Annotated in this window: 105 protein-coding genes, 1 pseudogene and 2 riboswitches (2 of these 108 only partly in view); of the genes and pseudogenes, 51 read left to right on the top strand and 55 right to left on the bottom strand. The window is 60.9% G+C overall.

Features of this window, described 5'->3' with window-relative positions:
• From EAO39_RS11335 to EAO39_RS11295, 9 genes are all read left to right on the top strand, one after another.
• Positions 1-53, top strand: partial view of a 3-keto-5-aminohexanoate cleavage protein gene (locus EAO39_RS11335; protein ID WP_120967481.1) — the final stretch only. Its footprint begins 1,006 nt before the window's first position; the window shows 53 of its 1,059 coding nt (coding positions 1,007-1,059); its start codon lies off the left edge, out of view; the stop codon is at positions 51-53.
• Between the two features lie 83 nt (positions 54-136).
• Positions 137-1,129 carry a tripartite tricarboxylate transporter substrate binding protein gene (locus tag EAO39_RS11330; protein WP_120967480.1) on the top strand — a complete coding sequence of 331 codons (993 nt, stop codon included), beginning with the start codon at positions 137-139 and terminating at the stop codon, positions 1,127-1,129.
• 10 nt (positions 1,130-1,139) lie between these two features.
• On the top strand, positions 1,140-1,556 hold the full coding sequence (locus tag EAO39_RS11325) for a carboxymuconolactone decarboxylase family protein (RefSeq protein WP_120967479.1): 417 nt from the start codon (positions 1,140-1,142) through the stop codon (positions 1,554-1,556).
• A gap of 97 nt (positions 1,557-1,653) precedes the next feature.
• Positions 1,654-2,412, top strand: coding sequence for an SDR family oxidoreductase (locus EAO39_RS11320; protein WP_120967478.1), 759 nt, complete (start codon positions 1,654-1,656; stop codon positions 2,410-2,412).
• 47 nt (positions 2,413-2,459) lie between these two features.
• Positions 2,460-3,395, top strand: a complete 936-nt coding sequence (locus EAO39_RS11315; RefSeq protein ID WP_120967477.1) for a 3-keto-5-aminohexanoate cleavage protein — start codon at positions 2,460-2,462, stop codon at positions 3,393-3,395.
• 376 nt (positions 3,396-3,771) lie between these two features.
• A complete protein-coding gene (locus EAO39_RS11310; RefSeq protein ID WP_162989531.1) occupies positions 3,772-5,331 on the top strand; it encodes a sensor domain-containing diguanylate cyclase in 1,560 nt (519 codons plus the stop codon).
• Positions 5,332-5,398: 67 nt separating this feature from the next.
• Complete coding sequence (locus tag EAO39_RS11305) at positions 5,399-6,010, top strand: YceI family protein (RefSeq protein WP_120967475.1); 612 nt, start codon at positions 5,399-5,401, stop codon at positions 6,008-6,010.
• A gap of 20 nt (positions 6,011-6,030) precedes the next feature.
• Entirely contained in the window at positions 6,031-6,753 is a 723-nt protein-coding gene (locus EAO39_RS11300; RefSeq protein WP_120970960.1) for a YceI family protein, read from the top strand.
• Positions 6,750-7,313, top strand: coding sequence for an SRPBCC family protein (locus EAO39_RS11295; protein ID WP_120967474.1), 564 nt, complete (start codon positions 6,750-6,752; stop codon positions 7,311-7,313). The genes EAO39_RS11300 and EAO39_RS11295 overlap by 4 nt, the downstream gene beginning before the upstream one ends.
• A 137-nt stretch (positions 7,314-7,450) precedes the next feature.
• Here the strand turns inward: EAO39_RS11295 and EAO39_RS11290 are convergent, their stop codons facing one another.
• On the bottom strand, positions 7,451-8,038 hold the full coding sequence (locus EAO39_RS11290) for a TetR/AcrR family transcriptional regulator (RefSeq protein ID WP_240467099.1): 588 nt from the start codon (positions 8,036-8,038) through the stop codon (positions 7,451-7,453).
• Positions 8,039-8,163: 125 nt separating this feature from the next.
• On the opposite strand from EAO39_RS11290, the gene EAO39_RS11285 reads away from it, so the two are divergent.
• The gene (locus EAO39_RS11285; RefSeq protein ID WP_120967472.1) at positions 8,164-9,372 is read left to right on the top strand and encodes an MFS transporter; all 1,209 of its coding nucleotides are present in this window, start codon (positions 8,164-8,166) and stop codon (positions 9,370-9,372) included.
• 27 nt (positions 9,373-9,399) lie between these two features.
• Here EAO39_RS11285 and EAO39_RS11280 read toward each other — a convergent pair whose 3' ends face one another.
• Entirely contained in the window at positions 9,400-10,710 is a 1,311-nt protein-coding gene (locus tag EAO39_RS11280) for an MFS transporter (protein WP_240466962.1), read from the bottom strand.
• Positions 10,700-11,203, bottom strand: a complete 504-nt coding sequence (locus EAO39_RS11275; protein WP_120967471.1) for a MarR family winged helix-turn-helix transcriptional regulator — start codon at positions 11,201-11,203, stop codon at positions 10,700-10,702. Before EAO39_RS11275 ends, EAO39_RS11280 begins: the two co-directional genes overlap by 11 nt.
• A gap of 134 nt (positions 11,204-11,337) precedes the next feature.
• On the opposite strand from EAO39_RS11275, the gene EAO39_RS11270 reads away from it, so the two are divergent.
• On the top strand, positions 11,338-11,823 hold the full coding sequence (locus EAO39_RS11270) for a PaaI family thioesterase (RefSeq protein WP_240467098.1): 486 nt from the start codon (positions 11,338-11,340) through the stop codon (positions 11,821-11,823).
• Positions 11,824-11,895: 72 nt separating this feature from the next.
• Here the strand turns inward: EAO39_RS11270 and icd are convergent, their stop codons facing one another.
• Positions 11,896-13,158: an NADP-dependent isocitrate dehydrogenase gene (icd, locus tag EAO39_RS11265; RefSeq protein WP_120967469.1), complete on the bottom strand. Its 1,263-nt coding sequence runs from the start codon at positions 13,156-13,158 to the stop codon at positions 11,896-11,898.
• A 210-nt stretch (positions 13,159-13,368) separates the two neighbouring features.
• Between icd and EAO39_RS11260 the strand changes: the two genes are divergently transcribed.
• From EAO39_RS11260 to EAO39_RS11240, 5 genes are all read left to right on the top strand, one after another.
• Positions 13,369-13,563, top strand: a complete 195-nt coding sequence (locus EAO39_RS11260; protein WP_120967468.1) for a hypothetical protein — start codon at positions 13,369-13,371, stop codon at positions 13,561-13,563.
• 163 nt (positions 13,564-13,726) lie between these two features.
• Entirely contained in the window at positions 13,727-14,206 is a 480-nt protein-coding gene (locus tag EAO39_RS11255; protein WP_120967467.1) for a DUF192 domain-containing protein, read from the top strand.
• A 173-nt stretch (positions 14,207-14,379) separates the two neighbouring features.
• Positions 14,380-14,802, top strand: coding sequence for a DUF2946 family protein (locus tag EAO39_RS11250; protein WP_120970956.1), 423 nt, complete (start codon positions 14,380-14,382; stop codon positions 14,800-14,802).
• 89 nt (positions 14,803-14,891) lie between these two features.
• A complete protein-coding gene (locus EAO39_RS11245) occupies positions 14,892-17,105 on the top strand; it encodes a TonB-dependent receptor (RefSeq protein ID WP_240466961.1) in 2,214 nt (737 codons plus the stop codon).
• 13 nt (positions 17,106-17,118) lie between these two features.
• Positions 17,119-18,630, top strand: coding sequence for a PepSY domain-containing protein (locus tag EAO39_RS11240; protein WP_120967466.1), 1,512 nt, complete (start codon positions 17,119-17,121; stop codon positions 18,628-18,630).
• Between the two features lie 21 nt (positions 18,631-18,651).
• Here EAO39_RS11240 and EAO39_RS11235 read toward each other — a convergent pair whose 3' ends face one another.
• Positions 18,652-18,909, bottom strand: coding sequence for a CPCC family cysteine-rich protein (locus tag EAO39_RS11235; protein WP_120967465.1), 258 nt, complete (start codon positions 18,907-18,909; stop codon positions 18,652-18,654).
• A 180-nt stretch (positions 18,910-19,089) separates the two neighbouring features.
• Positions 19,090-21,321 (bottom strand): NADP-dependent isocitrate dehydrogenase, encoded by a 2,232-nt coding sequence (locus EAO39_RS11230; RefSeq protein WP_120967464.1) that lies wholly within the window; start codon positions 21,319-21,321, stop codon positions 19,090-19,092.
• A gap of 597 nt (positions 21,322-21,918) precedes the next feature.
• Here EAO39_RS11230 and EAO39_RS11225 point away from each other — a divergent pair.
• The 5 genes from EAO39_RS11225 to arsH all read left to right on the top strand — a co-directional run bounded on the left by EAO39_RS11225 (position 21,919) and on the right by arsH (position 26,017).
• The gene (locus tag EAO39_RS11225; RefSeq protein WP_120967463.1) at positions 21,919-22,758 is read left to right on the top strand and encodes a 3-oxoacyl-ACP reductase family protein; all 840 of its coding nucleotides are present in this window, start codon (positions 21,919-21,921) and stop codon (positions 22,756-22,758) included.
• A 469-nt stretch (positions 22,759-23,227) separates the two neighbouring features.
• Entirely contained in the window at positions 23,228-23,551 is a 324-nt protein-coding gene (locus EAO39_RS11220) for a metalloregulator ArsR/SmtB family transcription factor (protein WP_120967462.1), read from the top strand.
• A gap of 17 nt (positions 23,552-23,568) precedes the next feature.
• Complete coding sequence (locus tag EAO39_RS11215) at positions 23,569-24,858, top strand: arsenic transporter (RefSeq protein WP_120967461.1); 1,290 nt, start codon at positions 23,569-23,571, stop codon at positions 24,856-24,858.
• A gap of 24 nt (positions 24,859-24,882) precedes the next feature.
• On the top strand, positions 24,883-25,314 hold the full coding sequence (arsC, locus tag EAO39_RS11210; protein WP_120967460.1) for an arsenate reductase (glutaredoxin): 432 nt from the start codon (positions 24,883-24,885) through the stop codon (positions 25,312-25,314).
• Complete coding sequence (gene arsH, locus EAO39_RS11205; protein WP_120967459.1) at positions 25,301-26,017, top strand: arsenical resistance protein ArsH; 717 nt, start codon at positions 25,301-25,303, stop codon at positions 26,015-26,017. The genes arsC and arsH overlap by 14 nt, the downstream gene beginning before the upstream one ends.
• Before the next feature lie 173 nt (positions 26,018-26,190).
• Here arsH and EAO39_RS11200 read toward each other — a convergent pair whose 3' ends face one another.
• Together EAO39_RS11200 and EAO39_RS11195 are read right to left on the bottom strand one after the other, a co-directional pair.
• Entirely contained in the window at positions 26,191-26,673 is a 483-nt protein-coding gene (locus EAO39_RS11200; RefSeq protein WP_120970952.1) for a GreA/GreB family elongation factor, read from the bottom strand.
• Positions 26,674-26,834: 161 nt separating this feature from the next.
• Complete coding sequence (locus EAO39_RS11195) at positions 26,835-27,197, bottom strand: VOC family protein (RefSeq protein ID WP_120967458.1); 363 nt, start codon at positions 27,195-27,197, stop codon at positions 26,835-26,837.
• Between the two features lie 363 nt (positions 27,198-27,560).
• On the opposite strand from EAO39_RS11195, the gene EAO39_RS11190 reads away from it, so the two are divergent.
• On the top strand, positions 27,561-27,869 hold the full coding sequence (locus tag EAO39_RS11190) for a metalloregulator ArsR/SmtB family transcription factor (RefSeq protein ID WP_120967457.1): 309 nt from the start codon (positions 27,561-27,563) through the stop codon (positions 27,867-27,869).
• 61 nt (positions 27,870-27,930) lie between these two features.
• Here the strand turns inward: EAO39_RS11190 and EAO39_RS11185 are convergent, their stop codons facing one another.
• Positions 27,931-28,347, bottom strand: a complete 417-nt coding sequence (locus EAO39_RS11185; protein ID WP_120967456.1) for a DsrE family protein — start codon at positions 28,345-28,347, stop codon at positions 27,931-27,933.
• Between the two features lie 286 nt (positions 28,348-28,633).
• Between EAO39_RS11185 and EAO39_RS11180 the strand changes: the two genes are divergently transcribed.
• The 11 genes from EAO39_RS11180 (at position 28,634) to EAO39_RS11130 (ending at position 38,316) form a co-directional block, all read left to right on the top strand.
• On the top strand, positions 28,634-29,500 hold the full coding sequence (locus EAO39_RS11180; protein ID WP_240467096.1) for an MBL fold metallo-hydrolase: 867 nt from the start codon (positions 28,634-28,636) through the stop codon (positions 29,498-29,500).
• On the top strand, positions 29,497-29,994 hold the full coding sequence (locus tag EAO39_RS11175) for a hypothetical protein (protein ID WP_120967454.1): 498 nt from the start codon (positions 29,497-29,499) through the stop codon (positions 29,992-29,994). Before EAO39_RS11180 ends, EAO39_RS11175 begins: the two co-directional genes overlap by 4 nt.
• 122 nt (positions 29,995-30,116) lie before the next feature.
• On the top strand, positions 30,117-30,437 hold the full coding sequence (locus tag EAO39_RS11170; RefSeq protein WP_120967453.1) for a c-type cytochrome: 321 nt from the start codon (positions 30,117-30,119) through the stop codon (positions 30,435-30,437).
• A gap of 55 nt (positions 30,438-30,492) precedes the next feature.
• Positions 30,493-31,842 (top strand): sulfite dehydrogenase, encoded by a 1,350-nt coding sequence (soxC, locus tag EAO39_RS11165; RefSeq protein WP_120967452.1) that lies wholly within the window; start codon positions 30,493-30,495, stop codon positions 31,840-31,842.
• A complete protein-coding gene (locus EAO39_RS11160; protein ID WP_120967451.1) occupies positions 31,826-32,893 on the top strand; it encodes a c-type cytochrome in 1,068 nt (355 codons plus the stop codon). Before soxC ends, EAO39_RS11160 begins: the two co-directional genes overlap by 17 nt.
• A gap of 49 nt (positions 32,894-32,942) precedes the next feature.
• A complete protein-coding gene (gene soxY, locus EAO39_RS11155) occupies positions 32,943-33,398 on the top strand; it encodes a thiosulfate oxidation carrier protein SoxY (RefSeq protein WP_120967450.1) in 456 nt (151 codons plus the stop codon).
• A gap of 27 nt (positions 33,399-33,425) precedes the next feature.
• Positions 33,426-33,737: a thiosulfate oxidation carrier complex protein SoxZ gene (soxZ, locus tag EAO39_RS11150; RefSeq protein WP_205589372.1), complete on the top strand. Its 312-nt coding sequence runs from the start codon at positions 33,426-33,428 to the stop codon at positions 33,735-33,737.
• An 87-nt stretch (positions 33,738-33,824) separates the two neighbouring features.
• Positions 33,825-34,631, top strand: coding sequence for a sulfur oxidation c-type cytochrome SoxA (gene soxA, locus EAO39_RS11145; protein WP_120967448.1), 807 nt, complete (start codon positions 33,825-33,827; stop codon positions 34,629-34,631).
• A 12-nt stretch (positions 34,632-34,643) separates the two neighbouring features.
• Positions 34,644-35,309 (top strand): sulfur oxidation c-type cytochrome SoxX, encoded by a 666-nt coding sequence (gene soxX / locus EAO39_RS11140; RefSeq protein WP_120967447.1) that lies wholly within the window; start codon positions 34,644-34,646, stop codon positions 35,307-35,309.
• Between the two features lie 76 nt (positions 35,310-35,385).
• Positions 35,386-37,113 (top strand): thiosulfohydrolase SoxB, encoded by a 1,728-nt coding sequence (gene soxB, locus EAO39_RS11135; protein WP_120967446.1) that lies wholly within the window; start codon positions 35,386-35,388, stop codon positions 37,111-37,113.
• A 93-nt stretch (positions 37,114-37,206) separates the two neighbouring features.
• Positions 37,207-38,316: a YeeE/YedE family protein gene (locus tag EAO39_RS11130; RefSeq protein ID WP_120970950.1), complete on the top strand. Its 1,110-nt coding sequence runs from the start codon at positions 37,207-37,209 to the stop codon at positions 38,314-38,316.
• Between the two features lie 65 nt (positions 38,317-38,381).
• Here EAO39_RS11130 and EAO39_RS11125 read toward each other — a convergent pair whose 3' ends face one another.
• Together EAO39_RS11125 and EAO39_RS11120 are read right to left on the bottom strand one after the other, a co-directional pair.
• Positions 38,382-39,374: an agmatine deiminase family protein gene (locus EAO39_RS11125; protein ID WP_120967445.1), complete on the bottom strand. Its 993-nt coding sequence runs from the start codon at positions 39,372-39,374 to the stop codon at positions 38,382-38,384.
• Positions 39,375-39,900: 526 nt separating this feature from the next.
• A complete protein-coding gene (locus EAO39_RS11120) occupies positions 39,901-40,959 on the bottom strand; it encodes a 3-keto-5-aminohexanoate cleavage protein (protein WP_120967444.1) in 1,059 nt (352 codons plus the stop codon).
• 353 nt (positions 40,960-41,312) lie between these two features.
• Between EAO39_RS11120 and EAO39_RS11115 the strand changes: the two genes are divergently transcribed.
• Together EAO39_RS11115 and EAO39_RS11110 are read left to right on the top strand one after the other, a co-directional pair.
• Positions 41,313-42,293 carry a quinone oxidoreductase gene (locus EAO39_RS11115; protein ID WP_120967443.1) on the top strand — a complete coding sequence of 327 codons (981 nt, stop codon included), beginning with the start codon at positions 41,313-41,315 and terminating at the stop codon, positions 42,291-42,293.
• A gap of 24 nt (positions 42,294-42,317) precedes the next feature.
• The gene (locus EAO39_RS11110) at positions 42,318-43,304 is read left to right on the top strand and encodes a tripartite tricarboxylate transporter substrate binding protein (RefSeq protein ID WP_240466960.1); all 987 of its coding nucleotides are present in this window, start codon (positions 42,318-42,320) and stop codon (positions 43,302-43,304) included.
• An 83-nt stretch (positions 43,305-43,387) separates the two neighbouring features.
• On the opposite strand, the gene EAO39_RS11105 is transcribed toward EAO39_RS11110, so the two are convergent.
• A complete protein-coding gene (locus EAO39_RS11105; RefSeq protein WP_120967441.1) occupies positions 43,388-44,401 on the bottom strand; it encodes an AraC family transcriptional regulator in 1,014 nt (337 codons plus the stop codon).
• Positions 44,402-44,570: 169 nt separating this feature from the next.
• Here EAO39_RS11105 and EAO39_RS11100 point away from each other — a divergent pair, with 169 nt between their 5' ends.
• The 6 genes from EAO39_RS11100 to EAO39_RS11075 all read left to right on the top strand — a co-directional run bounded on the left by EAO39_RS11100 (position 44,571) and on the right by EAO39_RS11075 (position 51,454).
• Positions 44,571-45,422, top strand: a complete 852-nt coding sequence (locus EAO39_RS11100) for a TauD/TfdA family dioxygenase (RefSeq protein ID WP_205589426.1) — start codon at positions 44,571-44,573, stop codon at positions 45,420-45,422.
• A 14-nt stretch (positions 45,423-45,436) separates the two neighbouring features.
• Entirely contained in the window at positions 45,437-46,033 is a 597-nt protein-coding gene (locus tag EAO39_RS11095) for an alpha/beta hydrolase (RefSeq protein WP_120967439.1), read from the top strand.
• An 84-nt stretch (positions 46,034-46,117) separates the two neighbouring features.
• Positions 46,118-47,131: a tripartite tricarboxylate transporter substrate binding protein gene (locus EAO39_RS11090; RefSeq protein WP_120967438.1), complete on the top strand. Its 1,014-nt coding sequence runs from the start codon at positions 46,118-46,120 to the stop codon at positions 47,129-47,131.
• A 237-nt stretch (positions 47,132-47,368) separates the two neighbouring features.
• A complete protein-coding gene (locus EAO39_RS11085) occupies positions 47,369-48,472 on the top strand; it encodes a porin (RefSeq protein WP_120967437.1) in 1,104 nt (367 codons plus the stop codon).
• A gap of 327 nt (positions 48,473-48,799) precedes the next feature.
• Positions 48,800-49,858, top strand: a complete 1,059-nt coding sequence (locus tag EAO39_RS11080) for a 3-keto-5-aminohexanoate cleavage protein (RefSeq protein ID WP_120967436.1) — start codon at positions 48,800-48,802, stop codon at positions 49,856-49,858.
• Between the two features lie 351 nt (positions 49,859-50,209).
• Positions 50,210-51,454: a porin gene (locus EAO39_RS11075; RefSeq protein WP_162989529.1), complete on the top strand. Its 1,245-nt coding sequence runs from the start codon at positions 50,210-50,212 to the stop codon at positions 51,452-51,454.
• A gap of 101 nt (positions 51,455-51,555) precedes the next feature.
• Here EAO39_RS11075 and EAO39_RS11070 read toward each other — a convergent pair whose 3' ends face one another.
• The 10 genes from EAO39_RS11070 to cbiT all read right to left on the bottom strand — a co-directional run bounded on the left by EAO39_RS11070 (position 51,556) and on the right by cbiT (position 64,519).
• Positions 51,556-53,187: a SpoVR family protein gene (locus tag EAO39_RS11070; protein ID WP_120967434.1), complete on the bottom strand. Its 1,632-nt coding sequence runs from the start codon at positions 53,185-53,187 to the stop codon at positions 51,556-51,558.
• Positions 53,184-54,452 (bottom strand): YeaH/YhbH family protein, encoded by a 1,269-nt coding sequence (locus EAO39_RS11065; protein WP_120967433.1) that lies wholly within the window; start codon positions 54,450-54,452, stop codon positions 53,184-53,186. Before EAO39_RS11065 ends, EAO39_RS11070 begins: the two co-directional genes overlap by 4 nt.
• A gap of 45 nt (positions 54,453-54,497) precedes the next feature.
• Positions 54,498-56,420 carry a PrkA family serine protein kinase gene (locus EAO39_RS11060; protein WP_120970948.1) on the bottom strand — a complete coding sequence of 641 codons (1,923 nt, stop codon included), beginning with the start codon at positions 56,418-56,420 and terminating at the stop codon, positions 54,498-54,500.
• A gap of 192 nt (positions 56,421-56,612) precedes the next feature.
• Positions 56,613-57,422: a (2Fe-2S) ferredoxin domain-containing protein gene (locus EAO39_RS11055; RefSeq protein WP_120967432.1), complete on the bottom strand. Its 810-nt coding sequence runs from the start codon at positions 57,420-57,422 to the stop codon at positions 56,613-56,615.
• Positions 57,419-58,369, bottom strand: coding sequence for an ABC transporter substrate-binding protein (locus tag EAO39_RS11050; protein WP_205589371.1), 951 nt, complete (start codon positions 58,367-58,369; stop codon positions 57,419-57,421). The genes EAO39_RS11055 and EAO39_RS11050 overlap by 4 nt, the downstream gene beginning before the upstream one ends.
• Before the next feature lie 165 nt (positions 58,370-58,534).
• Positions 58,535-60,673, bottom strand: a complete 2,139-nt coding sequence (locus tag EAO39_RS11045; RefSeq protein WP_240466959.1) for a TonB-dependent receptor — start codon at positions 60,671-60,673, stop codon at positions 58,535-58,537.
• A 126-nt stretch (positions 60,674-60,799) separates the two neighbouring features.
• Positions 60,800-61,063, bottom strand: a riboswitch (cobalamin riboswitch).
• A 186-nt stretch (positions 61,064-61,249) separates the two neighbouring features.
• Positions 61,250-62,026, bottom strand: coding sequence for a precorrin-6A synthase (deacetylating) (gene cobF, locus EAO39_RS11040; RefSeq protein WP_120967429.1), 777 nt, complete (start codon positions 62,024-62,026; stop codon positions 61,250-61,252).
• Positions 62,026-62,820, bottom strand: a complete 795-nt coding sequence (gene cobM / locus EAO39_RS11035; RefSeq protein WP_120967428.1) for a precorrin-4 C(11)-methyltransferase — start codon at positions 62,818-62,820, stop codon at positions 62,026-62,028. The genes cobF and cobM overlap by 1 nt, the downstream gene beginning before the upstream one ends.
• A complete protein-coding gene (locus EAO39_RS11030; RefSeq protein ID WP_120970946.1) occupies positions 62,817-63,329 on the bottom strand; it encodes a cobalamin biosynthesis protein in 513 nt (170 codons plus the stop codon). The genes cobM and EAO39_RS11030 overlap by 4 nt, the downstream gene beginning before the upstream one ends.
• Positions 63,326-64,519 (bottom strand): precorrin-6Y C5,15-methyltransferase (decarboxylating) subunit CbiT, encoded by a 1,194-nt coding sequence (cbiT, locus tag EAO39_RS11025; protein WP_120967427.1) that lies wholly within the window; start codon positions 64,517-64,519, stop codon positions 63,326-63,328. Before cbiT ends, EAO39_RS11030 begins: the two co-directional genes overlap by 4 nt.
• On the opposite strand from cbiT, the gene EAO39_RS11020 reads away from it, so the two are divergent.
• Positions 64,512-65,264 carry a cobalt-precorrin-6A reductase gene (locus tag EAO39_RS11020; protein ID WP_240466958.1) on the top strand — a complete coding sequence of 251 codons (753 nt, stop codon included), beginning with the start codon at positions 64,512-64,514 and terminating at the stop codon, positions 65,262-65,264. The two genes, cbiT and EAO39_RS11020, sit on opposite strands and share 8 nt — an antisense overlap.
• A 94-nt stretch (positions 65,265-65,358) precedes the next feature.
• On the opposite strand, the gene cobJ is transcribed toward EAO39_RS11020, so the two are convergent.
• The 21 genes and pseudogenes from cobJ to EAO39_RS10910 form a co-directional block, all read right to left on the bottom strand.
• Positions 65,359-66,141: a precorrin-3B C(17)-methyltransferase gene (gene cobJ, locus EAO39_RS11015; protein ID WP_120967425.1), complete on the bottom strand. Its 783-nt coding sequence runs from the start codon at positions 66,139-66,141 to the stop codon at positions 65,359-65,361.
• Between the two features lie 10 nt (positions 66,142-66,151).
• The gene (gene cobI, locus EAO39_RS11010; protein ID WP_120967424.1) at positions 66,152-66,892 is read right to left on the bottom strand and encodes a precorrin-2 C(20)-methyltransferase; all 741 of its coding nucleotides are present in this window, start codon (positions 66,890-66,892) and stop codon (positions 66,152-66,154) included.
• A gap of 10 nt (positions 66,893-66,902) precedes the next feature.
• Complete coding sequence (locus tag EAO39_RS11005; protein WP_120967423.1) at positions 66,903-67,532, bottom strand: precorrin-8X methylmutase; 630 nt, start codon at positions 67,530-67,532, stop codon at positions 66,903-66,905.
• A complete protein-coding gene (locus EAO39_RS11000; protein WP_162989528.1) occupies positions 67,516-68,841 on the bottom strand; it encodes a nitrite reductase in 1,326 nt (441 codons plus the stop codon). The genes EAO39_RS11005 and EAO39_RS11000 overlap by 17 nt, the downstream gene beginning before the upstream one ends.
• An 8-nt stretch (positions 68,842-68,849) precedes the next feature.
• Positions 68,850-69,389: a VWA domain-containing protein gene (locus EAO39_RS10995; RefSeq protein WP_162989527.1), complete on the bottom strand. Its 540-nt coding sequence runs from the start codon at positions 69,387-69,389 to the stop codon at positions 68,850-68,852.
• A 98-nt stretch (positions 69,390-69,487) separates the two neighbouring features.
• Positions 69,488-70,585 (bottom strand): AAA family ATPase, encoded by a 1,098-nt coding sequence (locus EAO39_RS10990; protein WP_120967420.1) that lies wholly within the window; start codon positions 70,583-70,585, stop codon positions 69,488-69,490.
• On the bottom strand, positions 70,582-74,394 hold the full coding sequence (gene cobN, locus EAO39_RS10985; RefSeq protein WP_120967419.1) for a cobaltochelatase subunit CobN: 3,813 nt from the start codon (positions 74,392-74,394) through the stop codon (positions 70,582-70,584). Before cobN ends, EAO39_RS10990 begins: the two co-directional genes overlap by 4 nt.
• Positions 74,394-75,470 (bottom strand): cobalamin biosynthesis protein CobW, encoded by a 1,077-nt coding sequence (gene cobW, locus EAO39_RS10980; protein WP_120967418.1) that lies wholly within the window; start codon positions 75,468-75,470, stop codon positions 74,394-74,396. The genes cobN and cobW overlap by 1 nt, the downstream gene beginning before the upstream one ends.
• A 53-nt stretch (positions 75,471-75,523) precedes the next feature.
• Complete coding sequence (locus EAO39_RS10975) at positions 75,524-76,309, bottom strand: ABC transporter ATP-binding protein (protein WP_120967417.1); 786 nt, start codon at positions 76,307-76,309, stop codon at positions 75,524-75,526.
• Positions 76,309-77,340, bottom strand: a complete 1,032-nt coding sequence (locus tag EAO39_RS10970; RefSeq protein WP_120967416.1) for an iron ABC transporter permease — start codon at positions 77,338-77,340, stop codon at positions 76,309-76,311. The genes EAO39_RS10975 and EAO39_RS10970 overlap by 1 nt, the downstream gene beginning before the upstream one ends.
• Positions 77,337-78,197 (bottom strand): ABC transporter substrate-binding protein, encoded by an 861-nt coding sequence (locus tag EAO39_RS10965; RefSeq protein WP_120967415.1) that lies wholly within the window; start codon positions 78,195-78,197, stop codon positions 77,337-77,339. The genes EAO39_RS10970 and EAO39_RS10965 overlap by 4 nt, the downstream gene beginning before the upstream one ends.
• Positions 78,197-78,823 (bottom strand): cob(I)yrinic acid a,c-diamide adenosyltransferase, encoded by a 627-nt coding sequence (gene cobO / locus EAO39_RS10960; RefSeq protein WP_120970944.1) that lies wholly within the window; start codon positions 78,821-78,823, stop codon positions 78,197-78,199. Before cobO ends, EAO39_RS10965 begins: the two co-directional genes overlap by 1 nt.
• A gap of 123 nt (positions 78,824-78,946) precedes the next feature.
• Positions 78,947-79,160: riboswitch (cobalamin riboswitch) on the bottom strand.
• Positions 79,161-79,323: 163 nt separating this feature from the next.
• Entirely contained in the window at positions 79,324-80,319 is a 996-nt protein-coding gene (locus EAO39_RS10955; RefSeq protein ID WP_120967414.1) for a tripartite tricarboxylate transporter substrate binding protein, read from the bottom strand.
• Between the two features lie 151 nt (positions 80,320-80,470).
• Positions 80,471-81,403, bottom strand: a pseudogene (locus tag EAO39_RS10950) (FAD-binding protein).
• A 14-nt stretch (positions 81,404-81,417) separates the two neighbouring features.
• Positions 81,418-82,167, bottom strand: a complete 750-nt coding sequence (locus EAO39_RS10945) for an electron transfer flavoprotein subunit beta/FixA family protein (RefSeq protein WP_120967413.1) — start codon at positions 82,165-82,167, stop codon at positions 81,418-81,420.
• A 171-nt stretch (positions 82,168-82,338) separates the two neighbouring features.
• Positions 82,339-83,319, bottom strand: coding sequence for a tripartite tricarboxylate transporter substrate binding protein (locus tag EAO39_RS10940; protein WP_120967412.1), 981 nt, complete (start codon positions 83,317-83,319; stop codon positions 82,339-82,341).
• A gap of 36 nt (positions 83,320-83,355) precedes the next feature.
• On the bottom strand, positions 83,356-84,591 hold the full coding sequence (locus EAO39_RS10935; RefSeq protein ID WP_120967411.1) for a CoA transferase: 1,236 nt from the start codon (positions 84,589-84,591) through the stop codon (positions 83,356-83,358).
• Between the two features lie 105 nt (positions 84,592-84,696).
• Positions 84,697-85,845 carry an acyl-CoA dehydrogenase family protein gene (locus EAO39_RS10930; protein ID WP_120967410.1) on the bottom strand — a complete coding sequence of 383 codons (1,149 nt, stop codon included), beginning with the start codon at positions 85,843-85,845 and terminating at the stop codon, positions 84,697-84,699.
• 25 nt (positions 85,846-85,870) lie between these two features.
• The gene (locus EAO39_RS10925; RefSeq protein WP_120967409.1) at positions 85,871-87,082 is read right to left on the bottom strand and encodes an acyl-CoA dehydrogenase family protein; all 1,212 of its coding nucleotides are present in this window, start codon (positions 87,080-87,082) and stop codon (positions 85,871-85,873) included.
• Positions 87,083-87,220: 138 nt separating this feature from the next.
• On the bottom strand, positions 87,221-88,417 hold the full coding sequence (locus EAO39_RS10915; RefSeq protein ID WP_120967407.1) for an acetyl-CoA C-acyltransferase: 1,197 nt from the start codon (positions 88,415-88,417) through the stop codon (positions 87,221-87,223).
• 146 nt (positions 88,418-88,563) lie between these two features.
• Positions 88,564-90,687: a 3-hydroxyacyl-CoA dehydrogenase NAD-binding domain-containing protein gene (locus EAO39_RS10910; RefSeq protein WP_120967406.1), complete on the bottom strand. Its 2,124-nt coding sequence runs from the start codon at positions 90,685-90,687 to the stop codon at positions 88,564-88,566.
• A 112-nt stretch (positions 90,688-90,799) separates the two neighbouring features.
• Here EAO39_RS10910 and EAO39_RS10905 point away from each other — a divergent pair, with 112 nt between their 5' ends.
• A complete protein-coding gene (locus EAO39_RS10905) occupies positions 90,800-91,720 on the top strand; it encodes a LysR family transcriptional regulator (protein WP_120967405.1) in 921 nt (306 codons plus the stop codon).
• Positions 91,721-91,788: 68 nt separating this feature from the next.
• On the opposite strand, the gene EAO39_RS10900 is transcribed toward EAO39_RS10905, so the two are convergent.
• Entirely contained in the window at positions 91,789-92,805 is a 1,017-nt protein-coding gene (locus tag EAO39_RS10900) for an AraC family transcriptional regulator (protein ID WP_120970942.1), read from the bottom strand.
• Between the two features lie 512 nt (positions 92,806-93,317).
• Here EAO39_RS10900 and EAO39_RS10890 point away from each other — a divergent pair.
• The 7 genes from EAO39_RS10890 (at position 93,318) to phnE (ending at position 101,501) form a co-directional block, all read left to right on the top strand.
• Positions 93,318-94,160 carry a TauD/TfdA family dioxygenase gene (locus tag EAO39_RS10890; protein WP_120967403.1) on the top strand — a complete coding sequence of 281 codons (843 nt, stop codon included), beginning with the start codon at positions 93,318-93,320 and terminating at the stop codon, positions 94,158-94,160.
• Positions 94,161-94,233: 73 nt separating this feature from the next.
• The gene (locus EAO39_RS10885; RefSeq protein ID WP_120970940.1) at positions 94,234-95,181 is read left to right on the top strand and encodes a tripartite tricarboxylate transporter substrate binding protein; all 948 of its coding nucleotides are present in this window, start codon (positions 94,234-94,236) and stop codon (positions 95,179-95,181) included.
• Positions 95,182-95,546: 365 nt separating this feature from the next.
• On the top strand, positions 95,547-97,127 hold the full coding sequence (locus tag EAO39_RS10880; protein ID WP_120967402.1) for an acetolactate synthase large subunit: 1,581 nt from the start codon (positions 95,547-95,549) through the stop codon (positions 97,125-97,127).
• A 190-nt stretch (positions 97,128-97,317) separates the two neighbouring features.
• Positions 97,318-97,833: a GNAT family N-acetyltransferase gene (locus EAO39_RS10875; protein ID WP_120970938.1), complete on the top strand. Its 516-nt coding sequence runs from the start codon at positions 97,318-97,320 to the stop codon at positions 97,831-97,833.
• 196 nt (positions 97,834-98,029) lie between these two features.
• Positions 98,030-98,929, top strand: coding sequence for a putative selenate ABC transporter substrate-binding protein (locus EAO39_RS10870; protein WP_120967401.1), 900 nt, complete (start codon positions 98,030-98,032; stop codon positions 98,927-98,929).
• 137 nt (positions 98,930-99,066) lie between these two features.
• On the top strand, positions 99,067-99,930 hold the full coding sequence (locus tag EAO39_RS10865; protein ID WP_120967400.1) for an ATP-binding cassette domain-containing protein: 864 nt from the start codon (positions 99,067-99,069) through the stop codon (positions 99,928-99,930).
• On the top strand, positions 99,921-101,501 hold the full coding sequence (gene phnE / locus EAO39_RS10860) for a phosphonate ABC transporter, permease protein PhnE (protein WP_120967399.1): 1,581 nt from the start codon (positions 99,921-99,923) through the stop codon (positions 101,499-101,501). The genes EAO39_RS10865 and phnE overlap by 10 nt, the downstream gene beginning before the upstream one ends.
• A gap of 7 nt (positions 101,502-101,508) precedes the next feature.
• On the opposite strand, the gene EAO39_RS10855 is transcribed toward phnE, so the two are convergent.
• Genes EAO39_RS10855 through EAO39_RS10845 form a run of 3 tightly spaced genes read right to left on the bottom strand, consistent with a single transcriptional unit; the run spans position 101,509 to position 104,546 of the window.
• Positions 101,509-102,762: a multidrug effflux MFS transporter gene (locus tag EAO39_RS10855; protein WP_240466957.1), complete on the bottom strand. Its 1,254-nt coding sequence runs from the start codon at positions 102,760-102,762 to the stop codon at positions 101,509-101,511.
• A gap of 3 nt (positions 102,763-102,765) precedes the next feature.
• Positions 102,766-104,019 carry an MFS transporter gene (locus EAO39_RS10850; protein ID WP_120967398.1) on the bottom strand — a complete coding sequence of 418 codons (1,254 nt, stop codon included), beginning with the start codon at positions 104,017-104,019 and terminating at the stop codon, positions 102,766-102,768.
• 23 nt (positions 104,020-104,042) lie between these two features.
• Positions 104,043-104,546 carry a MarR family transcriptional regulator gene (locus tag EAO39_RS10845; protein WP_120967397.1) on the bottom strand — a complete coding sequence of 168 codons (504 nt, stop codon included), beginning with the start codon at positions 104,544-104,546 and terminating at the stop codon, positions 104,043-104,045.
• A gap of 189 nt (positions 104,547-104,735) precedes the next feature.
• Between EAO39_RS10845 and EAO39_RS10840 the strand changes: the two genes are divergently transcribed.
• Complete coding sequence (locus EAO39_RS10840; protein WP_120967396.1) at positions 104,736-105,770, top strand: patatin-like phospholipase family protein; 1,035 nt, start codon at positions 104,736-104,738, stop codon at positions 105,768-105,770.
• 67 nt (positions 105,771-105,837) lie between these two features.
• On the opposite strand, the gene EAO39_RS10835 is transcribed toward EAO39_RS10840, so the two are convergent.
• The 8 genes from EAO39_RS10835 to EAO39_RS10800 all read right to left on the bottom strand — a co-directional run.
• The gene (locus EAO39_RS10835; RefSeq protein WP_120967395.1) at positions 105,838-107,670 is read right to left on the bottom strand and encodes an acyl-CoA dehydrogenase; all 1,833 of its coding nucleotides are present in this window, start codon (positions 107,668-107,670) and stop codon (positions 105,838-105,840) included.
• 147 nt (positions 107,671-107,817) lie between these two features.
• Positions 107,818-108,993: an acetyl-CoA C-acyltransferase gene (locus EAO39_RS10830; protein ID WP_120967394.1), complete on the bottom strand. Its 1,176-nt coding sequence runs from the start codon at positions 108,991-108,993 to the stop codon at positions 107,818-107,820.
• Positions 108,994-109,067: 74 nt separating this feature from the next.
• A complete protein-coding gene (locus EAO39_RS10825) occupies positions 109,068-111,167 on the bottom strand; it encodes a 3-hydroxyacyl-CoA dehydrogenase NAD-binding domain-containing protein (RefSeq protein ID WP_120967393.1) in 2,100 nt (699 codons plus the stop codon).
• 234 nt (positions 111,168-111,401) lie between these two features.
• Positions 111,402-112,097, bottom strand: coding sequence for an ABC transporter ATP-binding protein (locus EAO39_RS10820; RefSeq protein WP_120967392.1), 696 nt, complete (start codon positions 112,095-112,097; stop codon positions 111,402-111,404).
• 1 nt (position 112,098) lies between these two features.
• On the bottom strand, positions 112,099-112,911 hold the full coding sequence (locus EAO39_RS10815) for an ABC transporter ATP-binding protein (protein ID WP_120967391.1): 813 nt from the start codon (positions 112,909-112,911) through the stop codon (positions 112,099-112,101).
• A 3-nt stretch (positions 112,912-112,914) separates the two neighbouring features.
• Entirely contained in the window at positions 112,915-114,255 is a 1,341-nt protein-coding gene (locus EAO39_RS10810) for a branched-chain amino acid ABC transporter permease (protein ID WP_120967390.1), read from the bottom strand.
• 3 nt (positions 114,256-114,258) lie between these two features.
• Positions 114,259-115,212 carry a branched-chain amino acid ABC transporter permease gene (locus EAO39_RS10805; RefSeq protein ID WP_120967389.1) on the bottom strand — a complete coding sequence of 318 codons (954 nt, stop codon included), beginning with the start codon at positions 115,210-115,212 and terminating at the stop codon, positions 114,259-114,261.
• Positions 115,213-115,336: 124 nt separating this feature from the next.
• Positions 115,337-115,343 carry the final stretch of a branched-chain amino acid ABC transporter substrate-binding protein gene (locus EAO39_RS10800; RefSeq protein WP_120967388.1) on the bottom strand. It continues 1,229 nt past the right edge of the window, so the window shows 7 of its 1,236 coding nt (coding positions 1,230-1,236); the start codon falls outside the window, past its right edge; the stop codon is at positions 115,337-115,339.

Here is a 115,343-nt window from a genome sequence, read left to right as displayed (position 1 = left end):
TTGCCCCCAACCGCAACGGCGCCCAGCAAGGCTTTTTGCGCAAGGCCGCCTGAAGCCAGAGCGCCGCAGCACACCAGCGAGCCGCACAGCGAAAGCGGCCGCTGCGTGAGGATGACTACAACAATCCTGGAGACAAATGAGCTTTCAATCCTTCCATACGCTCACGCGCCGCACCTGCTTGGCGGCGCTGCTGGCCGCCCTGCCCTGCGCGCAAGCCGTAGCGCAAAGCCAATGGCCTAGCCGGCCGATCCGCATCATGGTGCCCGCCCCTGCAGGCGGCGCTTCCGACATGATCGCCCGCACGCTTGCCGAGAGTCTCAGGCAAGACCTCAAGCAGCCGGTCATCATTGAAAACAAGCTTGGTGCCGGCGGCATCATCGCGGTGGAAGCCATGCTGCAGGCCCCACGCGACGGCCATACCTTGGTGCTCTCGCCCAACTCTCTGGTGGCTGAAAACCCGTACAGCTACAAATTCCGCTTCGACCCCTTCAAGGATCTGGTGCCGGTAGCGCAGGTGGCCAGCGTGCCGCTGGTGCTGGTGGCCGACCCACGTCTGCCCGTCAAAAACATCACCGATCTGGTCAGCTATGTGAAGTCCCATCCGGGCCAGACCTCGTATGCCTCCTACAGCCCGGGCACTATCTCGCACATCAAGGGCATGCAGTTCAACAAGGCCGCGGCCCTGGATATGGTGCATGTGGGCTACAAGGGCTCTCCGCCGGCGTTGACCGATCTGATGGGCGGCCAGATTCAGTTCATGTTCGATGGCCTGGGCACCTCCCTGCCTCTGGTCAAGGCCGGCAAGGTCCGTCCGCTGGCGGTCACTTCGCCGCAGCGCTCGCCGTTTCTGCCCGACGTCCCGACGCTGGCCGAAAGCGGCTACCCCCAGCTCAGCCAGATCATGGGCACCAGCGTGTGGTCCACGCCCGATGTGCCCGCCGACATCCGTGAGCGCCTGCGCCAGGAGCTGAACAAGGCCATGGCATCAACCGCCGTCAAGCAACAGCTCGCAGCCCTTGGCATGGATGCCGGCAACCCCGCGCAAACCGTGGCCGAACTGGAGCAATTGCTCAAGCGTGAGAACGAACGCACCGGCGTTGCGCTGCGTGCCATGAACTACAAACCCTGAGGGCCGAGACATGAACGACAGAAGCAACATCCCATCTTCCACCCCCATCAGCGACAGCCTGCGCGCCAATGGTTACTGGAATCCGGAGTGGAACAGTTTTACCGAGCTGGACCCGATATGGACCGAAAAATTCCTGGACATGGCCATGCACCCCATGGCCAAGGGATTGATAGAGCCCAAAGTCTGGGAATTCCTTGCCATCGCCGTGGATGCCTCATGCACCCATATGTATGGGCCGGGCACGCGCCGCCACATTCGCCGCGCCCTGGAGCTAGGCGCCAGCCAGGACGAAATTGCCGCCGTGCTGCAGGGGGTGAGCGTGCTCGGCCTGCACGCCAACAGCATGGCTGCGCCCATGTTGCTGGAAGAGGTGGCGCGGCATCAAGCGCAAACAGCGCCTGCCTCGCCACCTCTGGCACCCAACTGAGCCCCCACCGAGCCATACCTCGACGCCTGCTGGCCGCCGCTTTGGGCAGGCCGGCATTGCCTTCGCCCAATTACTCCAACTACAGGAAAAAACCAGCATGTCCTCCACCTTCCAGAATCAAGTGGTTCTCATCACCGGGGCTACCGCAGGGATAGGCCGCGCCGCCGCAGTGGCGTTTGCCGCCCAGGGCGCTCGACTTGTGGTCAGCGGGCGCAATACCGAAGCCGGCGCTCAACTCCAGGCCGAGCTGCGCGAAATGGGTGCACAAGCCGTCTTTGTTCGCGCCGATGTGAGCAACGAGGAACAGGTCATTCAGTTGCTGGCCGCCTGTGTAGAGCATTACGGCCGCCTGGATGTGGCGGTCAACAGTGCGGGCCTGGAAGGCACGCGCGGCTCCATCATGGAGCAGACCGTAGAAACCTACGCCGCCGCGTTCAACGCCAATGCGCTCGGCACTTTTCTGTGCCTCAAGCATGAGCTGCGCCTGATGTCCAAGCAGCAGTCCGGCTCCATCGTGAACCTGTCTTCCACCATGGGCAGCCGCGGCAACGCACTCGCCCCCATGTATGTGGCCAGCAAACATGCCATCGAAGGCTTCACCAAGTCTGCGGCACTGGAAGCCTGCCAGTACCAGGTCCGCGTCAATGCCGTCGCCCCTGGCCCCATCGCCACCGAGATGCTGGATCGTATCGCCGGCGGTGCGCAGAACGTGCCCCTGGTGGCCGGCACGATTCCCATGCAACGCGTGGGCAAGCCCGAGGAAGTGGCTGACGCCATCCTCTACCTGGCTTCTCCCGGCGCCAGCTACATCACGGGGCAGATTCTGCAGGTCAACGGCGGCAAGACAGCGATGTAAGCGCCTTCTCACCCTATTCAACACAGCTTCATCACCAAGGATTTTTCATGGCCGCACCCCAAAGCAAAGTGATCGTGACCTGCGCGATCACCGGAGGCATTCACACGCCCTCCATGTCGCCCTACCTGCCCATCACGCCCCAACAGATCGAGGATGAAGCCGTTGCCGCCGCAGAAGCCGGCGCAGCCATCGTCCATCTGCATGCACGCCTTCCGGAAAACGGCAAGCCCTCCCAGGACCCCGCGCTGTTTAGACAATTTCTGCCGCAAATTGCGCAGCGCTCCGATGCCATTATCAACCTCACCACCGGCGGCGCGCCCAATATGCTGGTGGAAGAGCGTCTGCAACCGGCGCTGGAACTCAAGCCCGAGGTCGCCTCGCTGAATATGGGCTCGATGAACTTCGGCCTCTACCCCATGCTGGCCCGGCAAAAAGAGTTCAAGCACGACTGGGAGCGCCCTTATCTCGAGGGCTCCGAGGACCGCGTGTTCCGCAACACTTTCAAAGAGATCCAGTACATCCTCGAATCCTGCGCCGACAACGGCACCCGTTTCGAAATCGAGTGCTACGACACCAGCCACCTCTATACGGCCGCCCACTTTATCGATCGCGGCATTCTGAAGGCACCGTTTTTCATCCAGTCGGTATTCGGTCTGCTGGGTGGCATAGGCACGCATCCCGACGATGTCATGCACATGCGCCGCACGGCAGAGCGACTGTTTGGTAACGACTACTACTGGTCGGTACTGGGTGCCGGCCGCAGTCAGATGCCGCTGGCCAGCATGTCGGCAAGCATGGGCGGCAATGTGCGCGTGGGCCTCGAGGACTCGCTATGGGATGGTCCGGGCCGTCTGGCCACCAGCAATGCGCAACAGGTGACGCGTATCGTGCAGATTCTGCACGGCATGAATCTGGAAATCGCCACACCGCAGGAAACCAGAGACATGCTGCAACTCAAAGGAAAGAACGCCGTCGCCTTCTAAAGGTTGCAGCTCTCCGGGATTTTGATAAAAACAGCGTCAAGTTCTTATTAAACAAGCGCTTGACGCTATATTTTTAGAAGCAAAACTCAAAACCACATCTTGCGCCCTCAAGCATTGAACCGAGCTCAGCCTACATCGCCAAGGGTAGAAAGCAGGCCGATGCGCTTGCGGCTCATGGATTGCAAGCAGCATTTTTCGCAGATACTGAGCGGGTCCCGCAAGAGCTGCCGGCAAGAGAGGCCGAAAACAGCGTCTGTCCAGCCACCGCGATATGCAGTGGCTCGCATGGCCGCCGTATTGCGCACGGGTTTCCTCGCCAGCCTGCAGACAGGACATTTGTTCCGAGACGGCCAGCAATGGGAATGGTGCAAGACTGATGAAGATACTCGGTGCAAAACCTTCGATTCGCTCCAGTCTGATCGTTCTGGTCCTGGCTTGCCTGATTCCGGCGGCGCTGGCACAAGCCGGGCTGGCCTACTACTCCTTCAAAGCAGAGCGCCAGCAACTTCTCAATGACACCTTAGCCAGAGTCCGGGCCCTCACCGGATCGCTGGACCGTGAAATGATCGCCGCCGAAGGTGCGGTCAGAGCCCTGGGCACCTCGCCCGCGCTCTTGTCCGGGGACTACGCGACGTTCTACGGCCAGGCCACGGCAGTCCAGGCGCAGCAGAACGCAGACAACGTGGTCCTGAGCTGGCCTAACGGTCAGCAGATCATCAACACGCTGCGGCCCTACGGAACCAAGCTTCCTATGAGCCGGACACCTGACTTCGAAAAGATTCTTCAGGCCGATACCGCCATCACCACCAATCTCTTCGTTGGTGCGGTCAGCAAACAGCCGCATTTCGCCATCCAGATTCCGGTCCGTCATGAGGGCAAGCCCATCTATGCACTGACCATAGGCATGTTTCCGCACCGCATTGCGGCCATCTTGCCCACCGAGAGCACGCTGCCGGGACAGATTGCCGGCGTGCTTGACGGCAACGGGGTTCTTGTTGCGCGCTCCACCGGAGAAGACGGCCTGGTCGGCAACAAAGTCCCGGCTCAGCTGCTGGCGCAAATGGAGCATCGCAAAGAGGGCAGCTTTCCCACCACCACGGCCGAAGGTGTGCCCGCCGTACTGCTTTTTGCGCACTCCGCAGCCAGCCAATGGGTGAGCTATATGACGATTCCAGAGGCCTACTTTCAGCAGAAACTCTGGGACTCCTTGAAGTGGGTGCTGGCGATTTCCCTGCTGCTGGCCACTGCGGCCCTGGCTTTTGCCTGGTTTGTCGGGGGGGTGATAGCCCAATCGATTGCCAGCTTGACGGCACCGGCGCTGGCACTGGGCTATGGTCAAACCGTGAAGATCGGAGCCGTGTATCTGCGCGAGGCCGATGAAGTGGCCAAAGCACTGGCTGAAGCATCTTCTGTGCTGAGAGCGGCGCAGTATGAGGCCCAGCATGACAAGCTGACCGGTCTGGCCAATCACGCCCTGTTCAACGACATGCTGAACCAGCAGCTGCTGTTGTGCGAACGCATGAAGATGCATATGGCCGTGCTCTTCATCGACCTCGATGGCTTCAAGGCCGTCAACGACACGCACGGCCACGGCGTCGGCGATCAGCTGCTGCGCGCTGTTGCAACGCGCCTTGGCACGGCCGCCCGGTCGTCCGACATTGTGGCCAGACTGGGCGGCGATGAATTTGCCCTCTTGCTGATTGATGCGGGACGCGCCGATGCGTACCGGTTCGCGGAGCAGCTGATTGAACGCATTTCAGCGCCCTATCTTCTGGACGATCTCAGCATCTGCGTGGCGGCAAGCATTGGCATTGCCTTGTTTCCGGAAACGGCGGCCACGCCCGAAGGCTTGCTGCTGGCCGCTGACGAGGCCATGTACCAGGCCAAGCGCGAAGGCAAAGGCCGCAGCGTTGTGGCGCAGGCTCTGACGCCATAAGCGGGCCGGATCGCATCATGTCATTCACCGTATCAAGTCACATGCTCTTTTTTGGGAGTACAACTCCATGAGAAAAACCGCTTTCTGCCTCGCCGGGCTGTTGGCCGCCATAGGCCTGACGCAGGCGCAGGCTGCCGAATGGAAGATGGATACGGCCAAGGACAACCGGCTGGAGTTCATCGCTAGTTTCGAAAACAGGCCGGCGCCCGGCGTTTTCAAGGACTTCGATGTGAGGCTCCGCTTTGATCCCGAGCAAGCGGGCGCCGAGCAAGCGGGCGCCGAGCAAGCGGGTGCCGGGCAACCGAGCCCCGGGCAACTGGACGTCAGCGTTCGTGTCACCAGTGCGGATATGGCCAATGCCGACATCAACCAGGCCATCGCCGGCCTGGAGTGGTTCGACTTCGCCCGCCATCAGCAGGCCCGCTTCCATGCCAGCGATATACGCCGCGTGCAAGCCGGCCGCTATCTGGCACGCGGCACGCTCACCCTGAAAGGCGTGCAAAAGCCGGTGGAGCTGCCATTTACCTGGAGTGCAGCGAGCGGCGCCGCCACCATGGAAGGCGAGCTGATAGTCAAACGCGCAGCTTTTGGCATTGGCACGGGAGAATGGGCGGCAACCGATGTCATCGCCGCCGATGTGAAGGTGAAATTTCGCATCCAACTGCGCGAGGCCTCATGAAGTACCGCTGGCCACTGCGAATGCAACTGAGCGCAGCCTTGACGGCGCTGATAGCGGCTTTGATTAGCGCCTGCGCGCAACTGGAGCTGGAGTCGCCGCCGGCCCCGCCATCCATTCAGGCTCCCGCAGACTTTCCTGCGGCGAGCTACGCGCAAGCTGCGGCCCAGGGCCAGCGCGTGCTGCAGGTTGATCCCCGGTCTTCGCGGGTCGTCATCACCGTTCGCCGTGGCGGAACGCTGGCCAAGCTGGGCCACGACCATGTGGTGGCAGCTCAGGAGCTTCAAGGCCTGGTGGCACCCGAGCTGGGCCGTGCCGACCTCTACCTGGCGCTGGACAGCCTGTCGGTGGACGACTCCGACCTGCGCGCCCAGGCCGGGTTCGACACCCAGCCTGGCGCCGCCGACATTGCTGCCACCCGCGCCAATATGCTGGGCAAGGTGTTGCAGACGCAGCAGTTTCCGTTTGCGCTGATCCAGGTGCGATCTGCCGCTGCGCTCGCAAGCGATGCGCTGCTGGCGGTGGACATCACGCTGCACGGCGTCAAGCGCAGCTTCAGCGTGCCGGCGCGGGTAGAGACCAATCGCAAGGGATTGCAAGTCAGCGGCATGCTGGCCTTTGATCAATCCAGTTTCGGCATCACGCCTTTTTCCATCCTGGGTGGAGCCATTCAGGTTCAAGACCGGCTCGTGCTGCACTTTGACGTGCAGGCGATTGAATCTGCTGGGCGGAGCCAGCTGCCATGAGCGCTTGCGCCCTGCTTGTTCGCTGGGTCATCGCCGGCTTGCTCTGGATCTGCAGCGCATCCTGGGCCCAGGAGCTGAACATAGAGACTTCGGGCCAGAACGGCGTTATCACGGTGAACGCGTCGGCCACCATGCGGGTTCAGCTGAGCACGGCCTGGAGCGTGATCAGCGATTACGACCATCTGGCCGAATTCATACCCTATATGAGCAGCTCCAGGGTGGTGCAGCGCAATGGCGAGCAGCTGCTGGTGGAGCAGACGGGCGCTCTCGCCTTTTTGTTCTTCCAGCAGTCCATCGAGGTCCGGCTGGCCGTCACCGAAGTGCCGCCGCTGCGAATCACGGCAAGGGCGGTGGGCGGCAATCTGAAGGAAATGAGTGGCAGCTATACCTTGGAAGCACTGCCCAGCGGTGAAGTCCGGCTGTCCTATAGCGCCAGTCTGCGGCCCGATTTTGCGGTGCCGCCGGTGGTGGGCACTCTGGTGGTGCGCAATGTGCTGGCGCGCCAGTTCACGGCGATGGTCGATGAAATCGTGCGACGCGATGCCAAAGCATTGCGGTAGCGATAACGCATCAGCGCCAGCCTGCTTGATGCGAGACGAGATGACTCAACACTCGTATCTTGCTAAAAACCGGCGCAAGCGCTTTATAAAAAATCGCATGATGCTCATATATTCATAGCAAATGCAAAAAGCCAGGTTCAAGCTGCTTTCCACCCTTCCAGCATCAAATCCAGCGCTTGCAGGGCATCGTCAAGGCGGGCGGCGGGCGCACCTTCTTCGGCAATCCAGAAGGCCGCCTCCACCAGGCAGCCATTGAGCAGGCGGGCCAGCGCCAGCGGGTTGGCGCGGTTGATAACGCCCTGATCGATCAGTTGCTGCAGATAGTTCGCCATGAACTGTATGCACTTCTGGTGTTGCTCGCCCTGGTCCGTGCCCGTGAGCACGGAGCGCGCATCCTGCAGCACGATGCGGCGAATCTCCGCCTCCTGGGCCATGGCCAGATAGGCGCGGCAATAAGCCAGAAAGCCGTCCCAGGGAGTGGCATGGGCGCGCAGCACCAGCTCCAGCCGGGCATCCATTTCCGCATCCATCTGCGCCACCACCGCCGCCAGCAGCCCGCTCTTGCCGCCGAAGTGGTGGTACAGGGCCCCGCGGGTGAGACCCGCTTGTGCCGTCAAATCATCCATGGAAGCCTGGGCATAGCCGTGCGTGGCAAACGCCTGCCTGGCCGCCGCCAGCAATTTGGCGCGGGTCGCCTCGATCATGCTGGATCGACTCTGGCGAATCTGACTCATACCCGACTCCATTCACATACAAACCGTATGCCAATGATACGCTGCGCGCAATGACTGCGTAAAATGCAAACTTACATACAAAACGTATGTCAATGCATTCAAGTGCCAGGGTTTTCATGTTTCACGCCTACCGCAGCCTGTTCTCCGCCCCCGGAACCACGAGCTTTGTACTTGCCGGAATGCTGGCCCGCCTGCCGCTGTCCATGACGGGCATAGGCTTGATCACCATGCTCTCTCAGCAGCGCGGCGCCTACACCTTGGCCGGTGCGGTCGCCGCCTGCTTTGCGCTGTCGATTGCGGTGCTGGCACCGCGCATTTCCGCGCTGGTGGATCGCCATGGTCAAGGCAAGGTGCTGCCGATTGCGGCAGGCATCAGCTCCAGCGCCATGTTTGCCCTGCTGGCCTGCGCCCACTGGGAAGGGCCGGACTGGTTGCTGCTCTTGCTGGCCGCGCTGGTGGGCAGTCTGCCCAGCATGCCTGCCATGTTCCGCGCCCGCTGGACGGTACTGTACCGCGGCACCCCCCAACTGCAGACGGCTTATGCGCTGGAAGCCGTGCTTGATGACCTGAGCTTTATTGTCGGCCCGCCCTTGTCCGTGGGGTTGAGCATGGTGCTCTTTCCCGAGGCCGGCCCCATGGCGGCCGCAATGCTGCTGATCGTGGGCGTGAGCCTGTTTGCCATGCAGCGGCGCACCGAACCACCGGTCAACCCCGGCATCGCCCATATCCGGCAAAAGGCGCTGCTGCGCCAGCCCGTGGTACGTACGCTGGCGCTGTTCATGCTGGCGCAAGGCATCATCGTGGGCACCATCGATGTGGCCAGCGTGGCCTTTGCCACCCATCAGGGCCAACCCGCCATGGCCAGCGTGGTGCTGTCCTTCTACGCACTGGGCTCCTGCGTGATGGGCCTGGTATTTGGCGTCATGCGCTTGAAGATGCCGCTCAACCGCCAGATTGTGTGGGTGGGTGCATCGGTGGCAATTACCGCCATTCCGCTGTTGCTGGCCAGCAATCTCACGGCCTTGACCCTGGCCGTGCTGCTGGCCGGCATTACCTTCGGCCCCACGATTACCGTGGCCATGGGTCTGGTGGAGCAGCAAGTCGCCGCCCAGCGGCTGACCGAAGGCATGACCTGGCTGCTCACCGGCCTGGCCATGGGCGTGGCCCTGGGCGCGGCAGCCGCCGGCTGGGTGATAGACCACTGGGGGCCTCAGGCCTCGTTTGTGGTTGCGCTGATTGCCGGTGCGGCCATGTGGGCCTGGGGAATTCAGACCGGACGCTTGGCCGGTGCCAAGACCGAATCCATTGCCCAGGCCCTGCCCTAGCCCTAGATCTAACGCTGAGCGGCTGCCTCAGCCCGCAAGCGCCGCCCCAGCCGGCTTGGCCAGGCGCGCCTCGCGGATCGGCAGATGAATCAGGGCGGCGGCCACGGCCAGCAGAATGTCGATGATCCAGACAATGTCGAAGTTGCCCGTGGCCTCGAACACCTTGCCGCCCAGCCAGGCACCCAGAAAGCCACCCATCTGGTGCACCAGCATCACCAGTCCGAAGAGCATGGCCATATGGCGGGTGCCGAAGAACTTGGCAACCAGACCCACGGTGGGCGGTACCGTGGACAGGAAAGTCAGCCCCATCACTGCAGCAAAGATCAGTGCCACGGCCCCGGTCTTGGGCGCCAGCATGAAGGCCAGCACCGCCACGGCACGTACGGCATAGACCAGAGACAGCAGCGACTTCATGCGCCAGTGCCCTACGGCCCAGCCCATGGCAAGACTGCCAATGATGTTGAAAAGCCCCAGCATGGCCAGCGCCCAGGCACCAAACTGCACAGGCAGACCGCAACTTTCAATCACGCCTGGCAGGTGGGTACCCAGAAATGCCACATGAAAGCCGCAAACAAAAAAGCCTACCGACAGCAGCACATAGCTGCGATTGCCCAAGGCCTGGGCGATGACGGCACGGCTGCCCATAGCTTTGGCGGCTTCGGCAGCACCTGGCGTCGCCGCTGCAACCGCTGGGGCCACTACTTCAGGCTTGCCCTTGAGCACCCAGATGGCAGGTAGTGCCACCAGCACCAGCACGGCCATGACCTGCAGCGCATTGGCCCAGCCCATGCCAATCATCAAGGCACCGGCCAGCGGCGTGATCAGAAACTGCCCCGTGGAGCCGCCGGCGTTGACGATGCCCGTGGCCATGCCCCGGTAGCGCTCTGGAATCAGCCTGGCGGTGGTGCCCATCAGCACGGCGGGGCCGGCCATGCCGGCGCCCCCGGCAGAGAGCACGCCCACGGCAAAAATCAGGCCCCAGGTGCTGGTCATATAAGGGGTGATAAAGGTGCCCACCGCCACCAGCAGCACGCCGATGAGCAGCACGCGGCCTGCGCCAATACGGTCGGCCATGGCGCCGGCAAAGGGCTGGGTCAGCCCCCACCACAGCTGGCCAAAGGCAAACGCCAGACTGATCTGCGCCAGGCCCAGCTGGGTGGCGCTGTTCAGCGGACTGACAAACAAGCCCATGCTCTGGCGCGTTCCCATGGTCAGCGCAAACGTGGAGGCCGCTGCCAGCAGCACCAGCCATACGCTCCACTGGCGCTGGCCTGGCGACAGAGCGCCGATAAGACTTCGATCACCGGCTTGATCCTTGGTTTGGGCTTCACGCATCATGGTCTCCGCTTTCCTGAAGATTCTCTTGTGGCGCATCGTCGGCCAGCAAAGGCAGCGCCTCATCGATCAGCGCATGCAGGGCCAGCACACGTTCCACACCCAGCTGGGCATTGAGCTGCAGCTGCGCACGGCGCCAGCCGCTTTGGGCCTGTGCCCGCTTTTCGCGCCCGGCGTCGGTGATATGCACCAGGCGGCTGCGTCCGTCCTCGCCAGCGGCCACCTCCAGCCAACCTGCGGCCACCAGGGGCTTGAGATTGCGGGTCAGCGTAGAGGCATCCATGGTCATGAAGCGCGCCAGATCGCCGGGGCGAATCGGCCCGCGATGCAACACCTGCGACAGCAGCGAGTACTGCGTGGTCTTGAGCCCGGCCTGCGCCAGCTCGGCGTCATAGCGCTGCGATACCCGGCGCAGCAGCTGGCGCAGCTTGAAGTTGGTACAGCCTTGCGGCTGCACGGCCGGGGCGACATCGGGTTGGATCAGGGTTGCGCTCATGGAACCATTGTATCTACAATAATTGCATATGCAACTTTAAAGAGATTTCCATGGATACAGCCATCGCCACCCACCCCAGTCGTCAAACTGCTCACGGAGACTGGGAAGCGCACAAGGAACAAGTCGTCAGCCACATGCTGGCAGGCGGCGGCCAGCCCGGCGTGGCTGCGCCGGCACAGCTGCAGGGCAAGACCGGGCTGGAAATCATGCAAGCCATGCTCAGCGGTGAGCTGCCCTACCCGCATATCGCGGAGACGCTGGACTTTGCCCTGATCGAGGTGGCCCACGGCAAAGCCGTATTTCAAGGCACACCTCAGCTCAAGCACTACAACCCCATGGGCACGGCGCATGGCGGCTGGTTTGCCACGCTGCTGGACTCGGCCCTGGGCTGCGCCGTGCAAACCACCTTGCCAGCCGGCACGGGATACACCACAGCCGAGCTCAGCGTGAACATCGTGCGCGCCGCTCACGCCCATACCGGGCCGTTGCGCGCCATAGGCCAGGTGATTCACAGCGGCCGCCAGCTGGCCACGGCCGAAGCCCGCATCGTCGGAGCCGACGGCAAGCTCTACGCCCATGCCAGCACCACCTGCCTGGTGTTCGCCGCCAAGGCATTCTGAAGGTACACGCAAGGTATTAGCCATGAAAAAAACGCACCCGAAGGTGCGTTTTTTTATTCAGGCGTCAAGGCCTCAGTCCATCATGGAAATCACCACATCGCCAAAGCGCGAGCAGGAAACCTGGGTTGCGCCATCCATCAGTCGCGCAAAGTCATAGGTCACATGCTTGCTCTGAATGGCTTTTTCCAGCGACTGCACCAGTAGGTCTGCCGCCTCGCGCCAGCCCATGTGGCGCAGCATCATCTCGGCGCAGAGAATCATGGAGCCGGGATTCACATAATCCTTGCCCGCATAGCGCGGTGCCGTGCCGTGCGTGGCTTCAAAACAGGCAATGGATTCCGACATGTTGGCGCCGGGCGCAATGCCTATGCCGCCCACTTGCGCGGCCAGCGCGTCCGAGATGTAGTCGCCGTTCAGATTGAGCGTGGCCACCACCGAATACTCGGCCGGGCGCATCAGAATCTGCTGCAGGAAGGCATCGGTGATCGAGTCCTTGACGATGATGTCCTTGCCGGTCTTTGGGTTCTTGAGCTTGACCCAAGGGCCGCCATCGATCAGCTCGGCACCAAACTCGCGGCGCGCCAGTGCATAGCCCCAGTCACGGAAAGCGCCTTCCGTGTACTTCATGATGTTGCCCTTGTGCACCAGGGTCACGCTGGGTCGGTTGTTGTCGATGGCGTACTGGATGGCCTTGCGCACCAGGCGCTCCGTGCCTTCGCGCGAAACGGGCTTGATGCCAATGCCCGAAGTCTCGGGAAAACGGATCTTGTTGGAACCCAGCTCCTTGGACAGGAACTGCATGAGCTTTTGCGCATTCTCGCTGCCCGCTGCGAACTCAATGCCCGCATAAATATCTTCCGAGTTCTCGCGGAAGATCACCATATTGGTTTTCTCGGGCTGCTTGAGCGGCGAAGGCACGCCCTTGAAATACTGCACGGGGCGCAGGCAGACGTAGAGATCCAGCTCCTGGCGCAGCGCCACGTTCAGGGAACGGATGCCGCCGCCCACGGGCGTGGTCAGCGGGCCCTTGATGGAAACCGCATAGTCGCGCACGGCGGCCACGGTTTCTTCGGGCAGCCACATATCGGGGCCATAGACGCGGGTGGCTTTTTCGCCGGCAAAAATCTCCATCCAGGCAATCTTGCGCTTAGTACCGTAGACCTTGGCCACGGCCGCATCGGCCACCTTGCGCATCACCGGCGTCACGTCCACGCCCACGCCGTCACCGTCGATGAAAGGAATGATGGGCTGATCGGGCACGTTCAGCGAATGGTCGGCATTAACCGTGATCTTCTGGCCTTGCGGCGGAATCTGGATGTGCTGGAAAGTGCTCATTGTTGCGAATCTCCTGAATTGGTAATTATGCGGCGCAGCAACCTGATCGTTAATGCGTCTATGGCCCGATTTTGGCATCACTGGCGCTCACAAAATTCTTACGCAGTTCATCGCCAGATTCTGTCAACGCCGGCACAGCGCCGGCGTTGAATATTTGTGGCACGGATGGTCCGCGTCGCAACCTCAACTGAACCCAGGAAATTTGCAGACATGAAAAAACTACTCGCTGTCCTGATTGCCGGTACTTTCGCTGCAGGCGCCTTCGCCCAGGCAGCAGCACCCGCAGCCCCGGTTCAAGCGCCCGCCAAGGCCGCAGCCCCTGCGGCCAAGCACATGAAGGCCAAGTCCACCCATAGCCACAAACAAGTCAAACATTCTTCCAAGAAAATGCACAAGGCGATGTGAAGATAGCGGCCTGCCGCAAGCACAACTGATACTGAGCGCCACCACATTTCAAATGCAGGGACGCACACTAAAAAGCCCGCAGAATAACGAGTCTGCGGGCTTTTCTTATGATCGCCTCGCGCACCGACCTTTGCCAGACCCAGTTACAAGGCCCTTGATTGCCATGAAGTTTGCTCTCCGCCTGCCCTTTGTTGTTTCTTCAGCTCTTGCCCTGAGCGCCCTGCTGGGCTTTGGCAGCCTGGCCAACGCCCAGGACGGTTCTCCCCAGATGAATCTGCGTCGCACCGATCTGACGGCAGGCATGTACCGCATCGATACACAGTTGGCCGTTACGCCACAGCAGCGCGAGATCGGTCTCATGTTCCGCAAGGAAATGCCCCAGCAGGAAGGCATGCTGTTTGTATTCGAACAGCCCGGCGTGCAGTGCTTCTGGATGCGCAACACGCTCTTGCCCCTGACCGCCGCCTTTGTGGCCGATGACGGCACCATCGTCAATCTGGCCGATATGAAACCGCAGTCCGATGATTCGCACTGCTCAGCCAAGCCGGTGCGCTTTGTGCTGGAAATGAACCAGGGCTGGTTCGCCAAGCGCGGCATCAAGGCCGGAGCCAAGCTGGGCGGTGCTCCCTTCGCACCGCGCTGAAGCCCATCAAAAAATTCCTGTATTGATAGCATCTAGCGCTCTACATACAAGCACTAGAGCCCATTCAGACTGAAAATCCAGCACCGACCAAGTCTTGTCGCAACAGGCATATGTCTGTGCTTTTCTCGGCCCGCAATCTGCGGACCCACATCGCAAACCGGCATAATCGTTTCATGCACCAGCTGCGCACCTCCTTCTGGCTCTCCCGGCTGATCCTGGCCTGGTTTGCTTTGACGTTGGGCGCCGCCAGCGCATCGCCGTTCATCCATCCGCAGGCGATGGAACTGATCTGCACCACCTCGGGCGAGATGCGCTGGGTCAATGTCAGCAGCGCTGTCGGCAACAGCGTCAGCGATGACACCAGCGCAGATAGCAGCCTTGGTGAGAATGCGCAGAGCGCGGCCCATAGCGGCCAGCACAACACCCTCGATTGCGCACTGTGCCTGCCTGCTGCCGGGCCTGCACCCCTGCATTTTGGCGATCTGCCGCCCATGGCACAGCCGCTGTCCCATGCGCTGCGCCCCCTGGTGGCAGCGCATATTGCTTCCGTCACCCGCGCACCCCTGCCCGCACGCGGGCCTCCTGCTAACTCCTGAAACCTTTCTCGGTTGGCTGAGCCGTCCCTGAGGGCGGACTCGGCTTTTGTCTGCACTGTGCTCTTCAGTGCCCGGCCAGGAGTTTTTTCGTGATCCGTTCTTCTTCCCGTCATTTTGGCGGGCGCGCTCGTGCGCGCGCTCTTCCCCAGCTCTCTCTTCCCGCACTCTCTGCCAGCAGCTGCGCCGTTCTGGCCCTGCTCAGCGGATATGTCCATGCCGCCGAGCCCACGCTGGCCACCGTGGAGGTCAGCGAAGGCTGGCACGAGGCTTTTTCCAGCCTGGCGCTCGATGCAAAATCGGCGACGGCCAGCCGCCTGGGCCTGAGCGCCAAAGAGCTACCGGCCAGCGTGCACACTCTTGATCGCAGCGAGCTGGAAGCGCGCGGTGCGCAAAACACGCAGGAGGCACTGGCCGCTATTCCCGGTGTGACGGCCTACAGCCCGCCCGGCAATCCCGGCGTGAGCTACCGGGGCTTTGGCGGCAGCTCGGTCAGCCAGCTGTTCAACGGCATCAATGTGCAGTACAGCATTGCGGCCCGCCCGGTAGACAGTTGGATTTACGACCGCATCGAGGCCATAGGCGGCGCGTCCAGCTTTCTGTATGGCGCAGGCGGGGTGGGCGGCACGCTCAACTACATCACCAAGCTGCCGGAGAGCACTTCGTTCACCGAAGGCCAGATACGCCTGGGCAGCAACGGACTCAAGCAGGCTTCGTTGGGACTGAACCGCCGCGTGGGCAGCGCAGATGACGCCAACGTCCACTATCTGCGGCTGGACCTGAACCAAAGCACAGGCGGCAGCAGCATAGATCAGGTCAAGCGCCATGCCACGCAGTTAGCGCTGTCGCTGCGCTCCGAGCTGGGCGGCGGACTCACCCACACCCTGGCCTACGAATACCAGCATGAGCGGGTAGACCGACCTTACTGGGGCACGCCGCTGCGCAACCCCATCCAGGGCGAGGTCAGCATCGACCCGGCCACCCGCGACAAGAACTACAACAGCGCCGACGGCCTGTATGCCCAGCGCGTGCAATGGCTGCGCTCCATCACCGAAGGCCGTGTCAACCCGCAACTGCAGTGGAGCAACACCTTCTACGCCTATAGCGCCCAGCGGGAGTACCGCAATGTGGAGAGCTACCGCTTCAACGCCGGCAACAGCGCCGTCATCCGCTCCAGCGCGCTGCTGCAGCGCCATGAGCAACTGCTGATCGGCGACCGGCTGGAAGGCAGGCTGCAAAGCCAACTGGCCGGCTTGCGCAGCGACTGGGCGTTTGGCCTGGATGTCAGCGTCAACCGCCAGACCCGCTACCCCACCAGCCTCTCGGGCACGGTAAGCACCGTCAATCCCTACGACTTTGCGACCGAAAATTTCTACTCCATCCCCGGCATGCAGCCCGGCTTCAGGGCCGACCGGGACAACCGCATCCAGAACATCGCCCTGTACCTGGAAAACCGCACCGCCATCGCCCCCACGCTGCATGTGCTCACGGCCCTCAGGCATGAACGCCTGGATCTGGATCTGAGCAATCGGCGCGAAGTCACGGCCAGCGCACCTGCCAGCTGGAGCCGCAGCTACCGCCCCACCACAGGCCGCATCGGCCTGGTCTGGGATGCCACGCCCGAAGCCGCGCTTTATGCCCAGTACGCCACCGCCGCCGATCCGCCCTCGGGCACGCTGGCCACGGCCAGCTTTGCCGATGCCATCAACAACACCGGCCTGACCACCGGCCGCCAGCTCGAAGTGGGGGCGAAATGGCGCTTTATGCAAGACAAGGGCTCGGCCACGCTGGCCGCCTACCAGATCGAGCGACACAACATCGCCACGCAAGACCCCAGCGACAGCACCCGCACCCTGCTGGTGGGAGAGCAGTCCTCGCGCGGCATGGAAGCCGCCGTGGCGCTGGCCCTGTCTGCGCAGTGGAGCTTGCGCGCCGACTACAGCCACACCCGGGCGCGCTATGACAATTACCAGCAAAACGGCATCTCCATGGCCGGCAAGCACCCGGTCAACACCCCGGCCACGGTCGCCAATCTCTGGACCCGTTATCGCGCCACGCCGGATCTGCTGCTGAGCGCCGGTCTGCGCCATGTGGGTCGCATCTACGGTGATGCGGCCAATACCTTCTACTGGCCGCGCGTCACGCTGCTGGATCTGGGTCTGGACTACCAGATCAACCGCCAGATGACGCTGCAGGCGCGGCTGCGCAATGCAACCAATCGCAGCTACGCCGCCAGCCTCAGCAGCACCATGGCTTATCTGGGTGCCGCCCGCAGCGCCGATATAGCGCTGCGCCTGAGCTACTGAAACGGGGCAGCCCATGCAAATTTCATGGAAGCGCTGGCTGTTTCTGGCCCACCGCTGGCTGGGCATAGGCATGTGCCTGCTGTTTGCGCTGTGGTTTTTCTCCGGCATGGTGATGATGTATGTGGGCTACCCCAAGCTCACCGAAGCCGAGCGGCTGCTGCATCTGCCCGAGCTGCAGGCCAGCCCCGAGCTGCTCAGACCTCAGCAGGCGCTGAGCAAGGCGGGCATCAGCACAGCAGTGAGCGACCTGCGCCTGTCCATGGCCAGCGCGGGTCGGGCCAGTTACTGGGTGATTGCGGCAGGCAAGCAGGGCAAAGACCATCACCCAAGCACGGCCACGGTGATTGATGCCTACACCGGCAGCGTGCTGCCGCCGGCGGGGCAAGCACAGGCCATGGCAGCGGCGGCGGCGTTCGCGCCTGGCATCGCCGCCAGCTACCAGGGCCAGGTGCAGCAAGATGCCTTCACCCACAGCCGTGGTCTGGATGCGCACCGGCCCCTGCATGTGGTGGCGCTGGACGATGCGGCCCAGACCCGTCTGTATATCTCCAGCCAAACCGGCGAAGTGCTGCGCGATGCCACGGCCACCGAGCGCGGCTGGAACTACGTGGGCGCCTGGCTGCACTGGCTTTATCTGCTGCGCGGCAACTGGTTTGACGGCATCTGGGCCGATGTGGTCAACACCTTGTCCATCGCCGGCATTGCGCTGGCCATCAGCGGCACGGTGGTGGGCGTGATGCGCTGGCGTTTTGCCCGGCCCTACCGCAGCGGCCAGCGCACGCCCTACCCCTCACGCCTGATGCGTTGGCACCATATCGTCGGCCTGCTGTTTGCCGCCGTCACGCTGACCTGGATTTTCAGCGGTCTGATGTCCATGAACCCATGGCATATCTTTGATAGCAAGCAGCGCACAGTGAATATGGGGAAATGGCCTATGGGGGCCATGAATCTACCTGCAGATGCGGCAGGGCCTGCGCAGCTGCTCTCCGCTGCCGGCCCCGGCGTGCGGGAGTTGCGCTGGAGCCGCGTGCTGGGCCAGACCCAGGTGACCGCCGTCAATGCCCTGGGCCACAAACAGGTGCTCAATGCCGACACGGCCCAGGCGCTGCAGCATGACAAAGCAGCTTTGCTGGCAGGCGCGGCACAGCTCTCCGATGCCGCAGTGCTGAGCAGCCAGTGGCTGAGCGACTATGACCTTTACTACTACGCCCGCGCCGACCACACCATGATGGGCGGCACCAGCAAGCCGCTGCCGGTGCTGCGCGTGATCTATGGCGATGCCGGCCAGACCTGGCTGCATATCGATGCGAGCACCGGTCAGTTGCTGGGCCAGTTGAACCAGCGCCAGCGCGTCAAACGCTGGCTGTTTGCCATGCTGCACAGCTGGGACTGGCTACCACTGCTGCAGCGCCGCCCACTCTGGGACGGCTTGCTGATTGTTTTAAGTCTGGGCGGCCTGCTGCTCAGCGGCACCGGCGTGGTGATTGGCTTGCGCCGCCTGCGGCCACGGCGCGCCAGGCATTGAGCAAACGGCCAAGCCCTGCGATCAAGCGCGACTGTGGTGCGCAAACCTTGCCCGCTCGGCAGCGGGCAGCACGCTCTTGAGCATGCGCCTATCGCAGGCTCCGAATGCCTGAAAATTGCGCCGACCTTCGCGCAGCGTCATGTGATTGGGGCCTGAGTACACGTCAAGCTGATCCGGGTTGCGACCATCGTCCTCCCAGAAGCAGAGCTTGCAGATGCTGTATTCGCCTCGATCCTTCAGAGAGAAATAGTCGCAGCACGGGCATTGGAACAAGGTCATGGGCAGGCTCTTGGGATTTTTGAGTCAAATTGCCATCAAGCGCTTACGTATCAAGCACAGAAAGCTACTCTTTATATAGCAAAACAAGATAGACGCGCAAAAAAGCCGGTGGCCTTTTCAGGCGCACCGGCTGATGGGAGCTTGCAGGCGAGGCAGGCCTCGCTCTGCAAAACGCCATGCTTAGACTGCAGCGATGGCGGCGTTGAAGGTGGCGCTGGGGCGCATCACGGTGTCCAGCTTGGCCACGTCGGGCATGAAGTAGCCGCCGATATCGGCTGGCTTGCCTTGCACTTCCTTCATCTCGGCCACGATCTTGGCTTCGTTGTCAGCCAGTGTCTTGGCCAGAGTGGCGAACTTGGCAGCCAGCTCCTTGTCTTCGGTCTGAGCGGCCAGAGCCTGGGCCCAGTACAGAGCGATGTAGAACTGCGAACCACGGTTGTCCAGCTCGCCGGTGCGGCGCGAAGGCGACTTGTCTTCGTCCAGCAGCTTGCCGGTGGCTTCGTCCAAGGTCTTGGCCAGCAGCTTGGCGCGGCCGTTGTTTTCCTTGATGCCCAGATCTTCCAGCGACACGGCCAGGGCCAGGAACTCGCCCAGCGAATCCCAGCGCAGGTGGTTTTCTTCCACCAGTTGCTGCACGTGCTTGGGAGCAGAGCCGCCGGCACCGGTTTCGTACATGCCGCCACCCGCCATCAAAGGCACGATGGACAGCATCTTGGCCGAGGTACCCAGTTCCAGAATCGGGAACAGGTCGGTCAGGTAGTCACGCAGAATGTTGCCGGTCACCGAAATGGTGTCCAGGCCACGGGCCACGCGCTCCAGCGTGTAGCGCATGGCACGTACTTGCGACAGGATGTGGATTTCCAGGCCGTTGGTGTCGTAGTCCTTCAAGTAGGTTTCCACCTTCTTGATCAGCTCGGCTTCGTGGGGACGGTAGGGGTCCAGCCAGAACACGGCAGGCATGCCGGAGTTGCGGGCGCGGGTCACGGCCAGCTTCACCCAGTCACGGATAGGCGCATCCTTGACCTGGCACATGCGCCAGATGTCGCCGGCTTCCACGTTCTGGCTCAGCAGCACTTCGCCGGTGGCGATGTCCACGATGTTGGCCACGCCTTCTTCGGCGATCTCGAACGTCTTGTCGTGCGAACCGTACTCTTCGGCCTTTTGCGCCATCAGACCCACGTTGGGCACGGTGCCCATGGTCTTGGGGTCGAAGTTGCCGTGCCACTTGCAGAAGTTGATCACTTCCTGGTAGATACGGGCAAAGGTGGACTCAGGCATCACGGCCTTGCAGTCGTAAGGCTTGCCGTCGGCGGCCCACATCTTGCCGCCCACGCGGATCATGGCGGGCATGGAAGCGTCAACGATCACATCGTTGGGCGAATGGAAGTTGGTGATGCCCTTGGCGGAATCAACCATGGCCAGACGCGGACGGTGCTCTTGGCACTTGTGCAGGTCACGGATGATTTCTTCACGCTGCGAAGCAGGCAGGGTTTCAATCTTTTCGTACAGATTGGCCATGCCGTTGTTCACGTTCACGCCCAGCTGATCGAACAGCTTGCCGTGCTTTTCGAAGGCTTCCTTGTAGAAAATCTTCACGCAGTGACCAAACACGATGGGGTGAGACACCTTCATCATCGTGGCCTTCACGTGCAGCGAGAACAGAATGCCGGACTCGCGGCAGTCTTCGATTTCCTTTTCATAGAAGGCGCACAAGGCCTTCTTGCTCATGAACATGGAATCGATCACTTCTGCAGCCTGCAGCTTGACCTTGTCCTTCAGCACGATGCTGTTGCCGGATTGGGTCTCCAGCACCATCTTCACTTCGCGGGCCTTGTCCAGCGTCATGGACTTTTCGCCGTGGTAGAAGTCGCCCTCTTCCATGTGCGACACATGGGTTTGCGACCACTGCTTCCACTCGCCCATGGAATGGGGGTGCTTCTTGGCGTAGTTCTTGACCGCAGCAGGAGCGCGGCGGTCGGAGTTGCCTTCGCGCAGCACGGGGTTCACGGCCGAGCCAATGCACTTGTTGTAGCGCGCCTTGATGTCTTTTTCGGCATCGGTCGTGGCGGTTTCAGGATAGTCAGGGATGGCGTAGCCCTTGCCCTGCAGTTCCTTGATCGCGTCTTGCAGCTGGCCCACAGATGCGGAGATATTGGGCAGCTTGATGATGTTGGCTTCAGGCGTCAGCGTCAGCTTGCCCAGTTCAGCCAGATTGTTCGGAGCGCGTTGCGCTTCGGTCAGGAAGTCGGGGAACTCGCCCAGGATACGGCCAGACAACGAGATGTCGCTGGTCTCCACATTGATGCCAGCGGGCGCTGCAAAAGCGCGAATCACAGGCAGGAATGCACTGGTAGCCAGGCGGGGAGCCTCGTCAGTCAAGGTATAGATGATGGTGGGTTGCTGCGTACTCATCTCGTGTCTCAGGTTGTGAAAAAGGGGGAGCCTGCCATGTGCCAGAACCTCATGCTTGCGCCTGGGTCCTGACACCGAAGGAATGCCACTCTTGTTATGCAATGCATTCCCACAATACAAAATTCTACGCGCAACCGGGCTTGTTTTTTTAAGTCTTGTACAAGACTCAAGGTTTTTCATGCACTTCCCCACAATGATTTCATTGGAGAAAGTGCCAAAGTCCCCTATTTCCTGCCATGTAAAAAAATGCGGCAATGCATCATGCCGTTTGAAGGCTTGGTACGGGCTTGACGAAAGTCAGTTGCATTGAGAATTGCGTTGCGCGGCCTTCGGCACAAATTAGCACAGCCTTCGCCAGCAAAGCTGACAAGTCGGCAAGCGATCACCAGACTGTCAGCAGTGAGGGAGCTCCTCAATGGGAATCTATCCTTAGTCCCATCAGACGATTTTTCTCCACCTTCCTGCCCGAAGAATCCGCCTATTGATTGACTCACTCTTCAAGCTCCGCAACGTTCTCAATTGCGGGTTCAAGTACATGAGCATCAAGCCAGATCGAAGAATCTGAGTAATACGAATCTCTCATCCTAAGGAAGCGATATGTCATATACCTTGACTGGTTTTGAAGGCAAAGTAGCAGTAATCACCGGTGCAGGTCGAATGCGCAGCATCGGTCGACCCATTGCGATGGCATTGGCGCAAGCGGGTTGCGATGTGGTCTTGACTGGCACAGGCCGCGCACCCGAAACCTACCCAGAAGATGAGCGCGAAGTGAATTGGCGCGATATCGAATCGGTGGCTGATGAAGTCCGTCAGCTAGGTCGCCGCGCCTTGCCGGTGGTTTCCGATGTCAGCAACCCGGAGTCTATCGATGCACTGCTGGCACGCACTATCGCGGAATTCGGTCGTGTCGATTTTCTGATCAACAACGCAGGCGCCACTCGCGGCAATGATCGAATTCCTGCGACGGAACTGTCGATCGAGACCTGGCAGCGAGTGATGAACGTCAACCTCAACGGCACGTTCTATATGTCCCGTGCATTCGCCAAACAAATGGGTGAGCAAGGAGAAGGCGGCGCCATTATCAATATTTCGTCGCTGGCAGCTCAATTACTGGCACCGGACACTGCCGCCTACGCAACCACGAAAGTGGCCATCAATGGCCTGACGACCATCATGGCGCGAGAACTAGGACCAAAGAAGATCCGGGTCAATGTCGTTGCCCCTGGAATCGTCGAAACAAGTCGTTTGGATGACGTACCTCGGGGCAAAGTATGGGATGACATGATTGCCTCCTACATCTCTTTAGGGCGCGCGGGCACAGGTGAAGATATTGCTCACCTGGTGGCATTCCTGTGCAGCGATCAAGGCGAATGGATTACAGGTCAAAACATCTATGTCGACGGCGGTCACCTCCCAACCCCACGACGCTCGGCATAACTTGATACGCCCTCCACCGGCAGTTGCTTGAGCCAGCTCCGATGAATCACTTCAACTAGCAGACGGCCCGCCATCGAGCGGGCTTTTTGCTTTCTGCAGCCCTACTGCACTCTCCCAAAGCACCTTGAAAGTCGCTTTTTACAAACCCACCCACCTGTTTCAGGCGGATTTCCTCAACATCCATACAAAGCTGCTTGAAACCGGCTTGCTCACCGAGCCGCATTCTGGACCTTGAATTGATCAATGGCTTGCAAGGATTGCGGTGAGGATTGATTCAATGCGTATTCCGGTTGAACTGAACGCCTGTGCCGGTTGCTGCTGACCAAAGTGCTGGTCGTGACCGGCTGAGTTCGGCCACAAGCCGCCATTTGATGTGTATCCGCAAAGCGGTCATTCCATAGCCCTAGATCAGCCATGACAGAGCATAAGAATCAAAGCATTAATTCAATAATAGTTGTATTATTGAAAAATGCAAGAAGCCCAAGTTATCCGCTCCCTCTCCGCTTTGGCCCACGAGGCACGTCTGCGCGTTTTTCGTGCGCTGGTAGTTGCAGGACCAGAAGGCCTGACGCCCAGTGCGTTGGCGGAGCAGTTGGGTATCGCCCCCAATGCGCTGTCATTTCACCTTAAGGAACTCTTCCATGCTGAACTCGTGAGTCAGGAGAGGCAGGGGCGCAACGTGCTGTATCGAGCCGCGTTTCCTGTCATGAATGGGCTGCTCTCATACCTTGTCGAGAACTGCTGCCAGGGTGCAGCCTGCACCCCAGACGCCGCGGCTTTGTGCAAGTGCTGAACTAGGAGCAGTTCATCATGTTGACGGCCATTCTGATTTTCGTCTTCACTCTGACCCTTGTCATCTGGCAGCCACGCGGCCTTGGTATTGGCTGGAGCGCCTCGATTGGGGCCGGTATCGCGCTGCTGCTGGGGGTTGTGAACCTAGCTGATATTCCTGTGGTCTGGCATATCGTCTGGAATGCCACGGCGACCTTTGTCGCCGTCATCATCATCAGCCTTTTGCTGGATGAAGCTGGTTTCTTCGAGTGGGCCGCATTGCACTTTGCCCGCTGGGGTGGTGGCAGTGGAGTCAAGCTATTTGCTTTCATCGTGCTGCTGGGGGGTGCCGTTTCGGCCTTGTTCGCCAATGACGGAGCAGCCCTGATTCTCACGCCCATCGTGATGGCCATGCTAGTGGCGCTGGGTTTTTCTCCGGCTGCAACGCTGGCGTTTGTGATGGCTGCCGGATTTATTGCCGACACTGCGAGCTTGCCGCTGATCGTTTCCAATTTGGTGAATATCGTGTCCGCCGACTTCTTCAAGATCGGCTTCAACGACTACGCATCGGTGATGGTGCCGGTCAACATCGCCTCGGTCCTGGCCAGCCTCGGTGTGCTGCTGCTGTTTTTCCGACGCGATATTCCTGCCACCTACGACGTGGCCCAGCTCAAGTCGCCGTCGGCTGCGATCAAGGATGTGGCCACCTTCCAGGCCGGCTGGGTCGTTCTGGTCTTGCTTCTGGTCGGCTTCTTCGCTCTGGAGCCTCTGGGCGTCCCCGTCAGTGCCGTGGCTGCCGTGGGGGCGGCGATCTTGCTGGTGGTGGCTGCGCGTGGCCATGTCATCAGCACTAGGAAAGTGCTTCATGGCGCTCCATGGCAGATCGTGGTGTTCTCGCTGGGTATGTACTTGGTGGTCTATGGGCTGCGCAACGCGGGCCTCACGGATTACATCGCCGTGTTGCTGAATCAATTTGCAGCTGGTGGCGTGTGGACCGCATCACTGGGCACAGGCGTGCTGTCTGCGGTACTGTCCTCCATCATGAACAACATGCCCACGGTGTTGATCGGAGCCTTGTCCATCGATGCATCCACGGCCAGCGGGGCAGTCAAGGAAGCCATGGTGTACGCCAATGTGATTGGCTGCGATCTCGGTCCCAAGATCACGCCGATTGGCAGCCTGGCAACGCTCCTCTGGCTGCATGTGCTCGCCAAGAAGGGCACAACCATTGGCTGGGGCTACTACTTCAGAGTGGGGGCAGTGTTGACCATGCCCGTGCTACTCATCACCCTCGCAGCGCTGGCCTTGCGGCTCAGCGTGGCGTCATGAACCTTTGCCATGGAATCTAGCGCTATGAGTGACATCACGATTTATCACAACCCAGCCTGCGGTACCTCCCGCAATGTTCTGGCCCTGATCCGCAACAGCGGAGAAGAGCCCACGGTCATTGAATACCTGAAGACGCCTCCTGATCGCGCCACCCTGGTGGGCCTGATCCAAGCCATGGGCATGCCAGTGCGCGATGTGTTGCGCCAAAAAGGTACGCCGTATGACGAGCTTGGCTTGGGCGAGCCTAAATGGACGGACGAGCAATTGATTGATTTCATGCTCCAGCACCCCATCCTGATCAATCGGCCGATAGTGGTCACCCCTCTGGGAACCCGCTTGTGCCGTCCCTCGGAGGACGTGCTGGACATCCTGCCGCAGCCCCAACAGGCCGCATTCTCCAAAGAAGACGGGGAAGCCGTCATTGACTCGAAAGGAAATCGAATTGGCAAGCTCTGATCTACCAAATCTCGACGAACAAGTATTTGAAAAGCCCAGCCTGGATGGCTTGTTACCGGCACAACGTGCAGCGCACGCGCCGCGTATTTTGCTGCTGTATGGCTCGGTTCGCGACCGTTCTTATAGCCGCCTGCTGACCGAAGAGGCAGCGCGACTGCTGCGCAAGATGGGGGCCGAGACCAGGATCTTTGATCCACGTGGCCTGCCGCAGCCGGATGGCGCCCCCGACGATCACCCAAAGGTCAAGGAACTGCGCGAGCTGGCTTTATGGGCCGAGGGCATGGTCTGGACGTCTCCTGAGCGCCATGGTGCGATGAGCAGCATTCTCAAAGCGCAGATTGACTGGCTTCCTTTGTCTGTTGGCGCTGTGCGGCCGACGCAAGGCAAGACACTGGCGGTGATGCAGGTCTCGGGTGGCTCGCAGTCCTTCAATGCGGTCAACCAGATGCGGGTGTTGGGTCGCTGGATGCGCATGATCACCATCCCCAATCAGTCATCCGTGGCCAAGGCATTTGCCGAGTTTGATGAAGCCGGCCGAATGAAGCCTTCCTCATATTACGAACGGGTAGTGGACGTTATGGAAGAGTTGGTCAAGTTCACGCTGCTGACAAGAGACTGTTCGGACTACTTGGTGGATCGCTACAGCGAGCGCCGCGAAAGCGCCGAAGAACTGTCCAAGCGGGTCAACCAGCGCAGCATCTAAGCGATACAGGCGGGCAGGCGCCACACATTTTTGTCAAAATTCAGTGGCTGCTTATCTTCTTTTTGAAGGGCCGCAATGGGTCGATCTGCGACTTTCACAGACCTGCCAAGAGCGAACCTAAAGAGGGTGGGACGATTAATTTCTCATCAATTCGGCGTGAACTTGATTGCGGCTTACTGAACCCACAACACCTCAAACTGCTGTCGGATTGAAGCAACCTGAATCGATACTTCATCACCCTCGCACTTACCCAGCATGGCCCTGCCCAAGGGGGTTTGGCTGCTGATGACCTGAACGAGCTCAGCGCCGCAGACCAACTTCATGCTGCCCCCATCAGGGCCGAGAAAGATCTGTTGCTGCCTGTCGTCGGAACCCACCAGGCAGACCAGCGCGCCGATCTGTATACCTTTGCTGACGCTGTAGGGGAGCGGGCGGAACTGGCGCCAATTGACCATCGCCTGGCGAATGGCTTCGGCGCGACGAGCTTGACCACTGGCCAGGTAGGCCGCTTCTAGACCTAATGTGTCATATTTGTTTTCGGCGATATTTTCTTCGTGAGTCGCCGTTTCGTGCGCCACCCGCACTGCCTGTTCGGCTTGCAGTAGGTCCTCGGCGAGCCGTTCCAGCACTTGCTGCTGCAGCAACAATTTATCCATGATCAAAGGTAGGTGTCTCGAGCAAGTCGGGGTTAGGTCTTGATTATGAAGGGCTCCACCAGCTTTCGACGCTTCTGTTGGATGCAAGTTAACTCCAGCCTCGGTCGCATGTTGCCGCCGGTCAGCTCAAGCATGCCGGTCAACTCCGAGCGAAATGGGGATCAACGATGGCCAGCACCCGCGTTCAATCCAATACTGCATCCAAAAGGGTCAAGCAGCATTGCTGCACGCGCGCCCAAGCTTGTTGAAATCGGGCCTCGATACAAGACTGCACCTCGGCTTTCAAGAGCCTTGATGGCCACGTCCAAATCAGCCACCTCCCAGTAGACCGTCGTACCACCCACTCCACCGGGGCACTTGCTGTCGAGTGGATGAAAGCCGAGCAGGCATCCTGGCGCTTGGATGAATGCGTACTGGGAGTTTTCGTGCTGCACTTCAGCCTGAAACAACTCGGCGTACCAGGCTGCCGCAGCCTCAATATCGGAGACAAAGAACACAATAGATTCAATTTGCTTTAACAACATTGGCTTTCAGACACTATGCAAAACATCGGCTGACGAATGTAGCTTTGATTGCATTCTTCTGTCGGGGAAACCGCAGCCGAGGATGAGCTGGCAAGGCAGATGCCGCACTGCGGCTTCAGGAGCACAGGGATATGCAACAGGGCTTTGGCTCCAATTTTCATTGGCGGCCTGCAACGCTTTGCAAGCTCAGCGCGACCTGCAGACAGAAAGCCGGACAAGCAGCAGCCAAATGGCACTGCTACCCTATCTCGGTTTCCGATAAACTTCCATGCGCTGGCTGGGACAGACTGTCACCTGGATCTCTGAGCCATGGGTCACAACCGCGCCAGGAAATTCATTGTTTGCTCAGGAGTAGGTTGCCTAATGAGTTCACCCGATATGGAAGATGACAGTGTCTTTGAAAGCGCTGCCGAGCTCTTCAAGGCCATGGCCGCGCCCATGCGGCTGAAAATCATCAGCTCGCTGTGCAATGGTGAGAAAAACGTCTCCGAGCTGCGCGCGGAAATCGACACGACCCAACCCAATATGTCCCAGCACCTCAATACTCTGTACCAAGCCGGCATTCTGGGGCGCAGGCGCGAAGGCGTGAGCATCTATTACTTCATCGCCAACGAGAAAGTGGTGCATATGTGCCGCACGATCTGCGTGCAGATTGCCATTGACCAGAACTGAGCATTGCCGAAAGTAAAAAAGGCGCTGTCGGCGCCTTTTTTGTTTTCTGCAGCCTTGCATCTCAGGGTTTGAGATAGACAAAGCCTTCCTTGGCTTGCAGACGCGCCACTTCTGCCACACCTGACGGCACGATCTTGGTTTCCATCAGCAGGCTGGCCGCATCGATGCGCCGGGTTTGCAAGGTGTTGTCGCACACCCGAAATTCCACACCACGCGCGGCCAGCGCGCTCACCTGGCCGCTGAATTCGCGGCCCTTGCTGTCCTTGGCATCGCTGATCAGGAAATCAATGCCGGGGCCATGGGTGACGACCACGATCTTGTCCGTGGGCGAAGCTTTGAGTTCGTTGTTGATGTTGTTCAGAATCGCAGCGGCCGTCTCCACGCCGGTGTTGACGTGATAGACCACCTTCACGATGTCCTGTGCCGCAGCGACGGCAGTGCTGAGCGCAAAGGCGAGGGCAATAAGGGCGCTTTTCATATCGGGTCTCCTGTTCTGCAATAGATCATCAGGGAAAGCTGGCGTTCTCTAAATATCACTAACGGCTTATATTAGCTCCGCACAAGCTTAGAAAAATAGGGCAAGTGCTAGTGCTTGGTAGCACTGACAAGCATATAGCCCCATTGCGGAGACATGACTTATGGCAAAAAACACGCTGCTTGCAACAGCTCTGGCGCTGTTGGCGATGATGTGCACCACGCCTGCACTGGCGCATGAGGCACCTCAGCCAGAAAAGGCGCGGACCATGGCAGCATCTGCTGCGTCTATGCAGCTCCAGCAAGTGGCAAGCAATGCGTATTACGTCCAGGGCGTGTCGGCCCTGGGCTCGCCAGCCAACCGAAATTTCATCTCCAATGCCGGCTTCGTCATCACCGACAACAGCGTGGTGGTGATCGATGCTCTGGGTTCGCCCGCCCTGGCGCAGGAATTGGTAGACAAGATCAAGGCCCTCACCACCAAGCCCATCAGCCATGTGATCGTCACGCACTACCATGCCGACCATATCTACGGTCTGCAGATATTCCAAGCCCTGGGGGCTCAGATCGTGGCCCATGTGCAGTCCAGGGAATACATCAACTCGGAGACCGCGCGACTGCGGCTTGAGGCCTCGCGCAAGGATCTCTCACCCTGGATCGACGATTCCACCCACCTGGTTTCCGCCAACCAATGGATATCAACTGACACGCAAACGCTGCAGATCGGCGGTGTAGATTTTGTGCTGCAGCACATGGGGCCGGCACATTCGCCGGAAGACATGGCGGTGTTTCTGCCCCAGAGCGGCGTGCTCTTCATTGGCGATGTGGTGTTTCGCAACCGCATCCCCTATGTGGGTCAGGCCGACAGCCGACACTGGATTGCAGCCCTCGATAGCCTGCTGCAACTGCCGGTGAAAGTCATGGTGCCCGGGCATGGACCTGCCTCCACCCACCCCAAGCCGGACATGCAACTCACGCGCGACTATCTGGTGTATCTGCGCACCTCCATGGGCAAGGCTGCAGCCAATCTCGATCCTTTCGAAGAAGCCTATAGAGCGACGGACTGGTCCCGATTCGCTGGCTACCCGCTCTTCAAGGAGGCCAATCGCATGAATGCCTACAACACCTTTTTGCTGATGGAGCAGGAAAAGCCATGAAAGATGCGCCATCGACGCGCAGACGCTGGCTGCAGTACATGGCTGCCAGCGCCTTGACCGCCATGTCCTACCCTGCCCTGGCTGCGCCAGACGCATCGGAGCGGCTGCTGCCCAGCAGCAGGGACTTGCAACATGATCTGGCTGCCGCTTTGGCCCGGCAAGAGCCCTTGGTACTCATGGCCACCTTGCGCGGCTGCCCGTTTTGCCGGGTGGTCAGAGAGCACTATCTGCTGCCACTACATCGCGCCGGAGCATTTGTCACGCAACTCCATTTTCTTTCCAGTGAACCGCTGCGTGACGGCTACGGCGCACAGAGCAGCCATGGCTCAGTGGTACGGCAGCTGGGCATCGAAGTCGCACCCACGGTACTGTTCTATGGACGGGGTTACCAAGAGGTTGCCGAGCGCCTGGTGGGCAGCTCCATCCCCGATTTCTACGGTGCCTATCTGGAGCAGCGCATGGAACAGGCCCGCGCCGCTGTCCGTGGGCGTTGACTGAACGTCGGCGCTGTCTCAAATCAGAACAACGAGGGTAATTGCCCAATCACAAATTCAGCGCTTGCTGGAAACTAATGCATAACAACATGCTTATATACAAATATAAGGAGACTGCGGTGATGCATTGGAAATCTTGGCTAGGCGGTGCGGCGATGGTGGCCACGGCAATGTGGCCCGGCATTGCGTCAGCCAATCAGGCTCTGGCGCAAAAGAATGCCTGTCTGGCATGCCACGCGGTGGACAAGAAGCTGGTGGGCCCTGCGTTTCAGGAGATCGCCAAAAAATATGCAGGCCAGACAGACGCGCAAACACAGATCACCAAGAGCATCAAGGCCGGAGGTTCTGGCAAATGGGGCCCGATTCCCATGCCGGCGCAGGCTGCGCTGAGCGAGGCCGACGCCAGCACGCTGGCCGCCTGGATCCTGGCGGGGTCCAAATAAACATGGCCTGCAGCACTGTACCGACCAACGAAGTCTGCGCATGGAAAGGGAGCTTATGCTCGATCACCTGATGGGCAAGGTGCGCAAGGCACCTGAGAATTTCGTGCCTGCACAAGCCGTGGGCACGGTGTTTGCCGAGGCCAAGGCCGGGCGACGCGACTTCATACGCAGCGCTTTTGTGGCAGCGGCCGGTACGGCTGCAGCGACGACATCCGTGCACGCAGCAGCCGTGGGCGATGGTGATCCGAATATTCTGGAGTTGCCCGCACACAGCAAGGGGCTGGGCCAGGCCGTGGTCACCGATGGCTATGGCAAACCTTCGAAATTCGAGGCCAATGTGCAGCGCCGCCAAAGCCCGGGACTGACTCAGACCAAGCAGGCATCGGTGTCGTTTGCACCGCTGCAATCGCTTTTTGGCATCGTCACGCCCAGCGGACTGCATTTCGAACGCCATCACCAGGGCTGGTGGGATATCGATCCATCCAAGCACCGCCTGATGGTCAATGGTCTGGTGAAGAACGCCAAGGTCTTCACCATGGACGAAATCATGCGCCTGCCCTCGGTATCGCGCTTTCATTTCATCGAATGCGGTGCCAACACCGGCATGGAATGGGGCAATGTGGCCGTGCCAACGGTGCAGTACACGCACGGCATGCTGTCTTGCAGCGAGTTCACAGGCGTGCCCCTGATCCAGTTGCTGGAGATGGCTGGCGCAGATCTGAAAAAAGGCAAATTCATTCTCGCGGAAGGTGCTGATGGATCGTCCATGACGCGCACCATTCCGGTGGAGCTCATCACTTCGGGCCAGGTACTGGTGGCCTACGGCCAGAACGGTGAAATGCTGCGGCCCGAACAAGGCTATCCGCTGCGTCTGGTGGTGCCCGGCGTCCAAGGCGTGAGCTGGGTGAAATACCTGCGTCGCATCGAAGTTGGCGACATGCCTTACGCGACCAAGGATGAAGCCATCCACTACGTGGATCTGATGCCCGACGGCCAGCATCGCCAGTACAGCAGCATTCAGGAATGCAAAAGCGTGGTGACCACGCCATCGGGCGGGCAGATGTTGCTGGACAAAGGCTTCTACAACATTACGGGCCTGGCCTGGTCGGGGCGCGGCAGGATCAAGCGTGTGGACGTGAGCGTGGACGGCGGCCGCAACTGGCGCAGCGCGCGGCTGGAAGGCCCGGTGATGGACAAATGTCTCAGCCGCTTCAATCTGGACTGGGTGTGGAACGGTGAGGAATGCATTATTCAAAGCCGCGCCATGGACGAAACCGGTTATGTCCAGCCCACCTACCAGCAGCTGCGCGCCGTGCGCGGCAGTCGCTCCATCTATCACAACAACGCAATTCAGTCGTGGGCGGTACACGCCAATGGGGAGGTGGCCAATGTCCAGCTTGCCTGATTTCAGCCGTACTGACCGGGCTGTAGCTGCCCTTTCTCTCGCGCTGGCGACCCTGTTCGTGGGTACGACGGCTCATGCCAAAGACCCATTTCCCGGTATCGGCCGCGATGCCACGCCCAAGGAAGTCCAGGCCTGGGACATTGATGTGCGCCCGGACTTCAAAGGCCTGCCCGAAGGTTCGGGCAGCGTACAAAAAGGCATGCAGGTTTGGGAAGCCAAATGCGCCTCCTGCCATGGAGTGTTTGGCGAGGCCAATGAAGTCTTCAGCCCGCTGGTAGGTGGCACGACGGCCGAGGACATCAAGACCGGCCACGCGGCCCGTTTGAAGGATTCCGGCTTTCCAGGCCGTACCACGCTGATGAAGGCCGCGACGGTATCCACGCTCTGGGACTACATCAATCGCGCCATGCCCTGGAATGCGCCCAAGTCTTTGTCCACGGAAGAGGTCTATGCCGTGACGGCCTACCTGTTGAATCTGGGCGAAGTCGTGCCGGAGGACTTCACGCTCAGCAAGCAGAACATGGCCCAGGTACAAGCCAGGCTGCCCAACCGCAATGGCATGAGCACAGCCCATGCGCTGTGGCCAGGCAATGAGTTCCAGCCCCATGCCAAGCCCGATGTACAGGCCAAGGCCTGCATGAGCAACTGCTCCCCGCCCCCCAAGGTGCGATCTGCCCTGCCGGATCATGCCAGCAACAACCACGGCAATCTGGCACAGCAAAACCGCCTGGTGGGTGCGCAGCATGGCATTGAAACCGATGGCGGTGCAAGCAGGCAAGCCAAGCCGGTGGCTGCAGCCGCCCAGGCTCCCACAGCGCTGCTGGAAAAAAATGCCTGCATTGCCTGCCATGGCGTGGAGCAAAAGATCGTCGGCCCGGCATTCAAGGACATTGCCAGCAAATTCTCCGGCCAAGCCGACTACCTGCTGGGCAAGATCAAGTCCGGCGGCACGGGCGTATGGGGTTCCATCCCTATGCCGCCACAGCCTCAGCTGAGCGACGATGACGCCAGACTTATTGCCAATTGGCTGGCGGGCACCAAAAAACCATGACGGACAAGCGCTGGGCGCAAATGATCCATCCATTACAAGGAGACAGAAGATGAAACGCAGAGATGCACTTAAAAATAGCGCAGCCGTGTTGGGTTTGCTGTTGGCTGCCGGGGTCTTGCCGCAGGCCGCACATGCGGCCTACAACAAGGCGGCATTCGATGCCAAAACCATGGCTGAAGTGATGAAGGCCATGGGTGCTTCAGCACCGGTGGAGAGCAAGGACGTGACGCTTACCGCACCGGATATTGCCGAAAACGGGGCCGTGGTGCCCATCGGGGCCTCCACCACCCTGCCCAACGTCAAGCAGTTGCTGATTCTGGTGGAAAAAAACCCCAACACCATGGTTGCCGCTTTTACCGTCAACGACGCACTGGAACCCAACTTCCTGACCCGCTCCAAGCTGGGCCAGTCCTCGGATGTGTATGCGGTGGCCATCACCAACGACGGCAAGGCTTTCTTCGCCAAGAAGGAAGTCAAAGTGACCCTGGGCGGTTGCGGCGGCTGATATCCATCACAGAACAAGGAGAAAGACATGGCAGATCCAATGCGCATCCGGGCTCAGGCCGCCGGTGACAAGGCCACGGTACGCGTGCTCATGGCACACGAAATGGAAACAGGTCAGCGCAAAGATGCGGAAGGCAAGACCATCCCGGCCTGGTTCATCCAGGAAGTCACAGCCAGCCTGAACGGCAAGCAGATCTTCGCGGCGGAATGGGGGCCGGCAGTTTCCAAGAATCCCTTTTTGCAATTCACCATCAAAGGGGCCAAAGCCGGGGACAAGCTGACCGTGAACTGGAAGGACAACCGCGGCGAGGCCCGCAGCGACGAAGCCACGGTCAGCTGACACCGGCGAATGCCTGCTGGCGCGAAGCCCCTGTTCGCGCCACCTCCTTGCTGAACAACAAAAAGAGAGGACGCCCCCATGAGACATATGACCCAAGCCGCCCCGCTGGCGGCAGCCGTGCTGGCAGCCCTGTGCGCCGCCCAGCCGGCCATGGCCCAGAAAAGCACGGCAGACGGCATTGCCGAGTACCGTGAAATGCTGCAGGACGGCAATCCTGCCGAGTTGTTCGAGATGAAGGGCGAGGAGCTGTGGAAGAAAAAGCGCGGCCCCAACAACGCCTCTCTTGAACGCTGCGATCTCGGCAAGGGCCCAGGCGTGGTCAAGGGTGCATTTGTCGAGTTGCCGCGTCACTTCGCCGACACCAACAAGGTGCAGGACCTGGAGTCGCGCCTGCTGACCTGCATGCAAACCCAGCAGGGGCTGGACGCCCAGAAGATCGCCGCCACGCCGTTTGGCAAGGACGAGCAAAAGAATATGGAAGGCCTGGTGGCCTGGATTTCCTCGCAGTCCAAGGGAATGAAGCTGGATATCCCCCAGAGCCATGCCAAGGAAAAGCAGATGTACGAGGTAGGCAAGCGCATGTTCTACCTGCGCGGCGGCCCGCATGACTTTGCCTGCGCCTCCTGCCATGGCACGGATGGCAAGCGCATCCGTATGCAGGATCTGCCCAATCTGACCAAAAACCCCGGTGCGGCCGAAGGCTTCGGCTCGTGGCCGGCCTACCGCGTGTCTTCAGGAGAGTTGTGGAGCATGCAGCGGCGCTTGAACGATTGCTTCCGCCAGCAGCGCTTCCCCTACCCCGGCTATGCCAGTGATGTGACGGTTGCCTTGGGGGTGTTCATGGGTGTCAACGGCAAAGGCGGCATGTCGACCGCTCCGGCCATCAAGCGCTAAGGAGGCAAAGACATGCTGAAAAAGAAACACATCTCCGCCTTGCAGATGACAGCTGCAGTGACTGCATCGCTCGTCGTGCTGGGTTGCGCTTCCGTGGACAGCGCAGCCACGCTGGACACCATGATCCAGCAAATGGTGAAGACTTCCTTTCGCGATCAAGGCATTGCCAAGGTAGACCGCTTGCAGCAGGACGAGTCCAACGCCGCTTGCAGTGCCGCCGACGCTTCCGGCACGCCGCTGAGCGAGGCCCAATCCAAGACCATTGAAGCCGCCAACCTCAAAACCGTGCAATGGCCCATGGACGGCAAGTTCATCGGTGACTGGAAAGAAGGCGAAAAAATTGCCCAGAACGGCCGTGGCATGACCTGGACGGACAAACCAGGCAGCGCCAACGGCGGCAATTGCTACAACTGCCACCAGATCAGCCCGCAGGAAATTTCGTTCGGCACCCTGGGCCCCAGCTTGTACAACTACGGCAAGCTGCGCGGCGTCCAGGACACCAACAGCCCCGAGGCCCGGGCGATTGTCGAATACACCTGGGGCAAGATCTGGAATGCCAAGGCCTATAACGCCTGCTCCGGCATGCCGCGATTTGGCCACTCCGGCATTCTGGCCGAAGCGCAGGTGCGCGATGTGGTGGCTTTGCTACTGGACCCCAAGTCCCCGGTCAATCGCTGACTCCCTTTTTCTCACACCATGAACTGAATCGTTGCTCGCGCCTGGCAGTCGGGTGCGGCCAGCGGTTCCTTGACCTATGAGCCTCTCCAAACGCGAATTCCTGCAAGTGCTGGCCGCGGCCAGCGTCTCGGGCATGGGCTTGCAGCGCTATGCCCATGCCGATACGGCGCTGGCCGACAAAAACATGTACGAGCTGCCGGCATTCGGCAATGTCTCGCTGCTGCACATGACGGACTGCCACGCCCAGCTCAAGCCGATTCACTTCCGCGAGCCCAGCGTCAATCTGGGCGTGGGGGCGATGAAAAATCAGGCCCCGCATCTGGTGGGCGAGCATTTGCTCAAAGCCATGGGTATTGCACCCGGCACGGCCAGCGCCCATGCCTTCAGCTATCTGGATTTCGACGTAGCCGCCAAGCGCTACGGCAAGGTAGGCGGCTTTGCCCATCTGGCAACCCTGGTCAAGCGCATGCGCGCCTCCCGTCCTGGAGCCCTGCTGCTCGATGGCGGCGATACCTGGCAAGGCTCGGCCACCTCCTTGTGGACCCAGGCCCAGGACATGGTCGACGCCTGCAAGCTGCTGGGCGTGGATGTGATGACCGGTCACTGGGAATTCACTTACGGCATGGAGCGCGTGCAGGAAATCATAGAAAAAGACTTTGGCAGCAAACTCGATTTCGTGGCCCAGAACGTCAAGACTGCCGATTTTGGCGACCCGGTATTCAAGCCCTATGTGATCCGTCAGATCAACGGCATTCCCGTCGCCATCATCGGCCAAGCCTTTCCTTACACCCCCATAGCCAACCCGCGCTACATGGTGGCGGACTGGAGCTTCGGCATCCAGGACGACAATATGCAGAAAATGGTGGACGAGGCGCGCGGCAAGGGAGCCAAGGTCGTGGTCGTTCTGTCTCACAACGGCATGGATGTGGACATCAAGATGGCGGGCCGCGTGCGCGGCATCGATGCCATTTTGGGCGGCCACACTCACGACGGCATGCCGGTGCCGACGATAGTGAACAACGGTGGCGGCAAGACCATAGTCACCAATGCGGGCTCAAACGGCAAATTCCTCGGCGTGCTGGATTTTGAAGTGAAGAACGGCGCAGTCTCGGGTTTTCAATACCGCTTGATGCCCATTTTTGCCAACATCCTGCCTGCCGATGCCGAGATGGATGCGCTGATCACCAAGATTCGTGCGCCCTATGAATCCAAGCTGGCCGAGGTGCTGGCCCGAACCGACGGTACGCTGTACCGCCGAGGCAACTTCAACGGCACGGGCGACCAGTTGCTGCTGGACGCCATGATGGCGGTGCAGGATGCACCGATTGCGTTCTCACCCGGATTTCGCTGGGGCACCTCGCTGCTGGTAGGCCAGGACATCACCCGTGAATGGCTGATGGACATGACGGCGACCACCTATTCCTATGCCACCGTGACCGAAATGAGCGGCGCCACGATCAAGACCGTGCTGGAAGACGTGGGCGACAACCTGTTCAATCCCGACCCCTACTACCAGCAAGGCGGCGACATGGTGCGCGTGGGCGGACTGCAATACCAGTGCGACCCATCGGCCGGAGCAGGCCATCGCATCAGCAATATGCGGCTCAACGGCCAGTTGCTGGAGGCCGACAAAAAATACAAGGTCGCCGGCTGGGCGCCCGTGGCCGAAGAGGCCAGGAATGCTGGCAACAAGCAGATCTGGGAAATTGTCGAACCCTGGCTCAAGGAGCAAAAGGTACTCAAACCCCACACGCCCAATGCGCCCAAGCTGGTCAATGTCATGCCCAACCAGGGCCAGGCCTGAAGCCGGAGGATTTCAAAGCGTTGGCGCCGCGTCCATGCCAGCTGCGGGTATATGCCAGTACGCGGAGCAGGCGATGCGCCATCCAATGCCGGCATGAGCCCTGCCGAGTTTGAATCCCTGTCGACCACCGTATTGGTGGTCATTTTTTTGCTGGCTGCCATCCTGGGCTTTTCCATGCGGGAATCCCGCTTTTGCACCATGGGTGCCGTCAGCGATGTGGTCTATCTGCAGGACTGGATGCGCATGCGCCAATGGGCCATGGCCGTGGGTGTGGCCATGTGCGGGGCCACGGCGCTGATACTTTGGGGTGGCGTGGTCGTGGGCGATACGCTGTATGCCAGCACGCAACTGCCATGGCTGTCGGCCCTGGTGGGAGGCCTGCTGTTTGGCGCCGGCATGGTGCTGGCTTCAGGCTGCGGCGCCAGAAACCTCACCCGCCTGGGCGGCGGCAGCCTCAAGGCCTTGGTCGTGCTGCTGGTCATGGGGCTGGCCGCATTTGCCACACTCAAAGGCATCACCGCCGTGGTACGGGTTCGCTGGCTGGACAGCGTGCAATGGCAGCTCGGCACCCTGGCCCTGCTGCCCGAACTGCTGGCACGGGCCACGGGATGGCCCTTGTTTGGCACGCGCCTGGGGCTGGGCCTGGGTCTGGGCGGTTTGCTGATCCTGCTGGCACTCAATCCTAAAAAAAGCGCGGACCGAAGCCGCAACGCGCTGCTGGGCGGTGCGGTCGTGGGCCTGTGCGTGACCGCAGCCTGGTGGCTGGGTGGACATGTGGCCGAGATTGCCGAGCATCCAGAGACCCTGGAGCATATGTATGCAGCTACCTACAGCGGGCGCATAGAGGCCTTCAGCTTTGTCACCCCCGTGGCGCACACCCTGGACTGGCTGCTGTTCTTCAGCGACAGGAACAAGTTGCTGACCTGGGGTATTGCTTCTGTCTGCGGCATGGTCGCAGGTAGCTGGATCCATGCTCTGTGGCGACGGGATTTTCAATGGCAGGGATTTGCCAACACCCAGGACTTGGCGCGCCATCTGCTGGGTGCAGTACTCATGGGCGTAGGAGGTGTTACCGCCATGGGCTGCACCGTAGGCCAGGGCATCAGCGCCATCTCTCTGCTCAGCCTAGGAAGTCTGATCGCCATTGCAGGGATTGTGGTGGGCGCGGGAGCAATGCTTCGATATCTGGCCGGCGCAGAATAGCTGGGCTTGAAGGCAAACTCGCCCAGGGCACCCGATCTGCATCAAGAAACACCGTGGAGCCAGCCCTAGACCTTGGGCTCCTGCTGGGTCGTGCAGTGAATACCGCCACCACCCGCGGCAATGCCGTCAATATTGATTTGAACCACTTCTCGCCCGGGAAAGGCCCTCTGCAGTTCGCGTTTGGCTGCGGCATCGGTTTTCGCATCCCCGAACTCGGGAGCAATCACCGCACCGTTGCAAACATAGAAATTGATATAGCCAGCGGCAAAGTCGTCGCTGGCAAACTTCTCTCTAAGCCGTGAAGGGGCTTCAAGCACCACAATCTCCAGCTTGCGGCCATCGGCACCCGTTGCCGCGCGCAAGGTCTCAAGATGCCGCTGGGTCATGGCGTGATCGAAGGATTTGGGATCAGGGTCATAGCCCGCAACAACCACGCCTGGACGTGTGAAGCGCGCATAGAAATCGGTATGCCCGTCGGTGATGTCTTTGCCCTTGATGCCCGGCAACCAGATAATCTTCTCCAAACCCAGCAAGCGCTTGAGTTCCTGCTCGCATTGTTTTTTGCTCACGCCGGGATTGCGGTTGTCATTGAGCACGCAGCTTTCGGTGATGATGGCCGTGCCCTGTCCGTCCACCTCAATTGCGCCACCCTCCAGGATCAGATCGGTCTGAATCGCGCGCACACCGGCACGGCCGGCAACAAAGGAAGCGCCTTCGGCATCATCGTCATAGTCCTGCTTCTCACCCCTGCCGTTGAAGTTCAGGTTCACAGCGGCTTTGTCACCGTTTTCCGTGATGACGAACACCGGTCCGGTATCGCGCATCCACAAATCGTCAAGCGGGCAGACAACCAGCTCTACGCGGCTTCCCATCAACTGCCTAGCCAGCGGCAAATCGGCCTGACGCACCAGCATGGAGACCGGCTCGTATTTGGCAATGCTCAGGGCAATCGTCGCCAGATTGCGCTGAACTTCAGCCAGCAGTTTTTGCCCCCATACTTTCCTGCAGGCACCGAAGGCCATCCAGGTGCGCTGATGAGGCTCGCTTTCGTCTGGCATGAACCAGACGTCCTGCTATTTGCCATGGCCAGCGATTCCTGTTGAGCGCCTAGCACCGTGATGCCTGAAAGCAGCCCCAGGACCTGAATCGCGGTGCGCCGCTTGAACATGGTTTTTCCCTTGAAGTCTTGCTATCGAATGGATGAGCATTCAGCCCTCATAGGCGGCCCGCCAGCAATGAATCTTCACCGAAAGCAGCAACAGGTGCAGCCCCAATGGCAAACTTCATACGGCTACACACCCGCAGCGGCTCATCGGCACTCAGGTGGAACAGATCCGTAGACTCCCGGAATAGGCGTCAAGCGGTTGGCTGCCGCAATCCTCTCGCAACCGTGATGTCAAAGACAGCAGCACTGCCCGAAAAGCAAGATACCCGCGAAACGCGGGTATCTTGGGTCAGGAAGTCAGCTAGGAAATGCTAGACAAGGCGCTCAAACAGTCATCACAAGCGCTGAAACCGTGTCCTGCAACCCGCCCAGGCTTGCCTGCGAACAAGTTTGAGCAAATCACTCAAAAGCGGGGGGACTCAGTCCGGCTTGCGCAGGAAGCCTTGGTTGCCGCCCTTTCGGTTAGGCGCAAAGCCGTTCTTGGCCAGAGTCTCGTCGGCGGTTTCGTAGAACACGTCCAGTTGCAGGATTTCGCGTGCCTGTTGGGCTGTCGCGATGGGGCGGCCGAACTCGCCGGCAATGCGCACCAGTTGCTTGATCTGCTCGACGGAGCTCATCTTGCCCGAACGATCCTGCTTCCAGAGCACGTCTTCGATGCCGCAGCGCACGTGCAGACCCAGGGCCATGCCAATCATGTTGATGGGCAGCACGTTCAGCACCGAGCTTTCCACCGTGATCACCGCGTTATCGGGTGCTGCACGCAGGAAGTTGGCCAGGTTGTAGATATTGGCTTGGTCCATGCCGCCGCTGATGGCCACCCAGTTCATGACCAGCGGGCCCTTGTAGACGCCACGGCGAATCATGCGCTCGATGGTTTCGAAGCTGTTGATGTTGTAGCACTGGAACGCGCTCTGGATGCCGGCTGCGCTCAGGCGACGGACGTGCTCCTCGGCCCAGCTGGGGTTCGAGGGAACAATCATGTCCTTGTAGGTGTTGTAGAGGTGGGGGAAGCCACGCGATACACCGCGGAAGTCGTCTTCGCCGGCGTGCTCGGTCACGTTCATCTGCGTGGTGTTCACAGTCACCGTCACCTGGTCGGGCTTGGGAGTGAGTTCGGCCAGCATGTGACGCGTATCGTCGGACAGCCACTTGGCTGCAGAGCCGTCGTCCTCAGGGGCAAAGCTGATCGAACCGCCAACCTGAATGACCATTTCCGGCACGCGGGCACGCACGCCGGCAATCAGTTCATTGAACTTGGACAGGCGCTTGCTGCCCTTGCCATCTTCTTCACGTACGTGCAGGTGCAGCACGGTAGCGCCAGCTTCGTAGCAATCCACTGCCTTCTGGATCTGATCTTCCATCGTGACGGGGATGTCTTCTGGGAAGTCCGAAGGAATCCAGCCCGGAGCATAGGGTGCTGCCGTGATGATCAGAGGTTGCTGGTTCTCAGGGTACAGGTGGCCGTCAAGAAAGTTCATGTTGTTTGTCTCCGGGTTGAACGATGAGAAGCAGAGAGATGAATCCCCCGCTTGCTGAAACCCAGTATCAAACGCATCCCCCGCTGTCACTTTTCATTTCAGGACACGGTCTTTGTTATTCGCGACAGTCAATGTCTGCCGGAGCTACTCACCGCATCCCTCGGGTTTACGACAGGTCTTGATAGTCATCAAATGCGAAGTCGCAGGCACAAACCGTCAAGTGCCGCCCAGTCTCGCGCTCCATCATGAAGTGGCGGTTCAACACCGACAGCCACCCTACAAACGGCCAGAGAAAAGTAAGGCGTCGTGCAGCACCTCTCTCATGGCCTTGCCAAAATCTATAGGAGACATTGATGACAACCGTTGTGAAATACCACGAAGTGGGCGGACCAGAAGTTCTGCGCGTCGAGACCACAAGCGTCGGTGATCCTGGCCCAGGTCAGGTGTGCTTGAAGCAGGGTGCGGTGGCCCTGAATTTCGCCGATACCTATTTCCGCAGCGGCCTGTATCCTTCGCCTCTGCCCGCAGGCGTGGGTAGCGAAGCCTGCGGCACGATCACGGCCGTGGGCGAAGGCGTCACCGATTTCAAGATTGGTGACCGTGTGACCTATACCGGCGCACTTAACACTCTGGGTGCCTACGCGACAGAGCGTCTGATTTCTGCCGCCCCTCTGATTCGCCTGCCCGACCACATCAGCTTTGAAACCGCAGCCGCCATCACCATGCGCGGACTGACGGCCGCTTACCTGATGCGCCGTATCTGGGACTTCAAGAAGGGCGACACCATCTTGCTGCACGCAGCCGCAGGTGGCGTGGGCTTGCTGGTCTCGCAATGGGCCAAGCTTGAAGGTCTGAACGTGATCGGCACGGTCTCCAGCGATGCCAAGGCCGAAGTGGCCAAGGCCCATGGCTGCGATCACACCATCAACTACAGCCATGAAGACGTGGCCAAGCGCGTGCGCGAGATCACCGGCAGCGTGGGCGTGAACGCCGTGTTCGACAGCGTGGGCAAGGACACGTTTGAAGGCTCGCTCAACAGCCTGAAGACACGAGGCCTGATGGTCTGCCTGGGAACGGCCTCCGGCTCCATCCCTCCGTTCAATCCGCAGATCCTGGCCGGCAAGGGCTCGCTGTTCCTGACGCGTCCCGCATCGGCGCACTACATTGCTGACCCTGTCGAGCGTGCAGAGCTGGCTGGCGAGCTGTTCAGCCATGTGGCTGAAGGCCGCATCAAGGTTGACATCAGCAAGCGCTACGAACTGGCCGATGCGGTTCAGGCCCACCGCGATCTGGAAGCACGAAAGATTGTGGGCTCGGCCATTTTTGTTCTGTAACCAACCAGCAGCTCAAGAGTACCCATGCAAAAAATGATTAAAAATTTGCGCACTTGCGCTACCGCTCTGTTCATTGGCTTGGTCACAGCTACCGCAGCTTATGCCCAGGAATGGCCGACCAAGCCGATCCGCATCGTCGTTCCTGCCCCTCCTGGCGGCATCTCGGACGCCGTTGCCCGCCTGGTGGCGGAGCACCTGCAAAACGATCTGAAGCAACCCGTCATCGTCGACAACAAGCCCGGTGGCTCTGCCGTCATTGCGGAACGTGCGGTCATGAATGCCCCGGCGGACTGGCACACGCTGATGGTGGCCCCGTCCAGCATCTGGACGGACTTTCCGCTGACCGTGAAAACGCCGTTTGATGTTCAAAAGACCTTCACCTATGTCTCCGATGTCGCCAGCATGGTGCATCTGCTGGTGGCCAACCCCAGCTTTCCACCCAACAAGCTCCAGGAAGTGCTGGACTATGCGCGCCAGAGCAAGGACCCCGTCAACATTGCCAACCTGAGCCCCGGCACCCGCTCGGACATGCTGGGCGAGCTTTTGAGTGAGAAAAGCAGTCGCAAAATCACGACAGTACCCTACAAAGGCTCGGCACCGGCCATCGTTGATCTGATGGGCAACCAGGTGCAGATGACATTCGAAGTGGTCACCAATGCCGCTCCGCTGATCAAGGCCGGCAAGATCAAGGCCATTGGCGTGGTCTCTCCCACGCGCACGCGTCTGCTGCCCGACGTTCCCAGCTTCGCCGAGCAAAACATGCCTGATTTCGTCTTGCCGGACGCCAGCGTCGGCCTGTTTGCACTCAGCAACACACCGCCTGCAGTGATGCAAAAGGTGAGGCAGGTCATGGAAAAAATCACCCGCTCCCCAAAATTTCAGGCCCAGCTGAAAGGTCAGGGCTTTGATACGCCGCAGCAAAGCACCCAGCAGGAACTTCAAACCAAAATGCTGGCCACCGTGGAGCAGAACCGAAAGATCCTGAGCAAGCTCAAAGTCGCAGGCAATTGATTTGGCAAACCCCATACATTCGGCCTTGCGCTGAATGTCCGTTTTCTTGGTAGTGTGTTTAGCGGGCTTATGGCCCGCTTTTTTTATCCGTGCCCGCTGTGCGCCTTGTTGCGACTGTCCTTGGCACTGCAGCCAAACTGGCTCTGGTACCAGCGCGAGAAACTGCTGGGCGCGGTAAATCCCAGCAACTCTGCCACTTCCGTCAAAGAACGGCTGCTTTCAAAAACATAGCGTGCCGCCAGTTCCTTGCGGATATCGTTCATCAGCGAGGAAAAGCTATGCCCTTTTTCCGTCAAACGCCGCTGAACAGTGCGCGGCACTACACCCAAATGTTCGCTGACCTTTTCAATGCTGCAGCGCCCGCTGGGCAGCAGCAGCAAGATCGTGCGGCGCACATCATCCAGAACCGTTGCATCGTTGTTGAGCGCAACAGACTCCAGCAACTTTTGCGCATAGCGCACCATGGCAGGGTCCGCAAACTCGTTGCGCGTATCCAGATCGGATTTGGCACAGACGATGCAATTGATTTCCTGGTTGAACTCGACACGCAAGCCAAACAACTGGTGATGGATGCTCAAGTCCTTGGGCGGTGCATGCTCGAAGCACACCCTGCGGGGCTGCCAGTCACGGCCAATCAGCTGTCGAATCGCACGCACCATCACCCCTAGCGCCAGCTCCACGCGCTGACGCGTGGGCTCATGGGCACGCCCTCCCAGCAAGAGCTCATGGATCACCACTGTATCGGCATGCTCGTCCACCTCCAGCGTCATGGCCCCGTTGAGCAAGTCCAGGTAGCGCACCAGCAGTTGCAGCGAGTCGCGCAGCGTCTCCTGATCGCGAATCAACAGACCTACAGGCCCCATATTGGACAGCAGCCGCGAGCGGGCCATGCACAGCGCAAAGCTTTCATTGCCCGATTCGGCGGCCGAGGCCTGCAACAAGCGCCCTACCTTATCCACCGGAATCATCACATCCGGCTCACTGAGTACATTGGGACTCAGACCTGCATCAAACAACATGCGCGTGCTGTTCAAGCCGCAAGCGCGAGCCACTTGGTCGTAATTGGTCAAACAGGCTGCGCGGACAAGAGACGCCATGGTTTCACCTAGGTGGCACTAATTGCAAAGCGTCAGTCATGAAATGACAAGCGCCGTCGGAGAGGATTTTTCACACTGTGAAGCATCAATTCTATAAGGAGAGCAACCCATGAAAACCGACAACGGCGCCGCACCTGCGATTATCCGCAGCAGCTCCCTGACCCGTTCCATGGAAGTCAACCCCTTGACCTGCTCCATTGGTGCAGAACTGGCCAATGTGCACCTGGGCGCAGCAGCCCAGGATGACGATTTGCTGGCAGAAATCCGCCAGGCGCTGCTCAAGCACCGCGTGATCTTCTTCCGCGATCAGGACATCAGCCGCGCCGACCATGTGGCCTTTGCACGCAGATTCGGCAACCTGGAAGACCACCCTGTGGTGGGTAGCCATCCGGATCACCCCGGCCTGGTGCAGATCTACAAGACACCCGACAGCCCGCTGGAGCGCAATGAAAATTCCTGGCACACCGATGCCACATGGCGCGAGCAGCCCCCCATGGGCTGCGTGCTGCGCTGCGTGGAATGCCCACCCGTAGGCGGCGACACCATGTGGGTGAACATGGTCATGGCCTACGAGAACCTGCCCGACGACATCAAGGCCAAGATCGAGCCCCTGCGCGCGCGCCACAGCATCGAGTCCAGCTTTGGCGCCGTCATGCCCATCGAGGCCCGCCTGGCCCTCAAAGCCAAGTACCCCGATGCGGAGCATCCCGTGGTGCGCATCCACCCCGAAACCGGCGAGAAGATCCTGTTCGTCAACAGCAGCTTCACCACGCACTTCACCAACTACAACACTCCGGCCAATGTGCGCTTTGGTCTGGACAAGTCTCCCGGCGCTGCACAGCTGCTCAACCATCTGACCAGCCAAGCCATGATCCCCGAGTATCAGGTGCGCTTTCGCTGGAAGAAAAACAGCGTGGCCTTCTGGGACAACCGATCCACACAGCACTACGCGGTCATGGACTATCAGCCCTGCCACCGCAAGATGGAGCGCACGGCCATCATTGGCGGCCCCACCGAGTAAGCAAAGCAGCGGCCATGTCCTTGAAGCCCACCATACTCATCGTTCCCGGTCTGCGCGACCATGTACAGGAACACTGGCAAACCCTGCTCGCGCAAGAGCTGTCCAACTGCGTCACCGTCCCTGCGCTGGAGCAGGACAAGCTGAGCTGCCAGGCCCGCCTGGACGCCATTGACCGTGCACTGGAAACCATCGACGGCCCGGTCATCATCGTTGCCCACAGTGCAGGCTGCATGATGGTCGCCCACTGGACGCTGCGCCGCGCCCGGCCGATTGCTGGCGCCGTTCTGGCTGCACCAGCCGATGTGGAAACGCCCATGCCGGCGGGCTACCCGTCCCGGGATGTGCTGGCCGCCAATGACTGGCTGCCCATACCCACCACACAGCTGCCCTTCCCCAGCATCCTGGCTGCCAGCAGCAACGACCCCTTGACCGAGCTGACTCGTGCGCGCAGATTTGCCCGTGACTGGGGCAGCCGCCTGGTGGAGCTTGGCCCGGTAGGCCATCTGAATCCAGCCTCGGGCCACGGTCCCTGGCCCAAGGCCAAACAGCTCATCAGTGACTTGCTGCGCATGATCGAAGCTCAAGAGATGGAGCTTGCGACGCAAGACTGACGATCGCGGCAATGCGAAAGCACACACCTCAACAGTGTGAGCCAACGGGGTGTGCCTGGCACACCCTCTCCAGGAGACAAAAAAATGAAAACCACGAGATCCGCCTCCCCCATCGATGCATTGCGCCGCCGCCTGGGCTTGGCCGTCGTCGCGCTGGCCGCTGGCAGCGCGGTCACTGCGCAGGCGCAAACGGAAGGCTGGCCCAGCAAGCCCATACGCCTGATCGTGACAGGGCCGGCCGGCGGCACCGCCGACACCCTGGCCCGCCTGTTGGCAGAAGGCCTGCAACAGGATCTGAAGCAGCCGGTGATTGTGGAATCCAAGGCCGGCGCCTCCGGCGCACTGGGAATTCACGAACTCAAGGCCAGCGGCAAAAGCGGCTACACCTTCCTCGTGATCCAGGACGGCGCGCTGAGCGAAGCTCCTGTGGCACAAAAAGTCAGCTATGACCCCTTCAATGACCTGACACCGGTAGCACAGCTGACGCGCACCGGCCTGGTACTGGTAGCCAACAAAAACCTGCCTTTCCAGAACCTGCCGGAATTCATTGCCTATGCCAAAACACAATCGGACGGCGTGGATTTTGCGTCCTATGCCACGGGCTTCAAGGGACATACCTCAGGCATGCTGTTCGGCCAGCTGGCCAAGATCAATATGCGCCATGTGGGCTACAAAGGCTCGCCTCCGGCCTTGGTGGACCTCATGGGCGGCCATGTCCCGGTGATGTTTGATGGTGTCACCACCTCGCTGCCCCTGATTCGTGGCGGCAAGATCCGGGCGCTGGCGGCCAGCTACCCCACACGCTTGCAGGCTTTGCCGGACGTGCCCACCTTCAAGGAACTGGGCTACCCGCAACTGTCCAAGCCCGGCTGGTTTGCCGTCTGGGCTCACCCCCAGACTCCGGCGGCCATTCAGCAAAAGCTGCGCGAGGTCACGCTGGCGCACTTTCGCAAAGAGTCCGTACTCAAGCAGCTTGCCACCATTGGCATGGAGCCAGGCCAGCCTGTCACCAAGGCAGAAATGATGGCCGATCTGAAAGATGCCAGCCAAAAGCAGGCCGCGTTGCTCAAGTCCATAGGCTACCAGCCGGAAAACTGAACCCGCACCAGCCCCCCGCTACCGGTACTGCACCGCAAGTGGCCATCGCTGCGCGACCTGCTGAACAGGCCGACCCCGCTGCACCACTTCACCCCCCGATTGAGCTGCACCAGTTTGTTTTCTGGTTTGCAGCCGTCTTTATCCCGGCATCCGTGCTTTCACGGCTGCAGTTTTAGTGTGTTTACCCTTTTGGTTCGTCGACGTTTCTGCAGTTCAAATAAATTAAAGGAGATTGCAATGGGTTCTAAAAAACTGGTTATCGGCACTCTGGCATGTGCCCTCGCCCCGCTGGGCGCATGGGCACAATCCTCGGTACAAATGTATGGAGTCATGGATTTGGGCGTTTCGTCCTATCGGGGCGATGGTGCGGGCTCGCGCCAAATGGTGACATCCGGCGGCAATCAAGCCAGCCGCCTGGGTTTCAGAGGTCGTGAAGACCTGGGCGACGGCCTGGCTGCCGGTTTCGATATGGAGGCTGGCCTCAATGCCGACACCGGCACCGGCCAGCTGACCAACAGCAACAACCAGGCCTCGGGCAATAGCGGCGGCGGCGGTCTGACCTTCAACCGCAAGTCCTTCGTCTATCTGCAAAGCAAGCAATGGGGCGAGCTGCGTCTGGGTCGTGACTACACGCCCGCGTTCTGGAACACGTTTATCTTTGACCCCTTCCGCGTGGGCGTGGGCGCCAGCACCCATGTGCTGCACGGCACGACGGTCACGGGCTTTCGCGCTTCCAACAGCGTAGGCTACTTCTCGCCCGGCTGCTCGGGCCCAGCCTGCCAAGGATTGTTCTATCAAGGCATGGTCGCCTTCGGTGAGAACGGCGCAGGCCCCGAGCGCCAGGACGGCAATCTCTATGGTCTGCGCGTAGGCTATGGTGCCACGCAGTGGAGTGCTGCAGCCGCAATCACCACGACCCGCAACCGCATCGCAGACGACTACACCTCTATGAATATTGCGGCCGCCTATCTGTGGAACGGGCATAAGTTCATGGCTTTGGCGGCTGAAAACCGCACCGGCAACCGTCTCGCCGCAGTCGGCAACGCCAATCGCGTTCGTTACTGGCAACTGGGCGCAGAGTGGAAGGTCGGCAATGACTCTATTCCCATGAGCTTTATGCGCCTGACACGCAACGACGGCGCCAGCAGCTCTTCGCAAAAGTATGCCGTGGGCTATGTGCACAACCTCTCCAAGCGCACGGCCATCTACGGCACTTACGCCTACGTGGACAATCGCGGCAGCCTCAACCTCCCCGTGGCTTCCGGTGCTGTCAACGGCCCCATCCCCACGGCTGGCGGCAATGCCTCAGGCTTTGATGTGGGTCTGCGTCACAGCTTCTGACACTCACTTTTTCGAAGCAGCAAGCGCTTTGTACAAAAGGCTTAGCTAAATAATCGAATCTCAAAGGCCCGGATGCTCAGTTTTTGCTTCCGGGCCTTTGCTTTACGTGAAATGCACCGGAGAAGACGGCATCTGAATGTCTGGGCCGCTGGACTGGCAAGGGCTTGAGGCAGGCACGCTGTCAGCCAGCAATACAGCCCTAGAGGTTTTCCCTTGATGTCCCATAAAGACAAATTGACATCCCATATCGTCAACCATCAAAGCGATCGACCTTCTACATTCCTGTGCTGAGCCCGCACTCAGAACACATGCTTTGAAAGGTCCACCATGAACTTCCTCGACGGCCACCTCTTCCCCGAAAACCAGCAGCCGCTGATCATCACCGCTGCGCCCTACGCCCCCTCGTGGATGCCCGGTGACTTTCCCGGCGAAATCGCCGTCACCATGGAAGAGCAGATCCAGAAAGCCGTGGACTGCTACAACGCCGGCGCCCAGGTGCTGCACCTGCATGTGCGTGAACTCGACGGCCGCGGCAGCAAGCGCCTGTCCAAGTTCAACGAGCTGATCGCCGGCGTGCGTGCCCGCGTGCCCGAGATGATCATCCAGGTCGGCGGCTCCATCAGCTTTGCCCCCGAGACCGATGGTGCTGCTGCCAAGTGGCTGTCCGACGACACCCGCCACATGCTGGCCGAGCTGGACCCCAAGCCCGACCAGGTGACGGTGACCATCAACACCTCGCAGATGAACATCCTCGAGCAGTTCGATGCGCGCGACATCCAGGGCACGTCCATGGAAGACCCGGTGGTGTTCAACGCCTACAAGGAAATGACCGTGCCCGCCCAACCCGGCTGGGCCGAGGAGCATATCCGCCGCCTGTCCGAGGCCGGCATCCAAAGCGCTTTCCAGTGCTACAACATCAACAGCTTCGAGTCGGTGGAGCGCCTGATGCGCCGCGGCATCTACAAAGGCCCGCTGGTGATGAACTGGGTGGCGATTGGCGGCGGCATGGACGCCCCCAACATCTACAGCCTGGCCCACTTTGTGCGCGCCGTGCCCGATGGCGCCGTGCTGACCGTGGAAAGCTCGGTGCTCAACGTGCTGCCCATCAACGCCATGGGCATTGCCATGGGTCTGCATGTGCGCTGCGGCACCGAAGACAACCTGTGGAACCAGACCCGCACCGAAAAAATGGGCACGGTGGCCCAGATCGAGCAACTGGTGCGCATGGCCAAGGAGTTCAGCCGCCCCATTGCCACGCCGGCGCAAGCGCGTGAGATCTGCCAGATCGGCGTGTTCTACGACAGCGTGGAAGAGACGCTGGAGAGGAACGGCTTTGCCCCCAACCGCAACGGCGCCCAGCAAGGCTTTTTGCGCAAGGTTGCATAAAAATCGGCAACCGCCAAACACCATCTTTTTGAATGCGCAAGACGCTGCCTGCAGCGTCTTTTTCCATGCCTCTGCAGCTCTTGCAGAGGTTTTTTTTCGTTTAGAGAAGCAAAAAAAACTATCATTTTAGGAGCAACTACCGCAATTAACACCTGCGTGACCGCTTGATTTCCCTCTTATCGGAATCCCCAATCTGGCACGATTGGTGAATTTAATGACATGGAAAGAGAAACCTCAAATTCACCGTTCCGGACACTGCATGGCAGCCGTCACAAACAAGCTTTGTACCTCACCAAAGCCGATGCCGTGCAGGCAAAAACCATCAAAAACGCACTTCCGGAGACAACACCCATGCCCTCTCGCCCAAGCCTTGCAACAAAACCCGGCCGCTATACGCTCGCCACACTGGCAACACTCAGCTGCGCCGCAGCCGCCTTGCCTCTGGCGGCTCAGGCCAGCGTCACCCTCTATGGCACGGTGGATTCGGGTCTGCTCAGCATGTCCAACTACAGTACCGGCGTGGGCTATGTGCCCACCACGGCGCACAGCGGCTCGGCCGTCAAGGCCAAGGACGGCGGCCTGGGCGCCAGCAACTGGGGCATCAAGGGCAGCGAAGATCTGGGCGGTGGGCTACGTGCGAACTTTCAGCTGCAAGGCCTTTTCAACACCACCAATGGCACGACGGGGGGAGCCAACTCCAGCAGCAGCACCTCCTTCTTCAACCAGCTCTCGGTGGTCGGACTCTCGGGCGGCTTCGGTGAAATCAAACTAGGCCGTCAGTTCTCGCCCTCAGCCTGGGCCATGCAATACACCGACGCCCGTGGCATGCGCTACTTCGGCTCGGCGCTCACCACCCTGGTCGGCATGAACAGCGCCAGCCGCTCCTGGATAGGCAACAACTCCAATGTCGCCTTCGGCACGATTTACAACGACAACACCATCGTCTACACCACGCCAACCTGGAATCAGCTGAAATTTGATTTTGCCTACTCGTTCGGCGAGGGCGGCGGCAAGGCCAACTCCCAGCAATCCGTCGCCGCTTTCTATCACAGCGGCGGCCTCAAACTCTCGGCTCTTTACTACAACGGTTATGGCAACGGCCTGCCCAATGCCACGGCTCTGTATACGGCTGCCCTGGGCAATGCCAGTGCCGGCGCTGCTGCAGCAAGCGCCGCAGGTTTCTCACCGACGGCCAACACCAACCGCCTGTACTCCGTAGGCGCGCTCTACAACACCGGCCCCTATACCGTAAGCGGCCAGTACTATGTGGCGCGCAACCCCGACCACGTGATCATGCCCGGCGGTTCCGACAGTCTCGATATGTGGAATATCGGCGCCGGCTGGCGCCCAGCGCCCTATCTCAACATCACCACGGCCTTCTATCACACCAAGGACAACAAGAACGCAGGCCACAAGTCCACGCAATTTGTGATGGGCCTGGAGTATTTGTTCTCCAAGCGCACCTTGGCCTATGTACAAGGGGCTTATGTCAGCAATGACGGGGCCAATATGGCGCTCAGCCCTGTATACGGCAGCCCGGTCGCTGCAGGCAAAGATGTACGGGCTTGGATGGTGGGCCTGCGTCACAGCTTCTGAGATGGGTAGGCGGGATGCGACAGCAACAGGGCGGTCGCATCCTCTGCATGAACACGATGCCGGCCAGGAAGGCCGGCATTCGTGCTGACCCTTGAACGAAGTCAGGTGGATGGAGGGGGCGGCACGGAATGCAGCAATACCGGCGTCTCGCCATCCCCGTTGACGCCTTCTAGCTGCACGCCAAAGCCCCATAAACGCGCCGCGTGCTTGAGCACCTCCAGCACATCGTCTGCCAGCGGACGACCCCGGTGGCGGGTATGGCGCAAGGTGAGACAGCGATCGCCGCGCAGATTGACATTCCAGACCTGGATATTGGGCTCGCGAGCACCCAGATCGTATTGTTGCGACAGCGTCTGGCGCAGGTCGCGGTAACCGTCCTCGTTGTGAATGGCACTGACCAGCAATTCCCGCTCGCTGGCATCGTCATGGATGGAGAACAGGCGCATGTCTCGCATCAGCTGCGGGCTCAGGTACTGACCGATGAAGCTCTCGTCCTTGAAGTTCTGCATGGCGTGATGCAGCGCCGGCAGCCAGGGTGTGCCCGCCATGTCGGGGAACCAGCGTCTGTCCTCCTCGGTGGGGTTCTGGCAGATGCGCCGAATGTCGCGGTACATGGCAAAGCCCAGCGCATAGGGATTGATGCCGCTGTATGCGCGGTGACCGGCCGGGGGCTGATAGATCACATTGGTATGCGAGGCCAGCCATTCGATCATCACGCCATCCGTGAGCCAGCCCTCGTCATACATGGTGTTGAGCAAGGTGTAGTGCCAGAACGTGGCCCAGCCCTCGTTCATCACCTGGGTCTGGCGCTGCGGATAGAAATACTGTGCGACTTTGCGAACAATGCGCACAATCTCGCGTTGCCAGGGCTCCAGCAGGGGCGCATTTTTTTCGATGAAGTACAGCAGGTTCTCTTCCGGCTCCTTGGGAAAACGTTCGTTGCTTTGCGCTGTGCTGCCCTTGCCCGGACGAGTCGGCAAAGTGCGCCACAGCACATTCACCTGCTGCTGGGCATAGGCTTCGCGCTGTTCACGTTCGGCACGCTCGCGGACCAGACTTTTCTTGGTCGGACGGCGGTAGCGGTCCACCCCCAGATTGGACAAAGCATGACAGGAGTCCAACCACTGCTCCACGGTCTCCAGCCCGTGCCGCTCCTCGCATTGGGCAACGAAATCCCGGGCATAGATCAGATAGTCGATGATGCCGCCCGCATCCGTCCACATACCAAACAGGTAGTTGTTTTTGAAGAAGCTGTTGTGCCCATAGGCTGCGTGGGCTATCACCAGGGCCTGCATGGCCGTGGTGTTTTCCTCCATCAGGTAGCTGATGCAGGGGTTGGAGTTGATGACGATCTCGTAGGCCAGGCCCATGTGACCGCGTCGATAACGCCGCTCGGTCGCCAGATAGTCCTTGCCATAACTCCAGTGGCGATAACCCACCGGCATGCCCGCGCTGGCATAGGCATCCATCATCTGTTCGGCCGAAATCACCTCCAGCTGATTGGGATAGGTGTCCAGTCCAAAGCGTGCGGCCGTGGAGGCAATGGCCGCGTGGTAGCGCTCGATCAACTCGAAGGTCCAGTCGCTAGGGTCTGGCAGAGGGTGCTCGGGACGCTTGCCAGCAGGCAAGGGAACAGGAGGAACGCCACGTTGTACCCGCTCGCCAGCGGTAGCGGGTCTCAAGGGATGAGTGCCTTGACGGGGATCCAGGACAGGATACTGAGAGAGGTTCATACCGATACCCCCTCTTTCTTGAACAAATCGCGAAACACCGGATAGATTTCACCCGGCTCGGACACCTTGCGCATGGCAAAGTGCGAGAACTGGGCAGCCAGCTGACTGTATTCCTCCCACAGATTTTGCTCCTCCTGAACGACCTGTACATAGGCAAAGTAGCGCACCAGGGGCAGAATTTTCTCGGCCAGCAAATTGCGGCAGTTGGAGCCGTCGTCATTGAAGTTGTCGCCATCGCTGGCCTGGGCCACATAGATATTCCAGTCGCCCGCGGCATAGCGCGCGCGAATGATCTGATCGAGCAGCACCAGTGCACTGCTGACCACCGTGCCCCCGCTTTCCTGGGAGTGGAAGAACTCATCCTCGTTGACCTCGGCCGCCTGGGTGTGGTGGCGGATGAAGACGATATCTATCTTCTCGTAGTGACGCGTAAGAAACAGGTACAGCAGGATGAAGAAGCGCTTGGCAAGATCCTTGCGCGCCTGATCCATGGAGCCGGAGACATCCATCACGCAAAACATCACCGCCTGACTGCTGGGCACCGGCACCCGGGTGCGGTTGCGAAAACGCAGGTCTATGGGATCGAGAAAAGCCACTTTGTCTATGCGCGCCTGCAGTGCATCAATGCGCTGCTGTAGTTCTGCCACCACCTCGCTGGTGCCATCGTCCTGCTCCAGCAAGGCCTCCAGTTGGAGTTGCAAAGCCTTCAACTCACGCTGTGGTGCCTTGGTCAGGGCGATACGCCGCCCCAGGGCACCGCCCATGGTGCGCAGCAAAGCCAGGTTGTGGGGCGTGCCGTCGTGGCTATAGCCTGCGCGGCGCGTCTTGTACTGCAGCGTGTTGCCTATATGGGTTCGCAACAGGCGCGGCAAGGCTAGATCTTCAAAGAACAGCTCCATGAACTCTTCCTTGGACAGGGTGAAAGTGAAGTCGTCTTCCCCTTCTCCGCTGTCGCTGGCCTGAGAACCGGAACCACCCGCACCGCCCTGGGGACGGGCGATGCGGTCGCCACGCACATGCTCGCTATTGCCCGGATGCACGGTATCCGAGATACCCCCCTGCCCGTGGCGAAACACCGGCTCTCGGATGTCCTTGCGCGGGATGGTGATGTTTTCGGCCTCCTCGATGTGACGGATACCGCGTTTTTCCACCGCTCGGCGTACCGCCTCGGCAATTTGTTGCTTGTAGCGGCGCACAAAGCGCTCGCGGTTGCCCACCGACTTATTCTTGCCTGCGAGCCTACGGTCGATGATATGCAATGCCATCTGTGCCCCCATGCATGGCCCGGCGTGTTAAAGCCGGCGGGCCGGTCAGCTGCTCTTGCGCACGCGCAGATACCACTCGCACAGCAGGCGCACCTGCTTGGGCGTGTAGCCTTTGGCCTCCATGCGGACAACAAAGTCCTCGTGCTTGCGGGCGTCCTCGGCACTGGCCTTGGCGTTGAAGCTGATGACCGGCAGCAGCTCCTCGGTGTTGGAGAACATTTTCTTCTCTATCACCAGACGCAGCTTCTCGTAACTGGTCCAAGCCGGGTTCTTGCCCTGGTTATTGGCCCGCGCTCGCAGCACGAAGTTGACGATCTCGTTGCGGAAGTCCTTGGGATTGGCAACCCCGGCGGGCTTTTCAATCTTCTCCAGCTCGGCATTGAGTGCAGCACGGTCAAAGGACTCGCCGGTGTCGTTGTCACGGTATTCGTTGTCCTGAATCCAGTAATCGGCGTAGGTCACGTAACGGTCGAAGATGTTCTGCCCGTACTCGCTGTAGCTTTCCAGATAGGCCGTCTGGATTTCCTTGCCTATGAATTCGGCGTAATGCGGCGACAGGTACTCCTTGATATAGCCGGTGTACTTGGTCTCCAGTTCGGCCGGAAACTGTTCGCGCTCGATCTGCTGCTCCAGCACATACATCAGGTGAACCGGGTTGGCCGCCACCTCGGTGCTGTCGTAGTTGAACACCTTGGACAGAATCTTGAAGGCAAAGCGTGTGGAGATGCCGGACATGCCCTCATCCACCCCCGCGTAATCACGGTATTCCTGGTAGCTCTTGGCACGCGGATCCGTGTCCTTGAGGCTTTCGCCGTCATAGACCTGCATCTTGCTGAAGATGCTGGAGTTCTCCGGTTCCATCAGACGCGTCAGCACCGCGAACTGCGCCATCATCTTGAGCGTGCCGGGCGCGCATACCGCACTGGACAGTGACGATTCACGAATCAGCTTCTCGTAAATTCTGGCTTCTTCCGAGACCCTCAGGCAGTAAGGCACCTTGACGATGTAGATGCGGTCCAGAAAAGCCTCGTTGTTGCGGTTGTTGCGAAAAGCTTTCCACTCACTCTCGTTGCTGTGCGCCAGCACCATGCCGTCAAAGGGAATGGCACCGAAGCCTTCCGTTCCCTTGTAGTTGCTCTCCTGCGTAGCCGTCAGCAAGGGGTGCAGCACCTTGATGGGCGCTTTGAACATTTCGACGAATTCCAGCAGCCCCTGATTGGCCAGGCACAGGCCGCCAGAGTAGCTATAGGCGTCGGTATCATCCTGGGCAAAATTCTCCAGCTTGCGGATGTCCACCTTGCCCACCAGACTGGAGATGTCCTGGTTGTTCTCGTCGCCTGGCTCGGTCTTTGCGATGGCGATCTGTTTGAGTATGCTGGGATAGCGCTTGACAACGCGGAACTGGCGGATATCGCCTCCCAGCTCCTCCAGCCGCTTCACGGCCCAGGGCGAGAGCACGTGTTGCAGGCAGCGCCTGGGGATGCCGAACTGTTCCTCCAGCACCGGGCCGTCTTCCACGGCATCGAAAAGCCCCAGCGGCGACTCGTTCACCGGGGAGCCTTTGAGCGCATAGAACGGCACTTTCTGCATCAGATATTTCAAGCGCTCGGCAATGGAACTCTTGCCGCCACCCACAGGGCCCAGCAGATACAGGATTTGCTTGCGTTCCTCCAACCCCTGTGCAGCGTGGCGAAAGAAGCTCACTACCTGCTCGATGGAATCCTCCATGCCGTAGAACTCGGCAAAGGCCGGATAACGACGGATGACCTTGTTGGCGAACAGGCGCGACAGCCGGGGCTCGTTGCGCGTGTCCACCATCTCGGGCTCACCAATGGCCGCCAGCATGCGCCGGGCGGCACTTTCATAGGCCATGGGATCACGTTGGCACAAGACGAGATATTCGTCCAAAGACATCTCTTCTTCGCGCAGCCGAACGTAACGAGCAGCTGAGTTGTTGATGACATCCATACGACCTCCCATGGCGGCACCCGAGGGCGAACAGTGCCGCAAAGTTGCAAGGCTTTCGCTACCGTATGGAACCTTTGTAGCACCTTGTTCCGGCTTTGAACAGACCATTGATTCCACTATGCGTGCCTGGTGCACGAGCTCCATGGCAGCTCTTGTAAGAGTCTTCCCCAGTACCCTGCTCTGAAGAAGCGGTCAGCTCTTCTTGATCACCTCAACCGTCCCACGTAAACCATCAGATGTTTGCTGACGCAGTATGTCTTGAATCTCTGTCTCATCCAGGTTGCCGTACCAGCGCCCTTCCGGATAAACGATCATCAGCGGGCCGTGATTGCATGGGTACTGGCAGCTGGTCTGAAGCAACATGAATTTCTTCTTCAGCGCAGGATCCTCCCTCACCATCTGCCCCAGCTTGGGCCACAGCGACAAAGCGCCTTTGGCCGCACATCTTGGCCCCGTACACCACAGAACATGATGCTGGTGTTCTGGCACCAGCGACCATCCTTTGGGATCGGCCTGCCAATCTTCATCACCGACCACCGTCACGACATCTTCGTGCTGCTGGGCTTGATACACCTTGTCAAACAGCAAGTCCTCAATCCCTGCGGTTTGCAGCAACGGCGCTGTGAAAACAATTCTCGGCAACGGTTCGTCGGCCGAAAACCGGGCACGCCAGCGCATCACGACCTTGTGCATCCAGCGGCGCAAGGCAGGTTCATCCGGGCCGAATACCGGCACGATGGCAATGCTGTTCAATGGCAGGGATGCACTTACCAACAGCGCATCCAGCGCTTCTGGCAGAGAAGGCTCTGTCCTGTCGATAAACGCGATGCAAACAAGCAGTTTTTGCCCTTTTTTCAGCGCTGCCCGTTTGAGTTGCTCGGCCAGCGCTTGCAACTCCTGCTTGGCCGCACTGCCAACTCCTCCGCGTCCCAGCAGAATCATGGAAACCGTCTCGGTCATCGGCATGCATCCAGCGGTCAATGTGCTTGCGTCGCCGTTCATGGCTGTGCCTGACTCTGTTTGAGCGTGGGCCAGGTCAGCGCATCCGTGGTGATCTCCAGCTCAGGGTGCAAGGTTGCAGCCAAGCGCTGCGCGACCTGCACGCTGCGAGGTCCGGGAGTGGCCTGGGCATAGCTCATCACAAAAAACTGGCGCTTGCGAATTGCACTGACTTGGGCCAATTCCGGTTTGGCGAGAAGAAAGCCCATCTTGCCCTGTGCGCTGGGCATGCCATAGTCAACGATGACAATCCATTGCGGGTCTCGCTCAATCACGTCTTCCCAGTTACCGCGCGGCCAGTTGCTGGGAATATCGTCAAAAATGTTTCTGGCTCCGGCGGCATCCAGAATCGCCTGAGGCATGCCATAGCGTCCCGCCGTCACTGGAATTTTTTCCCCGCTGTCAAACACAAAAACACGCGGTTTGCTGGCGTTGGCCGCCATCTGTCCGGCCAGACGTTCACGGGCAGTCTTCAGCTGAGAGATCCGTGGAATGGCTTGACCCTCGACGTCAAAGATACGGGCCAAATTTCCAAGGTCCAGCTCCACATCTTCCAGGCCCACTCGCTGTCGGGCATTCACCCGAATGCAAGACTCCGCCAGCACATAGGAAGCAATACCATGCTCGGCAAGCAGCTCGGGAGTGACTCCACCCGCCCGAAATCCATAACTCCAGCCCGCAAAGACAAAGTCCGTACGGGCATCGACCATGGCTTCAAGACTCATGTCATGCGATGAAAGATTCGGCAAAAGATCCAGCACCGGTTTGATCTCGGGCGCAATCTCTTTGCGCGACGGAATGCCCGAGTAGCCCACGAGTCGGTCCCCCAGCCCCAGAAAAAGAAACATCTCCGTGATGTTCACATCGTGGGTTACCGCACGCTGCGGCACCTGGGTATAGGTTTGCGGCTTGCCGCACACATCGAGCACCAATGGCGGGTCATGAGGCATCGGCTGCAACGCAGCAACTGCGTTGGAGTTTTCCGTCAATTGCGCTGCGTGGACCTGATCCGACACTGGAGCCCGATCACAGCCTGCAAGCAGCGCTGCAACCGGGAACCAAAGCAGACAGAGCGCTGCATTGATAGATGGCATGGTTCTGTCTGCCCTCACCGCTTAGAAGCGCATATGCGCAGTGATCTCGAAACTGCGGCGATTGCCCAGCAACCATTGCGTGCTGCCGTAAGCAGACGCGGCATAGGTCTTGTTGGTCAGATTGCGACCCACCAGGCTCAAGCGGGTTTTGGGGTTGAACTGCCAGCTCAGCACGGCATCCGCCACCGTATAGCCGGGCAAAACCGAGGTGTTGGCATTGTCATTGAAGCGGCTGCCCACATGACGCAGGCCTAACGATGCGCGCCAGTCGCTCACGCTGTAGTGGGCCCAGAGATTGGCCGAATATTGAGGAATGTTCGCCGGACGATTGCCGGCACGGCTGATGCCAGAGCTTCCTTCGCGCAACTCGTCGAACTGCGCGTCCACATAGGCCAGATTGCCTTCAAAGCGCAAAGACTTTGTGGCATTGAGTGCTGCAGTGAACTCCACACCCTTTGATGACTGCTTTCCGCCTTGAATCGACTCGGAAGGGCGATTCGGGTCACGGGTGATGATGTCTTTCTTGGCGATATCAAACACCGCCACCGTCCACTCCCCACGGCCATTTCCCAGTTGCTGCTTGAGACCCAGCTCGATCTGCCGCCCCTTGGTCAGGCTGAAGCCCGAGTTGGATTTATTCAGGGACAGCAGACTGGTAACCGGATCATGGCCGGTGCTCATCTGCGCATAAACATTGGTGCTCTCATTGATGCGATAGCTTGCGCCCAGGCGCCAGGAAGTGCCGCCCAGAGATTTATCCAAGGTAGCGCTGCTGATCAGATCCTTGCGGTCAAAGTCATACATATCTCTGCGCAGACCAGCCATCAGCTGCCATTGCTCGCTGAGCTTCCAGACATCCTCCACGTAGAAAGCGTTCTGCCGAATCTTGGACTCGACCCGTGCCTTGTACACATCCGGGCTGTCCCAATAGCCATTGGAGGTATTCCAGGCAGAGACCACCGAATCGCCACTGTAAGGCGAGTTGTTGAGAGCGGTAAACCGGGCTTCGGAAATATCCCAACCTGCAGCGATCTGGTGACGGCCGGGTTTAAAGACTACCCCCAGGCGGTTGCCCGTCTGCTCCAGATCGTGACCGATTTCCAGATAGTCATAGCGTGCAATCGTGCCGGTTGCGCGATCGTAGTCATAGCCCTCGATATTCTTCCAATGCCGATCGGCCTTGAAGTGATAAAGCTCGTTGCGCAGCGTCACAGCCTCACTAGGCTGCCACTCCACTTTGGCCTTGAAGCGCTTGTCCTTGAGACGGATATCGCTATCGAGAAAATTGAAGTTCTTGTCGCGCAGCTCGGTGGCAAGACGGCCATCCACCACCGGCGTGCCGAAATAGCGTTCGGGTTTTTGATCGCTGATATCGGCCGTCAAGTCCACGCGCAAGTCTGCGCGAGGCTGCCAGCGCAGCGCACTCATGATTTTCTTGCTGTCGCTTCTGCCCAGATCACGCTCGCCATCGCTACGTTCACCGTACAGATCAACACGGTAACTCCATTCCTGGCCTATGGACCCTGTCGCGCCTATGCCGGCGCGCGCGCTGCCATTCGAGCCGGCGCCGACCATGGCTTCCACAGAGCGCTCACGACTTGGCTGCTTGCGCACAGCGTTCACTGTTGCGCCCATGGTGCCGCTGCCATACATCAACGACCCTGGGCCACGCAGCACATCAAAGCGCTCGTAACCCCAGCTGTCATGCGGATAGGTCGTCGTGCCGGCAGCAACACCCAGCATGATTCCATCCTCGGCCACGCCAACCGAATTGACGCCATTGAAACCACGACTGGCGAAGGACAGGCCGCCATTGCCAGGAGAGCTGGTGGCCGTCAGTCCCACGGTACGACTGACAGCATCCACCACGGCGGCATCGGCACGTTCGGTGATTTGCTCGGAAGAGACAGAATCCAGGCTGGCGGGCAAGTCCTTGACGGGAACGGCCAAATAGGAGCCGGAACGCGTCGTCTGATTGAGCTGCAGCTGGGGCAGTTCTCTATCGTCTTTGACAGTGACTTCCGGCAAAGTCGCGTCGGCCAAGGCCAGGCCGGGCATCCCGGCCAGCAGCTGCACTGCAGCGCAGCTGGCAGTCAACGCAAAACGGGTGGAGTAGGAATGAAGAGCACGCGCATTCGAGCGCATTGTGGTGTGAGGCATAGCTTCGGAAGCTCATACCGCCTGATGTGAAGGCCGCACACATAACAACCAGTCGCCGCAGGACGACAAGCGCAATAAGGCTGCCGTCCACACCCCGCAGACAGTTGTGAGAAAGATGCGCAAAGCGCACCGCCATCAGCTCCAGGCCGGTCTCCGGGCTCACAGAATTCTTTATGTTTCCAATAAAGCAGATCTGACCTTCCCAAGCAGCCCATTCAAACGAAGTTGAATCAGCAGCACTCAGTGGCTGAAGTCCGGAGAAATCCGGTCTTCTTCAGATTTTTTCTGTATACCGTTGCGGGGGCAGCCAAGGACTCAGGCTTTTCGGCCCTTACCTTGTTCCCGTTTCACTCGCATCTTCATGCAAGCACCTGAAGTTGGTTTGCTAATTGATTAGCGTTGCGGATTCTATCCGCGTCGAGCGAAAAATTCCCGATTGCACGCTCAACATTCATGTTTTTCAAGGTATGAAAACGCCACTCTACCGAGCTTACGCCGCGTCAGCAGCCAGTTTCATGAACCCATCATTTTTTGGCGATGCAAGCAGCCTCCATGCGAGAGCCCGGTCGAACCGAATCAGCTACGCCTGCGCAGCAAATAGATATCCATGATCCAGCCGTGCTGCTGACGAGCTTGCTGCCGCCTGGCACTGATGTCGGCCTTGATCTGCGCCAACCGCCCCTGCATCAGGATTTGCTGCGGCATGCCCAGATAGGCACCCCAGAAAATATCGACATCGGGCTCGACCACCTGCTCGTACGAGCATTGACCGTCCAGCATGACCACAAGCGTATCAACGCCTGCTGGCCAGGCTGCCTCGCGCAGTTGACGGCCGGTGGTCACCAAAAACGGCGCGCCGATATCGTTGAGCGCTATGCCATGCGCGCTGCACAGGACCTGCATTGATGTGATGCCAGGCACCACCTTCACCTGCGTCTTGGCCAAGCCCAGACGCGAAGCAATGCGCAAAGTGCTGTCATACAGAGCGGGATCGCCCCAGACCAGCAAGGCCACACGACCTCGCTCATGCCCAGACTCATGCCCATGGCCCGCAGGCAGATGGGTAGACAAACACGCTCTCCAGCGCTCAGCGATGGCGTCATGCCATTCATTGACCTGCTGTTCGTAGTCGTCCCCTTGCTGGCGGCGCACAGGCATATCGAAGTGCGCAATACGACTCGAGTCCACGCACAGATGTTGCAAAAGCGTCATCCGCACTTGCGCCAGTTCGGCCTTGTTATCCTCCTTGTGCGGCAGCAGGATCAGATCGGCCTGGCGTATCGCCTTCTCTGCCTCGCGCGTTATGTGGTCGGGGTTGCCGGTGCCGATTCCGATCAGAAACAGCTCCAGCATCAGATCCCCTCAGCGCCAGCAGGAAACCGGGGCTCATCGCCGCGAGGACGGTAACGCCGGTCATAGTCGTCGGCATAAAGACAGCTGAGCCCGAAGCCCTCCTGGCTCAAGGTACGCCCCACCAGAATCAAGGCACTGCGCTGCAAGGCATTGGTCTGCGCCGCTGCAGCAATCTCCCCCACACAGGTACGAACAATGACTTCATCCGGCCAGGAGGCTCGCCAGACAATGGCTGCCGGGCAATCGGCGCCGTAATGCTCCAACAACTCCTGCTGGACTTGCTCTGCCATATGCACCGAAAGATGAATGGCCAACACCGCCCCTGTGGCGGCAAAAGCGGCCAGCGCCTCACCGCTAGGCATGCTGGAGGCTCGCCCCGAGGTCCGGGTCAGTACAACGGACTGGCAGGAGCCCGGCAGCGTCAACTCCGCGCCAAGCGCTGCAGCCGCAGCGCTAAAGGACGGCACACCAGGCGTCACCGTATAAGGAATCTGATGCTCGCGCAGGCTACGCAGCTGCTCGCCCATGGCCGACCAGATGCTGAGGTCGCCAGAGTGCAAGCGGGCCACATCCAGACCCTGTTCATGGGCTTTCTGCATTTCCGCGACGATGTCCTGAAGCGACATGGGTGCCGTGTTGACCAGGCGCACGCCCTCGGGGCAATGCGCCAGCAACTCCGCAGGGACCAGCGAGCCCGCATACAGACACACAGGGCAAGAGGCCAAAAGATCGCGCCCACGCACCGTGATCAGATCTGCAGCGCCCGGGCCGGCGCCTATAAAGTGAACTGTCAAGAAAGAACTCCTGTTTTCATTGAATAAGAAGCCGGCATGCAGTGTGCAATCGCCAGCGTTGCATGCCGGTCGGCCGATACCATGCGCGGCATAAGCAGGCGGACGGCTTCATGCATATGCCTACGCTTAGGACTGTGATCTGCCGAAAGCTCTGTATGCTTTGCGGCGCTGCCTGCCAGTTGCTCGGCACCGTAGATGGCCAAGGCCTCGGACACGCTGCCGACGCCAAAACGCTGCTCAATGCGCAAAGAGACAGAGTCGGTATTGACTTGCCGAATATTGGCTTCCTCGCACACCCAAAAATCTGCATGTGATGTTGCCGACGCGGCCCAGCGCTTCAATTCAGGCCAGGCAGGGGTATGCAGCCTGGACGCCAACACGGCATGGGTCCAGTTGCTGTGTGTCAGCTCGGATGCCGCCAGCGCTTGACATGCCTGCTCCCAGCAATCGCTGAAAGAATGCTGCAGCGCACCGGCCCGAAATCCCCAGCCAGCGATCAGCGCCATCATGCGCTCCACACCCACTGAACCAGAGGTCTGGCGGTGTTCCACGATTGCATGCGCCCCAGGGGCTGGGCTTCGCTCCACTGCAGCTGCAGCAGCTGCCCGCCATGCTCGCGGTGCAAATCCATCAGAAGCGCCTGCGTCTGCAGCGCCACGGCGTTCACCACCAGTCGCCAGGGCCCACGCAAACGGCTGCGCAAAGCGTTGAACAAGTCCATATCAAAACCGCCACCGACAAACACGGCCTGCGGCTGTGGACTCAATGCATCCAGCGAGGTCAGAGAGTCGCCATGAATCACCTTCAGCCCAACCGCATAACGCTGTGCGTTCTGCGCAATCCCGGCAACCCGCGCGACGTGCTGCTCCACGCAGATGGCCTCTCCACCGGCCAGACACCATTCAATCGACACCGAGCCGGAGCCCGCACCCAGATCCCACAGACACTCGCCCTTGCGCGGTGCAAGCGCGGCCAGGGTCATGGCCCGCACAGGGCTCTTGGTGATCTGCCCGTCATGCACAAACATGTCCACGCTGCGGCCTGGAACCTGCACCAGCCCCAGACCGCCGCGTGCTTCAAAGGCGGCCGCCACAGGGGCGCTGGCCGCTTCGTCGCGCAGCTGCCCAAGCAATTGCTCAGCCGATGCACTGCAAATGCTTTGCTCCGCGCTGCCTGCATTTGATACCAGCCACATGGGACTGCTGCCCCAGCCCTGCTCACACAACCACGATGCCAGACTGTGCGCAGCCGGCCCATCGCGCAGCAGGCAGATGAAACGCTCGCCGTCAGCCAGCAGCGGTCTCAGTGTCTCCAGAGGTCGGGCATGCAAACCAAGGCAATGGCTATGCTCCTGAGACCATCCCAACTCCCCGGCAATCCAGGAAAATGTGGAAGGCTGCGGATGGTTGCGCCACTCACCACGCTCCAGATGCTTTGCCAGCGATGCACCGGCGCCAAAATGAAAAGGATCGCCCGAAACCAGAACGGCGACCTTTGCCTTCTGGCGCAGCAGCAGCACGGGCTCCACGCTGAAGGGAACCGGCCATGGCCTACCTTTCTCCCCGACCTGCCCCAGCACCAGATGCCGTGGACTGCCGAAGACGACACTGGCATCATCCAGGTCCCGCTGAGCGGCCGCGCTCAAGCCATCCCGCCCGGAGGGATGTATTCCGATAATAGAAAGCCACGGATTGGCCATGACCCAAGTTCTCCTGTTAGGTGGCACGTTTGATGCCCATCTCATGTCCACCCGCCTTCATGAGGCCGGTGTTCAAGCCATTTATTCGTATGCAGGCGCCACCCAAACCCGTCGCACGCCCGTACTGCCCAGCCGGGTGGGCGGCTTTGGGGGCATCGATGGATTGATGCGCTACCTGCAAGAGCAAGGTATCAGCCATGTAATCGATGCCACCCACCCTTTTGCCACACAGATGAGCAGCCATGCCATTGCCGCCTGTACAGCGCTTGGCATTCCACTGCTGTCTTTGGAGCGCCGACCATGGCAAGCCACACCTGGCGGCCAATGGACCCACGTGCCCGACATGAGCGCGGCCGCCGCCGCACTTTTGCCGCATTGCAAACATGTCTTTCTGGCGATCGGTCGCAAGCAGCTTGCGGCTTTTGCGGACAAGGCTGCGCTCCACCACTTTCTGCTGCGGGTGATTGACGCCGGCGATAGCGACTTGCCCCTGCCCGCTGCCAGCTATGAACTGCTGCTTGCGCGCGGCCCGTTTCAGCTGGAAGCCGAATTGGCACTGTTGAAGCTGCACAGCATTGACTGCGTGGTCAGCAAAAATGCAGGCGGCACGGACACTTACGCCAAGATCGAAGCGGCAAGACTGCTGCAGATCCCCGTCATCATGGTCGACAGGCCTCGCCTGCCCGTTCGGCCCCAGTGCGAGACAGCACAAGAGGCCATGGAATGGCTGAACAGCTTTCGCTGAAAGCGCGAATGCAGGCCCGCCCTTTCGCGCGCTTTTTTGTCCGATTGCTTGCGCGCCGCAGCCAGCCATGGATTTGCCAAGCCCCATCGCTATCTCACGGCTTTGCGAGCCGGCCATAGCTGCGCGGCGTATAGACATGCCGCCCGACCTGGCGCGTCTGGCTATTGCCCACAATCACCACGGTGCGCATATCGGCCATGTCGGCGCTCACGGACTCCAGCGGCAGCACCAGAAGTGTTTCATCCTCCCGGCTGACATTGCGCGCAAAGCAGATCAGGCGCTGCGGCTCGCACTCGCTGCGCAGCACCTTCAGTGCACGCTCAAAACCTTCGGGCCGCAACTTCGAGCAAGGGTTGTAGAACGCCATGGCAAAGTCGGCCTGCGCCGCCAGGCGGATACGGCGCTCGATGACCGAAGCCGGCTTCAGATTGTCTGAAAGATTGATGGCACAGAAATCGTGGCCCAAGGGCGCTCCCAGCCGTGCAGCAGCGGCCAGCATGGCGGTAATGCCGGGCTGAACATCGATATCGACCGTGCTCCAGCACTCAAGTTCCTGCGGCGTTGCACTGTCCAGCACTTCGAACACTGCGCTGGCCATGGCAAACACGCCGGGGTCGCCGGAAGACAACATGAGCACCCGCCGGCCTTGAGAGGCCAGATTCAGCGCATTGCGTGCACGCTCAAGCTCCTCGCGGTTGTCGCTGGCATGCAGCTGCAGATGCGCCATTCCCGACAAACGCTCGACATAGGGAAAATAGCCAAAGGCATCGGTTGCGCCCGCTAGGCTGGCACGCACCTGATCCGTCAGCAGGCCGTCTGCCCCCGGCCCCAGGCCGACCACACCAAGGCTGCCACGTTGTGGTTTCTGGTTTTGCATGGCTGCCGCCTCACATGTCATTGGCCGGACGCCGACCTTGGCCGTGCACAATCACGATGGCAAAGTACGGGCAGCGCTCCGGCGCATCGCGCAATGGCATGACTTGCTGATCCGCCATGGTGCCGTTGATGACCAGCCAGCCTTGTTCCAGCTTTCCCAGGTCGGTGAGCAGCGCCCGAATGCGACTCAGGTGCCTCCCCACCTTCATGATGACCAGAGCATCGGAGCGTTCCATGTGCTGGCGCAACTGCTGATCGGGCAAGGTGGCCGGCAAAACGCTCATCACATCATCGCCCCATGTCATGGGAATACCGGTGGCATGCCAGCAGCCCACCATCCCCGGAATCCCGGGCAGCACGTCGACAGCCACCACGCCCTCTTGGCGCAATCGCACATACAGGTGCATGAAGGAGCCGTAGAAAAACGGATCGCCTTCACACAGCACCACCACATCTTCGCTGCGCGTGAGTTCCGTCAGTCTTGACTGCCAGCCCAGGTAGAACTCCGAGAGCTGGGCGATATAACGCGGATCGTCATGCGGAATCTCGGTGGTGACCGGGTACTCCATCGGATACTCCGTCACCTCCGCATGCAGCATGCCATTGACCAGTTGCCTGGCTTTTCCCGGATGGCCCCGCTTGCGAAAGTAAGCCACATGACGCGCATTGCGCAGCAAGCGATCCGCCTTGACGCTCATGAACTCCGGGTCGCCAGGGCCCAGACCCACGCACACAATCTTTCCACGATTCATGGTTGCAACCTCACTCAACAACGCTGGCCAGCGCATTGACTGCTGCCACCGTAATGGCCGAGCCGCCCAGGCGCCCTTGCACCACAGCAAAGGGAATCCGACCCCACGCGCATAGCGCATCCTTGGATTCCGCCGCACCGACAAAGCCCACCGGGCAGCCGATGATGGCTGCGGGCCGCGGACACTCCGGGTCTTGCAGCATATTGAGCAGATGAAACAGCGCCGTCGGAGCGTTGCCAATAGCCACCACGGCCCCGTCCAGATGCGGGCGCCACAGCTCCAGCGCGGCAGCACTGCGTGTATTGCCCATTTCCCGCGCCAGCTCCGGAACCTCGGCATCGTTCAAAGTGCAGATGATGGGATTGCCGGCCGGCATGCGCTTGCGCGTGATGCCTTCGCTGACCATGCGTGCATCGCAAAGAATGGGCGCGCCGCGCTGCAAGGCGGCCTCGGCGGCAACGGCAAAGTCCGGGGAGAAGCGAATATGCGCCGCCAGCTCCACCATGCCGGCGGCGTGGATCATGCGGCAGGCGACCCGCTCTTCCAACGCCGTAAAGCGCGCCAGGTCAGCCTCGCGGCGAATGATGGAGAAGGATTGCCTGTAAATCTCTTCACCCTGGGTTTCATATGTGTAGGTCATAAATCAGCTTGGAAATTTGGCTTGGCTTGTTGCTCAAGGCCTGAGGCGAAATTTGCGCAACAGGATTGGCTATCCGGTCCGGACTGCATACATGGAACACGGCCTGGCTGGCAACCGGGTCCGCGCTTTCGGTGATCTGGCTGTCTGCCCCCGCTACGGCCAACAGTACCGCCGTGGCCTCTGGCGGGAGTGCACAGCACTTGGCACAAGCGCTGAGGTGCAAATGCGCCTTCTCTGGCACTTGCGGTGCCAGCCACAGCGCCAGCTCTTGAACCGTCACAAGAGCCTGGGTACAGCGCGGCGCACCGGTGCAGGCCGATACGCGCAGACGGGCATCGTCGGCCTGCGCAATCCAGTACGCAGGCTCGGCAGCGGCAATTTGACAGGCCAGCGATTTAGCATCAAACAACAGCGAGCGCCATGGCGTGACACGGATCTCGGCTTGCGAAGGCATATGACGCACGACTCTGTGCATTGCTGCGGCATCGATTCGCCCCAGAGGAGCGCCCATCACCCGGCTGCCATCCTGCAGCAACCCGGGAAGAACCGGGACTGTGCGCTCCGCCTCAACCAAGCCGGGCCCATCGCTGAAGCGCTCCGCTTGGTTGAGACAGGGAAGATCCAGCGCATCCGGGATTTGCAGTTTCTTCAGGCGCGTAGGGGCAGGCGTAAAAGCCCTGCGCTTCTGCGCAAACCACAGGGCGGCATTGACAGCAGCGGCGACCGCATCGTCGACCTTATCGAAGCCATACCCATGGCCGCAGTCGCCCAGGCCAAGCCCATAGCGGCCGTCGTCGCCCACCCATAGGCAAAGGTCTGCCCCCATGCCACTCATGCGGCGGCGCGAGTCATCCACCACCAAACCAAATTTGCTTGGCAGTGCCTCCAGGCCCCTGCCGTGCAAGGCTTTGGGGCTTAGCTGGGTTTGAACCGTCTGCGTCAGCAAGACGGCCAGCGCATGCGTCGGGTCGCCAAGACGATAAAACGGCGTGCAATGCACGGCAGGCGCCTGATCGGCATCGGCGTCTGCGGGCAGCAGATGCGCCTGCAACAATGCAGAGTGCACAGTGGACAGATGCGCTTCGCTGACCCCGCGCAGCTGCACATTGCCCAGGCGGGTCAGCTCGATCTCGGGATGGGCATGCGACAGCGCCAACTCGGCCAGCACCAGCCATTGCTCTGCGCTAACCGAGGCGCAATGGGGGCGTATGCGCACAATCCAGCCGTCCTGCGCCTGCATGGGCCACCAGCCCGTAGGGCACCAGCCCTGGACTACGGCGGTACTACGCCCGGCAAGGTTCTCCTGCATAAAGTCCTTCACCGGGTGCTACCGGGGGCAATCCATTGCGCCGCCCATTGCTCGGCCAAAGCCTCGCAGCGGCGCAGCCTCAGACCATCAAGCTCAAAATCCACAATCGTGCACAGGTCCATGCCTTGCGGGCGCTCTGGAATCTGCGCCAGGCGGCCATCCGTCATGACCCAGACATGGATCAGACGCTTTGAGCCATGCAGCGCAGACGACAGCAAACGCAGGCCGGACTCCAGCGGCGTGCCGCCTCCCCCGCCCAAAGGCGCAATCCAGCTTTCGTTGAAGGTCTGGGCCTTGGCCGGCTGCTGCACCCAGTGCGCACCCAGCCCGCCAAAGCCGATCACGCCCACATGCTCACGGTCGCGGTAGGCCTGCTGCATCAAGGCCAGCAGATAGCCCTTGGCTCTGGCCAGCTTGCCGGCACGCAACATGGATGAGGACATATCCAGCAGCACCAGATGCAGCACGGATGCTCCGGCAGGCAGCTTGCGATGGCGAAAATGGTCAACCGCCAGCGCTTGCGAACCTTTGCGAGCCAAAGTCTTCACCCAGTCCAGCCGCCGGCTGAGGCTTGTTTGCGCACTCCCTTTTCGAGCGAAATTCAATCCGCGCCCTGTTCTGGCTTTGCCGGGAAGAACAGGACGCATCAGGCTTTTTTTGTGTTGAAAGGCCTCAACTCCTTGACGGTCTGAATCGCCACCGGCTGGGGTGCGGCCATCCCGCCCCAGCCTTCGGCAGCCGAAGAGCCGCTGCCGGCTGAATTTTCTGCTGGCTGCTCGGTCTGGGACTGAGGCTGGGATTGCGACTGAGGCGGCTGCTCCGGCTGGCTTTCGGACGCTGCATCCGAAGCTGGCGGCGGCGTTGTTTCCTGCGGTGCCTGCGGGTTGCGGCGATGGGCCAGAGCCAGCTCCGCCACGATGTCCACATCGGCGCCGCTCACTTCCAAGCGCCCTTGCAAGGCGGCATGGGCGCGGGCAGCGCGAAGCATGACGAGGTCGGCGCGCACGCCATCCACCTGCGCCAGCTGGCACAGCCTCGCAACCTTGTCGAATACGGCCTCAGGCCATGTGATGGCGTCCACCCTGCCCCTGGCAGCCGTGATCTGGGCCAGCAGCTGGTTCTGAGCCTCGGCATACCTGGCCACAAAGCCCACAGGATCGGTGTCGAACGCCATGCGCGTCAGCACAATGCGCTTGCGCGTGGCCACATCGGGCACATTGGCAAGACGCACAAACAGCCCGAAGCGATCCAGCAGTTGCGGACGCAACTGCCCCTCTTCCGGGTTCATGGTGCCGACCAGGGCCATGCGCGCTGCATGCTGATGGGACACCCCATCGCGCTCCACGCGGTTGATGCCGCTGGCGCTCACATCCAGCAGCAAGTCCACCAAACCGTCGGGCAGCAAATTGACCTCGTCCACATACAGCAAGCCCTGATGGGCTTGCGCCAGCAGGCCGGGCTTGAACTGCACTTCGGAGTGTTTGAGCGCGGCCTGCAGGTCCAGAGAGCCTTGCAGCTGTTCCTCGGTCGTGCCCAGCGGCAGATTCACAAATCGCCCGGCGGGCAGCAGCTCGGCCAGCGCGCGGGCGCTGGTGGACTTGGCCGTACCCCGCGGCCCTTCGACCAGCACGCCGCCCAATAACGGGTCCACGGCCAGCAGCAGCAAGGCCAGTTGCAGCGGCTGCTGGCCCTCAAGCGCCGTAAACGGGAAACACAGGGGCTCGCTTCTTGATACGGTGCTCATTGCTGCTCCAGCATTTGTTCTGTCTGCAGCAGATGCTGCTCCAGCAAGGGTTGATAGTCGGCACTTTCCTGCCACAGGCCACGCTGTATGGCTTCCAGCAGGCGCTCGCACATGCCATGAAAGGCCTGAGGGTTGTGCTTTTGCATAAAGGCTCGCGTGTCCGCATCACTCACAAAAGCCTCGGTGACGCGCGCATATTGGTCATCGCGCACCACGCGCGCCGTGGCATCAAAGGCAAACAGATAGTCCACCGTGGCTGCAATCTCGAAAGCGCCCTTGTAGCCATGGCGCTTGACGCCTTCAATCCATTTGGGATTGGTGACCCGGGAGCGCACGACGCGGCTGATCTCTTCCTGCAAGGTGCGCATGCGCGGCGATTCGGGATTGCTGTGATCGCCGAAATACAGCGCCGGCTGCTGACCGCTGAAGTGGCGCACGGCAGCCGCCATGCCGCCCTGGAACTGGTAGTAGTCGTCCGAATCCAGCACATCGTGCTCGCGGTTGTCCTGGTTGTGCACCACCAGCTGCATATCCGACAGCCGGCGCACAAAGGTGTCTGGCACGGCCGTGCCGTTGTCCTTTTGCCCATAGGCATAAGCGCCCCAGTTGCGATAAGCCGTGGCCAGGTCTTCATCGCTGTCCCAGTTGCGGCCGTCAATCAGGCCCTGCAAGCCCGCCCCATAGCTGCCGGGCTTGGCGCCAAAAACACGCAGTCCGGCCTGATGGCGGGCATCCGTGGGCGCCATGCCTTGCGACTGCAGTTGCTCGGCTTCGCGCAGCACCCGGGCCCGTATGGGGTTGGTGAAAGCATCCTCGTCCTCCAGCGCCGCCACTTTCTGTACGGCGGCATCAAACAGGCGGATCACATTGGTGAATGCATCGCGGAAAAAGCCCGATACCCGCAGCGTGACATCGACCCGGGGGCGGCCCAGCACCGACATGGGCAGCACTTCAAAATCACTGACCCGCCAGCTGCCGTCCGCCCAGGTCGGACGTACGCCCAGCAAGGCCAGTGCCTGTGCAATATCGTCACCGCCGGTGCGCATGGTGGCCGTCCCCCAGACCGACAGGCCCAGCGACTGCGGATACTCACCATGCTCTTGCGCGTATTTTTCCACCAGCAAATTGGCAGACTTCAGGCCCAAGGTCCAGCTGGTAGGCGTTGGCACGGCACGCGTATCGATGGAGAAGAAATTGCGCCCCGTGGGCAGCACATCGGGCCTGCCGCGCGTGGGTGCACCGCTGGGGCCGGCGGGCACAAAACGCCCTTGCAGACCGCGCATCAGCTGCAGCAACTCCTGCGGACCGCATTGATTGAGGCGCGGGCGCAAATCCTGTTCCACCCGCTGCAGCACGGCCTGGGTTTGAGGAAAATCGGCCTCCAGCGCTTTATATATAAGCGCATCGCGCTCCAGTATTAATAGCGACAGCAATTCCAGGCGTTCGCGGGTGTCGCCGGTGCTCCGCCATAGCTGGGCGTCCACCTGGGCCAGCAACTCGGGGCGCGGCCCATTCCATGGCTGCGCCCAGTCGGCATCCAGCGGGTTGAAATCTGCACCCAGCTTCAAGTCCTGCGCCAGCGCCCGAATCAGGCTGTTCTGCCCGCCCTTGCCATTGCCCACGGGGTGGCGGGCCAGCGCCAGCAGGGTGTCTCGCTCCAGCCTGTCCTGCGGCGAGCGGCCAAATATATGCAAACCGTCGCGGATCTGACTTTCCTTGAGCTCGCACAGATAGGCATCGGTCTTGTTGAGCAGTTGCTGCTCATCCTCTGGCGAGCGCGGCGCCGCCAGACCCAGATCCTGGTGCAGATCATGGGCCACGATGTGCGCCAGAATCTGCTTGCGCAAAAGCTTGGCGCGGCGCGCGTCCAGGGTGATGGCTTCGTAGTACTCGTCAACCATGCGCTCCAGATCACGGGTGGGCCCATAGCTTTCGGCGCGCGTCAGCGGCGGCATCAGGTGGTCAATGATGACGGCCTGTGCCCGGCGTTTGGCCTGCGTGCCTTCGCCGGGATCGTTGACGATGAAGGGATACAGATGCGGCATGGGGCCGAACACCAGATCCGGCCAGCAGGTCTGGGCCAGGGCCACGCTCTTGCCCGGCAGCCATTCCAGATTGCCGTGCTTGCCCACATGGACCATGGCATCGGCGGCCCAGGCCGTGCGCAGCCAATGGTAGAAAGCCAGGTAGTAATGTGGCGGCACCAGGTCGGGATCGTGGTAGCTGGCCATGGCATCGAGCTGGTAGCCACGGGCCGGCTGTATGCCCACAAACACCTGACCCAGGCGCAGTCCGGCGATCATGAAGCGGCCGTTGCGCAGCATGGGGTCCTGTCGGGGCTCGCCCCAGCGCTGCTCAATGGCCTGCCGGTTCGCCTCCGGCAGGCTGTCGAAATATTGCTGATAGCTCGCCAGATCCAGACTTTGCCAGGCGGGCCGCAGCTGCCACGAGTCGGGATCGTTGGTGATGCCGTGCTGCAACGTCTGCATCAGCGCATCGCCATCGGCAGGCAAGCCATCCAGCGTATAGCCCTGGCGCTCAAGCTCCTGCAGTATCTGTATAACGGAAGCTGGCGTATCCAGCCCGACGCCGTTGCCGATGCGCCCTTCCTTGGTCGGGTAGTTGGCCAGGATCAGCGCCAGCCGCTTGTCGGCATTGGGCTTGGATCTCAAAGCACACCAGCGCCTGGCCAGCTCCACCACAAAAGCCATGCGCTCCGCATGCGCCTGGTACTGCACCACGTCCGACTGCGTCAGCTCGCTGCGGTGAGACAGGCCTTTGAAGCTGATGGCGCGCGTGATGATGCGCCCATCCACCTCCGGCATGGCCACATGCATGGCGATATCGCGGGGCTGCAAGCCATGCGCATCGTTAAGCCAGCTTTGTTCGTTGCCGCCAGACAGGATCAGCTGCAGCACCGGGATGTCGCCGGCCAGCGCATGATCACCAGGCGTCTCCAGCGACGACTGGGAAAATGCCGTGGTGTTGAGAATCAGCGCCACCTGGTGCTCGGCGCACAAGGCGTGCAGCATGCTCAGGCAGTCCGCATCCTTGAGCGATAGCAGGGCCAGCGGCAACGGATTCAGGCCTTTCTTGAGCAGTTGCTCGCACAAGGCGTCGAACACGCGCGTATTGCCGGACTGCAGATGGGCGCGGTAGAACACCACCAGCACCACGGGAGCGCCAGCATGCCATTGCATCTTCCCGGCTTGCTGCCAGGCCTCAGCCGAAGCGCTGGTCAGCTCGGGGTGATACACCGACACCGGCGGCAAAGGCCTGGGCGGCAGCGCCTGCTGCGGCCCCTCCAGAAACGCGTGCCACAGATAGCCAAACAGCTCGCGTGCATTGGCCGCACCGCCTTCGCGCAGATAGCGCCACAGCGTGCGGCACTGCTCCATGCTGGCCGTGCTTTTTTGCAGCAGATTCAGATCTTCGGTGGTGTCGCCGGAGAACATGACCAGCGCAATGCGATGGCGGCGGCAGATGTCGCGTATGCGGTCCGTGCCATAAGGCCAGTAGCTCTCGCCTCCCAGGTGATCGATCACGATCACCCTGGCATGCTGCAAGACCTCGTCCACGTAAAGATCCACCGAAGCCGGCTGGCGCAAATGCATCAGATTGGCGAGGCGAACACTGGGCATCTGCTCGCCGTCCACGCCCGATTGCAGCTGCGCATAGGCGTCGGCCAGCAGCGCCAAGGTGGTGTCGGCCGCACTCAGAATCACGATCTGGCCGGGCGTCTGCTCCATGCTGGCAACAAAGGCTTCGTCATCTACAAAGCCACCGGGCTGAACGGCAAGCAGGTGCATCAGAGCACTCCCGCCATCTGAGCATTCAGCTCGGCGCGGATGTCGTTTTCATCCAGGTCGTGGCCTATGAAAACCAGATAGGTCTGACGCTCTTCAGCGGCACGCCACAGGCGATCGAAATAGCTGTCGAAGCGCTTGCCCACGCCGTGCACCACCAGGCGCATGGGCTTGCCGGGCAGAGCCACAAAACCCTTGATGCGATACACCGTGTGCTTGGCTACGATTTGCTCCATGGCTTCGAGCAAGGCCTCGCGCTCGACTTCGGGCAGCTTGATGACGATGGAGTCAAATTCCTCGTGATCGTGTTCATCATGGTCATGCGCGCCCTCATGATCGTGATGACCCTTGCGTTGCTCTATGGTCTCTTCCGAAGCGCTGGACAGGCCCAGCACCACGCCCAGATCGATGCGGCCATGGTCGGCCGCCACGATCTTGACTTGCGCAGGAATCTCTTCGCGCACAATGGCTTCCACCTTGGCGCGGTCCTGCGCACTGGCTTGATCCAGCTTGCTCAGCACCACCAGATCGGCGGAGATCAGTTGATCTTCAAACAGCTCGTGCAGCGGCGACTCATGGTCCAGATTGGGGTCCAGCTTGCGCTGCGCATCCACGGCCGCCGGGTTGGCCGCAAACTGGCCGGCCGCAGTGGCGGGCACATCCACCACGGTGATCACGGCATCGACGGTGCAGGCATTCTTGATCTCGGGCCAGTTGAAGGCCTGGACCAGGGGCTTGGGCAGGGCCAGACCGCTGGTCTCGATCAGGATGTGATCAATCTCGTCACGGCGCTCTATCAGCTGGCGCATCACGGGGTAGAACTCTTCCTGCACCGTGCAGCACAGGCAGCCATTGGCCAGCTCATACAGCTGGCCGCCCTGCTCGACGCCATCGTCGTCGCAGCCAATGCCGCAGCTGCGCAAAATATCGCCGTCGATGCCCAGCTCGCCAAATTCATTGACGATCACGGCAATGCGGCGGCCGTTGGCATTCTCCAGAATATGGCGTAGCAAGGTGGTTTTGCCGCTGCCCAAAAAGCCGGTCACGATGGTGGCGGGAATTTTCTTGCTGCTGTTCATAGCTTTACTCCAAAAAATAAGTTCTCACAAATGCCGCTGCTGCGTAGCGGCGCTCAGGTACTGGGCCTGCAGCTCCAGGGCACGACATAGCCCTGGCTCTCATGCTCGCCATGCATGGCCTGCACCTGGTAGACCTGTTGCAGATGTGCGGGCGTCAAAACTTTGCGCGGCTCGCCGCAGGCCGTGATCCGGCCTTGATTGAGCAAAAGCACGCGGTTGCAAAAGCGGCTGGCCAAGGTCAGGTCGTGCAGGACCACTACCACGGCGCTGCCGGCATTGCACTGGGCACGCAGCAGCTCCATCACACTCAGTTGGTGATAAGGGTCCAGCGCCGCCACGGGTTCGTCGGCCAGCAGCAGCGGCGCCTGCACGGCCAATGCCCGGGCCAGACGCGCCCGGGCGCGTTCTCCGCCCGAGAGCTGATCCAGATTGCGCTGCTGCATGGAGCTCAGATGCATGGCGTCCAGCGCTCTGTCAACCGCCTGAGCATCTTCGTGCGACTGCGAGTTTCTGGCCCAGCCACGCTGGTGCGGTAAACGCCCTAGCGCCACAAAATCGCGCACCTTGAGCGGCCAGACCACCTGATCGCCTTGCGCCAGATAGGCAATGCGCCTGGCTCGCTGGGCGGCGGAAAGCCGCTCCAGATCCTCGCCGTCCAGACGTACCGTTCCCTGGTGGGGCAAGAGCTGGGCCATGGCCCGCAAAGCCGTGCTCTTGCCGGCTCCGTTGGGGCCTATCAGCGCAAACAGCTCACCGGCGCGAACCTCAAACGAGAGTCCATGCACGCAATCTCTGCCGGCAAGGCCGACCCGCAGCGAATCCACGGATAACACTTGCATCAGCGTGTCCTCCAGCGCTCGCGCAGCACCAGATACAGAAAGAAGGGCGCGCCCATCAAGGCCGTCACCACGCCCAGCATCAGCTCGACACGACCGCTGAGTAAGCGCAGCGCAATGTCGGCAGCCAGCAGCAAGGCGGCACCGCCCAAGGCGCTGGGCAGCATCAGACGCGAAGGTTTGTAGCCTACGGCAGAGCGAAACAGATGCGGCACGACCAGGCCAATAAAGCCTATCGTGCCCGTGACGGCCACGCTGGCACCCACGCAAAGCGCCGTACCCACGATGATTTGCGCCCGCAGCCGGGGCAGATTCACTCCCACGCTGCGCGCTTCATCCTCGCCCAGCGTCAGGGCATCCAGCTGGCGGGCACTGAAGGCCAGCAAGGCCAGTCCCAGCGCGATGAAGGGCAGGCACAGGCGCAGCTCGTCAAAGCTGCGGTCGGCCAGCGAACCCATCAACCACAGCACGATGTCCTGCATGTCGGTGGGCGTAGGCGCCAGATTGATGGCCAGCGAGGTCAGCGCGGCCGTCAGCGACGAGAGCGCGACACCGGCCAGAATCAAGGTCAGATTGCTGGCCCCTTGGCTGGCAATGCGGTAGAGCACCAGGGTAGACAGACCGGCAGCGCCCATGGCGACCACGGGCAGCAACCAGGCATTCCAGTGCCATAGACCGAAGTAAATGCACAAAACAGCGCCCAGACCGGCGCTGGAGCTGACTCCCAGCAAACCGGGCTCGGCCAAAGGGTTGCGCAACAGGCCTTGCAGCGCAGCGCCCGCCGTGCCCAGCGACATGCCGACCACGATGGCCAGCAGCACACGCGGCAGCCGCACCTGCTCCAGAATGGCGCGGTGACGCAGCGCCAGCTCCGTGACTTCTTGCGGCTGCGACACGGCACTCCACCAATCTGCAACGCCGATGGAGACCGAACCTATGCCCAGCGACACGGCAGCCAGAGCCGTCAAGGCCAAAAGCAAGGCCAGATTCAGTGCCCAGGTCTGCTGGCGAGAATCCTGCTGCCGGGCGCTCATACCGGAGCACCTTTGGCGGTTGCGCCGCTCAGGCCCAAGGCATCCAGCTGGGCTGCAACGGCTTCTGCCGCTTCAATCAGCTGCCAGTTGCTGCAGCCCCAGTCGTTTTCGGTGAGCGTGACCACGGGGATACGCGACAGCAGAGCCTTCATTTGTGGATGACGGCTCAAGGCGGATTTGGCATATGCGGTGTCGTTGACCATGGAAGGCGTGATGAACACGTCAGGCGGGTTCATCAAGATGCGCTCCATATCAAGGCGCCCCCAGCCTTTGAGGCCCAAGGCCGTGGCGTGGTTGCGCAAGCCGGCTGCTGCCAGCACCGCATCGACATGGGTTTGCGTGCCGGCACTTCCGCCATTGGGGCGCAGATACAGAGCGTTCAGCGGGCGCGAGCTGGCCTGCAGCTTTGCCAGGCGCGACTGCACGTTCTGCACCAGTGCCTTGGCTTCGGTTTCGCGCCCTATGGCCTTGCCCATCTTGAGCGTGCTGTCCAGGATGGCCTGCCAGTCCGTAGGAAACGGCACCGTGACGATGCGCACGCCGTACTGCTTGAGCAAGTCCTGCTGATGCCTGGCATTCCAGCGCCGCGAGGCCAGCACCACATCGGGCTTGAGGTGTAGAACATCTTCGGCCGAAGCCTCATTGGCGGCAAACTGGCTCGCCTTGGCGACCATGGAAAAGCGCTTCGCATCCTGGCTCTGACGCGACAGGGAAATGATTTGGGAAGGATCGGCCAGACTCAGGGCCAGAACATCGGCGCAGATATTGGTGGACATCAGGCGCGGCCCGGCAGATTGAGCCCAGGCGGGCGCCACGCAGGCCGCAGCCATCAGCACAGGAAGCAGCAGACTGCGCATCAGTAATCCACCCCGGGCTGTGCTTTGACGCCCTGGCGGAACGCATGTTTGACATCGGCGATCTCGCTGACCGTGTCTGCCAGCGCATAAAGCTCCTGCGGGGCATCGCGTCCGGTGATCACCACGCTCATGCCCGCAGGGCGCGCGGCAATGGCGGCGACCACCTGCTCGACCTTCAGGTAGCGGTACTTGAGCATGAAGCTCAGCTCATCAAGCACCACCAGGCTCAGCTGCTCATCGCCCAGCATGCGCAGGGCTTGCTGCCAGGCCAGGTCTGCAGCCTGTTTGTCGCGGCTCCAATCCGTGCTGTTCCAGGTGCAGCCCGTTGCCATGGCGTGATAGTCCACAGGTGCCGGCGCGCCCTGCCCCATCCAGCCCAGCTGATGCAAAAAAGTGATCTCGCCCGAGGTATGGGTGCCGGTGATGAACTGCACCAGGCCGGTACGCATGCCGTGACCCAGGGCGCGGTACAACATGCCGAAAGCGGAGGTTGACTTGCCTTTGCCAGGCCCAGTCACAAGCAGCACAATACCGCGCTCATCAGACGAGCGGGCAATGGCAGCGTGCACGCTGGCTTTTTTCTGCAGCATGCTTTGCGCATGTGCGTGAATGAACTGTTCGTCCATGCTCTCCCCGAGCGAAATGGCGATAAAACCCATTCCCAAGGGAGAACGACAGCCGGGACGAGCAATGCCGCGCAGCAATGCTGCAGACACACCATGACCCGCTAACAACCACACCCCGTGGAACAAGACCGAGAACGAACAGGTCGGTATTCTGGCTCACCGTCATCCAGCACACACACCTTCCCGGGTTTCAAGACCCAGTGGTATCAACGTGTGGCTGTCAGGTTTACAGCAGCGGGGGCTGCGCCGGAATGGTCGAAGGCAACTTCAACGCACCGGACTTCCCGTTTCAACTGGCCTCAAACAAGGCCCAGTCTCCTGATCGCAAGTTATCAATTATAGAAGTGTCCTCGATGTGTTTCGAGTTCATTTCCTCAATCACCGAATATGGCCGGCCTGCCGCCAGCCAGACGCGTCTGAAACGACGCACCCGGCCGAGCGGCGGCAAGCAGGCCCTTGGTAGCGCACAAGAAACCGTTGGGCGCTACCGCCAAGCTCCATCAGTCCAGGCTGACCTTGGCCTCGCGCACAACCTTGCCCCATTTGCTGGTTTCCGCTGCGATAAAGGCATTGCACTCTTCTGGCGTGCTGCCTTCGGCAAAGGTTCCCATGCTGGCTTCCATGCGGGTGCGGATTTCCTCGCTGCGCACGATGCGGGCCACTTCTTTGGACATGCGCTGAATGATGTCCTTGGGCACGCCGGCAGGTGCCAGCATGGCGGCCCACGTACTGCCTACCAGACCGGGAATGCCCTGCTCGGTAAACGTGGGGACATCCGGCAATATCGGCAAGCGCTTTTCGCTGGCCACTCCAATCAGGCGGATGCGACCGGCCTTGGCCGGCTGAATCAGATTGGGAGGCGGATCGAGAAACAGCGGAATCTGTCCGCCCATGAGATCGGCCAGCGCAGGCGATGCACCCTTGTAAGGCACATGCACCATGTCGGTCTTGGTCAAGAGGCGCATCAACTCCGAAGTCAGATGTGCGGCAGAGCCCGCACCCGACGAGCCAAAGCTGACCTTGCCGGGATGAGTCTTGGCATAGGCAATCAACTCGGCCGTCGTCTTGAATGGCGCATTGGCAGCCACAGCCGCCACCAGCGGCGAAATACCCATCAGCGACACGCCTGTCAAGTCTTTGGTGCTGTAAGGCAGCTTGGCATAAAGCGAGGGATTGGCCGAATAGGCGGCGATGACGACGCCGAAGGTATAGCCATCGGGCGCAGCCTTGGCCAGTTGGTCAACACCGATGATGCTGTTGGCACCCGGCTTGTTTTCCACAATGATGGGCTGACCCAAAGCCTTTTGCAGGCCTACTTGCAGCAGACGTGCCATCTGGTCGGTAAAGCCGCCGGCGGTATAGGGCACGATGATGCGAATCGGCTTGTTCGGCCAGGCATTGTTGGCCCAGGCAGGGCTGACAAGCGCTGCAGCCGCAGCGGCCGTGCCGGCCGTGGTGGTCTGCAGAAACGCGCGCCTTGAAAATGCGTTGGACATATGTCTCCTTGGGTGTGTGACAAGTTCCTGGAGCAGGCCGTGGGCAGGCTGCACCAGAAACTTGTAGAGATCGGGGCAATGGCATGGGTGCGGCCGAGCTGGTTCGCCCCATCTTTTTTCAAGACATGTGGCTCTTGCCCGCAAAAATACCTTACCTGGCGTTGACCAGTTCCGGCACTGCCGTGAACAGATCGGCCTCCAGGCCGTAGTCAGCCACCGAGAAGATCGGGGCTTCGGGGTCCTTGTTGATCGCCACGATCACCTTGGAGTCCTTCATGCCGGCCAGATGCTGGATAGCGCCCGAGATACCGCAGGCGATGTACAGCTGAGGCGCGACGATCTTGCCGGTCTGGCCCACTTGCAGGTCGTTGGGGGCGTAGCCCGCATCGACGGCTGCACGGCTGGCACCGATGGCAGCACCCAGCTTGTCGGCCAGGGGCGACATGACTTCGGTGAACTTCTCGGCCGAGCCCAGAGCGCGACCGCCGGAGACGATGATCTTGGCAGCCGTCAGTTCGGGGCGCTCGCTCTTGGTGACTTCGCGGCCCACAAAAGCGCTCTTGCCAGAGTCGGCCACGGCAGCCGCCGTTTCCACCGCAGCAGAACCACCGGTGGCAGCAGCGGCGTCAAAGCCGGTGGTGCGCACGGTGATGACCTTGACGGCATCGCTGGACTGCACGGTGGCAATGGCGTTGCCGGCGTAGATGGGACGCTCGAAGGTATCGGGCGCATCCACCTTGGTGATGTCGCTGATCTGGGCCACGTCCAGCTTGGCGGCCACGCGGGGAGCAATGTTCTTGCCGGCAGCGGTCGAAGGGAACAGGATGTGGCTGTAGTTGCCGGCGATGGCCAGCACTTGAGTGGACACGTTCTCGGCCAGGCCGGCTTTCAGGCTTGCGCCATCGGCGTGGATGACCTAGGAGACGCCGGCTATTTTGGAGGCGGCATCAGCGCCCGCTGCAGCACGTTCACCGGCTACCAGCACGTGCACATCACCACCACAGGCTGCGGCAGCCGTCACGGTGTTCAGGGTCGCTGGCTTGATCGAAGCGTTGTCGTGTTCTGCAATAACGAGAGAAGTCATTTGTCGTTCTTCCTTTAGATCACTTTGGCTTCGTTCTTCAACTTGTCGACCAGGGCTGCCACATCGGCCACCTTGACACCGGCACCGCGCTTGGCGGGTTCGGCCACCTTCAGGGTCTTCAGGCGAGGAGCGACGTCCACACCCAGGTCTTCAGGCTTGAAGGTGTCGAGCTGCTTTTTCTTGGCCTTCATGATGTTGGGCAAGGTGACGTAGCGGGGCTCGTTCAGGCGCAGGTCGGTGGTGATGACGGCGGGAGTGGACAGAGACAGGGTCTCCAGGCCACCGTCGACTTCACGGCTGACGCTGACCTTGTCGCCAGCGACTTCCACCTTGGAGGCAAAAGTGGCTTGGGGCAGATCAGCCAACGCCGCCAGCATCTGGCCGGTCTGGTTGTTGTCGCCATCAATGGCTTGCTTGCCCAGGATCACGAGACCGGGCTGCTCCTTGTCCACCAGCGCCTTGAGCAGCTTGGCCACGGCCAGAGGCTGCAGTTCGACATCGGTTTCCACCAGGATGGCGCGGTCGGCGCCGATGGCCAGGGCCGTGCGCAGGGTTTCCTGGCACTGGGTCACGCCACAGGAGACAGCGATGACTTCCGTCACCACGCCTTTTTCTTTGAGGCGCACAGCTTCTTCGACGGCGATTTCGTCAAAGGGGTTCATGCTCATCTTGACGTTGGCGATGTCTACACCCGTGCCGTCCGATTTGACGCGGACCTTCACGTTGTAGTCCACCACGCGCTTGACAGGGACCAATACCTTCATGCTGCTGTTACTTCCACAGATTAGTGATTGAAATGAATGCCAGCACTTATTCAGCAAGCGCTGGCAGCTATGAATTCAGGAATTAAAATGCGGGCTTCCGCATGAACCACTCCTGCATAAGCCGGCTTGCAGGGCTATATGGAGGCATGAAACATGCACACCAAAGTGACTTCATTTCGCGTTGGCTGCCAGACCCAGGCGCTCGATCAGCACCTTGTCCTTGGCATAGGCATCCTTGGCCCATTGCAGATAGTCAGCACCGGAGCGGTACCACAGCCCCTGATTGAGCTGCGCCAGCACCTCGGTATGGCGCGGATCGTCCATGGCTTTCTTGAACGCATCGTGCAGCCTCTGCACCACGGCAGCATCCATGCCCTTGGGGCCCGCCAGACCATAGGGAGAGAGCGACACCACGCCATAACCAAGTTCCTTGGCGGTAGGCACATCGGGCCAGCGCTGGGTCCGCTTTTCACCAAAAGTGACAAGCAAACGCATCTTGCCGCTTTCTACATGGGGCTCCCAGCCAGAGGCACCACTTTCCGCAGCCAGATGGCCTCCCAACAGCGCCTGTTGCAGATCGGCATCGCCCTTGAAAGGCACATGGTTGAGCGAGACCTTGGCCTTCTCGGCCAACTCTTCCATCAGCAGATGGGGGGATGAACCAATGCCGGTCGAGCCGTAGTCGATCTTGCCTGGACTCTTGCGCGCCGCAGCAATGTAGTCGTTGAAGCTGCGATAAGGCGAATCCGTACGTACTGCCACGCCAAAGGTGTAGCCCGATACCCCAATGATGTAGGTAAAGTCGGTGATCGGATTCCAGGCCGTTTTCTGCATATGCGCCATGCGCAGCATCGACATGGGGAACTGGACAATCGTGTAGCCATCGGGCTTTGCCGTGCGCGCCACTGTAGCCGGACCCAAGGTACCGCCAGCACCTGGTCGGTTGTCAACGATGATGGGCTGCCCCAGATGCTTGCTGGCAATGTCGGCCAATATGCGCATGTGGCGGTCCGTGGGCCCACCGGCCGGGAAAGGCACGATCAGCGTGATGGGACGATTCGGGAACTCGTTGGCCTGCGCGGGCAGGCCCATTCCCAGGCTGGCTGCGGCAGCAGCAGCCAATACCAGGCGGCGGCCCATGGATGTTTGCATATTTGTCTCCGGTAGTTGTTCTAGAAATCGAGGAATTCAGACAGGTAGGGTCAACACGCCCTTGGCCTGCAACGCCTGTAACTCCGCTTCGGGCAAGTTCAGCAACTGCTGCAGCACTTCGCGCGTGGCTTCACCCAGCACAGGCGGCGTGTGGCGAATGGGCAGCAACTGCCCGTCCAGGCGGTAAGGCGGCGCGAACACCCAGGTCTGGCCGGCCACGGGATGGGGCATTTGCTGGAACACGCCCGCCTGGCGGGTACGCTCGCTGGTCAAGGCTTCATGCAGTCCGGCAGCTTCGCCGCAAGGAATGCCGGCGGCATGCATGCGCTCCAGCAACAGCTTGCGGGGCTTGGAAGCGATGATTCCCGTCAGCATCGGCAAGATCAGAGCACGGTGCTTGGCACGCTCCACATTGGTGGAAAAACGGGGGTCTTCCACAATATCGGGGCGCTCAATGACCGTGCGGCAGAAGGCATCGAATTGGCTGTTATTGCCCACGGCAATGATCAGCGCACCATCGGCAGCATCAAACAGACCGTAAGGCACTATGGAGGGGTGGGCATTGCCATAGCGCTGTGTGTCGTGGCCCAGTTGCATGGCATCCAGCGCGTAATAGCCGGTGATGGTCAAACCACAGTCATACAGCGCCATCTCGATCTTGCGGCCACGACCGGTACGGCTCTTGCGGTAAAGCGCGGCCAGCACGGCTTGTGCGGCATACATGCCGGTCATCATGTCTACCACGGCCATGCCGAACTTCAAAGGCGGCGTTCCTTCCACACCGTTGATGGCCATCAGGCCGGCTTCGGCTTGAATCACCAGGTCGTAGCCCGGACGCTTGGCTTCGGGTGTTTCGCTGCTGTAGCCGGCTACGCTGCAGTAGATCAGATCGGGCTTGATGGACTTGAGTTTGTCGTAGCCCAAGCCCAGCTTGTCCGTACCGCCATGCTTGAAGTTGTGAATCACCACATCAAACTGGGGCAGCAAGTCATAAATGATCTGAACCGCCTCGGCGCTTTGCAGATCCAGCGTGATGGACCGCTTGTTGCGGTTCATGCTGTTGTAATAGGTGGTTTCGGTCTTGCCGACGCGATGGCCCCAGTCGCGCGTGTCATCGCCGCGCTTGGGATGCTCCACCTTTATCACTTCGGCGCCAAAATCGCCCAACACCTGACCGCACAACGGGCCGGCAAACACGCGCGACAAATCCAGTACGCGCACGCCTTCCAAGGGAAAGTCCATGTCGTCCGGCAATTCTTGTTGGCTGCTCATTTTGCTGTTCTCCAATCTCTGTCTCTGGAAGGCCGGCGCCTTGCAGCAAGCAAGGCACCGGGCACCCTCAAGCCTAAGCCTATTGCAAGGCGGGTTCCGGGTCGATCAGGCGCTCCGACCTTCGTTCTGACCCAAGGCGATGAAGCGGGCCAGATGATGGTCCTCGTCACCAAACTGGTGATCGATCATGACCAGACGCTTGGCGTAGTGCGCCAGTGGCAGCTCCCAGGTCATGCCAATGCCGCCATGCATCTGAATGCATTCCTCGGCCACCATCGCACCCACATAACCCACGGTGTACTTGGCGGCAGACAGCATCTTGGCGCGCTCCACGCCTTCGGCGTTGTCGATGGCGTCCGCAGCGTTGACCACGGTGGAACGCACCTGTTCCACTTCCAGCAGCAGGTCGGCCATGCGGTGCTGCAGCGCCTGGAAAGTGCCAATGGCCACACCGAACTGCTTGCGGGTCTGCAGATATTCCAGCGTGTGCTGCTTGGCCACATCCATGGCACCCAGTGCCTCGGCGGCCAGGGCCAGCAACGCAAAGCCTTGCACCTGCTCCAGCACGGTGTAGCCATGGCCTTCGGCGCCCAGCAAGGCATCGCCGCTCAGCTGCACATTGTCAAAAGTCAGTTCGGCGGCGCGGCCGCCTTCCATGCGGCTGTAGCCGCGCTTGGCCAGACCGGCGGCATTGCCGTCCACCAGGAACAGGCTGATACCGGCTTCGTCGAACTGAGCGTCTGCGGTGCGGGCCGAAACCAGCAGCAGCCCGGCCTTTTCGCCAAAGGCCACCACACTCTTGGCTCCGTTGAGCACCCAGCCGGTAGCAGTCTTGCTGGCCGACAGAGCCACATTGTTCAGTTCATAGTGGCCGCCCGGCTCATCGTGCGCCAGAGCGGCCATCACGCCGCCGGCAATGATGTCATCGAGTTTTTGTTTTTGCGATTCCGTACCTGCAGCAATCAGGGCCTGGCCCACCACCAGTGCGCCCAGCAGGGGTTCGGCCACCAGGCCGCGGCCCAGGGCTTCAAACACCACGCTGATGTCAAAGCCGGAGCCGCCAAAGCCGCCCACGTCTTCGGGAAACAGTGCGCCAATCGTGCCCAGCTCGGCAAATTGCGCATACAGCTCAGGGCTGTGCCCTTGCGCGCCGTAAGCCAGCTGGTTGCGATGCTCGATACCATACTGCTCGGCAACAAAGCGGTTCAGGCTGTCCGCCAGCATGCGGCGGTCTTCGGTATGTGTGAAGTTCATGTGCTTATTCCTTGCCTTGCCCGAATCAGAGGCCCAGGATCATCTTGGAGATGATGTTTTTCTGGATTTCGTTGGAGCCACCGAAGATCGACAGCTTGCGGTAGTTGAAGTAGTTGGCAGCTGCGGTGGCGGCTTCGTCGATCAGACCGACGGGGGCATCCTCATAGCCTTCGTATTGCGCTTCGTCGATATAAGGCACGGCATAGACGCCCATGGCGCGACGAATCAGCGACAGGATTTCCTGGCGGATTTCCGTGCCGCGAATCTTGAGCATGGAGCTTTCCGCTCCGGGCACGCCGCCACCGGCCACGGCAGCAATCACGCGCAGATTGGTGGTCTTCATGTTTTCCAGGTCAATCTCGACCTTGGCCATGCGGGCGGCAAACAGCGGGTCCTGGTTCAAAGGCTTGCCGTTCTTGTGCGCCTTGGCAGCCACGACCTTGAGCTTGGCCAGCGCCGAGATGCAAAAGCCCACGCCTGCAATACCAGTGCGCTCATAGGTGAGCAGGTACTTGGCGTAAGTCCAGCCCTTGTTCTCTTCGCCCACCAGGTTTTCCACGGGCACCTTCACATCGGTGAAGAAGACTTCGTTGACATCCTTGTCGCCATCCAGCGTGCGGATGGGGCGCACTTCCACGCCGGGCGTGTTCATGTCCACCAGCAAAAAGCTGATGCCGGCCTGGGCCTTGGCTTCGCGGTTGGTGCGCACCAGGCAGAAGATCATGTTCGCGTGCTGGCCCTGCGTGGTCCAGGTCTTCTGACCGTTGACGATGTAGAAATCGCCCGTTTCGTCAGTGACTCGCACGGCCGTGGTCTTGACCGAGGCCAGATCGGAGCCAGCGCCGGGTTCCGAATAGCCCTGGCACCACCAGTCTTCGCCTTTCAGCATGCGGGGCAGCCAGTAGTTCTTTTGCTGCTCGTTGCCGTACTTGATCAGCACCGGGCCCAGCATGTTCACGCCAAAAGGCACGACACGGGGGCCGCCAGCCAGCGCGCACTCGGTGTCGAAAATGAATTTTTCCACCGCACCCCAGCCGGGGCCGCCGTTTTCCATGGGCCAGTGGTTGGCGTACCAGCCGCGCTCATTGAGGATGGCATGCCATTCGTCCTGGTCGGCCTTGCTCAGACGCTGACCGGCCTTGACCTTTTGCGCAATGTGCTTGGGCAGTTTTTCCTTGAGGAAGCTCTGTACTTCGGCGCGGAACGCCTCTTCTTGGGGGGTGAATTGCAAATCCATTGCGGGGTCCTCAGTAATTCAATCGCTGTGCGTCGCAGGCACGAGCACGCCCCCAAGATGGAGACATCGCGCAAGGGCCGCCCCGCCGCGCTGGTGTCGTCCCCCTTGGGGGAAGGCGCAAAGCGCCTCAGGGGGTTATCAAAAAATCTCGAACAGGCCTGCAGCGCCCATGCCACCGGCGATGCACATGCTCACCACGCCCCACTTCACCGCGGGGTTCAGGGCCTTGCGGCGGCGGCCTTCCAGCAAAATGTGGCCGGCCAGACGCGCACCCGTCATGCCGAAGGGGTGGCCGATGGAGATCGCACCGCCGTTGACGTTCAGACGCTCGCCGGGAATGCCCAGTTGACGCTGGCAGTACAGGGCTTGCGAGGCAAAGGCTTCGTTCAGCTCCCACAGATCGATATCCTGAACGGTGAGACCGTGGCGCTTGAGCAGCTTGGGCACGGCAAACACCGGGCCGATGCCCATTTCATCGGGCTCGCAGCCGGCCACGGCGAAGCCGCGCAAGGCACCCAGCGGCTCAAGACCCAGGCGCTCGGCCTGCTTGGCTTCCATCAGCACGCAGGCGCTGGAGCCGTCGGACAGCTGGGAAGCATTGCCGGCAGTAATGAAGTTGCCTGCGCCCTTGACGGGCTCCAGCTTGAGCAGGCCTTCCAGCGTGGTCGAAGGACGGTTGCAGTTGTCCTTGGTGGCGACTACGTCGCGGTAGGTGACTTCGCCGGTTTCCTTGTTCTTCTCGGCCATGAGCGTGGCACAGGCGATGATTTCGTCCTTGAACAAGTCGGCAGCCTGGGCTGCGGCCGTGCGCTGCTGGCTTTGCAGCGAGAAGGCATCCTGATCCTCGCGGCTGATGCCGTAGCGTTTGGCCACCACATCGGCGGTGTCGATCATGGCCATATACAGCTCGGGCTTGTGCTCGAGCAGCCAGGGGTCCATGTCGGTGGGCAGATTGTTGCCGGCGCGGATGCCGGAGATGGTTTCCACGCCGCCGGCAATCATGGCGTCCACGCCTTCGGCCACGATGCGGCTGCTGGCCATGGCAATCGACTGCAGGCCCGAGGCGCAGTAGCGCGCAATCGTCATGCCGGCAATGCTCAGCGGCAGTTCGGCGCGCAGCACGGCCTGACGGCCCAGGTTGCGGCCCTGGAAGCCATCGGGGTTGCCGCAGCCCAGGACCAAGTCTTCGATCATGGCCGGATCGATGCCTGAGCGCTCTACGGCGGCCTTGACGGAGAAGGCTGCCAGCTGGGCGGCAGGCGTCACATTGAATTCGCCGCGGTGCGACTTGGCCAGCGGAGTACGGGCGGTGGAAACGATAACGGCTTCACGCATGATGATGAGTCTCTTGATATTTGAATGTTTTGATAGCTGCCAGCGCTTGTTTTTGATGGATCTCAATATGTTTTCTGATTGAGATTTTTATCAATAAAGCGCTAGCAGCTCACTTTTTTGAATGGTGCTGTTGGAGCCGACGGGCTTCAGGCGGCCTGATTCAGGCTCTCGAAAGTCCGTCCCTCGGCCACCAGCTTTTGCAGCAGAGGCGCAGGCTTCCAGAACAGCGCGTCTTCCTTGGCAAAGGCTTCGATATCGGCCAGCACCTTGTCTAGGCCCTGCATATCGGCCCACTTCATGGGGCCGCCGCGATGGCGGGGGAAGCCGTAGCCCGAGATAAAGGTCACATCCACATCCAGCGGGCGCAGGGCAATGCCCTCCTCCACCACCTTGGCGCCTTCGTTGACCATGGCGGCCATGTAGCGGCGCATGATTTCCTCGGCGCTGAACGGGCGTGCCGTCACGCCTTTTTTGGCGCGCTCGGCATCCACGATGGCCAGCACTTCAGGATCGGCCTGGCCCACGCGGGCGCCTTGGGGATAGAGGTAGAAGCCGCGCTGCGTCTTCTGGCCAAACCAGCCGTTTTCGCAGATGCGGTCGGCGATCTCCACGTAGCGGGCCTTGGGGTCACGCGTGGCGGCGCGGCGCTTGCGTGTGGCCCAGCCGATGTCGCCACCGGCCAGATCGGTGACCTGGAACGGGCCCATGGCAAAGCCAAAGCCGCGCACGGCTTCGTCGATCTCGTAGGGCGAAGCACCGTCTTCCATCAAATAGTCGGCGGCCTGCTTGTAGGTGGCCAGAATGCGGTTGCCGATAAAGCCATCGCAGACGCCGGCGCGCACCGGCACCTTCTTCATCTTCTTGGCCAGCTCGAAAGCCGTGGTCACCACATCGGGCGCCACCTTGGAGGGCACGACGATTTCCAGCAGCTTCATGATGTTGGCGGGGCTGAAGAAGTGCAGACCAATCACATCCTGGGGGCGGCTGGTGACGGCGGCAATCGCGTCGATATCCAGATAGGAGGTGTTGGTGGCCAGCACGGCGCCGCTCTTGCAGACGCGGTCCAGTTCCTTGAACACGGCCTTCTTGACTTCCAGGTCTTCGAACACGGCTTCAATCACCAGATCCACGTCGGCAATGTCGTCGTAGCTCGTCGATGGCGTGTAACGCGCCATCACCGCCGCCTTGGCTTCTTCGCTCATGCGGCCCTTGGCGATCAGGCCGTTGTAGACCTTCTCCACATTGGCCTGACCGCGGGCGATGGATTCGGCATCTCGCTCGATCATGGTCACGGCCAGACCTGCATCCAGTGCCGAGACGGTGATGCCGGCGCCCATGGTGCCGCCGCCGATGATGGCGATCTTGGCAAAGTGGCGTGGTGCCGCTGCCTTGGCTTCGGGAATTTTGGCGGTTTCACGCTCGGCAAAGAAAGCGTGGATCAAACCGGCGCGCTGTGGGCTGTCGATGCAGGCCAGAAACTGGCTGCGCTCGAACTTCAGGCCATCGGCAAAGGGCAGATCGAGTGCTGCCTGCACGCAATCAATGATCTTCAGGGGCGAGAACAGGCCACGCGACTTCTTGGCCGTATCGGCGCGCAAGGCGTCGAGATCGACCTGGGCTGTGGCCTTGTCGGCCAGTTGACCCAGCACGGCGCTGGTGGGGCGCACAGCCGCGCCGCTAGCCAGCAGCTCACGGGCATAGGCCAGACCGGCGGCCACGGGGTCACTGCCCTGCTCGACCTTGTCCACCAGACCTGCGTCCAGAGCTGCCTGGGCGCCGATTTGCTTGCCGCTGAGCATCAACTCGGTGGCAGCCTTCACGCCCATCAGACGCGGTGCGCGCTGCGTGCCGCCGGCACCGGGAATCAGGCCCAGCAAGACTTCGGGCAGGCCCAGCTTCGCCGCAGGCAATGCCAGACGGTAATGAGCAGCCATGGCGATCTCCAGACCGCCACCCAGGGCCGCGCCATGAATCACAGCCACCACGGGCTTGCGGCAGGCTTCGATGCGGTTGCAAACATCAGGCAGAAAAGGTGCCACCGGGGGCTTGCCGAATTCGCGGATGTCGGCACCGGCGATAAAGGCCTTGCCCTGGCCCACGATCAGCACGGCCTTGACCGCGTCGTTGGCATCGGCCTGCTCCATGGCGGCCGTCAGACCCTGGCGCACGGCGGCGCCCAGGGCATTGACAGGTGGGTTTTGGATGCTGACCAGCAGGACATCACCGTCTTGCTTGAGTTCAACGACAGAAGTGGATGCTTCAGAGGTCATACATGTCTCCGTTATGGCTTGGATTAACTGCCCACATTCTTACGGCGACAATGTTTTCTAACAATCCCATGAATCATTGACAGACTGTCAAATAAATTCAGACAATCAAGCCATGGACTCCCAATCACTGACACTGCTGGTTGAAATCATCGATAGCGGCAACCTCAGCCAGGCTGCACGCAAGCTCAAGATGACGCGCGCCAACGTGAGCTACCACCTGACCCAGCTGGAAAAATCCGCAGGGGTGCAGCTAGTCAAGCGCACCACACGCCGGGTGGAGCCCACGGAAATCGGCCTGCGCCTGTACGAGCACGGGCGCAATATCCACAACGAAATGCTGGCCGCGCGTGAGGCCATTACCGCCCTGGGCCAGAGTCTGCAAGGGCGCGTGGGCATCAGCGTTCCCAGCGGCTACGGCCAGATCGTGATGAGCGAATGGCTGATCGAGTTCAAGCGCCTATACCCTGGCATCGTGCTGGATGTGCTGTTCGAGAACCGGGCCGACAATCTGCGCGACGATATGGACATCATCATCCGCGTGATCCAGGAGCCGCCTCTGTCGCTGGTGGCGCGCAGCCTGGGTACGGTGCGCTACCTGGCCTGTGCCTCACGTGAATACGCCCAGACCCATGGCCTGCCTCAAACCCTGCATGCCTTGCGTGCCAGCCCGCTGATTACCGCCGGCGTGACGGGGCGGCAGCTGCGCCTGGCCGCCTATCTGGGTGCCGAGCGCCATGAAGTGATGCTGGAGCCCACCATGATCTCCGAGCATTTCCCCTTCCTGCGCGATGGCATTCTGGCGGGCCTGGGCGTGGGCCTGGTACCCGACTATGTTGTTCAGGACAAACTGGCCAGCGGCGAGGTGCTGACCACGCTGGATGAATACCGGCTGAGCATTTTTGGCACCCATATGTATCTGCTCTACCTGCCCAATCGCCATCAGACCAAGTCTGTACGCACCTGCATCGACTTTTTGCTGGCCAAGGCCCAGCCCGAGGAGCCAAGCCTGGCCGCGAAGTTGCCGCCGCCATAATCCCTGATCGCAAGAATGAAAAACGCCAGCTTAGAAGGCTGGCGTTTTTGCATCTCAACCTGACTGTGTCAGGAGAGTGTGCTGCTTGAATTTTGCTGGCGCCAGCTGCTGGGGCTTTGCTGGAAATGCTTGCTGAACCAGCGTGTAAAAGAGCTGTTCTCGGCAAAACCGGCCAGAGACGCCGCCTCGCTGATCGATAGCTGAGGGTTTTTCAGCGCCCGCAAGGCCGCCTGCCTGCGCACCGTATCCAGGGCTTCCTGAAAGCTGGTGTCATGGGTTTCCAGGTGGCGCTGCAAAGAGCGGGCCGTATAGCCGAGCGCGCTGGCCACATGGGCAATGCTGTGGCGACCATGCGGCAGCAAGGACTGCAAGGTACTGCGCACCTGCTGCTCCAACGATTTGGCGGCCGGCCGTGGCGCATGCATGTCCATCAGACTGCGGGCATGGCTTTCCATCAGGCTGTCGTGCTCGGCATTGAGCAGCTTCATGTCCTCGTTGCTCACCACAATGCCGTCAAAATCGGAGGCAAACACAATATCGCTTCCCAGCACCCGGCGGTGGTTCATGGTGCTGCCAGGTGAGTTATGGGAGAAATGAATGCTTGCCGGATTCCAGCCTCTGCCCAGTTGGTGGCGGCACAGACTCAGCAAGGCGGTAATGCCCAATTCCATGGGGTGACGACCGGGACTGTCGCGTTCGGTATCCAGGTGCAGCTGAATGATGGAGTAACGCCCCTGCGTCACGATTTCAGTGGCCACCGTGCTGCTGATCAGGTGGTTGTAGTCCTTGAGCGTCTGCAGCATGGAAGACAGGCTGGCCTGGTGCTGCAGCAGCAGGCTGAGGGGACCAAAATCCGACAAACGCCAATACGACCCCATGAGCAAGCCTAACGAAGCCTGGCCAGCCTGAGCCGACGAAGTCTCCAGCAAGCGGGCAAACGCCGCTTCGGGAACCAGAAGATCGGGAGAATTCAGGCAGCTGTGATCCAGCCCCACCTGGCGAAACATGCGCAGCGGATCAATACCAAGCTCATTTGCCACCTTGGCATATTTGCCGAGGCTGACACTGCGGATACGGGGCGTCATCGTGACCAATGCAAATCCATTGCTCTGAGCCCTGCGTTTGGGCTCAGCAAAAATTATGAAACGCATGCTTTTTTATAAGCGTGCGTTTTTGATTTATATCAATAGCCGCGATGCCGGTCAATCGAGTAGTTCCCTAGCCTCCCCCCAGCGTTAAGCAAACAGAGCAACGACAGAGTGTCGATCTGCAGGCCAGGGGTGCGCTTTCCAGGCCAAAGATCGCTAGGGTTTTCCCAGTTCTGTCAAAGAGGGCAACAAGCTGTCGCAATCGGTCAAGCCTTCCGGCGCCTGCTAATCCGAAAATTTTCCCTGAGCGGCAATAACGTGCATCAACGCCTTGCTGCCGCAGAGTGTTTAAGCCCCTGCTGACCGATCTGTTTGACCATGAGGCAGCCGGCAGCGTCCGCATCGACATTCACAAACGCTACACGCTGACTGATGCAGCCCGGGCGCACAGCGACCTGAAGTCCCACCGAACCCTGGGCGCATCCGTTTTCACAATCTAGGAGAAGGCTATGAAAGTCGAACAACTGACCTGCAGCATTGGTGCTGAAGTTTCTGGCGTGAGCCTGGGGGATGCATCCCGCGACATAGGCCTGGCCAACGAAATCAAGGCCTTGCTGCTGCAGCACAAGGTGCTGTTCTTCCGTGACCAGGACATCACACGCGGCGAGCACGTGGCTTTTGCCCGTCACTTCGGCGATCTGGAAGACCACCCCGTGGCCGGCAGCGATCCGGATCACCCCGGCCTGGTCCAGATCTATCGCAGCGAAAAGCGCGAGAACTACGAAAACACATATCACACCGACGGTCAGTGGCGCGAGACGCCCACCATGGGCTGTGTGCTGCGCTGCGTCGACGGCCCTGCCGTCGGTGGCGACACCATCTGGGTGAATATGGTGGAGGCCTATAAAAACCTGCCCGACGACATCAAGAAGAAGATTGACGGCCTGAAGGCCAAGTCCAGCATCGAGCACGGTTTCGGCGCTGTCATGCCCGAAGAAAAGCGTCTGGAACTCGGTCGCATGAATCCTCCGGTCGAGCACCCCGTGGTGCGCACCCACCCCGAAACCGGCGAGAAGATTCTGTACGTTTGCAGCTTCACCACCCACTTTGCCAATTACCACACGCCCGAGAACGTGCGCTACGGTCAGGACAAGACGCCCGGCTCCAGCATGCTGCTGAACTACCTGATCAGCCAGGCCGCCATCCCTGAGTACCAGGTGCGCTTCCGCTGGAAACCCGGCAGCGTTGCCATGTGGGACAACCGTTGCACCCAGCACTACGCCGTGCAGGACTACTGGCCCGCCCCCCGCAAGATGGAGCGCGCAGCCATCATCGGCGACAAACCGTTCTAAGTCACACAAAAAACCATCAAGGAGACAAGACATGCAGAACTTCAAGCGACGCCGCAACACATTGGTACTGGGTATGGCCGTGCTGGGCACGGCCTTGAGCACCCAGGTTCAGGCCCAGGCCGACTGGCCCAGCAAGCCCTTGCGCTTGGTGGTCGGTGCGCCGGCCGGCGGCAGTGCCGACTCCCTGGCCCGCTTGCTGGCCGAGGGTCTGCAGCAGGATCTGGGCAAGACCGTCATCGTCGAATCCAAGCCGGGTGCCGGCGGCGTGCTGGCGGTGAATGACTTGATGGCCAACGGCAAGGACGGCCATACCTTGCTGGTGATTCAGGGCGGTATCGTCGCCGAGACGCCTCTGGCCTACAAAGTCAACTACCAGCCGTTCAAGGACTTGAAGCCACTGGCCCAGATCAGCCGTACCGGCCTGATTCTGGTGGCCAACAAGGAGCTGCCCGTCTCCAATCTGCAGCAGCTCATCAGCTATACCAAGACCCAAAAGGGCGGTCTGGACTTTGCGTCCTACGCCACCGGCATGAAGGGCCACACCTCTGGCATGCTGCTGGGACAGCTGACGAGTATCCAGCTCAAACATGTGGGCTACAAAGGTTCTCCTCCTGCCTTGACCGACTTGATGGGCGGCCATATTCCTTTGATGTTTGACGGCCTGACCACCTCCCTGCCTCTGATCAAGGCCGGCAAGATCAAGCCGATTGCCGTGAATTACCCCACGCGCATTGCCGAACTGCCGGACACCCCGACCTTCAAGGAGCTCGGTTACCCACAACTGGCACAGGCCGGCTGGTTTGGCGTCTGGTCTCGCCCCGATGTCCCGCCAGCGATTCAGCAAAAAGTGCGCGAAATCACCTTGGCGCATTTCCGCAAGGCTGCCGTGCAAAAGCGCGTGCGTGAAATGGGCATGGATGAACCCACGGCAGCGACCAGCGAAGAGCTGATGGCCGACCTCAAACAGGCCAGCCAGCAACAGGCCGCGCTGCTCAAGTCCATCAACTACAAACCGGAATAAGCCGCGCCCAACGCCAATCCAGCCTCTGGACTCACGGCGGCGCCAGGTTCAGTACCCACTGCCTGGCGCCGTTTGTGCTTTACGGCAGCCTCTTGGCATTTTCGGTCAGCGGCGCAAGCCGACTCAACGCGTCGCGTCAAAGACCGCCAAGCCCTGGGCTACGGTCTGACTGCCGGCTTTGATTCGGGTATTCACAACGAATGCAAAAACATAGCGCGCAACGCAATTGCTGCGCTGAAAAATATATAAAAGTCATTGCAAATGCTTGCAGTAAAAGCGCAAGTCGCTATGGTCTTTATTTCTTCAATGCAGCGGCACGGCCCTTGCGCTCATGCATACGGCCCCAACCCCAGGAGAGCTCTCCCATGAATGGTGCAGAAACACTAGTCCACACACTCATCGCCAACCAGTTGGATGTGTGCTTTACCAACCCCGGCACCTCCGAGATGCACTTCGTGGCCGCTCTCGACAAGATCGAGGGCATGCGCTGCGTGCTGGGCCTGCATGAGACCGTGGTCACCGGTGCGGCCGACGGCTACTACCGCATGGCCGACCGCCCCGCAGCCACGCTGCTGCACCTGGGCCCCGGTCTTGCCAATGGCCTGGCCAATCTGCACAACGCCAAAAAAGCACGCTCCGGCATTGTCAACATCGTCGGGGATCACGCCATCAGCCATCTGGAGCTGGATGCGCCGCTAACCTCGGACATTCACGGCATTGCCGCTCCTATGAGCGACTGGGTGCACACCACCGCCAGCGCGGAGGCCATTGCCGCCGACGGCGCCCAAGCCGTGCGCCGCGCCAACGCGCGCCCCGGCGGCATTGCCACCCTGGTGCTGCCGGCCAATGTGGCCTGGTCTGAAGTGCCTGATACGTCCGATGCACCGCAGCATGCCAGCGCGCAAGCCGTAAGCCAGCAAGCGGCTCCCGCCAGCGCAGCCCTGCCCCAGGATTGGGCGCCCATCATCGCAGCCCTGCGTGAAGCGCCACAATCCACCTTGATCCTGCTGGGCGACCGCGCCCTGCGCGAAAAATGCACCACCCTGGCCGGCAAGATTGCCGCTGCCACGCAGTGCACGGTGCGCGCCGAGTTCTATACCGCCCGCATGGAGCGCGGCGCCGGACGGGTGCGCGTACCCCGCCTGCCCTATGCCGTGGATCTGGGCCTGGCCGCCTTGGCCCCATTCAAGCGCATCATTTTGGTGGGCGCCAAGCCACCCGTGGCATTTTTCGCCTACCCCGGCAAGCCTGGCCGCCTGACGGCGCTAGGTTGCGAATTCCTCACCCTGTCCACACCGGAAGACTGCCCGGAGCAAGCTCTGTCCGCTCTGTGCGAAGCCCTGAACGCCCAGCGCCTAGCGCCCGCTAACCTGGTCGAGCAGGAGGAGCCCGTCGCCCTGTCCGGCCCCTTGACGCCCGAAGGCATTGGCAAAACCCTGGCTGCCACCCTGCCCGCCCATGCCATCGTGGTAGAGGAAGCCATGACCACCGGCCGGGGCTTTGATGCGCTGACGGCACATGCCGCTCCGCACGACTGGTTGACCAGCTGCGGCGGCTCCATCGGCTTTGCCCTGCCTGCAGCCGTGGGCGCCGCCATGGCCGCGCCCGAGCGCCGGGTTCTGGCACTGGAAGGCGACGGCAGCGGCATGTACACCCTGCAATCGCTGTGGACCATGGCGCGGGAAAATCTCAACGTCACCGTGGTGATCTTTGTGAACCGCGCCTACGGCATCCTGCGCGGCGAACTGGCGGCCGTGGGTGCGGGTACTCCCGGCAAGCGCGCCACAGATATGCTCTCGCTGGACAGGCCCATCATTGACTGGTCGGATCTTGCCAAGGGCATGGGTGTGAGCGCCGTCAAGGTCGGCAATCTGGAATCCCTGGCTCAGGCACTCTCGCGCTCTTACAACACCCCCGGCCCCAGCCTGATTGAAGCCATTCTTTGATCTAGCAGCCTTTGCTGACCAACTCAAGCGCCACGACATGCATGTACCTCCATGGATGCCGTGGCGCTTGGCGTGGCAGAGACCGCTCAAACCTTTCCTGAAGTGGCAGGCCAGCCGCTGCCACTTGGGCACGCCCTGCGGGCATGCGAAGATAAGCGCTCATTGCCAACCCGGCAAAAGAGGACACTTCTTGATCTCCATTCGCGCTGTCACCCCTCAGGAATGGTCTAAGTACCGTGATGTGCGCCTGCAGGCGCTGCAGGATTCGCCCGACGCCTTCGGCAGCACTTGGGAGGCAGAGGTCGCGAGAGCAGATGACAACTGGTCCGAACGACTTGCTGCTGCGGCCACCGGAGGCAAGGACCGGGTGCTTTTTGCCATCAATGATGAGCAGGTCTGCGGACTTATCTGGTGCAAGCTGTCCGACTCGGAGCCCGGGGTTGCCGACATCTATCAGATGTGGGTCGAGCCTGCTGTGCGCGGCCAGGGTGCTGGCCATGCCCTGCTCACCCAAGCACTTGCCTGGGCCAAAAAATGTGGAACGCAACTTGTTCGCCTCGGCGTCACGGTCGCGGACTCTCCCGCCATGCGCTTGTACAAAGCACATGGTTTTTTTCCTGTAGGAAATCTTGCGTTGTTGCGCCAAGGCTCTGAGCTTCAGGTGCAGGCCATGGAGTTGAACTGGGCTTGTGCCGCTGCCCGCTGAAAGTTTCGGCGTAATGCCGGAGCACGGCTGCGAGGGCCTAACCGAAGCGGTCCGCGAGGACTTAGGGTTTGCGCAACAATCGCCGCCAGCGGTCGATGTACCGCCTATGGGTTCTCATTCGCCGCAAGCCACCCGCTTGCGACCTGTTAAACCGCCGTGTATCCGGACGGCGGTAGCTTTTTGAACGGAACACTTCATGACGCACTCCTTCGCTGGCCGCATGGCCGCTCGCCGTACGGCGCTGCGCGGTCTGGCTGTTGCAGCCTTTGCCGCATCTTCTCTGATGACCATCAGCGCCCACGCCGACACCCCGGCCGTGTTGCGCGTGTCGGCCATTCCCGACGAAGCGCCCACCGAGCTGCAGCGCAAGTTCAAGCCTCTGGGCGAGTACCTGTCGCAAGCCACCGGCATGAAAGTGGTGTTCACCCCCGTCTCCGACTACGCCGCCGTGGTCGAGTCGCTGGCCACCAAGAAACTGGATATGGCCTGGCTGGGCGGTTTTACTTTTGTGCAAGCGAAGATCCGCACCAACGGCACGGCCATTCCCATCGTGCAGCGCGCCGAAGATGCGGTTTTCACCAGCAAATTCGTGACGGCCGATCCCAACATCAAGACTCTGGCCGACCTCAAGGGCAAGACTTTTGCCTTTGGCGCACCCTCGTCCACCTCGGGCAGCCTGATGCCGCGCTTTTTCCTGCAGCAAGCCAGCCTGAACCCCGAAAAAGACTTCAAGACCGTGGCTTACTCCGGCGCGCATGACGCCACCGTGGCCTTTGTGGCCGCCGGCAAGGCCGACGCGGGCGTGCTCAACACCTCGGTGTGGGACAAGCTGGTGGAATCCAAGAAGGTTGACACCTCCAAAGTGCGCGTGTTCGCCACCACCCCCACCTACTTTGACTACAACTGGACGGTGCGTGGCGATCTGGACCCGGCCATCATCAAGAAGCTGACCGACGCCTTCCTGGCACTGGACCCAGCCAAGCCCGAGCACAAGGCCATCATGGACTTGCAGCGCGCCAGCAAGTTCATCGCTACCAAGCCCGAAAACTATGTGGGCATCGAAGCGGCAGCCAAGTCGGCCGGCTTGCTGAAATAAGCACTCCAAAAGCATCACGGCGCGCGATGCCGTGATGCGGCTCTAATTTCTCTCTCACAAGGCATTTTTCATGCCTTTTAGCCCGCTAGCGTCTGACTGATATACGCCAGCCGCTATCTTTTTCAAAGAACCGTCTCATGAGCTTTCTTCTTGAGGACGCAGGTCTGACCCACGCCAACGGCTTTGTGGCACTCTCGGGCATCTCCCTGTCTGCCGCGCAAGGCGAAAACATGGCGCTGATCGGCCCTTCGGGCGCAGGCAAAACCTCGCTGCTCAACACCCTAGGCAGCAGCCACCTGCCCACGGCCGGCCGCATGATGGTGCTGCAGCAAACCGTATCCGCCCACACTTCTGCGGCTCAGCTTAAAGCCCTGCGCAGCCGCATAGGCACGGTGCACCAGGCTGCCCCCATACCTTTGCGCCAGCGCGTGATCACCGCCGTGCTGGCGGGCAAGCTGGGCCAGTGGCCGCTGTGGAAAGCCCTGGCCTCGCTGGCCTATCCGCAAGACATTCCCGGCGCGCGCGAAGCCCTGGCCCGCGTGCAGCTTGAAGACAAATTGTTTGCCCGCTGCGATCAGCTCTCTGGCGGGCAGCTGCAGCGTGTGGGCATTGCCCGCGTGCTCTACCAGCAGCCCGGCCTGATCCTGGCCGACGAGCCGGTATCGGCGCTGGACCCGGCCCTGTCTCTGGCCACCGTGCAACTGCTGGTGCAGGAAGCTGCGGCGCGCCAGGCCACGCTGGTGGCCAGTCTGCATGCCGTGGATCTGGCGCTGAGCTGCTTTGAGCGCATTGTCGGCATACGCGACGGCCGCATTGCCTTCGATCTGCCTGCAGCCCAGGTGACGCAGGCGCAGCTGCAGGCGCTGTATGCCGCGGCCGACGGCCAGATTCAACCTCTGCCCACCATGCATAACAGCACAGGCGGCGCGGCCCATGCCGCCATCCCGGCAGCCGCTCAAGCCCTGGCGGACTCTGCGGCCTCGGCAATGATATGCCGGTAAACGTGGTGTCGGATTCAAGCGCCCGATTCGCGAAACGGGACCCCGCTGCGCGCGGACGGCTGACCTGGCTGGTGCTTGCCTTGGTCTTGCTGTGGCCCATGCTGCAGACCTCGGGTTTTTCGCTGCAGCCGTTTCTGGACGCCAACAACCTCAAGGTGATAGGCAACTTTCTGGCCAGCTTTCTGCCGCCGGAAACCGGTGCCGAGTTCCTGGCTTATCTGGGCCAGGCGGCGCTGGAGACCCTGGCCATTGCCACGGCCGGCATGGCGCTGGCCTTGGTGATTGCCGTGCCCATGGCCTATCTGTCTAGCGGTGCGGCACGCGAGCGGGTCACCCTCAACCCGGTGGCACGTGGCGTGCTTACCATCTTGCGCGGCATTCCCGAGCTGGTCTGGGCTCTGGTGTTCGTGCGCGTCTTCGGCCTGGGCCCGGCTGCCGGCGTGCTGGCCCTGGGCCTGACCTATGGCGGCATGCTGGCCAAGGTCTATGCCGAAATTCTGGAATCCACCGACCCGGCCCCCGCCAAAGCCTTGCGCGCCAGCGGCGCGGGCCGCTTGCAGGCCCTGCTCTACGGACTGCTGCCGCAGGCGGCCAAGGAGCTGACCTCCTACACCGTCTACCGCTGGGAGTGCGCCATCCGCGCTTCGGTGGTCATGGGTTTTGTGGGCGCCGGCGGTCTGGGCCAGCTCATGGATCAGGCCATGAAGATGCTCAACGGCGGCGAAGCCGCCAGCATCTTGCTGGCCTTCATGCTGCTGGTAGCGGCCGCCGATCTGCTCTCGACCTGGCTGCGCAGCGCACTCGATGCGGTGCCCGCCGCGCACGCCCTGCCTTTTGGCTGGCGCAGCACACTGTTTTTGATAGCAGCCATCGCAGGACTGTGGGGCAGTCTGCGCCTGCTGGACATGAATTTACCGGCCCTGTTCACCCAGGAAGCAGCCAGCAGCATGGGCGAGTTCGTGCAGGGCTTTTTCCCGCCGGATCTGAGCCAGCCCTGGCTGCTCAAGGTGCTGCAAGGCGTTTGGGAGACGCTGGCCATTTCCATCGTCGGCACCTTGCTGGCCGCCATGGCCGGCCTGCTGCTGGCCTTGCCGCGCTGGCGGGCGCCATGGAATCTGGTGCTGAACGTGCTGCGCTCCGTGCCCGAGCTGGTCTGGGCCACCATCACGGCGCTAGCCGTGGGTCTGGGGCCGTTTGCCGGGGCCCTGGCCCTGGCTTTGCACACCTCGGGCGTGCTGGGGCGGCTGTATGCCGAGGCCTTGAAAAACACGCCCGCCGCCCCGGCCCGCGCCCTGCAATTGGCCGGTAGCAACCGCTTGCTGGCGTTTTGCTACGGCACTTTTCCCGGCGCTGCGCCGCAGCTGCTGGCCTATACGCTGTACCGCTGGGAGATGAATATCCGCATGGCCGCCATCCTGGGTTTTGTGGGGGCCGGCGGGCTGGGCCAGCTGCTGTACTTTGAGCTGTCGCTGTTTCACTATGCCCAGGCCAGCACCGTGATCATTGCCATGCTGGCGCTCAGCATGGCCGTGGACTGGAGCAGCGCCTGGCTGCGCCGGGCCATGCGCTGAGCCGGCCTTAGACTGGAGAGCGCCGCTGGGCAAAGCGGTAGCTCGCCAGCGCCAGCGCCGTGATGGCGATCTGGGTTACGGCGCAGGCCACTGTGGGATCGTCCCCATAGCCCACCAGCTTGGTGCCTATGGCGCCCATGGCCATCTGGCCAAAGCCATAAAAGCCGGCGGCCGAGCCCACCAGCCCCGGCGCCGAGCTCAGCGAGCGCGACAGCGCCGCTGGACTGGCCAGCCCGGCCCCCATGGTCATGGTGAAGCTGATGAGCACAAGAGCCGTGGCGTTGAGCGCCCCCCATTGATAGACCAGCAGCAGCAGCACGGCCATGGAGCAGCTCAGGCCTGCGCCCAGGTACAGAAAAATCTCGGGTTTGACGCTGCCGGTCAAGCGCCGCGTGATCAAGGTTCCCACACTGGCGCCCACAATTGTCACCGCGGCAAACCAGCCCACCTGGCTGATGGGGTAGCCCAGCTGCTCATGCACGATATAGGGCACGGTGGCCAGATAAGGGTAGAGTGCCGTGGTCGAGCAGGAGCCGCCCAGCATGAAGCCGACAAAAACGGGATTGCCCAGCAGGCGGCGGTAATCCCTGGCGATACCGGCGACCGCCAGCGGGCTGCGCTGTTTGCTGGTCTCGGGCAGCAGCTTGTAGCTGCAGATCACCATGGCGCAGCCCATGCAGACCAGAAACACATAGATGGCACGCCAGCCAAAATGCTCTGCCAGATAGGAGCCGATGATGGGCGACAGGCCTGGCCCCACCAGAGTCAGCAGATTGAGCAAGGCCAGATCTTTGGTCATGCGCGCGGGCGTGGAGGTATCGCGCACAATCGCCCGCCCCAGCGTGATGCCGGCCGCACCACCCAGGGCCTGCAACAGGCGCGCGGCCAGCAGCCACTCAAGGCTGGGAGCGAACAAGGCCAGCAAGCCGGCCCCCAGATACAGGCCCAAACCCATCAGCAAGGCCGGTCTGCGCCCCCAGGCATCCGAAATCGGGCCGTAGATCAGCTGGCCCACCGCCAGACCCACCACATACAGCGTGATGGTCTGCTGCATGCTGGCGGGCGAGGCATGCAGGGCGGAACCGGCCACCGGCAAGGCCGGCACGAAAATATGCATGGCCATGGTGCCGCTCAGGGTCACCAGCACCAGCAGCCACAAGGGCACGCGCACCCGGTCCGCAAACGGGGCCGCGCCGACTACAGACTGCGGCAGCGCTTCCAACGAAGAACGCGCGGCGCTGTCTTTTCCATCCTCATTCATCTCTTACTCCTGTGCCACGGCCCGCATGCGCGGATGCCGCGCAAAAGCCCATCCCAGCACCGTTCCCAACACCATGACCATCAGGGCAAACAGGGTCACCGCCCAGTCGATGCCCCAATGATCGGCAATCCAGCCCACGGCCATCATGGGCAGCATCGAACCTATCAACCCAATCAGCTGATAGGTAGACAAAAGGCCTGCGCGGTTGTCCGGTCCGGCAATGCGGCTGACCATGGACATGCCCGCCAGCATGGACATGCCATGGCCTATGGCCGTCAAGGCCACGCCGGCCACAAAAATCAGGGTGGAGGACGCATGCAGATTGACGATCAGCAAGGCATTGCTGACCACCAACGCCAGCATGCCCAGCCGTCCGCAGCGGTGCACGCGCATGCGCGACACCAGCATCTGAATGGCCGCCGAGGCCAGCAAAATCACGGCAATCGCCGTGCCGCTGACAAACGGGCCGTGCCAGCTCACCATCTGCTTCAGAAACAGCGGCGCCATGGAGGCATACAAGCCGAAGACGCCAAAGGCCAAAAACGGAAAGCCGCAGGTCATCATGAAAGCGACGGACTCTGCACGCGCCGGCCAGGTCAGGCGCGGCATGCAGTCCTGCCAGCGCAATACGCCCTGGCCGTGGGCGGCGTGGTGCGCATGCCCGGGCAGCTCCAGCTTGTAGATGGCCGCCATGCCCACCAGACCCAGAATCAGCGTGGGGATATAGGCCGTCAGCAAGGGCTGGGGCCCCCACTGGCCCAGCACCCCGCCAATCAACGGCCCCAGGCCAAAACCGAACACATTGAGAAAGCTGGCCAACATGGCCACGCGCTGCGGCGAGGACTGCCCGTCACGGCTGAGCAAGGCGGTAAGCCCCAGCGTGCCGCTGATGGTGATCAGGCTGGAGGACACGCCCACCATGAAGCGTCCGACAATCAAGCTGCTTTTGTCCCAGGCCAGCATGGACACCAGCGTGCCCAGCAAGGTCAGCGCCAAAAACACCAGCAGCACGCGCTTGAAGCCCACGCGATCAGGCAGGCGCCCTAAAAACAGCAGGCTGCACAGGCCGCCCGCCATATACAGCACATAAATGGCCGAGATATCGCTGGCCCGCAGCTGCCAGGCCTCTCGGTACAAGGCATATAGCGGGCTGATCAGCGCCGCGCCCATCACACCGACCACCAGTGCAAAGCCCACCCACCAGGCCGGTGGGATGGTCCATAAGCTGGACTTGCTCAATGTGCTTGTCTCGGGCATGAAGTCTGGTTTGATTGAGACGCTCAGCGGGGCGTGCTGCCGGGTTCGGAATCGTTCATGGCAGCGAAGCGCTTGGCAATTTTTTCCAACGTGGCGCGGGTCACGGAAAGCTCCTCGGGCGTGAGGTCGGCCAGCATCTCGTGCTCTATCTCCAGGCTTTTATCGACGATGCTGGCTGCTGCCGCGCGGCCTTGCTCGGTCAAGGCAATGCGTTTGGTACGTCGGTCCTGCGGGTCGCTGGCCCAGTCCACCAGCTGCATGGCACGCAGCTGATCGAGCACCCGCACCAGCGAGGAAGTCTCCAGATGCAGCGCCTTGGCCAGCTCTTTTTGCAGCATGGCCTCCTGCTTGGCATACAGCACCACCAAGGGCATGCGGGTCGCGTCGGTCAGCCCCTGGTCCTTGAAACTCAAATCCACCTGCCGGCGCCATTGGCGGTACACCGAGCCGATCAGCCGCCCGAAGCGCGAGCGCACCTGTGAGAGATCATGCTGGCCTTCGGCTCTGTCCGTGGATTTAGTTGGCATACAAACTATTGTGCATCAAATCTGTCAAACATGGCGTATGCCGTCGCTGATCGTTTCAATGAATTTGCGCTAAACCCCTTGCCCATATTTCGCTCAAAGCTATCAATAAAGAAGCGAATAGCAATGCTCACAGGGCAGAAACAGCGGCCAGCTATACTTTGCGCCCCATAGACAGCAGGATTTCCTGGCATGCGCTTGAATGTTTTTTTGCGCCCTCTGGCGTGTTTGAGCCTGCTGGGCTTGGCCGCCTGCGGTAGCAATCCACCCAGCCCTTCCGCAGCCGCGCCTGAAGCGACTGCCACCACGGTTTCCGCCCCGCCCATCAAGATCGGCCTGGCCCTGGGCGGCGGTGCGGCCAAAGGCTTTGCCCATATCGGCGTCATCAAGATGCTGGAAGCCAACGGCCTGACCCCTTCGGTGCTGGCCGGCACCAGCGCCGGCAGCGTGGTGGGCGCGCTCTACGCCAGCGGCATGAATGCCTTTGAGCTGCAAGAGAAAGCCGTGGCGCTGGACGAGGCCAAGATTCGCGATCTGCAACTGTCTTCCGGCGGTCTGGTGCTGGGCCAGAAGCTCGAGGACTATGTCAACGAGCAGGTAAACCGCAAGCCGCTGGAACAGATGGCCAAGCCTTTTGTCGTCGTCTCCACCCGCCTGGAAGATGGCGAACGCACCGTGTTTGCACGCGGCAACACCGGCCAGGCCGTGCGCGCCTCCAGCAGCGTGCCCGGCGTGTTCCAGCCCGTGACGATTGGCAAGTACCACTTTGTCGACGGCGGCATCGTCAGCCCCGTGCCCGTGGATGCGGTGCGCAATCTGGGCGCCGATATCGTGATCGCCGTGGATATCTCCAACAAGGCACGTGGCAAGGCGCCCGAGAACATGCTGGGCGCGCTCAACCAGTCGATTGCCATCATGGGCCAGAAGCTGGGCCAGGCCGAGCTGGCCCGGGCCGACATCATCATTCGCCCCAAGGTGCTCGATATAGGTGCAGCCGACTTCGGCCAGCGTGCCAACGCGATTGTGGAAGGCGAGAAGGCTGCCGCCGCGCTGATGCCGCAGATCCGCGAACGCATTGCCCAGTTGCAGGCCGAGCGTGCCAAGGCCTTGCTGCTGGCCCAGACCAAGGCCGGCGAAGCCAGGCACCAGGCTTGCCTGAGCCAGCGCAGCAGCATGCAAAAACTGGCCGGCATGGCCGGTCTCAGCGATTCCTGCGACAAGCCCTGAGCTCCAAGCACCAAAAAAACGGCCCGCATCAGCGGGCCTTTTTCTTGGGGCGCAGAGCGATGAAGGCCTAGAACTCCTCTTCCCGCATCTGGGCGCAAGTCATGTCCCTGGATTTGACCACCTGCAGCCAGCCGCCGATCTTGGGCAGCTCGTAGTGGAAGAAATAGCGCATGGCCGCAATACCGCCCTTGTGTGCGGCAATGGCCAGCTCCTCATCCTTGTCCAGCAAGGCCAGGGCCACATCCAGCCAGGTCCAGGCCAGGACCATATGGCCAAAAGCCTGCATATAGGGCACGGCATTGGCCAGCGCCTCCTGTGGATTGCCGGTTGCCCAGGCCGATTTGGTGGCTGCGCCCACTTCTGCCAGCGCCTTGGCCAGATGGTTGGCATAGCCCGAGAGCTGCGCCCGGCCCATGGCCCGCTCAATGGTGGCATTGATGCGACCGGCCAGCAGCTGCAGGCCCTTGCCCCCATCCATGACCACCTTGCGACCCAGCAAGTCCATGGCCTGAATGCCGTGCGTGCCCTCGTGAATCATGTTCAGGCGGTTGTCGCGCCAGTACTGCTCCACCGCAAAATCGCGCGTATAGCCGTAGCCGCCGTGAATCTGGATTGCCAGAGAATTGGCCTCCAGACAGAACTCGCTGGGCCAGCTCTTGGCCACAGGCGTCAGCACTTCCAGCAGCAGCTTGGCCTGGGCCGCAGCCTCGGGCGAGCCCGTGTACTGCTCATCCACCAGCCGCGCGCAATACAGGTTCAGCGCCAGCGCGCCTTCGCCATAGGCTTTTTGCGCCAGCAGCATGCGCTTGACATCGGCATGCTCGATGATGCGCGACTGGGGCTTGCTCGCATCCTTGCCACCCTCTCCGATGGGGCGGCCCTGCGGACGATTTTGCGCATATTCCAGACTGGCGTAATAGCCGGCCAGCCCCAGCATGGAAGCGGCCATGCCAATCGAAATCCGGGCCTCGTTCATCATGTGGAACATGCACTTGAGGCCTTCGCCGGGCTTGCCCACCAGATAGCCAAGGGCGCCAGCGCCGCCGCGCACCGGATACCTGCCCTCGCCAAAATTGAGCAGCGTATTGGTCGTTCCGCGCCAGCCCAGTTTGTGATTGAGGCCGGCCAGCGCCACATCGTTGCGCTCACCCGTCAACCGGCCTTCGGTATCCACCAGTTTCTTGGGCACAATGAACAGCGAGATGCCTTTGACTCCGGGGATGAACTTGCCGTCAGCACCGGGAATCTTGGCCAGTACCAGATGCACGATGTTCTCGGTCAGCTCATGGTCGCCCGAGCTGATCCACATTTTGTTGCCCTTGAGTCGATAGCGCGGCCCCAGAGGATCGGCCTCGAAGCCTTGGCCATCGGCTTCGGCACGGGTGGTGATGTCGGAGAGCGAGGAGCCGGCCTGCGGTTCGGACAGGCACATGGTGCCGGCCCAGCGGCCGTTGAATTCATTGGCGGCAAACACCTGTTTTTGCATCTCGGTGCCGTGCACCAGGATGGCATTGGCATTGCCGCTGGTCAGCATATTGGAGCCTATGCTGATCGACGCCGCCGCAAAAAAACAGTTGGCCGCAGCCTCCACCGTATAAGGCAGCTGCATGCCGCCTATCTCGTAGTCTTGCGCGGCGCTGAGCATGCCGGATTCGGCAAAGGCCTTGCGTGCCTCATAAGTGCATTCGGGAAGAATGACTTTTTCGCCGTCGAACTGCGGCTCCTGCGTGTCAACCGTGCGGTTGAAAGGCGCGTACTTCTCGCGGGCAATGCGCTCGCAGATGTCCATTACCGCATCAAAGGTCTGGCGCGAATGATCGGCAAAACGCGGACGGCTATTGAGCTCTTCGGTCTTGAGCCAGTCATAGAGCAAAAAGTCGATGGTGGAACGCAGACGCATAGCAAACCTCTAGTCAAATCTACTCAGATTCAGTAAAAACCGGCTCTAGCGCTTATGGGTATTGCGCATTCAGCTATCAAAACAATGTAAATCGCTCAAATAAAAAGCCGCAATCCGGACCGGACTGCGGCTTTCACATCCAGGCGCTTACAGAACTTCGAAGATGCCTGCCGCGCCCATGCCCCCGCCTATGCACATGGTCACGCAGACGCGCTTGGCACCGCGGCGCTTGCCTTCGATCAGTGCATGACCGGTCAGGCGCTGGCCCGAGACGCCATAGGGGTGACCCAGGGCGATGGCGCCGCCGTTGACATTGAGGCACTCGGCCGGAATGCCCAGATAGTCGCGGCAGTAGATGACCTGCACGGCAAAGGCTTCGTTGAGCTCCCAGAGGTCGATGTCGTCCATCTTCAGGCCCAGCTTCTTGAGCACCTTGGGAATGGCATAAATCGGGCCAATGCCCATTTCATCGGGCTCGCAACCGGCCACGGCAAAGCCCAGGAAACGGCCCAGGGGCTGGAGGCCTTTGCGCGACGCATAGTCTTCGCTGACCACGGTGCAAGCACCGGCGCCGTCGGAGAACTGGCTGGCATTGCCTGCGGTGATCACGCCACCAGGCAGCGCGCTGCGCAGGCCGCTGATGCCGTCCTTGGTCGTGCCTTCGCGAATGCCTTCATCCTTGCTGGCCAGCACTTCCTTGGTGATCAGGCCACGCACCTTGTCGGCTACGCCCATCACCGTCTTCATGGGCGCGATTTCGGCATCGAACAGACCGGCAGCCTGGGCGGCGGCCGCCTTTTGCTGGCTGGAGGCGCCGTACTCGTCCTGGGCGTCGCGGCTGATGTGGTAGCGCTTGGCCACCTGCTCTGCCGTCTGCAGCATGCTCCAGTACACCTCGGGCTTCATGGCCGTCAGCTCGGGATCGAAAGCCATGTGCGGGTTCAGATGCGGCTGCACGCAGGAGATGCTCTCCAGACCGCCGGCCACCAGCACATCGTTTTCGCCGGCGATGATGCGCTGGGCGGCCAGCGCAATCGCCTGCAGACCCGAGGAGCAGAAACGGTTGATGGTCAGACCCGAGGTGGTCACAGGCAGGCCGGCGCGCACGGCGATCAGACGCGCCACATTGGCGCCGGTCGTGCCTTCAGGCAGCGACATGCCCATGATCACGTCTTCAACGTCTGCGCCATCGATGCCGGCGCGCTCCACGGCGCTCTTGACGGCATGCGCCCCCATGGTGGGGCCGTAAGTCATATTGAATGCGCCCTTCCAGCTCTTGGTCAGCGGAGTGCGCGCGGTAGAAACAATCACTGCGGATGTCATGGTCTGTCCTTGTGTTCTTGGTATGGCACAAGCCGGGGCGGCTCACTGAGATCGCGGCCCGGCCTCGCTTGAATTCAGCTGAACTGCTTGCCTTCGGCGGCCAGCTTGGCCAGCAGCGGCGCGGGTTGCCAGAACTTGGCGTCATCGTTGGGGTTCTGGGCAAAGCGGCCCATGGCCTGCACCACGTTGAACAGGCCCACTTCACCGGCGTAGTGCATGGGGCCACCGCGCCACAGCGGAAAGCCATAGCCGGTCAGATACACCATGTCGATATCGCCGGACTTGCCCGCGATGCCGTCTTCCAGGATGTGCGCGCCTTCGTTGACCAGGGCGAACACCAGGCGCTGCACGATTTCCTCATCGGAGATCTTGCGCGACGTGATACCCAGGCTCTTGCGATGCTCCTCGATCATCTTGGCCACGACATCCGAAGGAATCGCGTCGCGCTTGCCCGGTACATAGTCATACCAGCCTGCCCCCGTCTTCTGGCCAAAGCGACCCAGCTCGCACAGGCGGTCTGCGCTGGCGCTGTACTTCATGTTGGGCTTTTCCTGGTAGCGGCGCTTGCGAATGGCCCAGCCGATATCGTTGCCGGCCAGATCGCCCATGCGGAAGGGGCCCATGGCAAAGCCGAACTTCTCGACGGCCTTGTCCACCTGCTGGGGCGTGGCACCTTCGTCCAGCAAAAAGCCGGCCTGGCGCGAATACTGCTCGATCATGCGGTTGCCGATAAAGCCATCGCAGACGCCGGACACCACGGCCGTCTTCTTGATCTTCTTGGCCAGCTTCATCACCGTGGCCAGCACATCCTTGGCCGTGGCCTTACCGCGCACCACCTCCAGCAGCTTCATCACATTGGCGGGGCTGAAGAAGTGCATGCCCACCACGTCCTGAGGGCGCTTGGTGAAGGAGGCAATCTTGTCCACGTCCAGCGTGGAAGTGTTGGAGGCCAGAATGGCACCGGCCTTGGCCACTTCATCGAGCTGCTTGAACACCTGCTGCTTGACGCCGATTTCCTCGAACACCGCCTCGATGATGAGGTCGGCATCTTTGAGGCCGGCATAGTCCAGGGTGGTGCTCAAGAGCGCCATACGCTCCTCGTACTTTTCCTGCTTGAGCTTGCCCTTCTTGACCTGGGCTTCGTAGTTCTTGCGGATCGTGGCCACGCCGCGATCCAGCGCTTCCTGCTTGGTCTCCAGCATGGTGACGGGCAGGCCGGCGTTCAGGAAGTTCATGGCAATGCCGCCGCCCATGGTGCCGGCGCCGATCACACCTACGGTGCGGATATCGCGCACCGGCGTATCGGCAGGTACATCGGCTATTTTTGAGGCGGCGCGCTCGGCCAGGAACAGATGGCGCAGCGAGCGGGACTCGGGCGTCAGCATCAGCTGCATAAAGGCTTCGCGCTCCAGCGCCATGCCGTCATCGAACTTCTTGGTGGTGGCGTGCTTCACGGCTTCCACGCAGCGCGCTGGTGCCGGGAAGTTCTTGGACATGCCTTGCACCATGGTGGCGGCAAACTCGAAATAAGCCTCGCCCTGGGGGTGCTTGCAAGGCAGATCGCGCACGCGCGGCAGGGGGCGCACATCGGCCATTTCCAGCGCCAGACCCTTGGCTTCGGCCAGCAGGGCTTCAGGCGAGGATGCCATCTTGTTGAACAGCTTCTGGCCGGGGATGCTGGCCAGCATCTCGCTCTTGACGGTTTCGCCGCTGACGATCATGTTCAGCGCCGTTTCCACCCCCAGTGCCCGTGGCAGGCGCTGTGTGCCGCCAGCGCCGGGCAGCAGGCCCAGCTTGACTTCGGGCAGTGCCACTGCCGTACCTGCGGCAGCAATGCGGTAGTTGCAGGCCAGCGCCAGCTCTAGGCCACCGCCCATGCACACGCTGTGAATCGCAGCCACCGTGGGCTTGCTGGACAGATCGAACTGCTGCAGAACGGAAATCAGGTGCGGCTCGCGCAAGGCGTCTTCCTTGCCGAACTCCGTGATGTCTGCACCGCCGGAGAAGGCCTTGCCCGCTCCCGTGATGACGATGGCCTTGACGGCAGGGTCGGCATTGGCCTGGTTGAGCCCGGCCACAATGGCGCGGCGCGTCGACAGACCCAGGCCGTTGACCGGCGGATTGTTCAAGCTAATGACGGCGATGGCACCGTCCACTTTGTATTCAGCAGTCATGCTGTTGTCCCCTATGCGATAGAAAAGAACGATCGTGCATTTTTAATTGTCCAAGTTTTGCTGCGATGCGCAACAGATGTTTGTCCCGGCAGAGACATCCCCTTGAACTCAAAGCCTGGCACACACCCAACCAAAAATGGCAAACCGGGGCCGCCCCTCAGCAATGGCTGCGCCCTCTCCCGCGAAGCAAGAGAGGGCGAAAGTGGCACCGCTGAGCAGCGGTGTGCCTTTTTCCTAAACCTCCAGCCACTCCTTGCGCACCTTCTGGTCGGCACGCAGGCTGTCGGGAGTTCCGTCGAACACGATGTGGCCGTGGCCCATGACCAGGGCCCGGTCGGAGATGCTCATGGCGATGGTGAGTTTTTGCTCGATCAGCAGCACGGAAACGCCGCGCTCCTTGATCTTTTGCAGGTATTCGCCCACCAGCTCCACGATCTTGGGTGCCAGTCCCTCAGTAGGCTCATCGATGATGATCAGGTCCGGATCGCCCATCAGAGTGCGGCACAGCGTGAGCATCTGCTGCTCGCCGCCGGACATCACGCCGGCCTCGGTATGCTGACGCTCCTTGAGGCGCGGGAACATGGCATACATATCGTCAAAGCCCCAGCGACTCTGGCGACCCTTGCCTTTTTGCCCCAGCATCAGATTCTGGTGCACGGTGAGATTGGGAAACACATCCCGGCTTTCCGGCACATAGCCCACGCCCAGATGGGCGACCTCATAGGCTTTCTTGCCGGTCAGGCTCTGGCCTTTCCAGTCCAGCGAGCCCTCCCAGTGCACCAGGCCCATGATGGCCTTGGCCGTGGTGGAGCGGCCAGAGCCATTGCGCCCCAGCAAGGCCACGATCTCGCCCGGCTGCACTTCGAAGTCCACTCCGTGCAGCACATGACTTTTGCCGTAGTAGGCATGCAAATTACTGATCTTCAGCATATCAATGCGCTCCTGCCTGCTGGTCTGCCACCGATGAGCCCAGATAGGCTTCCTGCACGCGCGCATTGGCGCGCACCGCCTCCGGCGTGTCAAAGGCAATGACTTCGCCATAGACCACCACGGCAATCTTGTCGGCCAAGCCGAAGACCACGCCCATGTCATGCTCCACCGTCAGCAAGGTCTTGCCTTCGGTCACTTTCTTGATCAGCTGGATGAAGTGTGCCGTTTCGCTGTTGCTCATGCCGGCCGTGGGTTCGTCCAGCAAGATCACGCTGGCACCGCCACCGATGGTGATGCCGATTTCCAGCGCCCGCTGCTCCGCATAGGTGAGATTGACGGCCAGCGTGTCGCGCTTGCGGTGCAGGCCTATCATTTCCATCAGCTCCGTGGCGCGCGCGTTGGCATCATGCAGTCGGGACAGAAAGCGCCAGCAGCTGTAGCGGTAGCCCAGGCTCCAGAGCACGCTGCAGCGCAGATTCTCGAACACGCTGAGCTTGGGAAAGATGTTGGTGATCTGAAAGCTGCGCGACAGCCCCATGCGGTTGATCTCGAACGGTTTTTTGCCGTCGATGCGCTGGCCATGCAGCAGCACCTCGCCGCTGCTGGGCTCGAAGCGCCCGCTGATCAGATTGAACAGCGTGCTCTTGCCGGCTCCGTTGGGGCCGATGATGGCGATGCGCTCGCCGGCATTCACCGCCAGTTGCGCGCCGCGAATGATTTCCGTCTTGCCGAAGTTCTTGCGCAGATTGCGCAGCTCCAGTGCATAGGGCTGGGCCAGCGGCACTGCCGAAATATGTTGGGCACTGCTGCTCATGGTTCAAGCCTCCCCTTTCTTGATGGATTCTTCGATCGCTTCCTGAATGCGCTCCCAGCGGCGGTAAGTCATGCGCCTGAAGACCTCCACCAGACCCAGACCCACAACGAACACCACGATGGCCACCGTCCAGGTGGCAGCGGCGCTGGTATCGAGTTGCGTGCCCATGAACGGAACATTCGGCCCCAGCGCTGCGTTGAGCTGCATGTGGTAGATCATCTCGATCAAGGCTGCTGCACCGGTGACCATGATCAAGGCCGAGACCAGCACGCCCAGATAGGGCACCAGCAGGCGCTTGAGATGACCGAACTTGGCAACCCGCAGATTCATCATGATGAGACTGGCCACGCCGCCGGGCGCATACATCACCATCAGCAGGAACACCAGACCCAGGTACAGCAACCAGGCCTTGGTCAGCTCGGACAGCAGCACCGAGGCCAGCACCAGCAGCACCGCGCCGATGATGGGGCCGAAGAAGAAGGTGGCGCCGCCCAGGAAGGTGAACAACAGATAGCCGCCGGAGCGCACCACGCTCACGCTGTCCATGGCCGTGATGATCTCGAAGTTGATGGCCGCCAGACCGCCGCCTATGCCGGCAAAGAACCCGGCGATGATGAAGGCGAAATAGCGCACGCGCTGCGTGTTGTAGCCCACAAACTCCACCCGTTCGGGGTTGTCGCGCACGGCATTGAGCATGCGTCCCAGCGGCGTGCCCGTAAAGGCAAACATGGCCACCGTGCACACAAAGCAGTACACGGCGATCAGGTAGTACACCTGCAGACCGGAGCCAAAATCCAGCCCGAAGAACTTGCTGTAGACACGGTCCGTGGTGATGCCGCCCTCGCCACCGAAGAACTCGGGGAACATCAACGCCATGGAGGCCACCAGCTCGCCCAGACCCATGGTGATCATGGCAAAGGTGGTGCCGGATTTCTTGGTGGTCACATAGCCGAACAAGGCGGCAAAAAACATGCCCCCCAGCCCGCCGATGATGGGAATCAGCACCAGCGGAATCGGCCATTCGCCGCCACCGGCCTTGTTCATGGCATGAATGGCGATGAAGGAACCCAGACCGGTATACACGGCATGGCCAAAGCTCAGCATGCCGCCCTGCCCCAGCAGGATGTTATAGGACAGGCAGATGATGATCAGATAGCCGATCTGGCTGAGCATGGTCAGCGCCAGCGAGCTGGTGAACACCATGGGCGCCACGATCAGCGCCAGCGCAAACAGGCTCCAGATCACGATGCGCCCCATGTTCAAGGGCTTGTAGCGGTAATGCGCCTGATCCTGGCTGCTGGCTGCGACGGAAGAATTCATGGTCGGTTTGACAATCGAAGACATGGCTCAATCTCCCCGTGTACCAAGCAGGCCCTTGGGGCGGAAGATGAGAATCAGCACCAGGAACAGATAGGGAAGTATGGGTGCGACCTGCGAGATGGTGAGCTTGAGCACCGGCCAACCAAACGTGGACTCGTTGACCGCATGGCCTAGGGAATTGAGTGCACTGGCCAGCGACCAGTCAATGGCCACGGCAAAGGTCTGTACCACGCCGATCAGCAGCGAGGCCACAAAAGCGCCTGCCAGCGAGCCCATGCCACCCACCACCACCACCACGAAGATGATGGAACCCACGGACGCCGCCATGGCCGGTTCCGTCACATAGGTGTTGCCGCCGATCACGCCCGCCAGGCCGGCCAGCGCGCAACCGCCACCAAACACCATCATGAACACGCGCGGTACGTTGTGGCCCAGCGCTTCCACCATCTCGGGGTTCTTGAGTGCGGCCTGAATCACCAGCCCGATACGGGTGCGGGTCAGCAGCAGCCATACCGCCACCAGCATCAGCAGCGCCACCAGCATCACAAAGGAGCGCGACTTGGGGAACTGCGTGCCGTACAGCGTGAATAGCGGGCCTTGCAGCGCAGGCGGCAGGGCGTAGGGCACGGTGCCGCGCCCCCAGACCAGCTGCACCACTTCCAAAATCAGATAGGACAGGCCGAAAGTGACCAGCAGCTCCGGCACATGGCCGAACTTGTGCACCCGGCGCAGGCTGTAGCGCTCGAACAGCGCGCCCAGCACGCCCACCAGCAACGGTGCCAGCAGCAGCGACGGCCAAAAGCCGATGATGCCGCTGAGCGTGTAGGCGAAGTAGGCTCCCAGCATGTAAAAACTGGTGTGGGCGAAGTTGAGCACGCCCATCATGCTGAAGATCAACGTCAGACCCGAGCTGAGCATGAACAGCAGCAGCCCGTAACTCACGCCGTTGAGCAGTGATATGGTAAAAAATTCCAGCGTCATCGAGTTGCCTTGCTCTCTAATGCGTATGAAGTGAATTCGGAGGGTTGCCGCGCCCGGGTGTTGTATGGCGTTATCGGTCTGGCAACACGAAACAGGCCTGGAGCAGCCTTAAGGAAAAAAGCCATCAGGAC

Origin of the sequence: Comamonas sp. lk (genome assembly GCF_900564145.1) — a bacterium.
Taxonomy (GTDB): Bacteria; Pseudomonadota; Gammaproteobacteria; order Burkholderiales; family Burkholderiaceae_C; genus Comamonas.
Note: the sequence above shows the minus strand (reverse complement) of the source record. Positions and strands in the feature narration are given on the sequence as shown.

Coding starts and splice junctions, on each gene's coding strand:
- EAO39_RS11330 (WP_120967480.1), top strand. CDS start 137: ATGAGCTTTCAATCCTTCCATACGCTCACGCGCCGCACCTGCTTGGCG.
- EAO39_RS11325 (WP_120967479.1), top strand. CDS start 1,140: ATGAACGACAGAAGCAACATCCCATCTTCCACCCCCATCAGCGACAGC.
- EAO39_RS11320 (WP_120967478.1), top strand. CDS start 1,654: ATGTCCTCCACCTTCCAGAATCAAGTGGTTCTCATCACCGGGGCTACC.
- EAO39_RS11315 (WP_120967477.1), top strand. CDS start 2,460: ATGGCCGCACCCCAAAGCAAAGTGATCGTGACCTGCGCGATCACCGGA.
- EAO39_RS11310 (WP_162989531.1), top strand. CDS start 3,772: ATGAAGATACTCGGTGCAAAACCTTCGATTCGCTCCAGTCTGATCGTT.
- EAO39_RS11305 (WP_120967475.1), top strand. CDS start 5,399: ATGAGAAAAACCGCTTTCTGCCTCGCCGGGCTGTTGGCCGCCATAGGC.
- EAO39_RS11300 (WP_120970960.1), top strand. CDS start 6,031: ATGCAACTGAGCGCAGCCTTGACGGCGCTGATAGCGGCTTTGATTAGC.
- EAO39_RS11295 (WP_120967474.1), top strand. CDS start 6,750: ATGAGCGCTTGCGCCCTGCTTGTTCGCTGGGTCATCGCCGGCTTGCTC.
- EAO39_RS11285 (WP_120967472.1), top strand. CDS start 8,164: ATGTTTCACGCCTACCGCAGCCTGTTCTCCGCCCCCGGAACCACGAGC.
- EAO39_RS11280 (WP_240466962.1), bottom strand. CDS start 10,710: ATGATGCGTGAAGCCCAAACCAAGGATCAAGCCGGTGATCGAAGTCTT.
- EAO39_RS11275 (WP_120967471.1), bottom strand. CDS start 11,203: ATGAGCGCAACCCTGATCCAACCCGATGTCGCCCCGGCCGTGCAGCCG.
- EAO39_RS11270 (WP_240467098.1), top strand. CDS start 11,338: ATGCTGGCAGGCGGCGGCCAGCCCGGCGTGGCTGCGCCGGCACAGCTG.
- icd (WP_120967469.1), bottom strand. CDS start 13,158: ATGAGCACTTTCCAGCACATCCAGATTCCGCCGCAAGGCCAGAAGATC.
- EAO39_RS11260 (WP_120967468.1), top strand. CDS start 13,369: ATGAAAAAACTACTCGCTGTCCTGATTGCCGGTACTTTCGCTGCAGGC.
- EAO39_RS11255 (WP_120967467.1), top strand. CDS start 13,727: ATGAAGTTTGCTCTCCGCCTGCCCTTTGTTGTTTCTTCAGCTCTTGCC.
- EAO39_RS11250 (WP_120970956.1), top strand. CDS start 14,380: ATGCACCAGCTGCGCACCTCCTTCTGGCTCTCCCGGCTGATCCTGGCC.
- EAO39_RS11240 (WP_120967466.1), top strand. CDS start 17,119: ATGCAAATTTCATGGAAGCGCTGGCTGTTTCTGGCCCACCGCTGGCTG.
- EAO39_RS11235 (WP_120967465.1), bottom strand. CDS start 18,909: ATGACCTTGTTCCAATGCCCGTGCTGCGACTATTTCTCTCTGAAGGAT.
- EAO39_RS11230 (WP_120967464.1), bottom strand. CDS start 21,321: ATGAGTACGCAGCAACCCACCATCATCTATACCTTGACTGACGAGGCT.
- EAO39_RS11225 (WP_120967463.1), top strand. CDS start 21,919: ATGTCATATACCTTGACTGGTTTTGAAGGCAAAGTAGCAGTAATCACC.
- EAO39_RS11220 (WP_120967462.1), top strand. CDS start 23,228: ATGCAAGAAGCCCAAGTTATCCGCTCCCTCTCCGCTTTGGCCCACGAG.
- EAO39_RS11215 (WP_120967461.1), top strand. CDS start 23,569: ATGTTGACGGCCATTCTGATTTTCGTCTTCACTCTGACCCTTGTCATC.
- arsC (WP_120967460.1), top strand. CDS start 24,883: ATGAGTGACATCACGATTTATCACAACCCAGCCTGCGGTACCTCCCGC.
- EAO39_RS11200 (WP_120970952.1), bottom strand. CDS start 26,673: ATGGATAAATTGTTGCTGCAGCAGCAAGTGCTGGAACGGCTCGCCGAG.
- EAO39_RS11195 (WP_120967458.1), bottom strand. CDS start 27,197: ATGTTGTTAAAGCAAATTGAATCTATTGTGTTCTTTGTCTCCGATATT.
- EAO39_RS11190 (WP_120967457.1), top strand. CDS start 27,561: ATGAGTTCACCCGATATGGAAGATGACAGTGTCTTTGAAAGCGCTGCC.
- EAO39_RS11185 (WP_120967456.1), bottom strand. CDS start 28,347: ATGAAAAGCGCCCTTATTGCCCTCGCCTTTGCGCTCAGCACTGCCGTC.
- EAO39_RS11180 (WP_240467096.1), top strand. CDS start 28,634: ATGCAGCTCCAGCAAGTGGCAAGCAATGCGTATTACGTCCAGGGCGTG.
- EAO39_RS11175 (WP_120967454.1), top strand. CDS start 29,497: ATGAAAGATGCGCCATCGACGCGCAGACGCTGGCTGCAGTACATGGCT.
- EAO39_RS11170 (WP_120967453.1), top strand. CDS start 30,117: ATGCATTGGAAATCTTGGCTAGGCGGTGCGGCGATGGTGGCCACGGCA.
- soxC (WP_120967452.1), top strand. CDS start 30,493: ATGCTCGATCACCTGATGGGCAAGGTGCGCAAGGCACCTGAGAATTTC.
- EAO39_RS11160 (WP_120967451.1), top strand. CDS start 31,826: ATGTCCAGCTTGCCTGATTTCAGCCGTACTGACCGGGCTGTAGCTGCC.
- soxY (WP_120967450.1), top strand. CDS start 32,943: ATGAAACGCAGAGATGCACTTAAAAATAGCGCAGCCGTGTTGGGTTTG.
- soxZ (WP_205589372.1), top strand. CDS start 33,426: ATGGCAGATCCAATGCGCATCCGGGCTCAGGCCGCCGGTGACAAGGCC.
- soxA (WP_120967448.1), top strand. CDS start 33,825: ATGACCCAAGCCGCCCCGCTGGCGGCAGCCGTGCTGGCAGCCCTGTGC.
- soxX (WP_120967447.1), top strand. CDS start 34,644: ATGCTGAAAAAGAAACACATCTCCGCCTTGCAGATGACAGCTGCAGTG.
- soxB (WP_120967446.1), top strand. CDS start 35,386: ATGAGCCTCTCCAAACGCGAATTCCTGCAAGTGCTGGCCGCGGCCAGC.
- EAO39_RS11130 (WP_120970950.1), top strand. CDS start 37,207: ATGAGCCCTGCCGAGTTTGAATCCCTGTCGACCACCGTATTGGTGGTC.
- EAO39_RS11125 (WP_120967445.1), bottom strand. CDS start 39,374: ATGCCAGACGAAAGCGAGCCTCATCAGCGCACCTGGATGGCCTTCGGT.
- EAO39_RS11120 (WP_120967444.1), bottom strand. CDS start 40,959: ATGAACTTTCTTGACGGCCACCTGTACCCTGAGAACCAGCAACCTCTG.
- EAO39_RS11115 (WP_120967443.1), top strand. CDS start 41,313: ATGACAACCGTTGTGAAATACCACGAAGTGGGCGGACCAGAAGTTCTG.
- EAO39_RS11110 (WP_240466960.1), top strand. CDS start 42,318: ATGCAAAAAATGATTAAAAATTTGCGCACTTGCGCTACCGCTCTGTTC.
- EAO39_RS11105 (WP_120967441.1), bottom strand. CDS start 44,401: ATGGCGTCTCTTGTCCGCGCAGCCTGTTTGACCAATTACGACCAAGTG.
- EAO39_RS11100 (WP_205589426.1), top strand. CDS start 44,571: ATGGAAGTCAACCCCTTGACCTGCTCCATTGGTGCAGAACTGGCCAAT.
- EAO39_RS11095 (WP_120967439.1), top strand. CDS start 45,437: ATGTCCTTGAAGCCCACCATACTCATCGTTCCCGGTCTGCGCGACCAT.
- EAO39_RS11090 (WP_120967438.1), top strand. CDS start 46,118: ATGAAAACCACGAGATCCGCCTCCCCCATCGATGCATTGCGCCGCCGC.
- EAO39_RS11085 (WP_120967437.1), top strand. CDS start 47,369: ATGGGTTCTAAAAAACTGGTTATCGGCACTCTGGCATGTGCCCTCGCC.
- EAO39_RS11080 (WP_120967436.1), top strand. CDS start 48,800: ATGAACTTCCTCGACGGCCACCTCTTCCCCGAAAACCAGCAGCCGCTG.
- EAO39_RS11075 (WP_162989529.1), top strand. CDS start 50,210: ATGCCCTCTCGCCCAAGCCTTGCAACAAAACCCGGCCGCTATACGCTC.
- EAO39_RS11070 (WP_120967434.1), bottom strand. CDS start 53,187: ATGAACCTCTCTCAGTATCCTGTCCTGGATCCCCGTCAAGGCACTCAT.
- EAO39_RS11065 (WP_120967433.1), bottom strand. CDS start 54,452: ATGGCATTGCATATCATCGACCGTAGGCTCGCAGGCAAGAATAAGTCG.
- EAO39_RS11060 (WP_120970948.1), bottom strand. CDS start 56,420: ATGGATGTCATCAACAACTCAGCTGCTCGTTACGTTCGGCTGCGCGAA.
- EAO39_RS11055 (WP_120967432.1), bottom strand. CDS start 57,422: ATGAACGGCGACGCAAGCACATTGACCGCTGGATGCATGCCGATGACC.
- EAO39_RS11050 (WP_205589371.1), bottom strand. CDS start 58,369: ATGCCTCATGACCCGCCATTGGTGCTCGATGTGTGCGGCAAGCCGCAA.
- EAO39_RS11045 (WP_240466959.1), bottom strand. CDS start 60,673: ATGCCTCACACCACAATGCGCTCGAATGCGCGTGCTCTTCATTCCTAC.
- cobF (WP_120967429.1), bottom strand. CDS start 62,026: ATGCTGGAGCTGTTTCTGATCGGAATCGGCACCGGCAACCCCGACCAC.
- EAO39_RS11030 (WP_120970946.1), bottom strand. CDS start 63,329: ATGATGGCGCTGATCGCTGGCTGGGGATTTCGGGCCGGTGCGCTGCAG.
- cbiT (WP_120967427.1), bottom strand. CDS start 64,519: ATGGCCAATCCGTGGCTTTCTATTATCGGAATACATCCCTCCGGGCGG.
- cobJ (WP_120967425.1), bottom strand. CDS start 66,141: ATGCAAAACCAGAAACCACAACGTGGCAGCCTTGGTGTGGTCGGCCTG.
- cobI (WP_120967424.1), bottom strand. CDS start 66,892: ATGAATCGTGGAAAGATTGTGTGCGTGGGTCTGGGCCCTGGCGACCCG.
- EAO39_RS11005 (WP_120967423.1), bottom strand. CDS start 67,532: ATGACCTACACATATGAAACCCAGGGTGAAGAGATTTACAGGCAATCC.
- EAO39_RS11000 (WP_162989528.1), bottom strand. CDS start 68,841: ATGCAGGAGAACCTTGCCGGGCGTAGTACCGCCGTAGTCCAGGGCTGG.
- EAO39_RS10990 (WP_120967420.1), bottom strand. CDS start 70,585: ATGAGCACCGTATCAAGAAGCGAGCCCCTGTGTTTCCCGTTTACGGCG.
- cobN (WP_120967419.1), bottom strand. CDS start 74,394: ATGCACCTGCTTGCCGTTCAGCCCGGTGGCTTTGTAGATGACGAAGCC.
- cobW (WP_120967418.1), bottom strand. CDS start 75,470: ATGAACAGCAGCAAGAAAATTCCCGCCACCATCGTGACCGGCTTTTTG.
- EAO39_RS10975 (WP_120967417.1), bottom strand. CDS start 76,309: ATGCAAGTGTTATCCGTGGATTCGCTGCGGGTCGGCCTTGCCGGCAGA.
- EAO39_RS10970 (WP_120967416.1), bottom strand. CDS start 77,340: ATGAGCGCCCGGCAGCAGGATTCTCGCCAGCAGACCTGGGCACTGAAT.
- EAO39_RS10965 (WP_120967415.1), bottom strand. CDS start 78,197: ATGCGCAGTCTGCTGCTTCCTGTGCTGATGGCTGCGGCCTGCGTGGCG.
- cobO (WP_120970944.1), bottom strand. CDS start 78,823: ATGGACGAACAGTTCATTCACGCACATGCGCAAAGCATGCTGCAGAAA.
- EAO39_RS10955 (WP_120967414.1), bottom strand. CDS start 80,319: ATGTCCAACGCATTTTCAAGGCGCGCGTTTCTGCAGACCACCACGGCC.
- EAO39_RS10945 (WP_120967413.1), bottom strand. CDS start 82,167: ATGAAGGTATTGGTCCCTGTCAAGCGCGTGGTGGACTACAACGTGAAG.
- EAO39_RS10940 (WP_120967412.1), bottom strand. CDS start 83,319: ATGCAAACATCCATGGGCCGCCGCCTGGTATTGGCTGCTGCTGCCGCA.
- EAO39_RS10935 (WP_120967411.1), bottom strand. CDS start 84,591: ATGAGCAGCCAACAAGAATTGCCGGACGACATGGACTTTCCCTTGGAA.
- EAO39_RS10930 (WP_120967410.1), bottom strand. CDS start 85,845: ATGAACTTCACACATACCGAAGACCGCCGCATGCTGGCGGACAGCCTG.
- EAO39_RS10925 (WP_120967409.1), bottom strand. CDS start 87,082: ATGGATTTGCAATTCACCCCCCAAGAAGAGGCGTTCCGCGCCGAAGTA.
- EAO39_RS10915 (WP_120967407.1), bottom strand. CDS start 88,417: ATGCGTGAAGCCGTTATCGTTTCCACCGCCCGTACTCCGCTGGCCAAG.
- EAO39_RS10910 (WP_120967406.1), bottom strand. CDS start 90,687: ATGACCTCTGAAGCATCCACTTCTGTCGTTGAACTCAAGCAAGACGGT.
- EAO39_RS10905 (WP_120967405.1), top strand. CDS start 90,800: ATGGACTCCCAATCACTGACACTGCTGGTTGAAATCATCGATAGCGGC.
- EAO39_RS10900 (WP_120970942.1), bottom strand. CDS start 92,805: ATGACGCCCCGTATCCGCAGTGTCAGCCTCGGCAAATATGCCAAGGTG.
- EAO39_RS10890 (WP_120967403.1), top strand. CDS start 93,318: ATGAAAGTCGAACAACTGACCTGCAGCATTGGTGCTGAAGTTTCTGGC.
- EAO39_RS10885 (WP_120970940.1), top strand. CDS start 94,234: ATGGCCGTGCTGGGCACGGCCTTGAGCACCCAGGTTCAGGCCCAGGCC.
- EAO39_RS10880 (WP_120967402.1), top strand. CDS start 95,547: ATGAATGGTGCAGAAACACTAGTCCACACACTCATCGCCAACCAGTTG.
- EAO39_RS10870 (WP_120967401.1), top strand. CDS start 98,030: ATGACGCACTCCTTCGCTGGCCGCATGGCCGCTCGCCGTACGGCGCTG.
- EAO39_RS10865 (WP_120967400.1), top strand. CDS start 99,067: ATGAGCTTTCTTCTTGAGGACGCAGGTCTGACCCACGCCAACGGCTTT.
- phnE (WP_120967399.1), top strand. CDS start 99,921: ATGCCGGTAAACGTGGTGTCGGATTCAAGCGCCCGATTCGCGAAACGG.
- EAO39_RS10855 (WP_240466957.1), bottom strand. CDS start 102,762: ATGAATGAGGATGGAAAAGACAGCGCCGCGCGTTCTTCGTTGGAAGCG.
- EAO39_RS10850 (WP_120967398.1), bottom strand. CDS start 104,019: ATGCCCGAGACAAGCACATTGAGCAAGTCCAGCTTATGGACCATCCCA.
- EAO39_RS10845 (WP_120967397.1), bottom strand. CDS start 104,546: ATGCCAACTAAATCCACGGACAGAGCCGAAGGCCAGCATGATCTCTCA.
- EAO39_RS10840 (WP_120967396.1), top strand. CDS start 104,736: ATGCGCTTGAATGTTTTTTTGCGCCCTCTGGCGTGTTTGAGCCTGCTG.
- EAO39_RS10835 (WP_120967395.1), bottom strand. CDS start 107,670: ATGCGTCTGCGTTCCACCATCGACTTTTTGCTCTATGACTGGCTCAAG.
- EAO39_RS10830 (WP_120967394.1), bottom strand. CDS start 108,993: ATGACATCCGCAGTGATTGTTTCTACCGCGCGCACTCCGCTGACCAAG.
- EAO39_RS10825 (WP_120967393.1), bottom strand. CDS start 111,167: ATGACTGCTGAATACAAAGTGGACGGTGCCATCGCCGTCATTAGCTTG.
- EAO39_RS10820 (WP_120967392.1), bottom strand. CDS start 112,097: ATGCTGAAGATCAGTAATTTGCATGCCTACTACGGCAAAAGTCATGTG.
- EAO39_RS10815 (WP_120967391.1), bottom strand. CDS start 112,911: ATGAGCAGCAGTGCCCAACATATTTCGGCAGTGCCGCTGGCCCAGCCC.
- EAO39_RS10810 (WP_120967390.1), bottom strand. CDS start 114,255: ATGTCTTCGATTGTCAAACCGACCATGAATTCTTCCGTCGCAGCCAGC.
- EAO39_RS10805 (WP_120967389.1), bottom strand. CDS start 115,212: ATGACGCTGGAATTTTTTACCATATCACTGCTCAACGGCGTGAGTTAC.